This is a genomic window from Bacteroidota bacterium (genome assembly GCA_016713765.1).
GTDB lineage: Bacteria > Bacteroidota > Bacteroidia > AKYH767-A > 2013-40CM-41-45 > Pollutiaquabacter > Pollutiaquabacter aromativorans.
In genome coordinates this window covers 519,044-634,386 of sequence record JADJON010000001.1, presented here as the reverse complement: position 1 = coordinate 634,386, position 115,343 = coordinate 519,044, and the positions used below count along the sequence as shown (strand labels likewise).

The following is a 115,343-nucleotide window of genomic DNA, read 5'->3' as shown; positions in this document are numbered from 1 at the left end:
CATGAATCTGAATTATATCCTAATATTGTACCCAAGTTAAGAGTTGTGGCATTTCCTGTGCCAGTAGCTATGTTATGATTCCTCCACATTATCATAACATGATCGAATGAAGAATTACTGCTATTCAATTTCGCCATGCCAAATAATGAAGGTGTCCATAAATCAAAAAAGGCTGGATTAGTAATGCCGGATCTTGTTACAAATCCTGTAGTCATCTGATTATTGATTGCAGCTACTAATGCATTCTGATAGCCGAAGGCAATAATATCACTTTCGTTAACAGTAATAACACCGCCGTTTGATGAAGGCTGCAAGTAATCTCCTTGTACAAAAAAGTTGCCAGATGAAGCTAAATGAAAATACTGAGTAAATAATCCAGTCAATGGAACAGACATATCAAACATACTATTACCCCAGACAGGAAATGTCCCTTGCTGCCAAGTAACATTAGAATTTGGGTCAACGCCCACATCATAATTTACTTCCGCTAGAATAACTAAAATTCGAAGGGTTCCCGAGCAGGGCAAATGCCAACCATTTCTTGACTCGTATATAGCAGTTGGATAGGAAGCGGGTATTAAATCCTGCATGCATTCCTGAGCAAGAAGGTGATTACAGGCCAAAATTAAATTAAGTAAATTTAAAATATATTTTATTGAACCGTATCTCATGTCATTTTATTTATTAGAACTCGTCTCAAGATTGTCTTTATCAGAATTCTCGCACATGCAAGCTGAAAAAAACCGAGGAAATTCTCGACATGGAAATCGTATCGAGTTCCACAACGGCGGTGATTCTGAAGCCATGCAAAGAGTCTTTACACTTTCCATCGTCTGACATATATACAGAGTGTCCTTTAATATTGCGCGGCCTTTTTCTTTCTGTTTTTCTAGTGCGGTGCAATTAGCTTTATTACTCTTTTTTAACTTTATGTCCAGAGGATCGCTATCGTAAGCCTGATCACCAATGAGCTTTTCTGAACGTCCGTTCACATGCTTCGAATCAATTATCTCTTCCGCCAACTTTAATTCATGGGTGTTTGCAGTTCCGGCCCATACGGAGACAGGTAAACCAGAAGCGTCTGCGGTTGCCATGATCTTGGCGCCCTTTGCTTTCTTAGTTTTTCCAATACCAGAGCCCCTTTTTTGGCCGCTGCAAACGTGCCATCTATGAAGCATTCAGTTAAGTCAATCTTCCCTCGTTCTATAAGGTCATTGACGATCCGCCATAGTGTAGTATTTTATTCCACAATCCGGATTGAACCCAATTTTGAAAATACCTGTGGCAATTCTGATGCGGCGGATACCTGCCAGGCATATCATGCCATGGTGCTCCAGTCCGACAGATCCACAATATTCCATTGACAATCCTTCGCAATTCCTGAGGTGGCCTTCCTACTTTTCCAGATTTACTCCTAAGCAGAAGCTTCCATTGGTCTTCCGTTAAACCCATTTTCCTTGCAAGTAAATGCAGCTAGAAAAACGATTTTCATCCACACGACACCGCTTCTAAACGATTGATTGTTAAAGGTATAGATGTTTTCTTAACTTTGAGATGGCTTTTAGTATTTGATGTACTTCAACCTCTTTATCATATTCGAAGCAAGTTGAATATAAATAGTGTACAAACCACTTGGTAGTTCATTCACATTTATCTCAATACTATTTCGATACACTTTCTTATATGAAGAGGCTATGGAGTTTGAAGAATTAATAATATAAATGTTCTGAATGGGGGTTGGTGAATCAAGTATTAATATATATGATCCTGGGTTAGGGAATACTCTTATAAATGTATCTGCTTCCTCAATTGTATTTAATGCATTATTCCAAAAAAGCACACTCATGGGGAACTGACTTCGAGAACCAAAATTAAATTGTGGTGCTAGTACGCTATCTGTCATGAGCATGTTGTATGCTTGTAACGGAGGATCGTTGTTTATTGACCAAAAATAATCATTAACAATTTCGGCCACATTTATAAATCGATTTGAGGGGGTATCAATTGGCAATATAGGAGATCTAAAAAGACTGGTATCCCATCTAATTATCAATGGGTAAGTAAAATTAATTGCATCAATACTAATTAATTCATGATTTGGGAAAGCTGAAAAAGAAATGGCCTTGGTCTTTGTAGTATCGCTTGCTTGATTAAATAGCCAAACATTAAAACGTGAATGATCTAGTGGCGTATGGCCTTCGCCAAGACTTGTGTCAACTCCAGAGGTCGCAGATGAATCATATATCAACCATACAGTATCTCTTTGACCAGTTCCATCCTCAAATGCAACATGAAATCTCCATTGAGATTGGCCGTAAGTCATCCCACTAAATAAATTTATCAAAAACGTGATTAACACATAGATTTTTTTCATGCTTTTCAAAGTTCCATGAACTGATTGAATAACTTACCGGAGGCCCCCAACGCAACACAAGATAAACATATGTTGAGAAATAGGCAATCATTATCGAATTAATTGTCAGGAACGAAAAACCCGCAGGGTGATCCTGGTAATGTTACAGTTGAAGGATAATGAAAGCGTTCGAGAAGGCCTATCAGATTATTGAACAATTGCAGCATGATCCGGAACAAGGGCTGATGGAATACAATTACGAGCTAAGCCACCGCGGACAATATCGATACAGGAGATCTTCCATAAAACCCTTCCTGAATCGTGTCCCGCTTTGAAAAGAGAAAACGTTAGACAAAGTAGCCCACGCTGAAAGCTAATCCGGCTTCCGGAGGGAACTTCGATCCTCTATGACGGAATTAGCAATCACCTCGGCTCTGTCGGAAATTGTAGCACAGCGCCTCGCAGTGGCCCACAGCTATTTCTCTCCGTGACCGCCTACGTACCCTTTAGTTTGCCTTAGTATCCGCCACAAGGCCCGCCTTTGAACTACCTATACTCGAAAACCATAGCGAAATTCTTCCTCCATCACCGTAACCCGCCTGTTCGTTCTACTTCACTGTGATGTTCTAAACTCTTACTATTTATAGATCACAATTCTCTCTGTAAATATCTTATTGTTCACCATGTCGTTTATCACGACTGAGTAAAGTCCATTTGCAATGTAGGATAAGTCAATGCTCGATCCATAACTATCCAATTCGCTATAAACTATTTGGCCAGTACTATTCAGCAAAGTCACTTTATATAAGTCACCGCCTCCATTTATTTCCAAATAATCGCTTGCGGGATTTGGGCCTATATTAATGTGCATGGCTCCATTCTTTTGATTCGATTCCGATTCCTGCACAGTAATATTACTGCTGCTTATTCGATAATTACTACTACTGCAGCTATTCAACTCCTCTTCAATTAGAGCCCTATCGATTGCCCCCAAGAGAGCCGCCTCTTCTACATTAATCTGGCAGATCATTGAATTTATCACTGCAATACAATCTTGGTCGGGGGCCCATGATAACATTTCATTTAAAAGTTCGATGGATTCACTTCTTAAACAGGCCAACCATAATACTTGAGCTTTGTCAAGAGAATAAACATATTTTTCATACTTATCATCTTGACTGTTAGCCAAGGAAATTCTGTTTTGAATAATATCGATTATTCTTGATATCAATAGTGAATCTGAATTACAAATAAGATCCTCAGACCTATAAGCAAATCCTAACGCCTCCATCAATTTAATATAACTGTAATTTAAAAGATATATTTCATCATTATTGGGATTATTGTAGTTCTCATTTAATATTTGAATTAACAAATTAATTGCTTCAGTATATTTATTTTGACTCTGAGAATTAAACTTATCAATTGCTTCTTTTGTTGCCTCATTCAGCGGCTTGTTAATGAAATCGTCAGTATTTATCAAATCGCATTGAGGGCAATATTTCAGCGGATCACCCATATCACATGGAGGACTCCCTGGGTGGAAATGCTTGGCCACATGATGAAGCATTACTTAACACAATACCTGTAAGAGAATAATTATTAGATACGCCATCAGTCAAATTATACTCCGCGGATGAAAGCCCTTGGGCTCCCCACCAATTATTATCAACATTGATCGAATATGGAGGCGCCATCAGCAGTCCGAATACACTGTGGCCTATTCCGGTTTGAATTGGCTTTAGGTTATTTTGACCCTTAAAAGATACAGGTATCTGCCATAAACCGTGCGAATTGAATAGTAATTATTCTCAATTGTGACATTCGCAGGATGAGGAATAGCCACATTGTCATCCATATGCAAGCTCGCACCATAATTAAAAACCACACCATTCTGATTCCATGATATGGTCCCACATTTTATATACAGGGGACAGTTATCAACACGAGTTGCTATATTATTAAAATTAATCAATGGATCATCGAGTGTCAGTACTGGGGTTGAAGCCCCTTGCCATCTAATTCCATTCTCATTAGAACTAACCTGCGTACCCCCCACTACAGCTTGATAGAAATAAGAAGGGTGAGTCATATTGCCACCATAAATACCATATTGATTATTAAAATAACTGCAATTAAACAAATTTAGCCCCTTATCTTGGACACGGATTCCAAACACATTGTGTCTAAAAACCGAAGCTATAACAGTAAGAGAACCTCCACCCAGTGTTTGCCACGCAAATATCCCGTACTTACCATATTCAAAAATACAACTGCTAACAGTACAATTAGATTGACCGAATAGATTAAGCCCACGATGATTGTTATTCTGGCCAGCGACATTACTGGTAAATTTTGAAAATGTCACGCTAACATTTGTTGTAATACCTTCTACTTGTAGCCTGGAGTTGCTATTAAGTTCAACTTTTCCTCGATTCAAATTAAAGAAAACAATATCCGATGGGATATAAAGTGACTCTTGATCAATTTGAATAATCTTCCTGCTTTGTGAAGCACCACTAATATCAATAGAGCAATTAGCCCCACAAATAACATTTCTTGAGGGCGAAAGTGAAGCATTATTAAAACGAAAAAAGCCATGATTTGAAGTCGTGCGATTTAATCGCAAAGTTGCATTGTCTTCCAATTTCAACATGCCATTTATCTCAAATACAGCAACATTGCCGTCAAGGTTTACTGTACAGTTCGGAAAATAGTTAACATAGCCGTCATCTTCAATAATTATTTTTCCATCATTCACATTTATCACAGCTCCAGTATTAATGACTAAACGCCCTCCCCTTTTAACTCTTAGGATAGCGTTTTGACCTATGTCTATTCTACTGTTAGGCTCCAAAATTAGTTGACTATTATTATCTACAACAAACTCTGCGCCCGGCTCAAGGTTCAAAAAAGAACCAGCTTTGCAGTAAAAACTTGTCGGATCAGAAAACACTTTTCGCCCATGAAAAAGTAAAGGATCGGTCATTTTTGTTGCAGTAAGTCCTTGATCTAGGATGATTACCTTGTTAGTTTTCAGATTGAGTGAATATGCATTGCTCGGACCGATTGGATTTAGGTGGATTTCTGGTGCGCACCAACGTTGATCGCTAACAATATCGACATCATCAAATCTAATCTGAACTTGTATATTACCACTGCTTTGCGATATAATCTCTATGGACACCCCGTTCAAATAAACTATTCGTTGATCTTTAGGATTATTCGCTTGAATGTCAAAACTAGTTAGATTAATCATTGAAGAAGTTGATGGATTATATCCTAATCCAAACTTTCTAACTCCGTTTAGTGTAAATACTTGTCTAGAATTACCCGCTTGAAAAACATTATACAGATAAACACCTTGCTCATTTTGATATACTTTGGGGTAGCGATCATAATAATTCAAGACATCAAAAGGTGGCACTATATCAGTCGATAATTCATCTAAATCACATTCACCTGTAAGCGGGTTCTCCTCAATTTTAAAAAACGGCTTGATGGGGGGAGGCCAGCAACTTGTTGTTTGCGTTGCAGATTCAATATCTGTGTCAAAAAATCCATCGGCAGAAATATATCTTAAATAATCTGATGGATCCCCAAATACATTCTGATATACATTGTCAACCTCATTATCTTTTCCGATTTGCATATAAGCATAAAGTCCATAAGTCGCTGGAGTAATGCATGAATTGCCTATGGCTGATCGATATTCGTCAAATTGAATTCCATTCATGCTACTCCCATTATGGTTCTCTAACCAGATATACTCTTGATATTTATTTGAAGGGGTAAAAGGCAACTTAATTCTTATCGCATCACCTGTTGTCACAAAATCGCGCAATGTATATATTCCCGCATGGCCAGAGACTGTTGCATCCAAATCGCCGGAAATCTCATACAAATTATTCATATCTCTTGCTGAGATTGAAAATGAATTTCCGGGCGCAATCCAATTCAATCGATTTCTATCCCAAGCGCTCCAACAATTCAATGCTGCACTAGACAGACTAAGTATGGCATGGGCACTATTCTTACTGAGCCACATGTTAAACTCTGCTCCTCCCGAAACATGGAAGTTATTTCCTCCCACAATCAAATGAGCAAACTCATGCCTTGAAATATCTAAAGGCATATTGGTCTGTGCTCCAAACTGAGACCAAGTATCTGTTGAATAACCCAGAATAGTGCCGATGCCTAATTGATTAGGACTTGCATTCCCTGTTCCATTTGGAATTGTGTGATTTCTCCACATTATCATTACATGATCAATTGATATATTTGGAACGTTATTTTTTTGTATGCCGTAGCCATTAGGAGTCCACATATCAAAATGTGCCGGATTTATTATTCCTGATCTGGTAATAAACCCAGAGGTCATTTGACTATTTATTGCAGAAATTAGCGCATTCTCGACACCCTGCGAGATAATGTCACTTTCATTAACTGATATGACTCCGCCATTCAATGGTGGCGCTAAATAATCGCCTTCAACTTGAAGATTGCCTGATGACGCCAATTCGAAATAGTGTGTAAACAAGCCATTCGAAGGAGTGCTAGCATTAAATAAATTATCACCCCATGTCGGAAAAGTTCCCTGCTGCCATGTAACGTAAGGGTTCGGGTCTGAATTAACATCGTAATTAACTTCAGCAAGAACTACTAAGATTCGAATAGTGCCTAGGGCAGGTAAATACCAACCGTACTGTGACCCATATGCTGATTGCGAATAAGATGTTATTGGCAAGTTATCATCCATACAATTCTGAGCATGTAGATTGATACTTGTTCCGATACTTAAAAGTAAAATAGCAAGAACTCGAGCTTGGAGATAATAAATAGTGCGTTTCATAGCTTAATATATTTAACCAGTTGGGATTCTCCTGATTCATAAATTATACAAATTGAATACATTCCACTTGGCAATTCCGGTGTATGCAACTCCACGCTAGTGGAATGTAATTCGTTATAAGTACGAACGCAAACACTCATCGAATTATATATTTTTATATTACTTATTAAACTGAGAGCTCTAATCGTCAGGTTTTCGCTTCCTGGATTTGGGAAAAGACATGTGCTAAAACTGGTCTTGTCTATATTATTCAAAGGGTCATGCCACAATTGGATATTCATCGGAAACTGGCTTCTAGAACCAAAAATAAAATACGGCGCGAAAGCAGAATCCGTAATCAACATATTATACGCGTGTGCTGATGGGTCATTATTAATAGCCCAAAAATAATCGTTATCGATCTCTGCTGTATTAAAGAACACTTGATTAGATGAATCTATCGGTAGTAAAGGTGATTGGAAAAGGCTTGTATCCCACCTGATTATCAGAGGATAGGTAAACCCAATTGCTTCTATATATGATAATCCATGGCTAGGGAACATGAGAAATGGAAGTGCTGAGACCTTTGTAGTGTCAAATGCTGGATTGTAGATCCAAACATTAAATCTGGAATGATCTAATGGAGTATAACCCTCTCCCAGACTTGTGTCTACTCCAAAAGTAGCAGTTGAATCATAGATCATCCATACAGTATCTCTTTGACCGGTTCCATCCTCAAATGCAACATGAAATCTCCATTGAGATTGGCCGTAAGTCATCCCACTAAATAAATTCATCAAAAACGTGATTAACACATAGATTTTTTTCATGCTTTTCAAAGTTCAATGAACTGATTGAGTAACTTACCTGTAAGCTCTCAACGCAACACAAGATAAACATACGTTGAGAAATAGGCAATCATTATCGAATTAACTATCGGGAACGAAAAACCCGCAGGGTGATCCTGGTAATGTTAAAGGTGAAGGATAATGAAAGCGTTCGAGAAGGCCTATCAGACTATTGAACAATTGCAGCATGATCCGGAACAAGGGCTGATGGAATACAATTACGAGCTAAGCCACCGCGGACAATATCGATACAGGAGATCTTCCATAAAACCCTTCCTGAATCGTGTCCCGCTTTGAAAAGAGAAAACGTTAGACAAAGTAGCCCACGCTGAAAGCTAATCCGGCTTCCGGAGGGAACTTCGATTCTCTATGACGGAATTAGCAATCATCCACCCTGTCTGTCAGGTGGAATAGTAGCTGTTACATGTAAACACATGCTTCCATCTTGATTTACTGATTGCTCTTCCATTGCAGTTATGCAATTGCTCCTTTAGGCATAATCGTGTTGTTTTATCAGATGAATGACCGGCATTCAGAATACTTCAGCGCCGAAAAGCAATGGGCTACCTGGACCGATCTCTAGAAATGCTATTAATCCAGGCGGAATCAATCTGGGATTAAATTATATGATTGATATTCAATTAAATATGATTAATGTGGGTCGATAAGCTTGATTTTACTAAACACCGTTCACTAACTTCGCCCCGTTAACCAAAACAACCATGGGCATCGCCGAACGGAAAGAACGTGAGAAACAGGAGATGCGCCGCAAGATCCTCGACGCGGCGTTCGAGATGTTCGTGGAGGTGGGCTACGAGCGGACTTCCATCCGCGCCATCGCCGAAAAGATCGAGTACAGCCCCGCCACCATCTACCTCTATTATAAGGACAAGGACGAGCTGCTCTACGACGTGCAACGCGAAGCCTTCGACCTGCTCGCGAAATCGTTCGCGCCACTGGCCGAGATCCGACACCCCTTCGAACGACTGCGCGCACTCGGACTTACCTACCTCGACTTCGCATTTTCCAATCCGCAGTACTACGACCTCATGTTCATCCTCACCGCACCCATGAACGTGATCAAGGAAAACATGCTCTGGGAAAACGGCTGCAACGCTTACGAATTCCTGCTTACCACCGTGGCCGACTGCATCGAAGAAAAATGCATCCGCTACGCCGACGCCAACCTCGGCGCACTACAGGCCTGGAGCATGGTCCACGGCCTCGCATCCATCTACCTCAAAAACCGATTCATGGTCATGGAAATCTCCCACGAAGAAGCCGCCGAAGGCATGCGCCAGGCGTTCCACGAATACCTCCACCACATCCGCGCCTGATATTTTTTTAACCCTGCACTAAACAGTGTTCATAGAATCGTAAGCGTTAACAAATCCATATGAAACGCCTGGTCATCCTCCTCTTCCTCCTCGCCCCCGCCCTGAGCCGCGCCCAGGGCACGCTCGACAGCCTCCTGCGCGCCGGACTCGATTCCAACCTCGGCCTCCGGCAGCAGTCCATCGCGCTCGAACGCTCCTTCGCCGCCTTGCGCGAAGCACGCGGACTCTTCCTGCCATCCCTCAGCCTGCTCGCCGACTACACCTACGCCGACGGCGGACGGAAAATCGACATTCCCGTAGGCGACCTCATGAACCCGGTGTACAGCACGCTCAACCAGCTCACGCAAAGCAACGCCTTCCCGCAGATCGCCAACGTATCGGAACAGTTCCTTCCGAACGACTTCCACGACACCCGCCTCCGCCTCGCCCTGCCGCTCATCAACGCCGAGATCTGGTACAACGAAAAGATCCGGCGCGAAGCCTACAGCGGTCAACAGGCCGCGCTCGCCGTGTACAAACGCGAACTGGTGAAGGACATCCGTACCGCCTACTACCAATTCCTACGCGCCGATCAGGCCGTAGCCATCTACACCAACGCCGCGAAACTCCTGCAGGACAACCGCCGCCTTACCGAAACGCTCGTCGGTAACGGCCTCGCCCTCCGCGCCAACCTCCTCCGCATCGACGCCCAGCTCGCGAAGAACGAAGCCGCTCGCGCCGAAGCGGTCAACAACCGCGAAGCCGCGCTTCGCTACCTCAATTTTCTCCTCAACCGCCCGCAGGATACACCAGTCGCAGTGGATACGACGCTTTTGACACCTTCGGGCGAGACCGAGGTGCGAGACCGACGTACGTGGGACGAGGCGCGAGGCGCGATTGGTCGCCGCGAAGAACTTGCGCAACTCGAGCGCGGCATCAAACAGAGCGAATACCTCGTGCGCATGAAACGCGGTTACCTGCTGCCCACCGTAAACACTTTCTTCGACGCGGGCTACCAGGGTTTCTACTACAAGTTCGACGACGACCAACAGTACTACCTCGGCGGCGTACAGCTACGCTGGAACCTGTTTGCCGGCATGACCAACACGCGCAAAGTGCAACAGGCCGAAGCCAGCCTGCGCGAACTCGAATCGAAACGCGCCGAAACCGAGCAGCAACTCGAACTCCAGGCAACCACCGCACGCCTCGCGCTGCAGTCGGCGCAGGCGCAGGCCGCCGGTACCGAAGCGCAGGAACGCTTTTCCGCCGAATACTACCGGCAGACGCTCACGCGCTACCGTGAAGGCCAGGCGCTCCTGCTCGAACTCACCGACGCCTTCACCCAGTGGACCAACAACCGGCTCGCGCGCAACGCCGCGCGCGCCCTCACCCTCGTCCGGCAGGCTGAACTCGAACGCGCCCTCGCCGCCTACCCCTTCTGATCAAAACCTTCTCCCATGAAAACCTTCATCCACAAGTTCCTCCTGCTCGCCGTACTTCCCGCGACCCTTGCCGGCTGCGGCGGCGCCGCCAAGACCGACGAACCGAAAAAAGAATCGGTCCGCGTGAAAGTCGCCGAGGTCGAGTACACCGACTTCGCCCAACCCATCCTCGCCAGCGGCACGCTCGTCTCCGACAAGGAAGCCCGCCTCTCCTTCAAGACCGGCGGCATCATCGCCGAGCTGCTCGTCGACGAAGGCGAGGCCGTCGCCAAGGGCCAGCTCCTCGCGCGCCTCAACCTCACCGAGATCGACGCCCAGCTCGGACAAGCGCGCAACGCCTTTGAAAAAGCCGAACGCGACTTCAAGCGCGTGAGCAACCTCTACCGCGACAGCGCCGCCACGCTCGAACAGTTCCAGAACGCGCAGACCGGCTACCAGCTCGCCGAACAAGCGTTGCAGATCGCCGGCTTCAACCAGCGCTACTCGTCGATCTACGCCACCGAGTCGGGCCGCGTGCTGCGCAAGCTGATGAACGAAGGCGAACTCGTCGGCCCCGGCCAACCGGTGTACGTGATCAACTCCACCCGCCCCGGCGACTGGGTCATCCGCATCGGCGTGGCCGACCGCGACTGGGCCCGCCTCGCGCTCCGCGACCCGGCCCAGGTCTGGCTCGACGCCTACCCCGGCGACACGCTCAAAGCCGAAGTGAGCGAGATCGCCGAAGTGGCCGACCCGCTCACCGGCACCTTCTCCGTCAAACTCCGCATCGAGGCCGGCGAACGTCGCCTCGCGAGCGGACTCGTCGCACGCATCCGCCTGCTCCCCGCGCGCAAGGAGAAACTCGGACTCGTACCCATCGAAGCCGTCACCACCGCCGACCGCGACGCGGCCACGCTCTTCAGCCTGCGCGACGACAGCAAGACCGTCGAAGCCCGCACCGTGCAGGTGGCCCACATCCTTCCCGACCGCGTGGCCGTGCGCGCCGAAGACGAAACCCTCCGCACCGTAGTCACCGACGGCGCCTCCTACCTCCACGACGGCGAGACCGTGACCGTCCTCCGCTGATCCTTTTCCCCTGATCCCGTTCGCAACCTTCCCATGAGACTGACCGAATTCTCCGTCAAGAACTACCAGTTCACCATCGTAATCTTCGCGATGGTGCTCGCCCTCGGCATCACCTCCCTCTTTACGATGCCCCGCGGCGAAGACCCGCTCTTCCGCGCGCCGAACTTCTTCATCGTAGCCGTGTACCCCGGCGCGAGTCCCACCGACATGGAAAAACTCGTCGCCGATCCCATCGAGGAGAAGCTGAACGAGCTCGACAACATCAAGCGCATCCGCTCCGACATCGACGACGGCCTGCTGGTCGTGCAGGTCGAGTTCATCTACAGCGAAAGCCCCGACGAGAAATACAACGAAGTCGTGCGCGAGGTGAACAGCCTCCGACCCGCCCTGCCCGCCGACCTGCTCAGCCTCGAGATCCGCAAGGTGACGGCCTCCGACGTGAGCACCTACCAGCTCGCCTTCGTCACCGACTCGGCCAGCTACCGCGCGCTCGACGACCAGGCCGACGCGCTCAAGAAGGAGATCGAGAAGATCCGCGAGGTGAAAAAAGTGAAGCTGCACGGCTACCCCGACCAGCAACTGCGCGTCTCCGTGGACCTCGGCAAGATGGCCCAGCACCGCCTCTCGCTCAACCGCGTCCTCGGCGCGATCCAGAGCGAGGCCCAGAACATCCCCGGCGGCAGCATCGACGCGGGCGGCAAGAAGTTCAACATCAAAACCAGCGGCGACTACGGCTCGGTCGAGGAAGTGCGCAACACCGTCGTGCAGGCCGGCGACGGCCGAATCGTGTACCTCAAAGACATCGCCACGGTCGAGATGGCTTACAACGACGAGACCTACCTCACCCGCTACAACGGCAAGAAGGCGATCTTCCTCACGGTGAGCGAGAAGGACCGCACCAACATCCTCGAAGTACAAAAGAAAGTCACTCCCCTCATCGACGCCGCGGTCGCGCGTCTGCCCGAAGGCATCCGGCTGGAACAGGGCTTCGTACAGGCCGACGACGTGGGCCGGCGCCTTTCGCACTTCACCCGCGATTTCAGCATCGCCATCCTGCTCGTGCTCATCACCCTGTTGCCGCTCGGCTCCCGCGCCTCGCTGGTGGTGATGATCTCCATCCCGCTCTCCATCGCCATCGGACTCTTCCTGCTCAACCTCTTCGGCTTCACCATCAACCAGCTCAGCATCGTGGGCATGATCATCGCCCTCGGCCTGCTGGTGGACGACAGCATCGTGGTCGTGGAGAACATCGAGCGCTTCCTGCGCAACGGCTACAAGCGGCGCGACGCGGCGATCAAAGCGACGCAGCAGATCTCGCTCGCCGTGCTCGGCTGCACCGCCATCCTCATCGTCGCCTTCCTGCCGATCATCTTCATGCCCGAAGGCGCGGGCGACTTCATCCGCAGCCTGCCCATGGCGGTGGTGCTCACCATCATCGCCTCCTACTTCGTCTCGGTCACCATCGTGCCCTTCCTCAGCAGCCTCGTGCTGAGCGACAAGCACTCACAGGAAGGCAACGTCTTCCTCCGTGGATTGCAACGCGTCATCAGCGGCACCTACACCAAATTGCTCGATCGCGCGCTGAAGCGTCCGGTCGCCGCGCTGCTCGTCGCGCTTGCGCTCTTCCTTGGCAGCCTCACGCTCTTCGGCGTGGTGGGCTTCAGCCTCTTCCCGCGCAGCGAGAAGCCGATGTTCCTCGTCAACATCGAAACGCCCATCGGCACCAACCTCTACAAGACCGACAGCATCGCGCGCTACGCCGAGCAGGTGGTCATGCGGCAGCCGAAGATCACGGCCGTGTACAGCAACGTAGGCAAAGGCAACCCCCGCGTGTACTACAACGAGATCCAGCGCAACGAGACCAGCAACTTCTCTCAGCTCTTTGTGCGCATGGAACCGGTGGACCTGCCCGAACTCGAAGCGACCGTCAGCGCCCTGCGCGACTCGTTCCGCGCCTATCCGGACGCACGCATCGAAGTGAAGCAGTTCGAACAGGGCCCGCCCATCGAAGCGCCCATCGCCATCCGCGTCTTCGGCGAAGACCTCGACAGCCTGCGCACCGCCGCCGGCCGCGTCGAGAGCCTGCTCAAAGGCACCGAAGGCACCCTCTACGTGAACAACCCGCTGACCAACTACACCACCGACCTCCGCCTGGCCATTAACACCGACAAAGCCGCGCTGCTTGGCATTCCCACCAGCGAGATCGACAAGACCGTGCGCATGGGACTGGCCGGACTCGGTATCGCGACGTACAAGGACGAGCAGGGCGAAGACTACACCATCAACGCCACGCTGCAGCGCGACGGTCACCCCGACCTCTCCGCGCTCGACCGCTTGTACGTCTCGTCCATGAGCGGCGCACTCGTCCCGCTCAGCCAGCTCGCCTCCGTACACTTCGAACGCGCCGTGCCCACCATCAAGCACTACAACAAGAACCGCTACATCACCGTCACGAGCTACACGAAAGAAGGCTACAACACCGCCGAAGTCACTGCCCGCGTACTCGACGGCATGAAGGGACTCCGCCTGCCTGACAACTTCACCTACATGGCCGCCGGCGAAGTCGAGAGCAGCGCGGAAAGCTTCGGCGGACTCGGCACCATCATCGTGATCACCATCTTCGGCTTCCTCGGCATCCTGTTGCTCGAGTTCAAGACCTTTAAGAGCACGCTCATCGTGTTGTCGGTGATCCCGCTCGGCATCATTGGCGCCGTGGTTGCCCTGCTCGTCTCGGGTAACACGCTTTCCTTCGTCGCCGTCGTGGGCCTCATCGCGCTGGCCGGCATCGAAGTCAAGAACTCCATCCTGCTCGTCGACTACACCAACTTCCTCCGCCGCGAAGGTCGCAGCCTCGACGAAGCGATCCACGAAGCCGGCGAGACGCGCTTCCTGCCGATCATTCTCACCACCTTCACCGCCATCGGCGGACTCATCCCGCTCGTGCTCGAACACTCGCCGCTCTACTCGCCACTCGCCTGGGTGCTCATCGGCGGACTCATCAGCTCGCTCCTCCTTTCGCGCATCGTCACGCCCGTCCTCTACAAACTCCTGCCGCCCGCGATCGAACAAGGATCTTAATAGAAGAGATGAGATGAGAAGCGGAGCGAATCTAACTCCGCTTCACCGTCTCCACCCGCTGTCCGCTCGCAGGCGCTCGCTGCCATCGGGGCTATGCACCCACACTCCGACTCCGCAAGCAGCTAAAGCAAATGCCGGTCGTAGTTTGAAGCGCAAGCCAGCGCGTTAGGAACTACGAAGCTGGTCGTAGTTTGAAGCGCCTGCCAGCGCGGAAGGAACTACGACCACAGAAGCTGGTCGTAGTTTGAAGCGCAAGCCAGCGCGAAAGGAACTACGACCTACGCACCAGCCCCAAACAACTACACCGACAAACAAAAGCTGGTCGTAGTTTGAAGCGCCTGCCAGCGCGAGAGAAACTACGATGTTGGTCGTATTTTGAAGCGCAGGCCGGCGAGAAGGAAACTACGACCTACGAATCAATCAAGCACCGCCCCGCCCCGTAGGGGCACAATAATCCTAGCTAAAAAATCCCAAAACGATCCCGACCCCGTAGGGGTCGAATAATCCGGCGGTAACATTGCTACGAACATTGCTGGTCGTAGTTTGAAGCGCAGGCCGGCGCGAAAGAAACTACGATGTTGGTCGTAGTTTGAAACGAAGGCCAGAGCGAAAGGAACTACGATGTTGGTCGTAGTTTGAAGCGCAAGCCAGTGCGTTAGGAACTACGACCTAAGCACCAGCCCCAAACAACAACACCGACAAACAAAAGCTGGTCGTAATTTGAAGCCTAGGCCAGAGCGAGAGAAACTACGACCTACGCATCAATCAAACACCACCCTGCCCCGTAGGGGCATCATAATCCTAGCTAAAAAATCCCAAAACGATCCCGACCCCGTAGGGGTCGAATAATCCGGCGGTGACATTGCTACGAACATTGCTGGTCGTAGTTTAAAGCGCCTGCCAGCGAGGAAGGAACTACGAATGCTGGTCGTAGTTTGAAGCGCAAGCCAGTGCGTTAGGAACTACGATGTTGGTCGTAGTTTGAAGCGCAGGTCGGCGCGTTAGGAACTACGACCACTGCAGCAGCGCCGAAAATCAAAAAATACAGTAAATCAAAAGTGATACCCCAGCCCCGCCGAAGCCATACGCGGCGCGAACTTCATCGTCCCCGGACGATAGAACGACTTTTCCGAGGTCTCGATTTCAACATGCTTGCCGCCGGTCTCCCACATCAGCGAAGCATTGATGCCGAACACCCAGGAGGAATCCCACAGGCGCCAGTTCCAGCCGATGTAAACACCGAACGCGCGGGAGAGGCTCGCGTTGATCTTGCTGATGCCGAGCGAATCGACCGCACGTTGCGTCGGTGTCACTTCGTTCATCTGGATCACCGCGCCGGTGATCCCGATCACCGATTCACCTTGCGAGTGACTGGGCAGACTGAACAGGTTATACGGATCGCCGCTCGAATTGAGCGCGAAGAAAAGCGTAGCCTGGCCCATGTACATTTCGCCGAGGCCCGCGCGCCATTTTTCCCGTTCACCCCCGACGAGCATTTCGGGTTGTGCATAGAGCCCGGTGGCCTGCAGACCGATCACCGCGCCGCGCAGGCGGATGATGTCGCAACCCAGGTGCAGCGAAGGCGCTGCGGAGTACTCCACATCCAGCGTTCGTTGTTTGGTGGGATCCAGCTTCTGCTTCAGCACCGCCGCCATGTCAGGATTGTTCCCGATGACGCCGAAACGGGGGTACAGGTAAAACGGATTCCGGGTGCGCATGCCCAACTGGGCGGATGCGGAAAGGGCCGTCAGCAGCAGGACGACAAGGATTCGCAGGGAACGCATGCGCGACGAAGGTAAGGGTTTTTCAGGCTGTCCCGCAGGCCACGGAACTCAGGCTTCATCGCCGTCCTTGCGGCGAGCCCAGCGCTTCCTCGATTCTTTTTTCTTGTCAGCCACCGCCCGTTCCCGGAATCGACCGTCATAAAAACCCTGCTGCAGCGCCAGCTTCCGCTGCAACCGCCGCGCCGCCTGCTGCGCCGATTCGCGTTTTTTCTTTTTACTCATCTTGATCCGTGATCGTCCGTAACAAACAATAAATGGTCTTACCTGGCCTCATACGATAACAGAATAAAGATATCAACTGCCTGTCAATTTCGTTCTTCAATTACACCACATATCTCTGTCACCTTTTCATACCGCGACCCCTACGGGGCCGTAACCAACCAAACCGCCCTGTGGGCTAGGATACCGGCGTCCCTACGGGACGCAAAGACATCCCAGGAACTGTATATCAAAACGACTATCAGAAAACCAGATCCATACCCTTCGCACCCCGGCGGGGTGCCGGTATCCCAGCACTCAACCCCAACAATAACCAACCGAAGGTTGGCTGCACTGTCCGCGCCCCAGAGGGGCACCGGTATTCCAGCGCTCAATCCCATCAATAACCAACCGAAGGTTGGCTGCTCTGTCCGTGCCCCGGCGGGTGCCGGTATACCAGCACTCAACCCCAACAATAACCAACCGAAGGTTGGCTGCTCTGTCCGCGCCCCAGAGGGGCACCGGTATCCCAGCACTCAATCCCATCAATAACCAACCGAAGGTTGGCTGCTCTGTCCGCGCCCCAGAGGGGTACCGGTATCCCAGCACTCAATCCCATCAATAACCAACCGATGGTTGGCTGCACTGTCCGCGCCCCAGAGGGGCGCCGGTATCCTAGCCCCAACGATCCGTCAGAATACGACCCCGTAGGGGTCGCGGTATAAAAAGTTTCCAAGTAGCCAGCAAGGCCTCTTCTTGAAACACGATCAAAATATCCATTAAAACAAAAAACCGCATATATGGAGTTGTATTCAGGAGAACACAGCAGTTTCTTTGACCCATGGCCAACACCTATTCACAAGCCTATCTGCACATCGTCTTCAGCACGAAGTTCCGCAGGAACCTCATTGAAAAATCCTGGAAGGACGACCTGAATGCCTACGTCGCCGGCATTATCCGGAATCATGGACAACGCGTGGTCATCGTCAACAGTATGCCGGATCACATCCACATCTTCTATGTCCAACGCCCCCACATGGCTCCGGCAGCGTTAATGCAAAACGTAAAATCGAGAAGCTCTGTTTGGGTAAAGAAAAATCACCCTACGGTACAAAACTTCCAATGGCAGGAAGGCTTCGGCATGTTCTCCTGCTCGCCGCATGAGGTGGAGAAGATCTACAACTACATAAAGAACCAGGAAGCGCACCACCAGCGGGAAGACTCGCTGAAAGAATTCATCCGGCTCCTTCAGGAATATAAAGTCGATTACGAGGCACGCTACCTCACCGACTGAACTTACTCATCCGGACCCGTGATCGTCCGTAATATCCGTGTAGTCCGTGTGCTAAAACTTCACGCACCGAAGTCAATCCTCCGACCGCCGCAAGTCCCTCGCCAGTCGCATCAGGATCCGGTCACGGTAAACGAAATCATCGATCGCATCCTCCGCCATCACCGGGATGGCCGCCGGCTCCGCGGGTAAGGTCGCGCGAAGTCGCGCGCGGAAATCCGAAAGGACCGCCGGATCGGTAATTGTGCTTTCCCGAAGCAGCGACTCCAACTCTTCGTTCAATTGCAAGGCATCCTTCCAATTGCCCAACTCCCGGATCAGCCAACTCAACGCATAGAAATAGGTCGACTGAACCGTCAATGCCATTACCCCCTTCGGTGTCGATGGCAACTTATTGAACGGCGAACCGACGATCTCCTTCGTACAGTACTTCTTCAGCCGTTCGTCGACTACCGGGACTTTCGCCAAACGCAAGCGTCCCTGCAAGACCGCCGCGTAAATGCTGAACCAGCGCAGCTTGCGGCGCAACTCGTGCAGCCCGCCTTCGAGCTGGTGAGGATTCAGCTCCCCATCGCGGTACTGCTCCTCTGTCTTTTCCAATTCACGGGCGAGGAATTCACCCAGACGATTCCGGAACTTACCATCTTCTTCCACCACATGCACGGCCACCAGGTCGCGTACCTGGCGGAGCGCTTCCCCTGACCACCAACCGTCCTGCTCCAGGATCAGGGCCAACTGCTTCAACTCCTGCTTGTAGGTTTTTCCGTAACGCGCGGCGGCGAACTTCGCCAGCCCTTTGATCCCGCCGATCTGTTCAAGCATCGCTTCGGCATGGTCCATCGCGCCGAGGATGTCTTCGAGCTGCTTGAAACGGTCGTACAACGGATCGAACGCCTTTTTATCCAGCATGCCCCGACCGATACGACTCAGCGCCTCCAGGCGAAAAAGGATCGAGCGGGCATCGCTCTTGTAAAAAGCTTCCGCCGGATCAGGACGACGCTTGCATTTGCGCAAGACCTCGTCCAGCGCTTGTAACCAGGGTTCGAAAAATCGGAGCATGACGTTCGTTTCGCATTCCAAGATACGAAAGGAACCCCAGCCTCATCGACGCGAAGGCACGCCTTTGTACTTGACGCAGATGTAAAGAAAGATCACGCGCGAATACCGGAACACCAGCGGCGTGGTCAGGATCGCGACGGCCGTGGCGATCCCCAGGAAAGTCCAGATGTAATCGCCGATGCCACCCATCACCAGGTAGAAGATCGCAGCGGTGATGATCATCAAGCCGACCATCAGCGCATAGCTCACATACGCGGCACCGAAATAAAAACCGGGCTCCACGCGAAGGTCCTGCCCGCAGACCGGACAAGTGGCAGGCATATCGCCCACATGCTTCAGGTCGTAAGCATTCGGATGCGTAAAAACGGAATGTTCCCGACAAGCCGGACACTTCATACCGGCGATCGAGAGAAACAAATTGGGGCGGGGAGGATGAGCCATTGTGTGGACAAAGATAAGTCAGTCCGGGAATAACTGCCGGTGACTTTGGTCACTGGCGGAAGTTTAGCGAATAGCCAATAGCGAATAGCGAATAGTGGTGGTGTGCATGGGGAACCTTTCTGCATTGATCACACTTTTGCCTTAGAGCGTGTGCCATGCGCATGACAGGATTTTCATGTTTGAATACTTAACGATAACAGGCCAAATCAAGAACCCCGAGCCTGTTTTCTGATATTTGAGTGTAGGTGAGCACGCATCTCCGGTGTCAATTCAACAACCGGAAACTCGAAACTCGAAACTCGGAACCCCAAACAAGCTCTATTCGCTGTTCGCTATTGGCTATTCGCTAACAAGACCAAAATCCCCCAAATCCCCCGATTTTCCTGACTTTTATCAGTTGCTGCGCATACCCCTTTTAGCTTAAATTTAAGGTGCAGTTAGGGAATCAAGGGAAGGGAGGAAAGTAGGGATGTCAACCTGATCACCCATGAATACACGGCCCGGCTTTTTTTCGCCAGCTTTTTCAGGCCACTCACCATGACCCGGTTCTCATTTTATCCGGGCCCTGCTCCCACTTTGCTCTTCCACATCCATATGCAATATTAAAAAGCACTCGCCATGAAAGTTTATGATGACAAACACATCAAGAACGTCGTGCTTGTCGGCGCACCCAAGTCCGGCAAGACGACGTTATCTGAAGCCATGCTCTTCGAGGCCGGACTGATCAACCGTCGCGGCACCGTCGAAGAGAAGAACACCGTCTCCGATTACCACGAGATCGAACACGAACGCGGCAACTCGGTCTACGCGACCTCGATGCACACCGAGTGGAAAGACTATAAGATCAACATCATCGACACACCCGGCCTCGACGACTTCATCGGTGAGGTCATCGCCGCACTGCGGGTCGCCGATACGGCGGTGATGTTACTCAACGCCGAGAACGGCGTCGAGATCGGTTCCGAACTCATCTGGAACTACGTTGAAAAATTCCAGAAGCCGATCCTGTTCGCCGTCAACCACCTCGATCACCAGAAAGCCGACTTCGACGAAACCGTCCGCCAGGCGCAGGAGCGATTCGGCAAGGCGATCACCCTGATGCAATATCCCGTCAAGACGGGCGACGGCTTCAATGCGATCATCGACCTGCTCAAGATGACGATGTACCGCTATCCGGCCACCGGCGGCAAACCCGAAAAGCTGCCCATCCCCGCGGAGGAAATGGAAAAAGCCAACCGGCTCCACAACGAACTCGTCGAGAAGGCCGCCGAGAACGACGAGCAACTCATGGCTACCTATTTTGAAAAGGGCAACCTCGACGAAGACGAACTCCGCCAGGGGCTCAAGCTCGGCATGCTGCACCACGACGTGTACCCGGTCTTCTGCCTCTCCGCCAAGCGCGACATGGGCAGCGGCCGACTCATGGGCTTCATCGACAACGTAGCTCCTTCCGCTACCGAACTGTTACCCGAGAAACTCGAAAACGACGGCGAACTCGCCTGCGATCCGAAAGGACCCAAGGCGCTCTTCGTCTTCAAGACCCTGATCGAACCGCACCTGGGCAAGCTCACCTTCTTCAAGGTCATGTCGGGTGAGATCAACACGGGCGATGAATTGTACAATCCCATCACCGGCCATACGGAGCGCCTCAACCAGCTCTTCATCATGGACGGCAAGAACCGCAACGCCATCAACAAGCTGGTTGCCGGCGACATCGGCGCGACACTCAAGTTGAAAGACACGCTGACCAACCACACGCTCTGCGCAGCGGGCAAGGATTTCCAATTCGACCCGATCCACTTCCCGGCTCCGCGCCTGCAAACCGCCATCGTGGCGAAGAACAAGGCCGACGACGAAAAACTCGGCACCGTCCTGCAGGAGATCCACCAGGAAGATCCGACCCTGGAAGTCGACTACAACCGCGAACTCAAGCAGGTGTTGTTGGGTTCACAGGGCGAATTGCACCTGGCCGTCACGAAATGGCGGCTGGAAAAGGTCTATCACCTCGCCGTGGAATTCGAGAAGCCGCGCATCCCGTACCGCGAGACCATCGTGAAAGCCTCGATGGCCTCGTACCGGCACAAGAAGCAGAGCGGCGGCGCCGGTCAGTTCGGAGAAGTGTACCTCAAGATCGAACCCTACCACGACGGCATGCCGGAACCGCACGAGCACCACGTACGCGACAAGGAAGTACTCGACCTGCCCTGGGGCGGTAAGCTGGTCTTCTACAACTGCATCGTCGGTGGTGTGATCGACCAGCGGTTCATCCCCTCGATCCAGAAAGGCATCATGGAAAAGATGCACGAAGGTCCGGTGACGGGCTCCTACGTACGCGACATCCGCGTGATCGTGTACGACGGCAAGATGCATCCCGTCGACTCCAACGACATCTCCTTCAAGATCGCCGGCATGATGGCCTTCAAGGAAGCCTTCCACCAGGCCGAGCCGCGCGCATCCTCGAGCCGGTGTACGAGATCGAAGTCATGGTGCCCGAAGAACTGATGGGCGACGTGGTCACCGACCTCCAAGGCCGGCGCTCGATCATCCTCGGCATGGACAGCAAAGGCAAGTACCAGGTCATCAAAGCCCGCGCGCCCCTGGCGGAACTCGACAAGTACTCCACCTCCTTACGCTCCATCACACAGGGCCGCGGCAGCTACTCCGGAAAATTTCTCGAATATGCGCCCGTCCCCGGCGAAATTCAACGCAAACTCGCCGAAGGATACAAGGCGACGGAGCAACATTGAGCTATTATTCCTGTATGCAATAACAAGGGCCGGTACCATTACCGGCCTTTGTTATTCAATTTACATCGTATCTGTGGCCCATCACCACCGTTTCCGCCCGCTTGGCAGCATGGCGATAAATTGCAATTACAGCAGATTACCATGAATCTAGTCCGAAATTATTGATGCAGTATACCCTTGCGATCTTCTGCCGAAATTGTTCGCATCGTTTCGGCTTCACCCCCGCAAAGTCACCTTAACACCTTGTTCATACTGCGCCAGGAAGGCTACAATCTGAACCTCTATTAACTTTGATTTTCGCTTACGCTTTGTTAATAGATTAGTTTATAGGGATGCTATCTTGTGGGGCGTATCATCTTCAATTAACGGCTGAGCAGGTCAGCCAACAATAACACCCTGTGTTAACTCCAAAAATTGTCTATAAAAAATAAAATTTGGGAAGCCCATTCATCCAAAGGAAACTGAAATCATTTCATCAGTTTCAATCAATCTTAACCACTTTCCTTGAAAACAACTCCTCCCCACAAAATACGCTGATATAATAAACTCCGGGTAAGAATGAACTTAAATCCATCTTATACTGATACTTTCCAGCCATTAATGGAACACTTGATCCTTCCGTCCACAATAAATGACCTAGATTATCAAATATCTTAACCGCTACCATTGCCTTTTCCTTCAAGTCTAAGATCAAATAGGCATTACCCACCGCCGGATTCGGTGTAATCTCAACAGAAGTGGCGTCCTTTTGACCTAAGGGTGTTCTGGAGTCTGGTCCTTTCAATCGCTGGGGAGGTGCTGGCGCACAAATTCCCAAATTTACATTATCAATTGAAGCATAGAACTCGCTCCCTTCCTTCGCTTCAAAGCCATGCTCCAATTCAATATAATCATTTGCCTTAAATAAGGTCTGAGACCCCGACTCCAGGACATAATTTCCATGCGTCGATCCGGGATCCACATAGCGGCCTGCCAAGATAAAGGATTCGGAGTCCCATGCCAATATTCTATCGGCCACAGTATTATTCTGAAATTTCCATTGGGGTGCTCCTTTTCTTACTTTTCCTCCGTTGAAATCTATCTTGTAACGGTTAATATTCTTCTGGTTAGTAGTCCAATTCTGAAAATACAACTCCGAATTTGGCTTTACATCGAATACCATATCGTATAAGCTTACGCAAGGTTCGATGGTTACTTTGGCGTTCGATTCAATATGATAAATGGAACTATAGCGATGATCTTGGGTAGGATAACTTCCTGTGCTATTAAAATCAACAAACAAATCCGTTTGATTGGGGAGTTTCGAAATATAATTTGGCGAATAGGGATCCGTAGTATTATATGGCCCACCATTCAATGGATCGGCACTCTGCTGCAATAAATCTGGCAGAAAAGGATAAGTGCCTGAAATAGTCTTAAACGTGTAGCCACTTGGAAAGGTCAAATTGTTAGCTGAAATGGAAACCTCCGAAGGATTATAAATAACCATTTCTGATGGGTTTATTTTAGTTAAGTCAATGTTCCGATTAACGGTATATTGATGCACTATCGGGGCATTTTGCGCTTGCCAAACACCTCCAACATTTTCAAATCCACTAGGAGCTTTTCCAGAGGCGTCCCTTATACCCGTTGAAACAATTATTGATCTATCAGGTATTGACAAATGTTCAACATATCTCGATCCAGGTCCAGGATTATACTCAAATATATCATTAACTGACCGAACATCAGCATACGCATTATATAATATTTGACAGAAGTCATCGTCTGCCGGAACAAAGGGATGCATATTGCAAACATCTCCTTTGATACTTGAGTAGCTATCGCAAGTGGATGAAGGATCATATATACTATATTCACAAAAAGGCGCATCCGTATATGATGAAGCACTACTTAGAGGTTGACAAATTACTGGTCTGATGGTTACATCATACTGCGATGGTGATGGAGAAACTGATGAATTGGATACTGTAAAGGGATATCTACGCATCATACCTCGAGTTAGATCAACATATAAATTAAACTGATCGAGCACCGGATCAGTTGCAAACTGCCCGCAATGTACTGATATAGTTATTTTTAAAACGGAATGAGGAATTACCAATCTACTAATATCAAATCCTGGCCTGACAAATCCAACGGAAGAGAGGACAAGGGGGATACTTTGATCATTCATTGCAAATAGAAGTTCTCCGGCAGGCCCATATTGTCTTTCAAAAACCTTACTTTGGATCTTGTTATACAATCCACTCGCATTTGTTGGCAAACTGACCGAGTAATCCCATCTATTATACAAAGGGTTATAAAGTCCGTCTGATGGGACATCCAATATTCTCAGGCTACCTCCATCATTACATCCAGGCTCGAATGCACAATCCATTGAAAACGGAAATGAAACAAGCTCTATATCAAATGTCATTATCAAGTTATTAATGTCGATGGCGGCAAGATTACCTAAAAATCTATTCGGATCGGCCCATGGCAATTGTTCCGCTGTGATTAAAAACTCGCCTTCATAGCCATATAGTCGTCGAAAATATCCGCCGTCATAAATACCATATGGGCGTGCATAATCATCATGATTTATTCCTGTCCAATCAATATAGTTATTGACGACATCTTGCGACTTCAAATTGAAGATGGGATAAAACACCACACATAAAAAGAGTATTGTTCCTTTCATAAAACAATTATTTTTCTAACAAATTGTATATTTTTCTCATTCACTTTTACTATCATCATACCACTTTCATAAATCCTGAAGCGGATCTTATTCGGTTCGACCAGGAAGAAATCCGTAGGAATTTCGTGACCCGAGATATTGAGCAAATGCACATTCCTAATAGAGCAGAGAGCCGGGATCTCCAACACAATGTCTTGTCCCTGAACGGCAGGGTTTGGAAATGTCAAGATGTTGATACCGGCATTAGATACGGGAAACAGGTTCGTCATGACTGATGCTGTGGAAGCAATAGACATGGCCGGCACTGAATCGATGTTTCTAAATCCGCCTCCGGCATAAAGCAAGTTATTGTACTCCAGAAGACGATAGACTATCCCATCGGTTCCTCCGCCCGGCATGTACTGTTGGTTCTCTAAAACACCGATATCTTCCGGCACCTCAAAATGCCCGCAAACAATTAAATGCTGGTTAAACTTCACTACATCGTAGATTCCCGATATAATACTATCCGGACTTGGCATGGGATTCCACGCATTATTATAGTATTTACTAATTCCCCTTGAAGTATTGATTCCAACCGGAGTAAAATTTCCACAAGCGTAAAGCGTGTCGTCACAAACTCTTAGCCTTGTCACTATGTTGTTAAACCCTTGACCAAGCGCATAAAATCTCCCTAAACTATACAGGGCAGTTTTTCCCATAGTAACTCCATTGATCCAAGTGAACTGCCCACCAACAAGCAAACCAGTATCGCAAACTGCAAGAGTATAGACATAGTCATCGATGTAATTCGCTACCGCAACCCATGATCCCCCATCCCATTTTGCCAAAAACCGAATAGCAGTCGCACCCGATTGATCGAAATAACCGCTTGCAAAAAGTGTATCCTGATAAACTGCTAGATCCGTAACTACATCGTCAAAACCTGCCCCAAGTGGCTCCCATGAAGTGCCATTGAAAATGACAACATTCGAAACTGGAACTCCATCAACCGAATCTATATATCCAGCTGCTACTAATTGACCATTGAATTCTTCGATCGATGTGATACTTGAGCCTCCAGAAAAACCTAAGCCACTTGATTGCGAATGCCATCCTTGTCCATCCCAATAAGCTACTTTATCTATTCGATTAGCTCCGGAATAATCAAAGTTGCCGGCTACATACAATTTTCCATCAAACACGAGCATATCCCGTATTGTACCATCTACCCCATTTCCTGTTGGGGTCCAGGCAGCGAAAGTGATATGGCTAGCCAGCAGAAAACAAACCAGCAATAGTACATTCCCAGGTTGAAACAATTTCATGAGCATTAATTTCATTAGTGCCACTATTTTTCGAGCACCTTTATTCTGCTCTCCAACTGAATAATATATAAATGCAACTCCTCTATTTTTCTGAGTAATTTACCTTGAATGGAGGCTACGTCGATCCCTTCCTCTTCCACGTCTTTCGAAGTTGGTATTCCAGGGAGATGCCTATTATCCCGTACATATCTTTCCAAATCAGCAATGCTCAACAATTCATAATCCAGATTAAACACGTCATCTGCCCAAAAACTGGACGTCTTATCTGCAATTCTTAACTTTTCAGTTAAGATGCCTCCAGTCACGTACATTTTATAGGTACCCGGCAAGGAAAGCGGGTCGCCAATCACGAGTTTTGACAGCGGATTGAAGCTTCCATAAAAGTAGTAGTTCGCATCTGTGGGGCAGAGTTTCTTGTAAAAGGCGTAGGAGGGTCTGGAACAAATTTGTATGCCGCCCCCTCCCGGATCATCAATCCTCAAATAACCGTTTGCGTCAACGAAAACACTTCTGATACTGTCTGAGCTTACCGAATCAAGCTTGATCGTTCCATTCAATACGATCTGACCCGTTGGATCAATTCTAATCCGGTCAATATTCTTCGATCGTATTGTAAAGGCCGCGGAATCTACCGTCCCAATGAAATTAGAATCAGGATTACTATTGGCATTCCCCATCATCGTCCAATCATCCCGGTCCGGCTCCGTCAGGTCGATCTTGACGTCGGGTTTGGTGCAACCGTTGGCATCGGTAACCAGCACTGCATATGTGCCGGCCATGAGGTTGGAGAGGTTCTGGGTGCTTTGGCCGGAGTTCCAGGAATAGGTGTACGGCATCACCCCGCCGGTGACCGTGGTGGTCACACTGCCGTTGGAGCAGTTGTAACAGGTCGTGTGGTGGCCGTTGGGGTAGGTCGGGGCTGTCAATTCCACCTCGATTGAAACGGGTTGCGTGAGCGTGATACTGGCCGTTACGCCAACACCGTTCAGGTCCTTGACCAGCACCGTGTACTCGCCGGCTTTCAGGTCTGCCAGGTCCTGCGTGAAATTTCCATTGCTCCACTGATAGGTATAAGGTGCAACACCGCCGGAAACCGTCAGGTCAATGGCGCCATCATCGCTGCTCTTGCAACTGAGGTTGTACCCGTTGTGCAGCGGACTGGTGATGCTGACAATATGCAAAGGCGTGGGCTGTGTCAGACTGGTCGACAGTTGCAACTGGCATTGGTTGACATCCCGGACAATCACCGAATACGATCCGCTCGGCAGGTCGTGATTCGTCTCCGTCTCGGCTCCATTGCTCCACTGATAGGTATAGGGCGTCGCGCCGCCGCCGATGACAGCGGTGATCCAGCCGTCGGCAGCCCCTTGCGCGGAAACGTTGAGCCCGCCTCCATAGGTCGAAACGTCGAGCGATCCGGTCAGGGCCTCCGAGGCAATCAGCGTATAGCTCTTGGTGATGGTGTCCTGCGCAGCATCAATAACGGAAATAGAATATGTACCGGCTGCCAGGTTGGTAATGGTCTTCGTATATGCACCCGTTGACCACTGAAAAGAATAAGGCGGCTGTCCGCCAACGATGATCGCCTCCAGGGTGCCATCACTGGCTCCGTTGCAACTCACATGGTATCCACCATTATACACGGAAGGGTTAAATGTCACATCCAAGGATTGTCCGGAGACTCCGAAGGACAACAGCAATAACACAAGGGAAAATCCCCCCCCCCTTAAAATATTCGAAAAATGAAGTTTGATTGATTTTGTTTTCATGACTACGGATTAAAACGTTAACGACATCAAAGGATAACAATTCAATTTCTAAATGCAAGAGAAAAGAAAAATTTAACATCGTAAAATAAGATGATGTTTGTCATAAAAAATAATTATTTCATTTTTTGTAAAAAAATCTTCATTTAATTAAAAATAAATACGAAGGTAGATTGGAAAAAAGTTCCGGCCCACCCTTATTTCACCCATGTGTTCAATCACTCCCCTTTCACCACCAATCGCCCGTGGGATGCTTTGGTATCTTCTAATGAAACAGTAGAAAGATCATGGAACAGGCCCTTGGATCGCACAATCGCCTAATTGGAAAAGCAAGCATTCAACGATCAAGCGCCACCTGTCGGAGCGAAGACGATATCCTGACGGAGGCTCCCGGGTGCCCAATGGTAATGGTACCGGAATCAGGCCGGAGGGTACTCCACGGGCCTTCGAAACATCGTTCGGATAGGCGTTAAACACAACGCGCGAATGCCCGCCTTGCTAAAATCCAGGAAAAGCCCATTTTTAACACATTCCGGCACCGATTTTCAGCTAAAAAATGAACCATTCGCAAGGTTTTGGCGTAAATAGGTCTCCCGTTTGCCCTCCCTGACCCGAACTTCATACGAATGAATTTGTTCTCTTCTGACCGGTCCCGACCGGCTGGAAGCTGCGGCATTTGCATTCACCCCATGTTGAACACTCTTCACAGAAAACACCGAGAACGGACTTGCTTCCCCTGTACCTTTGTGATTCGAATTCCCTCAGACTCAATATGAAAAGATTCTTCTCCCTGCTTGTGCTGTTGAGCGCATGGACTTCCCTCGTCCAGGCGCAGATCACCTTCTCGAAAGAGTACGGCGGCTTCTACGATGAAGACGGTCGTTGGATGGAACAGACATCCGATTCCGGATTCGTGATGGTAGGAGGTACGGAAACCTATTCCAACGGACAAAGCGACATCTGGCTGGTGCGCACCGACGCGTACGGCAATGTGCTGTGGAACCGGTCCTACGGCGACACGCAATTCGATTTCGCCAACATGGTGCGCATCACCAGCGACGGTGGTTTCGTCATCGCGGGCTTCACCGGCTCCTTCGGCGCTGTGAACAACGATGGCTGGATCATCAAGACCGACGGCAGCGGCAACATCCAATGGACGCGCATGATCGGCGATAACGGCATTCAGGAAATCGAAGCGATCATTCAAACCACCGACGGGGGTTATGCCGCCCTGGGTTATAATCAAAGCACCGGAACACAATGGTACGACATGTGGCTCATCCGCCTCAATGCCAACGGCACGGTACGCTGGCAGAAGAACATCGGCGGACAAGGCTACGAGATCGGTAACTCACTGCAACAGACGCCGGACGGAGGATTCATCCTGAATGGTCAATCGTACAGCTACGGCCTCGAAGACGGCGACTATGTTCTCTACAAGACCGACAGCGCCGGTACCGTGCAGTGGTACAAGAACTATGACTTCGCCGGTCTCCAGGAATCCCATCACGTTTGCTATACTCCGGCCGATGGCGGTTTCCTGATGGTGGGCGATGCCGATGATACACCGAACGGACTCGGAGACACCGATATCTTCCTCATCAAAACCGACGCGAACGGCGATACACTCTGGACGAAAAACCTCGGCGGTACCAAGAAAGACGGTGGCAAGACCGTCGAAGTGACCAGCGATGGGGGTTATATCATTGGTGGAATTACCCGCTCCTTCGGTCTCATCAATCCGAATTATTACCTCGGTAAACTGGATGCCTCCGGCAATCTGGAATGGGAAAACGTAACCTACGGTTCCGCTTATCACGATCACGCTTACCGTGCCATCGAAACTTCCGACGGCGGGTACGCCAACTTCGGCTACTTCCGCAACGCTTCGAATTATCAGAATTACGCTCTGGTGAAACTCGGTCCGGGCGGCGGCGTGACAAAAGATGTCGCCATTGACAATTACAATTACCCGCTGACTTCCCTGTGCAGGAGCGCCGGTGTTCCCATTTCCCTGAAGTTGACCAACTACGGCGCTACGAATGAAACGAATATTCCGGTCGTCGTGGTAATTGATAACGGCTCACAACAGTGGACCTTGCACGATACGCTGACCACCGCACTTGCGCCTTCCAATTCCGCTACCCTCTTATTTGATCAGACCTTCGACTTTACGACGGTCGGCACCTGGAACCTGACTGCTTACATTCCACACCGGAACAGCGACATCTCCTATTCCAACGACACCAGTTACCTCACCGTGGAAGTCGTCCTGCCTTCCCAGGACCCGAACACCACTTCGGCGGTTTCCTGTAACGCCGGCTCTGTGAACCTGCGCGCCAGCGCACTCGCGGCAACCGACTCGCTCTTCTGGTACGATGCGTCGACCGGCGGCAACCTGGTCGGCACCGGCACGAGCTATACGACACCGAGCCTGTCGTCTACTACGGATTATTTCGTCGAAGCCGTCCGCGGTAAAGGATCAAAGGTCGGCCCGGTCGACAACACCATCGGCGGCGGCGGATCTTCTTCCAACGGAGAACTGCGATTCGACAGCCGCACCAACTTCAAACTGGTTTCGGTAAAGGTGTACGCGAGCTCTGCCGGCAACCGGATCATCGAATTACGCAACGGAGCTGGCAACCTCCTGCAATCCAAAACCATCAACCTGCCGGTGGGCGAAAGTCGGGTTTACCTGAACTTCGACGTGCCGCAGGAAAACGATCTCACGCTCGGGCTTGGTGCCGGTAGCCTCGGGCTCTTCCGGAATAACTCCGGTGTTTCGTATCCATACGATGTTTCCCGTACGCTGGAGATCTACGGCTCCAACAGCGGCCCGAACTTCTATTACTACTTCTACGATTGGTATGTCTTCGTTCCGTATCAGAACTGCGCTTCCAACCGTGTTACCGCCAGCGCGCAGATCGGCAGCGGCGCTTCGAACGCGTTCGACCGCTCCCGTTGCGGCAACGGCAGCGTAACCCTCAGCGCCAACTCTCCTGACGCACTCACCTGGTGGGATGCGGCCAGCGGCGGCACACAGGTAGGCAGCGGTTCCTCCTACTCCACACCCGGCCTCAGCAGCACCACCAGTTACTACCTGCAGGCCGGCTCCTGCCCCAGCCGCATCGAAGTACAGGCGATCATCAACGCGCAATCCTCCGCACCGACCGCTTCCGATGTGACGAACTGCGGTCCCGGCGCGGTGACCCTGACCGCATCCTCTCCTGACCCGATCTCCTGGTACAACCTCGCCAGCAACGGCTTCCTCCTGGGCAGCGGCAGCAGTTATATAACGCCTTACCTCACCGAAACCGATACGTTCTACGCGGTGGCTGGCACGGCTTGTCCCTCCTCCGCGGTCGCGGTCCGCGCGATCATCAACTCCGCCGCCGCGCCTACCGGCACCGATGCCTCCGCTTGCGGACCTGCTTCCGTAACACTCTCCGCCACTTCCACCGATCCGATCGAATGGTATGACGCGGCCATCGGCGGTAACCTCGTCGGCACCGGCCCGACACTCGTTACGCCGGTACTCGGCGCGACGACCACCTATTACGCGCAAGCGGTTGGAGGTTGTGCCTCCGTTCGCACGCCCGTGACAGCCAACATCACGGTGGTCAGTCCTCCGGTAGGTACCAGTGCATCGCGTTGCGGCAGTGGCACGCTCGTGATCTCCGCTGCTTCGATCGATCCCGTCACCTGGTGGGATGCCGCAAGCGGCGGAACGCAGATCGGCAGCGGCATCAACTTCACCACCCCGGTACTGACATCGACTACGACCTACTACGCGGAAGCCGCCAACAATGGCTGCTCCAGTACGCGCACGGCGGTCGATGCGGAGATCATCGTTACTCCTCCTCCAACGGTGACGAGCGGAAGCGTCTGTATTTCCGGATCTGTCACCCTCACGGCCAGCTCCACCGATTCCATCGCCTGGTACGACGCGCCGACGGGTGGCAACCTGCTCGGTACCGGTAGCAGCTTCACAACACCTGTGATCAACAGCACAACCAGCTACTACGTGGAGGCAGGCTTGAGTTGTCCGAGCGTACGGGTTCCCGTGGATGCAATCGTCGCTGGCCCGTCCAGTACACCGACGGTAACAGGTGCTTCGAATTGCGGCAGTGGTAGTGTTACCCTGACAGCCAGCTCCCCTGATCCGATATCCTGGTACGACGCGCCAAGCGGCGGCACATTGCTCGGCACCGGCTCTTCATTCACCACTCCTGTCATCTCGACAACAACGACCTACTATGCCATCGCCGGTATCACGGGATGTGAAAGCGCACCGGCTTCCGTTGATGCGGAGATCCTGCCACTGGCCGCTGATCCCGTTACGACCGGAGCTTCGAACTGCGGCCCGGGCTCGCTGACATTAAACGCAACAGCGGCAGATCCGATGAGCTGGTACGATGCCCCGAGCAACGGTACGCTCATTGCCACCGGCACCAGCTATACGTCGACCTTCAGCGCCACAACCACCTACTACGTGATCGCCAACAACGGCACCTGTCCGAGCAACCCGGTCCCCGTTACCGCCACGATCAACACGCTTCCGGTCGTCAGCCTCGGCCCGGATACGGTGAACATCCTATCCGGCCAAACCGTCACCCTCGATGCCGGCGCGGGATTCAGTAGTTACCTCTGGAGCACGACGGCAACCACCCAAACCATCAACACCGGCGTTAGCGGGACGTATTCGGTCACCGTTACCGATGGCAACGGCTGCACCGGTAGCGACTCCATTGTGGTGAACATCATCACAGGACTGAATGCCATCAGCGGCGACATCCAGCTCAACATCTTCCCCAATCCGTCGAACGGGCGTGTCGAAGTGACGGCGGTGGGTGTATCGGAATCCTTCGAGTTGCGCATCACCGACCAACTTGGTCGTGTGATCTTCTTCGAACCGGTCCGGCAGACGAACATCTATCGCAAGAGCATCGACCTGTCAGAAAAAGCGCAGGGTGTTTACTTCCTTCAGCTCAGCACTTCGAAGGGACGTGTTACCCGTGCTTTGATCATCGAATAAAATAATCCTCGTAAACGGAAAAATCGTTTAACCACCTCTGTATGAAACTATCCTTGAAAACACTCCTGTTTGTCGCGACCATCTTCTGTTGCGCCATTACCTCACGTGCACAGACCAGTTGGGAAAAGCTGTTCTCCCGCACCAGCACGGATGCCTTCAGAAATGTTGCGGAATGTCCGTCAGGCGGCTACATCGCTGTCGGCTATACCTCCAGTTGGTCTCCGAATGATACCGACGCGTACGTGGTTCGGCTCAATACCTCAGGCGACACAATTTGGACGCGCCGCATCAACGGCACCGGCAGCAGGAAGGACTTGCTCTATAAGGTGATCAACACCAACGACGGCAATTACGCCATGTGCGGCTACTCGACGAGCTACGGCGCCGGAACGGAAGACGTATTGATCATCAAGATGGACGACAATGGGAACATCCTCTGGACCAAGACCTGGGGCGGGACCGGTCGAGACCGCGCGCAGGAGATCGTCCAGACGAGCGATAACGGATACATCGTTTGCGGCTATACCACATCCCCTCCGGCGCAATACTTCGACGGCTTCCTCCTCAAGTTGAACGCCAGCGGCGACACAACCTGGTCGCGTCGCTATGGAACAGCACTCTTCGAGGATTTCAACTCGGTGAAACAGCTTGCCGATGGTGGTTATATCGCCGGCGGACAGGGTAACAACGGTGGTAACGGACTTGATCAGTACCTCGTGCGTACCAATTCTTCCGGTGATACGACCTGGACTAAGCGATTCGGAACGCTCGGCACTGATAACATTGAATACATCCACCCGGTTGCGGACGGATTCCTGCTGGCAGGCGGAACGGATGGTACCGGCTCCGACGGCAACAACGGCTATATCGTCAAGACCGATCTGAGCGGAGTGGTTGTCTGGACCAAAGTATACGGAGGTTCACTGGCCGACGATTTTCACGAGATCGAGCCGACACTCGACGGTAACTTCATTCTCAGCGGCACCACCAGCAGCTCCGGTCCGATCGATCCGAACATGTGGATGTTCAAGGTCGACGCGAACGGCGACTCCATCTGGGCACGCACCTACGGCGGCAATAACCACGACCACGGGTACAGCGCCATGCCGACCTCCGATGGCGGCTACATCTTCGCCGGTTATAGTTCAAGCTTCGGCTTCAACTACGAGGAAGCGTATCTCGTAAAGACCGACGCGAATGGACTGCTTTCGAATTTCCTCACCTACATCACGATCTTCAGTCTTGCTTCACCACTCGAAGGCGTTTGCGGCAACGCGACGCAGCAAGTCAAGGTCGTTCTGCGGAATTTCGGTCGCGATACGGTACCGAACATTCCGATCACCGTCAACATCACGGGCGCCATCACGCAGACCCTGAACTTCAACTATGCGGGACCGCTGTTTCCGGAAGACGCGGACACAGTCACCTTCCTCTCCACGATCAACACCTCCGGTGGTGGTGCATTCAATTTCGGGTGTGTAACCGGTACCACGAACGACGTTTACCCGGCTAACAACCGCTTCGACACCACGCGTACCATCATCGCATTCTCCACCGCCCCGACGACTACCGGCGCGGCGCGATGCGGTCCCGGCAGTGTGACCCTTTCCGCTTCAGCTACCGATCCGATCTTGTGGTACAGTGCGTCGACCGGCGGAGCGTTGCTGGGCTCCGGCAACACCTATAACACGCCTTCCATTTCGAGTACTACCACCTACTATGCTCAAGCCGGCAGCACTTGTCCGTCGAATCGAGTAGCAGCAGTCGCGACGATCAATACGGCCGTAGCCGATCCGGTGACCACCGGTGCGGATCGTTGCGGATCGGGTTCGTTGACGCTGACCGCGACCGCAAGCGATCCGGTTACCTGGTGGGACGCCGCTTCCGGCGGTACACAAGTCGGATCGGGCAATAGTTTCGTTACGCCGAATCTGACGACTACCACGACGTACTATGCCCAGGCTTCCAACGGCCCTTGCTCCAGTGCACGGATTCCTACCGTGGCGACCATCAATACCCAACCCAATACACCGACTACAACCGGCGCTTTCAACTGCGGACCCGGCACCGTTACACTTGGCGCTTCATCTTCCGCTTCACTGGTGACCTGGTGGGATGCGGCGAGCGGCGGCAACCAGGTAGCAACCGGCTTGAGTTACACGACACCGGTGCTCAGCAGCACCACCACCTATTATGTAGAAGCTTCCAACGGGACTTGTCCTTCATCGGCGCGCGCGTCGGTGGTCGCGACCATTCGGTCCATCACCCCTGACCCCGGCACAAGTGGAGGCGCACGCTGCGGAAGCGGCACTGTTACGCTCAGCGCGACCAGCGCGCAAACACTGATCTGGTACAGTAGCCCGGGCGGCGCTCAGGTGGGAGTCGGCGCTTCGTTCACCACGCCGTTCCTAACGACCAGTACTACCTACTATGTACAGGCTACCGATGGATTCTGTCCGAGCCAGTATGTGGCGGTACAAGCCGTCATCAATACGCCTCCGTCGGTGTTCCTCGGAAACGACACGACCGTGTTGGCAACCTCCTACCAGCTCAACGCGGGATCGGGCTTCACCGGCTATAACTGGAACAGCGGAGCCGGCACCGCTCAGACATTCACCGTCACCACACCCGGCACCTATTGCGTGGTCGTGACGGATGGTAACGGATGCACGGCGACGGATTGCATTTTCGTCGACCTGATCACCGGTATCAACGAACAATCCGACTGGTTCGCGATGGTTTACCCGAACCCCGCGCATGAACAACTGACGATCCGGTTCGGTGGCGTTCAACCGAAAACGCTGTCGTTCCGCATCCTGCACATGAATGGACAACTCGTGCAGGAAACCGAACACAGTGAACTGTCCGCTACCCGGGAGATTTCCATTCCGCTCAACGGACTGGCTGCCGGCGCCTACCTGCTGCAAGTGCGGAGCGACCGTGGCGAACAATCCATCCGCTTCACCGTGAAATAAAACAAGACTTCTTTTTTGTGTACGACGCCCGGATAACCGGGCGTCGTTTTTTTTTGCTGCATACGTATTCATGCAGTCAATTGGCGGACTTCTATATCCCGTTTGCCCACTTTTCCCGCTTTATCTGCCAAATATCATTGACCTGCGGAATCGTTCGGGGTACATTTAATAAGAGAGGCAAGTCCTTAGGGCTTTTGCCAAGCGTATGAACCATTGACATCACCATCATGAAACACTCACCACGCATTCTGGTATGGGCGCTTTCCCTGCTGCTCACCATCCCGGCCTTTGGGCAAACCGAGGTCGTTCCCTTGGTCGGGAAAAACGTTGTCAAGTTTAACCTCACCTCGACGGCGCTCAGTCACTACGCGATTCAATACGAATACGTCACCAACCCGCGGCAATCCGTAGGGTTCGGATTCGGCATCTCGCCGGATGTCGCGTTACCGTTCAAGGACAACCTGCTGGATCAATTCGGCGACGACGACGACGCGCGTCGCGCCATCGAGTCCACGCGATTCACCAAGTACACCTTCACCCCGGAGTATCGCTTCTATGTCGGTAAAAAATCCGCACCGGAAGGATTCTATGTGGCAACCTTTATGCGCTATACGCACATGTCGATGTCGCAGGTCTACTCCTTCACAACCAGCGCCGGAAAGCTCCATACACCGGTGGTAGATGGCACCTTCAACGGCTTTGGTGCTGGTGCCATGATCGGTACGCAATGGCTGTTCGGAAAAACGAAGAACCTCGCGCTCGATCTCTGGATTGTCGGACCCTTTGCCGGGATCATGAAAGCCAAGTTCCACGGCACCGACGACATGAGCGATATGACCCAACAAGACAAGATCGACCTGAAAGAAGATATTGAATCGATTGAAATTCCGTTATGGACGACGGAGGCGACAATCGGCAACAACGAAATCGATGTGGATATGAACGGGCCATTCTATGGCGTTCGCATGCTGGGTCTCAGCTTTGGCGTTCGCTTCTGATCGATCTTCCCATCACGAAACGCAAAACGCGGCGCCCGGATCTGGGCTGCCGCGTTTTACTTTCTGATAAGTACTCAAGCAGCAGAGGTCCGTGTTCCTGCTTTTCCGCCGAGCCAGGCCATCGGGAGATAGGCGCCGACAAGGTCCGTGATGGAAAACCAGACCGGCGAAGGTAACATCATGGTATTGGCGATTCCTCCCAGCAGGAAGAATCCGCCGACAATGAATGCCGAACGCATTTTACTCACCGATAAGCGCGCCGCGAGAAACGCGCCGGCCAGGGTGCCGATCGCGTGTGCGAGAAATGGGAAGACAAAGTGCTTGGGTTCCATCAGGTGCATCGAAGCTTTGAGTCCTTCGTACGTGGTGGCATCAACACCTTCCGGCGGAGGAATGACGGAGCCGCTGATCATCACAATACCCATATTGACCACACTACCGGCGGCAATGCCGGCTATGATGGCAAGGATGTTTCGAAGAGTTGGATTCATGGTGGGAAGGGTTTAGGCAGACAAAGTAATCAACCCGGAAGAGGGAAGCAAAAGAAGGGACGGGGGACGGGGGACGAGGGACGAGGAAAAGAAAAAGCGAGGAACGGGACCGAGACCGAGGAAAATACTGCCTACTGAAAAAAGGGACGAGGGACGGGGGACGGGGGACGAGGAAAAGAAGAAGCGAGGAACGGGACCGAGACCGAGGAAAATTCTGCATGCCGCCTACTGCCTACTGACTACTGACTCTCAGCTCAGGCGGAGACCAGTTGCAACAATCCTTCAAAAAGAACCTGTCCGTCGGTGTTGCCCAACTCCGGATCGGCGGCGCGTTCGGGATGGGGCATCATACCGAAGACGTTCTTGCCGGCATTGCACACACCGGCGATGTTGCCGAGGGATCCGTTGGGATTTGCTTCGGGTGTCACTTGTCCGGAAGCATCGCAGTAGCGGAACAGGATCTGTCCGTTTGCTTCCATGGAACGCAATGTTTCGGCGTCGGTGTAATAGCGTCCTTCTCCGTGTGCGATCGGGATCTTGAGCGCTTGTCCGGGCTTGGTCGCAGCCGTCAGTCGCGCAGCCTGATGCTCGGGACGAACATACACGTTCTCGCAGTTGAAGCGCGAATGGTCGTTGCGCAACAATGCCCCGGGTACCAGGCCTGCTTCGCAGAGGATCTGGAACCCGTTGCAGACACCGAAGACAAAGCCGCCCTTGTTGGCAAAGGCAATGACTTCCTGCATGATCGGAGAAAAGCGCGCGATGGCACCGGAGCGCAGGTAGTCGCCGTAGCTGAATCCGCCCGGCAGCACGATGAAATCACAGTTCTGCAAATCATGGTCCTTGTGCCACAACTTCACCACCGGTTGCTTCATCCGATGGCGCAGCACATAGACCATGTCTTCGTCACAGTTCGATCCCGGGAAAACGACGACTCCGAATTTCATGACCCGAAGGTACGAAAAAACCCCTGTGCAGACAGGGGTTTCAGGTCATGAGCCGGATGCGCTTCAGGCTTCGCGACGCGCGTCTGCAGGCTTGTAAACGCTGAGCTTCTTCATCAATTCCTTCCGGGCATTGTGAATGCGCACTTTCACCGTTCCGAGCGGAATCTGCAACCGCTGCGCGATCTCCTCGTACTTGTAGCCGCTGTAGCTCATCAGGAAAGGCGTCCGCAGGTTGTCGTTCAAACCGGCCATGGCGGTGCGAATCTCCCGCATGACCATGTTACCCTCACCGTCGTTCCGTTTTGCGGTCGCGAGGTTGTTGATGTAGTACTGGTTGTCCGTATCGTCGTTGAAGATGTTCGACTTCATCGCGCGACGGTACTTGTTGATGAAAATGTTTTTCATGATGGTGTACAACCATCCCTTCAGGTTCGTACCGGCGGCGAACTTCTCTTCGTTCGTCAAGGCTTTCAGGACGGTATCCTGCACCAGATCATTCGCCTCCTCGCTATCCTGAGTGAGTTTCATCGCATATGCTTTCAACGGACGGGTCTCGTCAGTTACCTGCTTGCGGAATTCCTGATTCGTTTCCATGGCGATGTATTTTGAACTATTCTAAACTGTTTAACTATCTGTGCCTAATCTTTAAACAAAAATAGAATAAAAATGGTCAACTTCGACATTCGTGTTTAATATTTAACTCTTATTAACTAAACAAAACTTGGATTTTTCCATGAAATTCTATGGCCGAAAACAATCTGAAAACGGCCTTGTTCTCTCTATTCCTCCGGCAGTACTGGGGTAAAATCACCTATGAAGAAAGAAATAATTGAAAATCAAGCTCTTCCATCCATCGACGATCTGCTGGGAGGGTCCACAGGATCGCTGACAATTCATCCGGTCCGATCCGAGGCGGGGGATCTGACCGAGGAGGAGAAGATCCAGCGGATCGCTGCGCGGTTCCGTGATATCATGTCGACACTCGGACTTGACCTTACCGATGAAAGTCTGCGTGACACGCCGATGCGCGTCGCCAAGATGTATGTACAGGAAATTTTCAGTGGCCTCAATCCAGCCAACAAGCCCAGCCCTACGCTTTTCGACAACGCCTATCGCTACAACCAGATGTTGGTGGAACGCGACATCAAGGTGCAATCAACCTGCGAACACCACTTCGTACCGATCCTGGGACATGCACACGTAGCCTACATCGCGAAAGGAAAAGTGATCGGACTTTCGAAACTCAACCGCATTGTCGATCATTTCGCGCGCCGTCCCCAGGTGCAGGAGCGCCTGACCGTTCAGATCGCGGAAGAACTGAAGCGGGTACTCGACACGGAAGATGTCGCCGTGATCATCGATGCGGAACACCTCTGTGTGAAAGCACGCGGTATCCGCGATGAACACCGCAGCACGCTGACCAGTTCGTACCATGGAAAATTCCTGAACGAAAGTACGCGACTCGAACTGTTGAAGTACATCGAACTGGGCCGCTGACTGCCGGCCCGAAATAACAATCGTTAGCGCGACCAGAAAGCGTCGAGATCGGAGGGTCGCTGAACGATGGTGACATCTTCGTTCACCGTTGCATGCTCGGAAAAATACCGACCGGTCAACAGGATCGACGCGCCCGGAAAACTGTCTTTAAGTTCTTTCACCATGCCTTCCACGACCTCGCGTGGCAGACCCGTTGTTACACTGGTGAACACCACGTCAGGCACAAAGCGCTCGCTTACACGGGCCAGGTCGGAAACCGGCAGGTTCTGTCCAAGGTACAACGAACGGTGACCGCGCGAACGGATGATGTAGTTGGCGAACAACAATCCGAGTTCGTGATGCTCTCCTTCCGGCAGGAAGAGCAGGAAATTTTTCGGATGAGCAACCGGCCGGATCTCCTGCGCGTCGATCGCCACGATCAGCTTTTGCCGGATCAGATTCGACATGAAATGTTCGAAGGCCGGATTGACCGATCCGGTCTGCCACATGGCACCGACCAGACTCATGAACGGGAATACCACTTCCATGACCGTGCGCTGTAAACCATACTGCAGTACACAGGTCGACAGGATCTTTTCGAACGCCCGTTCGTCGAGGTTGATCATCGACGCGATCAGGCCCTGAATATGCGTCGACTGGTGGGTGGAGTTGACCGATATGTCGAGCGCGATATCACGGATCTGCTGTTCGCTCAGCCGGGTTATCTCCGAGATTTTATGCCCATGCCGGTTGAGCATGGCGACATTCAGCAAGAGTTTCAGATCGTCGTGGTCGTAATAACGGATATTGCTCTCCGTACGCTTGGGTTGCGGCAGGCTGTAACGCTGCTCCCAGATACGCAACGTATGCGCCTTGATGCCGGTTAGGGCTTCAATGTCCTTGATGGAGAACTGGCTCATAGAAACTGAAGGTCTTGTTTCCGCATTTCCCGGATAAAACGGGGATTCGAAAATAACAGCTATCCGGCCCTGTTGTTCAGGTTTCTTTGTGAGAAACGGCAAATAGGTCAAAAATGGCTGCAAATAAATAAAAAACAGGCCCGGCGGATAAATTCGCCGGACCTGCCTTGTCTAAACTAACCCAAAAATATCAACGTGCGATCACGAACGGAGCGCTCTGGAGGCTGGAGCCTTCGATCACCGTGAGGTTATACACTCCACCCGGTAATTGGTCGATGTCGAGGCTGAGCAATTGATTGTCGACCAGGTAAGCCTGGCGATTCAACACGATGCGGCCGGTCACGTCCGTTACTTGTACCTGGGCATTAGCGGCGTTCTTCACCTGTAAACCTACCTGGATACGGTTGTTGGCAGGATTCGGGAAAATACCGGTGGCGAAACGGATGTTGCTTTCGTCGATGCCCGTGGTGTTGGTGAATGGAACAACGGTTCCGTTAGCGAGAGCGGCGAACAAACCGAAGGCTTCGCCATTCTGATTGGTGGTTGGATCCAGGAAGCCGGAAGCGAACACTACCGCGGAACCACCACCGAGTGTGCTCAGGTCAGCGGCGAAGCTGGCCACCACCAGTGAGCCGGCAGCCGGCGTTACATCGAGGGTGTAAAGTGCCGCGGGTACGCTGAGGTAACCGGTGAAATCACCATACGCCGCATCATCCACCAAGGTGGCGACACCGCGCGCAATCACATCAACAGTCGGAGCGTCAGTTGCACCATGGAAGGCGAAGAAGTCGACGTTACCGCCATCGGTACCAGCCTCCCGTACAGCAGGCTTGACATACAGCGCGAAGCTGGTCGGGCGGCCGTCAGGGTTGACAGCGAAGGAAGCGGGAGCGGTCACGCCGTTAGCGATCACCACGTAGCTCTGACCGGCGGTCAGGTTCACCGTCGTGCTTAGACCCGGGATCGTATCGTTCACCGAAGTGGAGGTACCTGGAGCTATACCGATCGTGATGTCAACACCGGCCGGAACATCGATAAACGGAGTGGCTGTGCGGAACGCGAAATCGGGAATCAACGGATTACTGTTGCCGTATACGTCGACCACCGCGGCAGCCGGATCGGCGGAATTGTGGATCACCTGCACGCGGGCGTTGGTGTTCAGCGGGAAGGCCACGACCGTACCGTTGGCCAACGCGGCATAGATTCCGAACGCTTCGCCGTTCTGGTTGGCGGCTGGATCAAGGAAACCGGATGCGAACACGACCGCAGAGCCGCCGCCGAGGGAGCTCAGGTCGACGTTGTAGGAAGCAACGATGGTCGAGTTGTCGCTACCCGGGGTGATGTTTAGGAAGTACTGGGAAGCCGGTACGCTGAGGTAACCGGTGATGTCACCGTAAGCGGCGTTGTCCACGAGCGGTGTAGCGCTGCTCTGCGGGATGACGTCCACCGTCGGCGCGTCGGTGGCGCCGTGGAGCACAAAGAAGTCGACATTCGATCCATCAGTTGCGCTCTCCCGAACAGTGGTTTTAAGGAACAGACCGAAATTGATCGGACGGCCGTCGGGATTGGCCGCGAACGAGCCGGGAGCTGTCACGCCATTGGCGATAACAACATAGGTTTGACCGGCGGTCAGGTTCACCGTGGTGCTGAGACCCGGGATGGTATCATTGACGGAGGTAGAGGTGCCGGGAGCTATGCCGATGGTGATGTCCACTCCGGCAGGAACGTCGATGAACGGAGTAGCCGTGCGGAATGCGAAGTCAGGAATCAGCGGATCGCTGTTGCCGTAGACATCGACCACCGCGGCTGCCGGATCAGCGGCATTGTGAATGACCTGAACGCGTGCGTTGGTGTTGAGTGAAAACTCGACAACCGTTCCGTTCGGTAATGCGGCAAAGAGTCCGAAAGCTGGGCCGTTCTGATTCGCAGCCGGGTTCAGAAAACCGGAAGCGAATACCACTGCGGCGCCTCCGCCCAGGGTGCTCAGATCGACATTGTACGAAGCGACAATCGTGGAATTGTCACCCGCCGGAGTGATGTTCAAACGATATGCCGCCGCGGGAACCGTCAGGTACGAGGTGATATCCGTGTAAGCCGCGCCTGCAACCAATGCCGTTGCGCTGCTCTGCGGGATCACATCGACTGTCGGAGCATCGGTTGCTCCGTGGAGGACGATGAAATCGACTTCGCCGGAGGACGCTGCGGCATCACGGATGTTGTCGCGCACCAGCAGGTTGAAGCCGGTAGCACGTCCGTCCGGGTTGGCCGCAAAGCTGCCGGGATTCAGCACCCCGCTGGCAATCGCGACATAGCGTTGACCCGAAGCAAGGTTGATGGTGTAATTCACCAGCGTATCGGAAACGGATGTGCTGGTCTTGGGAGCAATACCCACGTGGATATCGACGCCCGCCGGAAGAGTCAGGAAACCCGTCGCGTTACGGAAGGCGAAGTTGTCGATGGCAATTAAACCATCGACGTATACGTCTACGGAATCAGCGACCGGGTCCGCGCAGTTGTGGATCACTTGCAGTTCGGCTGTCTGCGCGTTTGCAACTGATCCCGCCGTCGCTAGCAGTAACGACAGCACTAAGGATCGGAAAACTTTTTTCATGCTGGAGGTAGGTTTTAGTTGGTTAGAGCGGATTACAGTAACAAGCAACCCAACAACCGCCTGCCCGGCATGTTTTGAAAAAAGTGTTAATGCGAAAATTTCATGCAGTTGTCAAAACAAAATCAAAATGATAGTGTTACTACCTTTTTTAATTAAATTACTATTATGTGAATCAGTCGGCCGACTCGTCCTTGTCAGAAAAGTAACGGCGGGTCAGGACCTTTTGAAATTCCCGTTGGAGGATCAGGTCGGCCAGGTGCGTACCGGAATCCGGTGCTTGCAATTGCCGCCTGAACTTTCGTTCATCAAGATCGATACGGTACAGGAGCGATTGAAAGAGGGTCGGCTCTTCCCGCTGCATCCGGTCGATGTGGGGAATGATCTGCTCCCGCAACTCCTCGTACGCGTGAAAGGGATCGCCGGAAAATCGGATCGGGATGTTGTACCAGTTGAAATCGCGAATCAGTTGCTCCGCTGTCTCTCGAACCAAAGCAAGGTCTCTACGGTAGCGTTCCGGCAATTCAGTCATCGGAAGGTGTGTCCTTCGAAAAATCGATGATCAATCGCTCGACGGGACGGTCCTGGATCAGGTGTTGCTCGACGATCTCGTCGACATGCTCCGGTTTCACACCGCCGTAAAATACTCCCTCGGGATAAACGACTACGGAGGGTCCGTGTTCGCAGGCATCGAGGCAACCGGCACGTTGCGCGCGCATGCGTCCTTTCAGTCCCCGATCTTTGATTGCTTTCTTGAAGAGCTTGACCAACTCCATACCACAAGCCTCGCCGCAGGAAGGTCTTCCGCCGGGAGCGCGTTCGTTGGTGCAAATGAATACGTGTTTCTCGAAGCGCATTGACTCAAAGGTAAACATCTCCGCAAGCGTTCCCACAACCTCCGGGTAAAAACTCCGGAGCGTCCGTCTCCGCATGCGTACCGATCCGGATTAACTTGACCGGAAAATACTGACCGCATGGAACCTCCGGTTGACATCGTTCTACGTAGCCTGGCCGTTTATCTCTTTATCGTGATCGCCATCCGGCTCTTCGGTAAAAAAGAACTGGCACAATTGTCGGTCATCGACCTGGTCTTTATCCTGCTCATCAGCAACTCCGTGCAAAATGCCATGGTCGGTCCGGATAGCTCACTGGCGGGCGGGCTGATCGCCGCGACAGTGCTGTTCGGGGCAAACTTTCTTTTGAAAAACCTGCTCTACCGGAACCCTGACATCAATCGCCTGGTCAGCGGCGACCCGGTGATGCTGGTACACCAGGGTAATGTGATTGAGGAAAACCTCCGCCGCGAAAAGATCACGCGCGACGAACTGGAAGCCGCGGCACGCGAACACGGTGTCGCCAGCATCAAGGATGTCGACTTAGCGATCCTGGAACGCGACGGGAACATCAGCATCCTTTCTTCGAACTACACGCATCGAAGCCGGCGACGACGCGTCCACAAATCCATGTTGAAGCAGGACAACTGACCGGCAGCAGCAACCATACAGGTAAATAAAAAAAGCCGCTCCTTTCGGAGCGGCTTTTCTGATGGACCGGGAACGGATCACATCTTGACGATCTTCTGCGTCATGGCCTGGCCATCGACCGTCAGGCGTACATAGTAGACACCGCTGGAAGCGTTGTCAAAGGTGTACGTATGACGACCGGCCGGCTGCTCTTCGTTGAGTACGAAGGAGCTGACTTTCTCGCCGATCATGTTGAAGACTTCAACCGAAACAACAGCGTTGCCGGAAAGGGCGTAGTCGATGTTGGTGGAGCGGTTGAACGGATTCGGGAATACCGAGAACGGAATGTTCGCGCCAGGAGCTTTCACACCGTTGTCGAACACGAGGAATACGGAGTAGTCTTCGATCTGACCGTACTGGAGGTCCAGACACGGAGTCGGCGTGGGGTTGCCGGAGTAATCGGAAGCCACACGGAAACGAAGCGGCTGACCCAATACAGCCGTACCCGGTACGGACACGAAGCCACCGTGGTTGGTCATCTGTGCCGAATCGGAGAACACGAGTTCGTTCACCGGATCCAAAACCGCGTCGTTGTTCCAGTCGATCCATGCCTTGACGCTTTCAACATACGTGAAGCCCGTGCTAACGGTCATCCAGTATTGGTTGTTGGTCAGGAGCGTGGTCGTGTCAGTGCAGGTGTAATCCTGGTAACCGTCGATAGCGTCCGCCGAAGTATTGTTGATGTTGGCGATCGAAACGTTGGTGATACCGATGCCGCAGCAATATGCCTGGGTGACCGGATAACAGGTCGTTGCAACCGGGCCGGTGATGATGGCGTTGACCGTCTGGACCAGCGTATCGGAACCGGCCGCGTTGGCGGCGATGAGGGTTACGGTGTAGGTGCCGTTGGCGGTGTAGCAATGGGTCGGGCTCTGGAGCACCGAGGTATTGCCGTCACCGAAATCCCACGACCAGGTGTCCGGCGTGTTGATCGAAGTAGCGGTGAAGTCCACGCAACCCGTACAGGTATTGCTGGCGAAGGTGTAGCTGATACACGGGTTGTTGTTCACGTTCAGGCTGCAGGCAACCTGGACGACCGGTGTGCGCGGGTCGTTCGAGGTGACGAGCAGGTTGACCGACTGTGTTCCGCCGGCCAGCGTGCCGGTGTTGAAGTCGACCGTGATCGTCTGAACGGTTCCGGCGGTAACGGTTCCCGATGCAGGCGTTACGTTAGCCCAGGAAGGGATTCCGGTGATGTTGAACGTAAGATCGCTGCCACCCAGGTTCTGGATGTCGAAGGTCGATGAGCCGGTAGCTCCGCAGGCATCGAGGGTCTGGCTGACCGAGATCGGATCCGGGTTGATATCCGGAGCAGCGAAGGTTTCAGCCGTCAGACAAACGGTCGTGTCGACGTCGTTGTTGGCAACCGTAATGGTGCCGGAGAATGTACCGACCGTGTTCGAAGTGAAGTTTACGTTCACGGTAGCGTAGCCGCCCGGAAGAATGAAGGACGGGTAAGTACCCAGGGTGAACTCGGCGGCATTCGAGGTGATGCTGTTGATGAACAGGGTATCGCAACCGTTGTTGATCACGTCGAAGCTCTGCTGCTGCGTGGTGTACTGCATGATGTTGCCGAATGCGACGCAGGTGTCGGAGAGTGCAACGATCGGGTCACCGGTGATGGACAGCGTGCAGGGTACCAGTACGACCGGAGTAGCCGGGTCGTTGCTGGCGACTGCGATGTTCGAATAGTAGGTGCCGGCCGGGAGACCGGTGGTCTGGAACGTGACGATCACGTTCGAGGTGTTACCGGCTACTACCGTGTCAGAAGTCTGGCTGAGGTGGATCCAGGAAGCCAGTGCGTTGATACCGCCCCACTCGATGGCGTTGGCCAGGATGCGGGCGTTCTCGGTGGTAACGTTGTAGTAGTCGAACGCGAGGAAGATCGCTTTACCGGTGCCGAAAACACGGGTAGCCACTACGTCGTTGGAACCGTCGGTAACAACCTGGACTTTGTCCGGGTTGGTGAGGCTCATCTCATACGTAGCGCTGGGGCCGGTGAAGGTCGTGCCGGTAAGTCCGGCCGCGAGCGGATGGCTGGGGTTGACGACGTTGAGGGTGTTGAACACACCGTCATCGGCATACGTTCCGGACCATACGCCGGTGTTGAACATGCAATCAGCCTGGGAAGAATAAGCGCCGCACCAGATGACCGAACCGCCGTTGTTGAGGAAGTTGCGGATCGTCGGTCCGAGGTTCGTCCAAACCGCCGGGCTGCCGAGTTCCTGCTCAGGAATGAGGAGAACGTTCTTTCCGCTAAGGATGCCGGACAGTGTGCCGGGGTCGGTGGTCGCCGTGGTCGTGAGCGTGTAATTGGTAAAGAACTGGTCGATGGCGTCGATGGTATTCGGGTACTCGGAGAACTGGTCCGTACCGTAGGTCATCGCTACCACGCGTACCGGAATGCCGGTGCTGACGTTGGAGTTGTCGGTTGTCCAGAAGAGTTCGCCACCCGCGATGTTGCTGATGTCGAGGTTGAACGAAACGGAATCACCGCATTGCGCATTGGCGCTGAGGCCGAGCGGAGTGACATCGATCTGGGGAGCAGCGTCAACGGTGATCTGCTGGGTGATCGTATCGGACTCGTTGCAGGTGAATGCGATGAGGGTGACCGTGTAGGTTCCCGGGTTCTGATATGCGTGTACCGGGTTCTGGCTGCGGGCGGTATCGCCATCACCGAAATCCCACAACCAGGTGGTCGGTGAACCGACACTCTGGTCGGTGAACAATACGTTGGTCAGCAGCGGAGGCGTGAAATCGTTTGCCGTGAACGCTGCAGTCGGTGCAGCACTCGGAGCGATCACCGAAGTCCAGCTACACTCGAAACCGCTGTAAACGATCGATACATCCGAACGCCAGATGATCAACATCGCGCCCGATGTACAGGTCACAGGGCCCGGAATGGTGCCCTGACCGTTCGCAGCTAAAAGCTGAGGAGCGGCGATGGTCGTACCATCGTACACGTAGAAGTAATCAAACCCCGATTCCGTTTCAAATGAAGTGAACGTAAGGGTGATAGAGGTCGCGCACGAGGGCTGTACCAGAAGTGTACAGTTTTCGTTGACCTGATAATCGCCGCTCGGACCTCCGGTGTCGTAGAGGGTTGCGGCCGTGTCGGTTACCACCGCGGGGGTGGAACAGATGTTATAGGTTACCTGGGCGTTCGCTGAAATTCCAGCGAAAAGCATGGCAGCCAGTAACATCCAAACGTTGGGTAAGCGTTTTTTCATAGCGGTCTGGACTTTTTGGAAATGTATCCAAATGTAGGATAATTTCTCCAAAAACAAATATCCCGGAAAGGCCGGAAAGCCCCGTCCCATAAGGGTTTCCCGGGGTTTCAAGTGTTAAAACCGGGGCTCAAAGGCCCACATTGGTCCTGAAAAGCTTGACCGCAATAGCCAGTAATATGATTCCGAACACTTTACGCAGTACGCTGATCCCGGCAGCACCCAACAATTTCTCCAAACGGTACAAGTTCCGAAGCACGACATAGACCACGATCAGGTTAAGAAAGATACCGATGACGATGGTCGGCATGTCATAAACGGCCCGTAAGGAAAGCAGGGTCGTCATGGTTCCCGTACCGGCGATTAAGGGGAAAGCGACCGGAACGATCGAGGCGGTTTCCGGAATTTCGTCACGATACAAGCGGATGCCGAGGATCATTTCGAGTGCCAGGAAAAAAATAACCAGCGAACCCGCGATGGCGAACGACCGGACATCGACACCCAGAAAGGCGAGGATGGATTCGCCCAGGAACAGAAAGACCACCATGATGATCAGCGAAACGAAGGTCGCCTGTTCCGCCTTGATGTAGCCTACTCGTGTCTTGACCTGCAACAAGGCCGGTATGGATCCGATGATGTCGATCACCGCGAAAAGAATGGTCGAAACGGTCAGCGTATCGCGCAGGTTGAATTCCATGGGGAGGGTGGTTGCGTTTCCGCCAAGATAGGGACAGCGGCCTGATCGCCGGACGCGCATTGAAGGAAGTAATCAACGGGAAAGGCCGGAAGGAATATTCCCTCCGGCCTTTTCTGTTGAGTAGGCGAATCCGGATCAGTAACGATCTGTGAACAGTTTACGGTATTCGGTACGTCCGCCCTGCTCGATGCGTACCAGCAACACTTCGGCTGCAAAACGATCGAGCGCTACACGCCATTCGTGCTGACGCGTTTCCGACCGGAGCAATTCACGTCCGGTGATATCGAGCACGGTAATGCGCGCCTGAACCTGCTCGCTGAGCGGGAACCGAACGATCAGGGTACGGTCTTGCTGCAGGATCTGCCAGTTCGCCGTTCCGGGATCAGCAATGCCGACCGAAGTAACGGTGATGGATTGCTGCGTCGTATTGGTGCAACCGTTCGCATCCGTCACGGTCAGGACCGCAGAGTACGTACCATTCGCTGCGTAGGTGTGCGAAGGGTTCTGCTGGATCGACGTGTTACCATCGCCGAAATCCCAGCTCCACGATACGGGGCTGCCGCCGGAATTGTCGGTGAACTGAACGGTAAGTCCGGTAGCGCTATAGGTATAATTGCTGGACGGACCTGCGCTCACGTTGATCGTATAGGTCGCAGGCGTGCTTTCGCACGGAAGTTCCTGCACCTCCCAATCATAGAGATAATAATAGTAAGTAGCCGGATTGGTGGTCGAGTTCGACGAGGTGATGCTGACCAATCCGCCAATGGTGTACGGATAGCTGGCGCCTGAATTGTTCCGGTAGAGGTTCGATCCCGCTACTACACCGATCTCATAATTGCCGGGCGTCGGGATATCGAAATTGACCTGCACGCGGCTTTGTCCGTTCGGAATGTTGACGGTCAGCGTCTGCAGAATCGTACCGCTCTGGTTGTACAAGTTGATGGTACGGTCGGCGGTTCCCGAAGCATCCACCCATACCGAACGCAGACGCATCGGTGCGAAGGTGGTGAAGATCTCCCGACCTTCGAAGGTGGTGGCATGATACCCGCCACCGCCGAAGCTCGCATCCGGCGGGCCGACATTGACCACCGACGATTGGGTGGAAGCGATGGCGCGATAAGTTGTGGTAGCTGTCAGGGCGGGAGTCGTGAACGTGGTGCCGGTGCCGACAACAGTACCGCCGGAAGTTTCCCAGGTGACGTCGTAGCTCGGAGAAACCGAAGCGGTGAGCGTCGTGGTTTCGCCCGAACAGATCGCGTTGTCGCCGGAGATGCTCGGGGAAGTCGGATAAGCCACCGTAATGAGGTTGGTGCGCACCAGGGTATCGGCGCCAAGCGTGTTGGTCACGATCAGGGTAACCGTGTAACTGCCACTGCTGAGATAGGTATGCGAAGGATTCTGCGCGGTTGAGGTGGAACCATCGCCGAAATCCCAAAACCAGCTTTGCGGAATGTCCGTCGACTGGTCAGTGAAGAACACGATGCCGTAGCAGGTGTTGGTGACATTGCTGATGAAGTTGGCGACAGGAGGCGCCACCGGCGTAAGGCAAATGGTCGGCAGGTCGAAGTTCTCTACTTCGTCACCGGTATTGTTCGCACTGCCCTGTTGCGCACTGGCACCCATGCCACGGCGGGCGAAAGCGTTCCAGATCAGGCAACGGTGTGCGCCGCTGTAGAGGTTGTCGTCCGCTAAGAGGATGGCATCACGACCGTCCAGGAATCCGGGACCACAAGGTTGAAGCTTCATGCCTTCCAGCACCAGACGCAGCGCGATGTTGTTGCCGCCGGTACCGTTGATCCAATCGGGATCGAATCCTTCCACATCGATCAGGTTCCAGGTCATATCCCACAATGTTCCGCACCAGATCTCACCGATATCGTGCACCGCGCCGCTGCCGGCCAGATCGCCGTAGGTCTGCGGGTTGATGCCCATGTCGGTGGAGTAAGGATACCGGCGAATACCTCCACCTGTGGTCGGTTCGTCGAACGCATACGTTCCGATGCCACGCGAATCGGATCCCTGGTCGCCCGGTTCGATCGTGAACAACAAGGCGAAATAATCACTCCATCCTTCGCCGCCCTGCTCTCCGTTAAAGAGGCAATTGGTGTTGGATGGGCCACCGGTAAGACGGTTGGAGACACCGTGACCGAGTTCATGCATGATGACGCCGTTATCCAGCGAGCCGTCGATATCGGGCGATCCGCTCCAGAGATACATCTGCATGCGACCGCTCTGGCCGTCGTCGGGTGTCGCGAAGTTGGCATTGTTGGTACCGCCTCCGTCCTGACACTCGGCCATCACCGGATCTCCGTCGGCTCCTGCCGTGCCGTAGTTATTCTCCTGGAATGCGCCGGAAGGACCGTCGAAGCCGTGGTGCCAGAGCACATCGTGCATCCAGTTGTTGGTATAGAAGAGGTTCGTGACAGAAGCTTCGAGATACGTTCCCGGTTGCTGGGTAAAGTTGATCGGGAAGTCGAAGTTCAGGGATGCGCCGCCGTCCGGCGAGGTGCCGGGTACGTCCTGATCGTTGATGTCGTCATAGGCGTAAACATTGTTGCCACGCGTGATGGTGTATTCCGCGCCGACCGCGCCGTCAACGTCATGCCATCCGTACGGGGAGGCGGCCGGATCAGCCGGATCGGTCACCAGCGTACGCGCACCGAAGGAAGGTGCTTCAACCGGCAATGCCAGGACATTATACACCGGCAGCGAGCTGCTGCGCTGGGTGCTGACAGACGTCGCAACATGCTCTTGCACGCCGGCATGTTGATGCTGCTGGTGCTGAACCTGCGCAGCGTCCGGTGCACCGAAGTCGCAATGTACGGTCCAGTCGTTCTTCTCAAGAAAATCGCCCGACAAGGCGTCGATGCGTACGTTCCACCAGTGTACCTCTCCTTCGAGGTCGATGTTCACATCCCAGGCAAGTCGCAGGGCATTCTGCACCGGAACGAAGACCAGATCGACCCGAATGGGACGACGGGCAATCCCTAACGCCCCGAAGTAATGGCGGTGCATAGCGGGATCGGAAGCAAGCTCACGCGGATCGCCTACGATCGCCTTACCCAGGTGCGCGGCGGCACGTTGTACAGCTGCAGCAGCAGATAGTGTCGGCTGCAGACTATTGACGCGCGCGGCGGCGTTGGTGTAAAGTTTCTTTCCGAAGCCGGTGATACGGCCTTCCCGGATGCTGGCGGCACTGACCGCGTTGAAGATGCGGATACCACCTACCGTCTGGTGCAGGTAGGCATAGGTCTGTCCGGTCTTCGCATCAGTGTAACAGTCACTGACGACGAAGTCGTTCAGATCGGAATCACTGAGCTGCCAATCCTGTTGGTGTTGGACGAGATAATCAGCGAGCAGCGGGCGAACCGTTGCCGCGGAAGGAGCTGGAGCCTGCGCCTGCAATTGCAGGGACAGACAAAGTGCCGACACGAAGACGGCGAGTACACGTTTGATCATGATGATGGTTCAGAATAGTCGTGAGGGAAGAAGCGCGCAGGCGATATCCGAGTGGGTCGAAGGACGGGACAGGGGAAACGCTGTTCAGTGCAGCTTTGCGCTTGTTCCTCAAATGTAACGAACAGATGTATTCGTGACAATGTTGTCTGTGCAAGGGCGACTGAAAGACCCGAAATCTGAATGTTTCCTGACAATAGCGGGAAATTAGGCCCTGATTCGGGAAAAATCCATCCTCCGCTTTGAAAAATGAAAGCGGCTGCCCCGTTGGGAGCAACCGCTTCTAAGTCGCATTGGATGGATCAACCCTTGAGGGCTTCCGCGCCGGCGACGATCTCGAGGATCTCTCCGGTAATGGCCGCCTGACGGGCTTTGTTGTATGAAAGGCGAAGTTCACGGAGCATCTCCCCCGCGTTATCGGTCGCCTTGTTCATAGCAGTCATCCGCGCACCGTGTTCGGAAGCGTGGGAGTCGAGGACGGCTTTGAACAACTGCACCTTCACCGACTTCGGGATCAACTCGAGTACGAGCTCCTCCTTGCGTGGTTCGAAGATGTAATCGCTGGCAGCCGTCTTTGCCGCATCGCCCTTAGTAGCGGGAGGCGCGATCGGGAGCATCTGCTCGGTGATCACGTACTGGACCGCCGCGTTCTTGAACTGGTTGTACACCACTTCCACGCGATCATACTGCCCGGCCGCGAATTCCTGCATGATCTTCTCCGCAATGGCGGATACGTTTTCAAAGTTCAGGTTCGCGTAAACTTCGTTGTGATTGCCGACCAATACGTTCTTCTGCTTGGAGAAGAAGTCGGAGGCCTTTTTGCCGATGGCCAGCACCTTCACATTGCCTTCTTTAGCCTGCTTCGCGTAGGTCTCGCGAATGAGTCGGTTGACCGCACGGTTGATGTTGGCATTGAAAGCGCCGCACAAGCCACGATTGGAATTGACGGCTACGATGAGCACCTTCTCCACCGGTCGCACGCGCGCGAAATCGCCGCCCGCACCGCCTTCGAGCGTACCCGAGATATTCTCCATGATCTCGCGCAGCTTGGCCGCGTACGGACGCATGGTCAGGATGGCGTCCTGCGCGCGGCGGAGCTTGGCCGCGCTCACCATTTTCATCGCCTTGGTGATCTGCTGCGTCGAATTGACGGAGGCGATGCGGTTACGGACTTCTTTCAGATTGGCCATGGATGGTGGGGGTTAGTGAATCGTAATTAGTAATTAGTAACTAGAAACTGGTAATTGGTTATTCGTGATTGGTTATTGGATAAAAAACGACGAAAGGACCGTCCGCTTCTACACTACTGTTCACTGTTTACTGTTCACTGTTCACTAATCAGGCTTTGTACTTCGGAGTAAGTGACGCAGCAGCCTTCTCCAGCACCGAGGTCACGCTGTCGTCGATGACGCCTTTGCGGAGCGAATCGAGCGTTGCTTTGTGCTGGGCGTCGAGCAGTGCGAGGTATTCGGTTTCGAATTCCTTCACGCGGTTCGTCGGAACGTCGCGGAGCAGGTTGCGGGTACCGAGGTAGATGATCGCGATCTGCTTCTCTACCGACATCGGGTTGTACTGGCCCTGCTTCAGGATCTCCACGTTGCGGGAACCCTTGTCGAGCGTCGCCTTGGTAGCGGCGTCGAGGTCGGAGCCGAATTTGGAGAACGCTTCGAGTTCGCGGTACTGGGCCTGGTCGAGCTTCAGCGTACCGGCGACTTTCTTCATCGACTTGATCTGCGCGTTACCGCCTACGCGGGATACGGAGATACCTACGTTGATGGCCGGACGTACACCGGAGTTGAAGAGGTTCGCTTCGAGGAAGATCTGACCGTCGGTGATCGAGATCACGTTCGTCGGGATATACGCGGATACGTCACCGGCCTGGGTCTCGATGATCGGAAGCGCGGTGAGCGAGCCTCCGCCTTTCACCTTGTTCTTCAGCGTCTCGGGCAGGTCGTTCATCTGGCGAGCGATCTCGTCGGAGTTGATGACCTTGGCCGCACGCTCGAGCAGACGGGAGTGCAGGTAGAATACGTCACCCGGATACGCTTCGCGGCCCGGAGGACGACGGAGCAGCAGGGACACTTCACGGTAGGCAACGGCCTGCTTGGACAAGTCATCGTATACGATGAGCGCCGGGCGGCCGGTATCGCGGAAATATTCGCCGATAGCCGCGCCGGCCATCGGAGCGAAGAACTGCATCGGCGCCGGATCGGAAGCGGTAGCCGACACGATGATGGTGTACGGCATGGCGCCGTTGTCGGTCAGCGTCTTTACGATCTGCGCGACGGTGGAGCCTTTCTGACCTACGGCAACGTAGATACAGTAAACCGGTTCTCCGCGCTCGTAGAATTCTTTCTGGTTGATGATGGTATCGATGGCCACGGCGGTCTTACCCGTCTGACGGTCACCGATGATCAGTTCGCGCTGACCGCGACCGATCGGGATCATGGCGTCAACGGCCTTGATGCCGGTCTGCAACGGTTCGTTCACCGGCTGACGGTAGATTACACCCGGCGCTTTGCGCTCGAGCGGCATCTCGAACAGCTCACCGCTGATCGGGCCTTTGCCGTCGATCGGGGTGCCCAGCGTGTCGACGACACGGCCGACCATTCCGTCACCCACCTTGATGGAGGCGATCTGACCGGTACGCTTCACGACGTCGCCTTCGCGGATGTCGGTGGATTTACCGAGCAATACCGCACCGACGTTGTCTTCTTCGAGGTTCAGTACTACGCCGCGCAGGCCGTTCTCGAATTCGATGAGTTCACCGGACTGCACTTTGGTGAGGCCGTAGATGCGGGCGATACCGTCGCCCACCTGGAGCACGGTGCCTACTTCTTCCAGTTCTTTCTCGGTCTTGAAGCCGGCCAACTGCTGTCGCAGTATCGCGGAGACTTCGTCGGGTCTTACTTCTGCCATGATGGTATGATGTTGTCTTGTTGCTTATGGATAGGTGTCCGGAGATCAGTTCTTGCGGACGTATGGGTTCGAGCTGAATTCTTTTGCCAGGCGGCGGAGCTGGCTCACGACGCTGGCATCGTACTGTGTATCGCCGATGCGCAACACGAAACCGCCGATCAGGTCCTTGTCGACCTGCTCGAGGAGTTCCACTTCGCGCTGTACTTTTTCCTTCACGATGCGGTTCACCTCCGAGCGCAGGTGGTCGTTGAGGCCGGTGGCGGTGATCACGACGGCGGTCGTGATGCCCTTGAGTTGCTTGTATTGGGCGATGTATTCTTTCGCGATCTCGTACAGGTCGCCTTCGCGGCCCTTCCGGATCAGGATCTGAAAGAACGAACGTGTCATCGGCTGGATTTTGTCGCCGAATATCGCGTTCAATACCGCTTCCTTCTTGTCCGAATTGATGATCGGATTGCCGAGGAGGCTGGTGAGTTCCTTGCTGGACTGGCAAACCGAAACGAGGAGTTTCATGTCCGCACTCACCGCGTCCAGGACTCCGGTCTCCTTGGCCAGGTCGATCAGCGACTTGGCGTAACGTTTCGCGACTTTGATGTTATGCATGGGATCAGGAGACCGATCAGTTCAGGTTGATGTCTTTGAGGAGGCTCTGCACGAGCGCCTTCTGCTTTTCGTCGTTGCCCAGCTCGGTGCGCAGGATCTTTTCCGCGATCTCGATCGACATGGTGGCCACCTGGTTCTTGAGTTCGGTGATGGCGGCGAGCTTCTCGGTCTGGATGGTCTCGCGGGCCTGTTGCAACACCTTGTTGGCTTCGGTCTGCGCCTTCGACTTCGCTTCAGCCACGATCGCGTCCTTGGTATCGCGTGCTTCTTTCAGCATGCGATCGCGTTCGGCGCGGGCTTCGTTGAGCAGGCGCTCGTTGTCGGCCTTCAGGTTGGCCATCTCGTCTTTCGCTTTGCGGGCGGAGTTCAGTGCTTCGGCGATGCTCGTTTCGCGGTCGCTCAGCATCTTCAGGATGGGCTTCCAGGCGAACTTGCGCAGGATGAAGAGCAACAGCAGGAAAGAAACGCTCATCCAGAAGATGAGACCGATGGCGGGTTGAATGAGTTCCATGTTACAGGAAGTGGTTTTTCGTTTTTTCGATTCTCGAATTAAACAAATCCGGTGCGGCCAACCGCCGCACCGGATTCGTTCGGGCAGGATCAGCTCTTGAACACGACGAGCAGACCAACAACCATCGCGAAGAAGGCGGCGCCTTCCACGAGAGCTGCGGTCAGGATCATGTTGGCGCGGATGTCGCCGGATGCTTCAGGCTGGCGGGCGATGGATTCGAGTGCCGAACCACCGATACGACCGATACCGACGCCAGCGCCGAGAGCGGCGAGGCCGGCACCCAAAGCAGCAACACCGTAGCCGAGGCCAAGGTTACCTGCTTCCAGGAGAATTGAAGATAACATAGGGTTGTTTATTAAGGGTTAATGGATAATCAGACAATAGCCGCTTCTTCCACGTGGGCATGGCCGTGTTCGTCTTCGTGATGGTGGTCGTGCTCCTCTACGGCGGAACCGAAATAGATCGCCGAGAGCAGGGTGAACACGAACGCCTGCAGGAACGCTACGAGGAGTTCGAGCAGGCTCATGAAGACGACGAACGCGACGGAGAAGACCGAGACGCCCAGGCCGAGGCCGGTGCTCATTTCTCCGAAGATGAAGATGAGACTGAAGAACGAGAGCGCGATGATGTGACCCGCCGTGATGTTGGCGAAAAGTCGGATCATCAACACGAAGGGGCGGAGGAAGACACCGAGCAATTCGATCGGCGTGAGCAGGACGAGTACGCCAACGGGTACACCAGGCATGGCGAAGACGTGACGCCAGTAGTGCTTGTTCGCGCTGACCGTGGTGATGATGAAAGTAATGAGCGCGAGGGTCATCGTCACCGCGATGTTACCGGTCAGGTTGGCACCACCCGGAATGATCGGGATCAGACCCAGGAGGTTGTTGATCCAGATGAAGAAGAACACCGTCAGCAGGTACGGCATGTACTTCATGTGCTTGGCGCCGATGCTCGGCTTCGCGATTTCGTCGCGTACGAAGATGATGAGCGGCTCGATGAGCGACTGCAGCCCTTTGGGCGCCTGGCCTTCGCGGCGGCGGTAGGCTTTGGCGACGGACAGGAAGATCCAGAGGAGCAATATCACGCTGAACAGCAGCGCGGCGACGTTCTTGGTAATGGAAAAATCGAGCGGCGCGACATTGGATGCTTCGCCTTTCTCATTCACCGAAACAAAACGCCCCTCGGCATCGGCGGAGGTGCCGGCGATGTAAATGCGGTTGTGGTAGCGGACAAAACGTTCGCCGTTGTGATCCACTACGTGCTTGCCATCGTTATCGTGATGAAAAGCAGAGGACATGAAAAAGTGCAGCCCCTGTTCGGATTTTAAAATTACCGGCAGGGGAACGGAAACAGCGGAATGCCCGTGACCCCAGAGGTGCCAGTCGTGCGCGTCGGTGATGTGATCGACAATCATCTTGCCGGCATCGAACTTCTCTTCGCCTTGCGCATGCTCCTCTGAAGCGGCGGAATGATCCGCAGCCGTAGCTTCCGTAATCATTTCGGCTGCGGCAGAGTCGGTATGCATACCAACTTCCTGCTCAGCCTGATTGGCACGAACAACCGGAAGACCGAAAACGAAATACAACAGGCAGAGCGCAGCCGCCAACCTGGAGCTAATGGACTTATAATGAACGCGTTGTGACATATCCAGCAACCGTGTTTTTCAAAAGAGAGCGCAAAAGTACTATAAAGAGTGGAAAGGGCAAACGGGAAAAGTTCATGTGGGGACTGTAAAACATTGTAAATCAACAATCCATCATTAATCGAAAGGTCTTATTTTTAAGAAAAATCCACACACTATGAAACGAACTTTACTTCTGCACTTTCTCCTTTGGGTGAACGCAAGCTTGCCGACAATTGCACAAACGTGTTATTCCGGCGGTACTGGAGCTGATGGCCCTTATCAAGCCACTTCGAACGGCACACTGGCAGGCGGAGAGTACAACTTCACCACCTTCACCATCGATGCCGGCGTTACCATTACCGTCACCGGTGACGACCCTCTGATCATCCACTGTACCGGTGCCGTGACCATCAACGGCGCGCTGGAAGCGATCGGCGGCAACGGCGGCGACGGGATCACCAACAGCACGGCCGGGGCTGGCGGTGAAGGAGTTGCAGGCGGCGCAGACGGCGGTGGCGGGGCTTTTTCCGCTTCACTTGGACCCTTGCCGGGTACTTCCGGCTCCGGACCGGGTGGCTCGAACAATTTCGGAAATGATTGGTCTGGAGGAGGCGGTGCCGGATACAGTACTGTCGGCATTCCGTCGTCCAGTCCGACCGGTGGATTTGGAGGCCCGGAATACGGCACACCGAATGTTGTCGATTTGTTTGCTGGGTCCGGCGGTGGTGGTGGATCCGGCGGCTTCCAATGTGGCGGCGGCGGCGGTGGTGGCGGCGGTGGTGTCATTTCCATCCAATCCGCTGTTTCAATCACGATCGGAGCGACCGGTACCATCAACTGCGACGGCGGAGTGGGCGGCTCCGATGGCACCGGCAACTGTGGCGGCGGCGGCGGCGGATCCGGCGGTACGATCTGGCTGGCAGCGCCGACGGTGACCAACGACGGTAGCCTTTCGGCTCTCGGCGGCAGTGGCGGCACTTCCAACGTGCCGGGCAGCCCCTACTTCGGTGACGGTGGTGGCGGTGCCGATGGACGTATTCGGGTCGACAGCAACACTCCCCCGGGTGGGACAGGCTCGAGCTATCCCGCAGTCGGCTTCACCGTCGCAGTCCCGACACAACCGCTGACAGCTACGGCCGCCGGTACCGACGTGACCTGTTTCGGCGACGCCGATGGTTCCGTCACCGCAACACCTTTGGACGGTGTCGCTCCATATCATTACCTCTGGAGTCCGACCGGAGACACGACAGCGGCCATCGCTGGCTTGCCTCCCGATACCTACATCTGCGTGATCACCGACGAAGCTGGCTGCTCGACAAGTGTTACCCAATCCCTTATCGAGCCGGACCAACTCGTCGTTTCCATTACACTGATCAATGATCCGACCACTTGCGGCGGTACAGATGGTAATATCAGCAGCACGGTGAGTGGCGGTACCAGTTCCTATGACTATCAATGGAACAGCGGTGAAACTTCCGCCGATCTCAACAATGTCGGCGCCGGATCTTACTCCGTCACGGTCACGGATGCCAATGGTTGCTCGGAAACTACCGGGGTGCTGACACTGAATGATCCGCCGTTACCGGTGGTTACCTTGAGCCTCTCAACCGATTCACTCTGCACAACGGATCCGCCTCTCCTTCTCGACGGCAACACACCCACCGGTGGCAGCTTCTCAGGCATGGGTGTTTCGGGCAACAGTTTCGACCCATCCATCGGCGCTGGTGATTACCCTGTCCTGTACAGCTATACGGATGCCAACAACTGTACCGCGAACGCAAGCGACACGATGCATGTGGAGCTTTGTGCCGGTATCGGTACCATTACCGAGTCGGAAGTACTCTTTCGCATCTTGCCTAATCCGAACCGTGGCATGTTCCGCATTGCAATGACTAATGGAGGCGCCGAAGCGATCGTGCGTGTGACCAATGCATTGGGCCAGACAGTAGCCAGCTATCGCGTGCAGGGCGATTCATATTACGTCGACGAATCCCGCTTAGCACCTGGTATTTTCGTTATCACGACCGAACAGGCTGGGCGCCGGCAGCATCTTCGGATGGTGATCGAATAAGAACGTTGGCAACAAAATATTGGAGAGGCTGTCCGGAGAACCCGAACAGCCTCTTTGCTTATTTTCAGTTCGGCCGAAGCGGTAAAGTAGGTTAGCGAGATGACGAATGGGTAGCTCGCGCGGCTATCTATCCAGCCAGGTGTCCAAGCCCAAGTTCGGGATGCCTGCCTTCGATACCGGAGAAGAAGGCGTAGATGCGTTTGAAATCTTCCGCTTCGTTCTGCGGGTGGAATGGTTCGGAAAAAACGACGGCTTTGTGCTTATAGTCGAGGCCGGCCAGCACGATCGGGATTCCCGCGGCCTTGGCCATGTGCCAGAAGCCGGTCTTGAGCGAGTCGACACGCTTTCGGGTTCCTTCCGGGGCGATGGCGAGGATGAACCGCTCGCTCTTTCGGCAGGCTTCGGCTACCTGTTCGACGGTATTGGATTTCTTCGAACGGTCGACGGGCACTCCGCCGATCCAGCGCATGAAGGGTCCGAGGATGCCGCGGAAGAGCTCCTGCTTACCGAGAAACTTCGCGCCGCGTATGGGCATCACCGATCGGGTTGCCATGCCGACAACGACGTCCCAGTTGCTCGTATGCGGCGCCACGGCGATCACGCACTTCTTCAACTCCTGCGGAAACGTCCCCACGAACTTCCACCCAAACACCCTGAGCCATATTTTCCAGAATAGCCTGAACATCCTTGGCAAGTTAATACTCTAACTGCTGGTGTCAAAGCCTCTGGTCAAGAATGGATCGCACGCGGATCCCGCGGATGATGCGGAATTACGCGGATCTTTTTCGGGAATTTGAAAATACCTTTCGAGTAAATTGTGGTTTAGGTCCAAAGTTTAGAAGAAGTCCTACCTCAATATCTGTCGCCTTCAAATAATTAATCAATTGCAGTTCATGCTCTGGAATAAGGTATTCAACAGCTTTAATTTCAACGATCACTCTTCGGTCAACTAATAAGTCTGCAAAGTATTTCCCAACCCTATGCCCATCAAAGTGCATGGGCCGTTCCTTTCTCTCAAAAGTCAAATGGCTCATACCTTCTAAGGAATCCATAGCCCAGAATCTTATAAACATTATAAAACGATCTGATAATCTCGTCGGTGATCTCCGGATACAACATAAGGTGAAGTAACCTCAAATTGGCTTTGGTGGCATCCAATAAAAGCGGGAATAATCTGCGTGAATCCGCATCATCCGCGGGATCCGCGTGCTATCAATTCGAAGTACAAAGAATCATCCGGCTCGCCGGAACCTGTTCCACGAAAGAAACACCTCGAGTCCGGTGAACAATACATATCCGAAAAGAAACGTCACGATGAAACGCACTACGTGTTCGCCGTAGAAGAACGCGTAAAGGACCAGCACGCCGAGGTGAATGAGCAACTTGAAGCTCGTCGCGCCCATGTAATACCGAATGAACGCCTGCGGATTGCCTTTCGAAGCGGCAACCAGGCCCCAATGAAACGCCGCCGTCAGTAGAAAAAAATATCCCAGCATCCACCACGACGACTCCCCTACCCATTCCGGCCGCGAAGATTGTACACCATACAAAACACCGGCAAGAACCAGGGTAAAGATGACGAGCGTGACCAGGTAGCGGAACATAGCGGTCGGGAAGTTGGAGTGGGTGGGAGTGAAATTGGTAATTGGTAATTGGTAATTGGTAATTGGTAATTAGTAATTAGTAATTAGTAATTAGTAACTGAAAAAACTGAAATAAATATCAGTGAATTCAAATTCTATGGTATTGCTTATCATCCCTAAAAAACTATTCGCTATTCACTGTTCACTGTTCACTACTCACTGTTCACTTCTTCAACAAATCCTTCAAACTCAAATAGAACGCCGCCGCGATGCCGAAGAGGCTGAGCACAACCGTGAAGATGGGGAATTGCAGCCCGAAGTGTTTGTCGAGCCAGTAACCGCCGAACGTCATGGCGCCCATGATCACGAGCATCTGGGTGCCCATGGTCGCGTAGCGCATCAGCGCGCGATTATCAGATAGCGGATTTTTCTTTGGAGAGGGTTGGTTGGTCGCCATCCTTGATGTCTTTGATCACCGGACCCATGTTGCAGGAGCCCGTAAAGGTAGCGCCGACCTCCACCACCAACTTGCCGGTGACGATATCGCCGATCACCTTGGCGGTCGACTTGAGGAACAACAATTCTGAAACCGTCGTCTTGCCCTTGATCGTCCCGGAAACGTCGGCATTCTGACACATGACATCGCCTTCCACCAGGCCGGTAGAACCCACGACCACCTTGGCCTTGGAGATCACCTGTCCGTTGACGGTACCGTCGATCCGGATGTCACCATTGGAACGAATGTCCCCATCGATGACCGTTCCCGCCCCGATCAGGTTGATGGACGCGGTATTCGGATCGTTCGATTTGCCGGGGCTGCCGGCCGCTTTGTTCTGTTTGAACATGGGGACTCCTTTCTCTTATAAGTTGCTCATTTTCCGCGATTTTCACGAAAACCGCAGCAAATATAGGACGACCGGCAATGCGGCGCAAGGGTGAATAAGTTCGCGGTTTCGAGTTTCGGGTTTCGCGTTTCGCGTTGAATGGGTATCTGAAACGTGATTCTATCAGCTTTCAACTTTCAATCATCAACCATTAAACCAACCGGAAACCCGAAACCGGAAACTCGAAACTTTCTACTCTTCACCGGTAAAACGACCGGAAGAAGTCCTCGTACTCATCCAGCTTTTTCTGCCGGATGATCTCGGGGAAGTTGTTGATGGATACCGCGTATTGCTGGTAACCGCTGACATCGACTACACCGTACACCTCGTCGTTGTCGTACAGTGCGCTGAAGTAGGCCATCGCTTCGGCTTTGTTCGCGAAATTCTTGATCACGACAAGTTTCATGCGATGGTCGAGCATGAGGTCCTGCGTCTGCAACCCCTTTGAGCCGAAATTCGCGGTGTTGAAGTTCGACAGCTTGGTCTTGAACCGGTTCGCATCGAGTGCTCCGCCGATCGCCTGGAAGACCACGATCACGTAGTGCGTCGTATCAGGGAAATAACTGTAGTTGCGTGCCGTGGCAGCCGGTTGCTCCACGGGGGTTGAACGCGCGGTATCTACGGCTGGTGCCGCGCCCCCACCCTGCTGTTGAAGGTAGTCGAGCATATCCTGCGCCGCTTCCCGCACCGGATCATCCGCCCAGGTACGCACAACATCCTGCAAAGACGCTTCGAAGTTATTGCGCGTCTGCGTCTTGCCGATGCTCATCGCCTTGAGCAGGTCGAACTTCGGCATGAACGCGTTTTGCGGAAACATGGTCTCGGCCTGTGAACGACGTTGTATCACGGCCGTGTATTCGCCGTTCAGGTATTTGCGGTACGTCTCCTCGTAGAACAATTCCAACTGGCTCTTACGGGTGGCCATATCCTGTCCGTAGTTCGGATTCCGGATGATCTCCGCGTACTCGGTATCTCCATACTGGTTGAGGATGATGTTCTTGTAATACTCCGACTTCGTCGGGTTGCCCAGTTGCGCGTACAGCCGGTACAACTGGTACATCGACTGCAGCTTGAACTTGTTCTCCGGGAAGCGGCGCAACAACTCCTCGAACATCTCCGCCGCAGACGAATTGTCCTTCAGTTGTTCACGGTAGATCATGGCCGCGTTGTAATAGGCGTCGATGATCTTGTTGGTCGACTTCTCGATCGCCTCCGGCGTGGCGGGGATCGCGTCGAGCATCGCCTTCTTCTTGGCTTCGGCAGCGGCTTTCGGATCCGCGATCTCCTTGGCTTCCGTAACCAGGGTGTCTTCTTTTTCTTCCGTAGCCTGGAACACCTGCTCGCGGGAACTACGCCTCCAGTTGTCTTCGAGCTTACGGTTTCCCCAGCGGCGGGTGAACTCGTTAAAGCCGAACGCGGTCGCTTGCTGATTGTAGAAATACCAGTTCGAGCCGCCTTCCTTGTTGAATTGATTGGTTTGTTGCTGGTTGTTGCCCGGCTGGAAGATCTGGTTGGACTGCTCCTCTTCCTTCTGCCGCGCTTTCTCCTCTTCTTCCTTTCGGATCTGGTCATCGACCAGCTTGGCGCGCTGTTCCGGTGTCATCTGGGCGAGCGACTGCAAACTGTCTTCGTTCTGGATGATGTTCAGGTAACGTACCAAACGGGTAAGACTGTTCCGGCGTTGGAGGACTTCGGTATAATCCGGGTGGTCGTTGGACAAGTTGGCGATAGTACTGTCGTAGTATCCTTTGGCCAGTCGATAGTCCGGTTTGATGAAAGCGATTTTCGCTAGTTCGAGGTAGGAAAGCGCTTTTTGATTCTTGTTGGTCGTGCTGGCCTGAACCGATTTGTTCAGGTATTCGATCTCACCCGGCTCGTTGCCCGACTTCTTCTCCAGGCCGGCCAGCGCGTAATAGATCTGGTCGAGGAAATCCTTGTTCTTCGGATCCTTCTGCAACTTCGCGAGTTCGTTGCGCACCTCGTCGCTGCCTTTACCGCCGGCCTCGTAACAACGGGCACGGTTGATACGGGCGTTGAAACCCATCTCGTACGGCGGGTTCATCTTGATAACCCGCGAATAGGTATCGAATGCCAGAGAGAATTTCTCCTCCGCCTGTTGCATCTGCCCAAGGATGAACAGGAAGCGAATGCGGTCGTCGCGCCGCGGCGCGAGTTCCGCTGCACGGGTCAAGTGCTCGATGGCTTTGGGGTTGTTGCGCACCTGCACGTAGTAGTCGGCAAAGGTGGCTTCCAGTTCCCAACGATTCTTTTTCGGAAAATCACTCTGGTTGCGGACATAGTCGAGTTTGTTTTCCGCTTCGTTGAGCTGCGTAAGTTCCAGGTACGTCTTCGCGATCCACAGCGAAGCCAGGTGACGGGTCGTTTCCTTCTTGTAAGTAACCTCGACGTAGTTGAACGCCTCCATCGCGGCGAAGTATTCGTGCTTGAAGAATAAGGCCTTGCCGTAAAGCAGCCAGTTGTCGTCGATCCAGTGTTCGGAGTTCGGTTTCTCGTTGCCGTTTTTGTCGTAGATGGTGTGGCGCGAAATGACCGTACCGGTACGCTTGATCACATCGTCCATTTGGGGATAGATCGACTTCGCCTTTTCCGCATTGGCATAGCGATAAACCCGCAGGGTGCGATCGTAATGATCTTCGTGCTGCTCCGCCAATCGGTCGGTTCCCTCCAGCAGCTTCACCCCGGCATTATAGTAGCCGTTGTAGTGACCCGACAGATTATGAAAGGTGCGGTTGATGAACGTGTCCTTGGTCTGGGAGCAGGACGCCATCATAAAGACCCCGAAAAGGCCTAAAAAGGCCCATTGGCCGGAAAACGCACGAAAAACGCGGGACATGGAAGAGGTGATAACTGCAAATTTGCGAAAATATTTTGAAGGGACGGAAGGGGAAACGAGGGACGGGGGGGCGAGGGACGGGGGGCGAGGGACGGGGGGCGAGGGACGAGGGGCGTGGTGCGTGGTGCGTGGTGCGTGGTGCGTGGTGCGTGGTGCGTGGTGCGTTGTCAATGCCTAACTAGGGTTGACCGTTTTTAGTAACTCGTTTGATTGTTATTTGCCATTAATACAGCTGGATTCTGAGGTCTGGTTGCTCAGATTTACACGGGGCTCGATGCCCCGGTAAATCTGGTATTGCCCTATGACGCTGTCATTTCGGTACTGGTTGCTGCTGCAATTTTACCCATTCTAACTCAAAGGTTGTGGGTGATTTCTCTTTAACGCTTTATGAGGCTTTTCCTGATTGTAGAGTGCCACCGCCCGTCACCTCCCTCCAGATTTCAAAATGTGATGTTCGGTGCCGTAAGTAGTTGTTCTTTATCCGCCATTGATTCGTCAGCTTTTCCATTCTCCAGGCATACGCACATACTATCTGCATCTTCAGTTGGCTCGTATAGTCTAAAAAATCCTTGGCGTAATACTGGCCCCCGCCATCCGAATGCATGATAAGCCCTGATCGTATAGAGTCTCCTCGCGTCTTTACAGCCATGCGTAATGCTGGCAAGGTGGTATCAACGGTGTGCAGGTTCGCTGACGCCTGGTGACCGACAATCCTGCGGGAGAAGGCGTCTACAATGAAGGTGAGGTAGTAAAACCGCCATTCACTTCCAAGTAAGTGATATCACTTTGCCACACCTGATCGATTCCGGTAACCGTCATTCCCTCAAGTAAGTTGGCGAATCGGATCACCCCCTGCTATCGGTCGTACGATGGAGTGCGCTACACTCCACACCCCCTGCACTTTACACAAGTGCTCGAACTTGTCTCTGCCCATATGAGAAGGAAGGATCTTGTAGTACATATCCCGCATCCCCATGGTCGGTGATCCTTCCTGACCTGGTATACAACCGGAGCAATTGCTCTTGCTGGTCCTGATTCCTCATGTAAACGTCTATGAGCTTGTGTACGGCCTCTTGCTGATGCCGATACTTTGATAGAAGTAGTTCAAACTACAGCTTAGCCGTTCTCGCCGGAACCAAAGTATCGGATAGTTGCGAGCCTAGCTTTTTTTATGTCAACCCGGTACATTTCTTCTGCTATCTCGATCATCTTGTCCTTGAACTCCAATTGATCTGCTTTTGACCTAATTTTCGTTCCAACTCAGCGATCTTTCTGAAGTTCCAGGAGCTTGCGCGTGTCGCTTTCACCCTCTACGATCAGCCTCTTTCTTCTTTGCCATACTCCCAAATTTAGCGATCCAGCGATAAATCGAGGTCCCGGACACCTGATACTGTTACTTAGGTCACATCCCGGTAAGGCCGGTTTCTAGCTCCTGAACCTTCTTTCGCTTAAAATTCTCACTAAACGTCCGCTGAGAGCGCTGCTCCAGGCTTAATTCGTAATCCTTTCTGGTTGCCATGATTTGGTCGATTTTATGGTCAACCTATTTCAGGCACTGACACGTGGAAATTATCGAAAGTATGACCAGGTCGAAAGTGGGTTCTGGAGAAAGCATTATAAAATTATCCATTAACTAACTTGCAGCCCGTTTTCCTCGGTCTCGGTCTCGGTCTCGGTCTCGGTCTCGGTCTCGGTCTCGGTCTCGGTCTCGCTCTTCGTCCCTCGTCCCTCGTCCCTCGCCCCTCCTTCATGGCCCGCAAACTCCTCACCCGCCTCAAGTCCCGCTTCCGGCTGGTCATCATGAACGAGGATACGCTGGAGGAGAAGGCCTCGTTCCGGCTCCGGCCGTTGAATGTATTTGTAACGACGGGGCTGAGCATCATCTTGCTCATCACGATCACCACCTTCATCATCGCGTTCACCGGATTACGCGAATACATCCCCGGCTACGCCGACGTGAAGACGCAACGACGGGTCATTAGCCTCTTGCAGAAAGCCGATTCCATGCAACTGGCGCTGACCGCCCGCGACATTTATCTGGAGAACCTCCGCCGGATCATCAACGGGGAAATTCCTGCCGACTCGGTGATCCTGAAGCCGGAGCAATTGCAGCGCTACGACACGATCCGGCAGTTACGAAAATCGCCGGAGGACTCGGTCTTGCGCAAGGAGTTCGAAGCACAGGATCTATTCTCGCTTGCCATCGACGACGCCGGTTCGATGTCCAACAGCATCCGAGGCTTCCTGTTTTTCCCTCCGCTGAAAGGAACCCTCACCAATCGTTTCGACGCGGTGCGCCGGCACTACGGCATCGACATTGTCTCCAACCCGAACGAACCCATCAAAGCGACACTCGACGGTACGGTCGTGATCGCGAACTTCACCTCCGAGACCGGTTGGGTGATCGGCATCCAGCACAGCAACAACCTTTTCAGTTTTTACAAGCACAACAGCGCCTTGTTGAAAAAAGTCGGCGACTACGTCAAAGCCGGCGATGCCATCGCCATCATCGGCAACTCCGGCGAACTCAGCTCCGGTCCGCACCTCCACTTCGAGCTCTGGTTCAACGGCACCGCGCTGGATCCGGTGAAGTATGTGGCGCTCTAAGCGATTCAACTAAATCAACTTCTCGCTCGGAAACTATTCCGCGGGCTTGTCAGGAATCTCGAATCGAAGCTTGGCGTGTCCTGCCGTTTCGTAAAACGTTTCGGGGCTTAAAGAAGTGGCGGGTTAGATGCAACAAACTGTCAGCCCACGACAAATGTATGTAAATGCACTGATGTTTGATTAACGACTGCACCCGCCATTTCTTTAAGCCCTTGTTACCGGATGCCCTGCTGTTTGTCCAATGGTTTGTCGTGTCGGTTTAGCACTAAATTGTCTGCGAAGGACACTGGAAAGAAAAGGGAAATTATCGGGTTAGGGGGCGGGTGGAGTATTTTTTTTAGAAGAGAGGGAGAAAATAATTGAAGTCTTTTATTGGGCGGCAGAAGAAAATACTCTCTTGCAAGTTTTGGTCTGCGGTTTGGCTTGCGCGACTTGCAAGAGTGTATTTTTTTTGCGTTGCCTGTATTTTGTTGTTTATCAGAGGAGATATACGGATTAACATGGATGAATTGAAAAGTGTGTTACAAAAAGTGAAAGTCAGGAAACGAAAAGTTTAAATTGTCATGCCAACATTGTCAAGCGTGATGGCAACTTTGGTTAGTTCGGTTATTGTCTTAATGTTCATGTCTTTGACCTGCTCCGCTTTTGAGGATAAATTCACTGCTGATTAAGTATGCGCCTTCGGTAACAACCACATCGCCCTGTTTTAAACCTGATGTAATTTCAATCCAGTATTTATTTTCTGCGCCTGTTACCACCATGCGCTGCTCAAATGTGTTTTCATGCGCCAATACCCAAACTGTTTTCATTTTTTCCAACAGCACGGAAGATTTCGGAACTGCCAAAACACTGGCAGAAGATTTTTCAGGAACAACAGAAACCAATGTTCCGGGGATTAGATTTCCTTTCGGATTGTTTACCCTTATTTTGAGCAGATAAATTCTTTTACCTTCTTCAATTACCGGATTGCTGTAAGCCAATTTGCCCGTATAAATTTGTTCGGGGTTGCTTTCGCTGAAAACCTTAAAGGATTTATTTTCCGCAATTCCCGAAACTTCATTGGAATAGAGTTGCGCTTCTACCCAAACCTGATTGAGTGAAGTGATTTTTAATAGTGAGCTGCCCTCTTGCACATACATACCTTCGGTAATGTTCACTTCAGTTACATATCCCGCTTCGGGTGAATAGAAAGTAATCAAAGGACTTGCATTGCCCGACTTTTCCAAATCAAAAATCTGTTTTTCGGATAAGCCCCACAAAAGCAATTTGTTTTTTGCTGCTCCTGCTAATTCTTTGGTGAGTTGCGTTGTGGCATTAACTGTTTTAGATTTTTCAAACAGGGAGAGATATTCTTTTTCATCGGCTTGCAGTTGTTCGCTGTAAATGCTGTAAAGCGGCTCACCGCTTTTGATAAATGCGCCTGTGTTTTTTATGAACAGTTTATCAATCCTGCCTTTTGCGCGGCTGCTGATGGTTTTTACCTGTTCGTCATCAATGGCTACTGTTCCTATAATGGTTGATGCAGAAGTGATGTTTCTTAATTTAACTGTGTCTGTTTTAATTCCCGCCAATTCCTGTTTGCGTTTGTCAATGGTGATGAAATTGCCTTGATGCCCCGCATGTTCGTTTTCATTTTTCTCTACCTTGATTAAAGACATATTGCATACGGGGCATGAGCCCGGTGTGCTGCTTACTACGCTTGGGTGCATGGGGCAAGTGTAATAACTGCCGGATATTGCCTGATGATTTTCGTGTCCGTTTTTGCAACCCGAAACAATAAGAATTGAAAACAGGATGGTTGAAATTAATATCTGCTTCATGTTAGTTTCCATTTAAAAATGTTTCGCTGTCAATCATTAAGCCAGCTTCTTTTGCAATTTCTTCATCGGATGAAAGACCGCTTGTAATACTGAGCATTCCGTTGTTGCTTGCACCTACAATAACTTTTCGCATCTGAAATATTCCCGTGCCATTTTTTGTGGTGTCGGTTTTTACCCACACATAAGCATTTAATCCTGTTTTGCAAACTGCCGATGCAGGGACTTGTAAATTCTTATTTCCAGTTAAAGCGAACTGTGCAGTAACAAGGGAATTTATTTTTAAGATGTTATTTGCATTCGGCAATACTATTCTCGCTCTTGCAAAACGCTGATTAGCTTCTTCAAAGGTTTGTTCAATCAATGCAACTTTTCCCTTCAGTGTTTTTGAAGGGTTGTTTTCTGTAATAATTTCAACGCTTTGGTTTTCGTGAATTTGACTTACATACTGATTTGAAATAGAAACCAACGCCCAGACTTCCTGCAAGTCGTTTACGCTGAAAAGTGTTTGCCCTTCGTTTACATACATGCCCTCACGAATTTGTGAAGCGGATGCAGCATAAGAACTTTCATTATTTGTGCTTTGCGACATACTCATGGCGTTCATTGGTGATGTGTTTTTTGCTGTTGTATTTTCCTGTGCTGACTGTGTATTGAAAAACGCATAGCCGTTTGCAGGGCTGAAAACTGAAACAGTCAAAGTCACTGTTCCGTTTTTTTCCAACTGAGTAATTTGATTTTCGGAAATGCCTAACAAGCGAAGTTTTTCTCTTGATTTTTCCAGCAAAGAATTTTCGGTGGTTGAATTGAATAGAAAAAGATGTTCTTCCTGAATGGTGCGAAGCGAAGGACTGTATAAGTCCATGATTTTGTCGCCCTGCTTTACATATTGATTGCTGAATTTGACATGGAGTTTTTCAATTCTTCCACCAAAACGAGCGGCAACAGATTGATTGCGGTTTTGTGCGGGAACAATAAAGCCCTCTGCTTTCAGCGTATTACCATTGTTACCTGCTTGCAGTTTTACGGTTGCCTGTGATGATAAAACCTGTTGGTTTGGCGAAATGATTTGCGGCAAACTTTCATTTGCCACAGGTTCTAATTTCATTTTGCAGATAGGGCAGTTGCCGGGTTTGTCGCTTACAATTTCGGGGTGCATGGGGCAAGTGTAAACTGTGCCGCTGTGATTTTCATGCCCGTTTGATTGTTGATGCTCTTCGTGCTTGTTGTTACAAGAGGACAGCACCAAAAAGAATAGCAACAGACCAAAGATGCCGATGCTATTTAATTTCCTTCTCATACTCATATTCTGCTTCTAATTTTAAGATGTTAAACAGTTTGTCATACGCTTCCAATTTTTTCATCAGCAACATTTCCCATGCATCCAACAGCACAAAATAATCGCCAGTGTTTTGCTTGTAAGCAAGGATGTTGGCTTGCAGGTTTTTTTCATAGGCGGGAATAATGTTTTTAGTGTAGCTCTGATATTGCGCGTTTTCGTAACTGAGCATAGTGAGTTTATCTGACAACATTCTTTTTGCCATCAGTTCCATTGTTTGTTTTTCCAGTTCCATTGACTGAATTTGAAAACCAATGGATTTTGTTTCGGAACGATACATTTTTGAAGACCAAGGCACGATAGGGATTGTCATCATTCCCATAACCGACCATTGATTGGGCATACCAAACATTTGCATGTGTTCTGCCCGAACTCCAAAATCAGGACGGTTTCCAATTTTCATTACTTTCTGTTCCAACTTCATGGATTGAATGTATTTGTTGAGGGCTGTAATGTCACTGCGGTTGGAAACGCTGCTCGTGTCGGCAAGATTGATTGAATAATTTTTCGGAACAACAAGCGTGTCAATTCGGAATGATGTATTTACATCACGCACCATGAGGATGTTTAAACCGATGTTGCTTTCTGCGATAAAGCCGTTGAGCATCAACAACATGTTGTTGAGTTCGGCTAAACGGGCTTTGGCTTTGTAAATGGTTTGCAGTTGCGATTGGTTGTTGCTGAATTTTTCTTCGGATGTAGTGATGAGCAGTTGTAGTATTTCTTCGCTTTCTTTTAAAACGAGTTGTTTCTTTTCTGTTACAAAACGATTGTAGTATAGAATTTTTGCTTCGCGCCTCAACTCGTTTTTTGTCCATTCGCTTTTGCTTTTCTCAATTTCAGCCAACGAACTGATGTAACTTTTTTTTGCGTTAAGCTTACTTTGGTTAGGTATCATCTGCTCTAAGGAGAAAGCAATACCCGCCTGGTTCATGGGGTCGTTCTTATCCTTTATCATGGTGACATTGTAAGGAAAACGCATGATGCCTGTTGAAAATGTAGGGGGCATCCATGATTTTGCTCCGTCTGCCTTTGCCTGTATGGATTGAATGTTGTATTGATACTGAATGATAGAGGGATAATTGGTTTCAACTTGTTGCAGTAATTTATCCAACGAAATGTAGGTGGTGTCTTGTGCCTGAATGCTGAACAGACAGAACAAAAGGGCTATCGTAAGAAGTGTATTTTTCATGGCTCTGTTCTTTTTTGTTCTTTTTTGTTTTTGACTTCATACCATGTCCATATTCCACCTAAACCATCAATTATTCCAAATGATAAGAAATGCCAATCTGCTTTACCTGTTGCTATAAGAAAAGCAACTACAAGCGGGGCAGTTAAACGGGTATGAATAGTGTATTTTGCAAATTGAATATCTCCGGAAAATGCTGAACGCAAGTAATAGTAGGAAGAACACATCAGCACAAAGCCCAGTAGGTTTAACCACGGCTCTCCCGACAAGGGAAGGTTGAATAAAGGTAAAATCAGGTGCGGGATAAAAAGCAGCACCACTCCAATAAGAAGGGAATACAACCCGAAAATGAATATGGTTTTGTTAACACGGTTCATAGTATTAAATGTTTTTTAGTATAAAATCAACCCGTTCATTTGGCGGTAAAACCGGCACATGCACAATCGGGCAAGGATATGTTTCGTAAACGCTGATAATAAGATTATGAATTCGTATTTGCTCTGCTTCATCTTCCCTTCGGGCGTAATCGTTTACCAAGGGAAGTCGGTCTAAAATGAATACTTTTTTATAACAGTATTTATTGCATTGTTCAATTAACCGAGTGTCATATTCCAATTCCAGAAATTGATAATAAGCCATTGCATCGGGCAAAGCACGGTCTAAAAACACCAATTCATTTACATCTAATGTTCCTTCTTCCTCAATCTGCATATTGAGAACACCTAACTGAAACTCCTTTTTATTTTCCCTTATTTCTTCAACTGTTCTACCCTGATTTTTTTGAGTGTCAATGTAATGCCGGGCATGTTCAATAGTAGTTTTGTAACCCCTTTGGGCAAGCAGTTCAACTACGGTTGTTTTGCCTGTGCAAGGTCCTCCGGTAATGACACACCAGTTAGTTATGATTTCTTTGTGTTTAAGCATCCTCTGAAATGTTTTTAGTTGAGTTCAATTTCAAGCGTGTCGTTCAGCCGAGGAATATCAACTTGCCACTGATAGATGTCGTTAATTTTTAAGCGTAACGCTTCTGCACCTTCTTTTTCGGCATGGACAATGAAAATATTTTCAGGAGATTGTTTGATGTTGCTCAACCAACTGATTAGTTCGTTTTGGTCGGCATGACCAGACAGCCCTTCAATGTTTTCAACGTGGGCGTTTACTTTAAAATATTTGCCATAGAGTTTTATTTCTTTTGCGCCTTCCAGCAATGCCCTGCCCCGTGTTCCTTCCGCCTGAAAGCCGACTAAAAGAATGGTTGCATTTCTATCGCCTAAATATTTGGTAAAATAGGTCAGCACCCTTCCTCCAGCCGCCATGCCGCTACCCGCAATGATAATTTTGGGTTCTGTATTCTCTGCAAGGGCGAAGGTTTCATCTACTGACTTCACGCGCTTTATTTCATCACACATTTCGGCACATTCATCCAATGACAGCTTATGCCATTCAGTATTCTTATGAAATACTTCCAACACATTCCTTCCCATCGGGCTATCCATGTAAATTGGAATACGGGGAATTCTTCCTGTTTTTTTTAATTGCCAGAAAAGATACATGAGCAACTGGGTTCTCTCTACCGAAAAACTGGGAATAATGATGGTGCCCTTTCGGGAAATACAGTTGTTAATCACTTCTCCCAAAGTATCTTGAGCAGTGCGTGAAGGGTGAATACGATTGCCATAAGTAGCTTCAATGAAAAGAATATCCGCTTTTTCGGGTTTTTCAGGCGGGAAAAGCAAGGGGTCGTTAATCCTTCCTATATCACCGGAAAAAACCAATGTCTTTTTGCCAACTTGAAGTTCAATAAATGTAGCTCCCAGAATATGCCCGTTGTATCGGAAACGATAACGTATATTCTCATCAATATTTGTCCACTCGTTTAATGATGCTCCTTGAAAAAAGGGGAGCGTTTTCTCCACATCATCAAGGTTATACAAAGGCAATGCGGGGCTGTGTATAGAGTAGTGATGCTTATTGGCTCGTATGGCATCTTCTTCCTGAATTTTTGCGCTGTCTTTTAAAATGATTTCGGCTATTTGCAAGGTTGGAGATGTGCCAATAATTGCACCGGAAAATCCTTCTTTTACTAATCGCGGCAAATAACCTGTGTGGTCTAAATGTCCATGAGTGAGCAATACCACATCTATTTTTTTTGCCGGAAATGCAAGCGGTTTCCAGTTCAGCAGCCGCAACTCTTTTAAGCCCTGAAATAACCCGCAGTCAATTAAAATATTTTTGCCAAAAGCGGATATAAGATGCTTGGAGCCGGTTACTGTTCCGGCTGCTCCGAGGAAATGGATTTGAATTTTATTATTCATGTCATTTATTTTTATGAAAGGGTAAATTCATTACATAATGCCTCACACTCCTCCATCACTTTTTCCAGGCGTGGCGATTTTATACCGATGCTTTGCAGGGCGGAATGATTATGATGTATGGTTTTGCACAAGACTATTTTCTTATCCAATAGCATTTGTTTCTCTTTTTGCGTAAGGGTGGTAAGGCAGGTAACTGGATGTAGCCCTGAACCGTCAATCCAGTCTTTCAACCCGTTGTTTTGGGGGTAATCCCAACTTACCAAGTTCAAATTCATGCACTTGCCGTATTGAGCAGCATCGTCAGAAAATCGCGTATTGGTAACTACCCATCCCTGATGAAATTTTTCAGCATGACCGTCTAATTTTCTCCATGAAGTTTCTACATCTAAAAAACGTGATTGTATGTAGAGTGGAATTTTTACATCGCACACATAGCCCTGACGGTTGTGGAATTTACATTCTATCATAAAATGGTGGTGGTCTTTTTCTGCGATTACATCCACCTCATGGTTTACACAATGCCCTTTTATGATTACCCCAACTTGTGTTTTGTAACCTTTGTAGTTTAAAAGTTCGCCAACAAATTGTTCAAAAGGAAAACCGGAAGGACCTAATTCCATGATAGCGTGTTTCAGTTTATACCTTGCAGCCATTGGGCGGGAAACATTTCTCAGTAAGCGAAATGCTGTTTTGTAAATTTTGCGGGTGGACATCCCTTCAACGAGCATTTCCATTACTTCCGATACCACTTCATCGGCTTGCGCTGAATTTGCACCGGAACGCAACAGAGTTTTTTTTACTTTCCTTTATTAAAAGGAACTTTAAGCCCTGATGCTTTGGTGATGTTTATATTTTCAACGTTAGTCTTCATCGTGAATAATGTTTGTGCGTTTTAATAATTGAATAACCAATAAGGAAAAAAGAGATGAAGCCAAAACCACCAGCCAATCTGCTGCTGTGAGCGGTTGAATATTTAAAGCAGTGCGCACCGATGGAATAAAAAAGGCGAAACCAATAATTAATAGGCAGGCAATAAGTGCATACCAAACAAATTTGTTTCTGAATACTTCTGATTTAAAGAAGGAAACATTAACAGAAGCCATGTTGAACACATGAAACAACTGGCAGAAAATGAGTGTGAAAAACAAAATGTTGTTGCATTGTTGCGGGTCAAACCCAGTTCCGGTATGAATAAATAAATGACTGATGAATACTGCTCCCAAAGTGCAAACGGAAATTACTGCTGCGTAGAACCATACGGCATACCATTGTTTTGTTTTCAACAAGGGTTCGGCAGGATTTCGGGGCTTGTGTTTCATTACATAAGGATTTCCTTCGCTAACGCCCAATGCAAGAGCAGGTAATACATCGGTTACCAAATTGATGAACAGAATTTGCAGAGGCAACAGTTGAAAATGCAGATTAGATAAAGCGGCAAGGGAAACTACCAACAACTCGCTCATGTTGCAGGAAAGCAAGTAAATAACAAACTCTTGTATGTTTTTGAAAATAATCCGTCCTTGTTTAATGGCATGCACAATGGATGAAAAGGCATCGTCTTTCAATACCATGTCGGCAACTTCCTGTGCCACTTGTGTTCCCCGTTGCCCCATAGCAATGCCTATGTCCGCTTTTTTCAGCGCGGGAGCATCGTTTACACCATCGCCCGTCATGCCAACGATATTGCCTTTTTCCTGCAATACTGCTACTAAATCTAATTTTTGAGCAGGTGTAACCCGTGCGAAAACAGAAGTGTTTGCCCATAGGTTTTTATCGGAGTTAGATAATTGTTCATAGGGTTGCATTTCTTTTCCCGTGAGCGGAGTTTCGGCAACGGAAGCAATTTTTAATTCATTAGCAATGTAGTTAGCTGTGGCAGGGTGGTCGCCTGTAATCATCACTACTTTAATTCCTGCTTCTTTGGCTTCCTGAATTGCCTGAAATACATCTTCTGCGGGAGGGTCAATCATGCAATACAAACCCGCAAATGTGAGGTTGTCAAGTAATGGAGCACTTTCATCTTCTGTTTCTTTGTATGTTCCTGCAATAATGCGTAAACCGGATGCTGAGAGCTGATATGCTCTTTCTTTCCATTCTTTTTTGACTTGTTCGGTCAATTCAACATTTCCGCTATTGCTGAAAATATGAGAGGAGGAATTGAGTAATTCTTCGGTAGCGCCTTTGGCAAATACAATAAACCCATTTTGTGTTTTATGCAACGTTGCCATCATTTTTGTTTCGGATGAAAACGGTGCTTCATTCAGTTTCTGGAATTGTTGTTCTAAATTGCGCTTGATGATATTTTGTTTGTAGGCATATTTCAATAAGCCAGTTTCTAATGGGTCGCCAATTTCTTTGAACCCGTTATTGTTGGCTTCAATGCTTGCTGTGTTGCAAAGAACTCCTATGTGTAACAAAAGTTTTTTGTTTTCTTCTGAATGGGTATCCGTTGGAACTACATCTGATACTTCAATTTTGTTTTGTGTAAGCGTTCCAGTTTTATCAGTGCAGATAACAGTAGTTCCGCCAAGCGTTTCAACGGCAGCCAGTTTTTTTACAATTACTTTGTGCTTTGCCATTTTCATCATGCCCTGTGCCAATGCTAATGTTGCTACAATGGGCAAACCTTCGGGAATAGCAGCTACCGCAAGTGCGATGGCGGTTTCAAGCATTTCCACATAATCACCATGCGTAAAAAGCCCCACTACAAAAATCAATACTACCAAAGCCACTGTGATGTAAATAAGTTTGTGGCTGAATACCTTTAATTTTTGTTCAAGCGGTGTGGCTGATTGCCCGGCTGATTTTACCAAATGGGCTATTTTCCCAAGTTCCGTTTGCATGCCCGTTGCTGTTACCAATGCTTTGGCATTTCCATTAGTAACATAAGTTCCTTTATGCAACATATTGGAGCGTTCTGCAAGTGGAGTTTCTTCTTGCAATTCATTGTCTTGTTTTTCAACGGGCATGGCTTCTCCGGTAAGCGATGCCTCGTTTACTGAAAGCTGTGTTGCCTGAATAATTCGTGCATCGGCAGTAATCATATCTCCTGCTTCCAAAAACAAAACATCGCCCGGAACTACTTCTTCTGATGATATTTCAATGAGTTTCCCATCTCTGAAAACTTTAGCAGGAACGCTTGCTAATTTACGAAGCGCATTCATGGAGCGTTGCGCTTGTAGCTCCATCCAAAAGCCAATAACCGCATTGATAAGGATTACCAACAGAATTGCAATGGCATCTAAGTATTCCTGAAACCAAAAAGACATTGCAGCAGCGAAAAGCAACAGGTAAACCATCAGGTTTTTGAACTGTGCCAATACTATTTTCAAAGGATGTTTTCCTTTTTCGGATTGAATGATATTGCCGCCAAATTCAACAAGTCGTTTTTCGGCTTCCGTATTTGAAAGTCCTTTTTCCTTATCGCTTTTCAGTTCAGCGAAAAGTTTATTTATTGGGTGTGCATGATGTTGCTTTCTTTCCATTAATCTTTAATTTCCAAGTATTCCACTTTACCATGTTTCTTTAACTCATATTCCTTTACTAATTGATACACAACAGGCAGCACTATCAATACAAAAAGGGTGGATGTAATCAGCCCGAATACAAAAGGAATAGTAATCGGTTTCATCACATCGCTACCTACACCTGTTGCCAACAGAATTGGTAATAGCCCAATCATGTCTGCCATTACGGTCATTAGCTTTGGGCGAACGCGCATGACTGCACCTGAAAAAACCGCATTCTTTATTGCTTCATTAGTGATTGCCGCGCTTTTGTTTCTGTCCACTGCCTGATGTATGGCTTCGTTCATATACACCAACATCAACACGCCTGTTTCTACCGCAATGCCAAAGAGTGCAATGAAACCCACTGCTACCGCAACCGAAAAATTCACTTCAAAAAAATAAATGGAATACACGCCACCAATTAAAGCAATGGGAATACTGGAAAGCACAATGAGCATTTCCCGTGCAGAATGAAAAGTGAAATAGAGAACGAAAGCAATGATTAGAAGTGTGATAGGGATAATGATTTTCAAACGGTTTTCTGCGCGGACTTTACTTTCGTATTGCCCGCTCCAGTTGATGTAATAACCCTTAGGCAGTTGCTTAAAATCTTCTTCAATTTTCTTTTTAGCATCGCTCACCACACTGCCCATATCCCTGCCCCGCACATTAAATAATACCGTTCCGCGCAACATGGCGTTTTCGGAATTTATCATTGGCGGACCTTCGTTAATCTCAATATCGGCAACAGATGAAAGTGGAACAACACCGTAACCTGCTGTTTGAATGGGAGTGCGTTTTATTTCGGAAATGTCTTTCCTGAAATCCTGCGCCAAACGCATGGACACACTAAAACGCTGGCGACCTTCCACCGTTTGTGTTAAAGGCATTCCGCCCAAAGCCATTTCAATGAGCATGTTCACCTCCTCAACAGAAAGATTGTAACGGGCAATTTCTTCGCGCTTAATTTTTATATCAAGATATTTTCCTCCGGTAAGCTGCTCTACATATAAATCGGCTAAACCTTCAATGCCTTGTAGTGATTTCTCTACCTGACGGGCAATGTTGTAAATGGTATCTAACTCCTGTCCGTAAATTTTTATGCCAATGTCCGTCCGCACTCCGGTTGAAAGCATGTTGATGCGGTTTATGATGGGCTGTGTCCATCCGCTTGTAACACCGGGTATCTGCACTTTATCGTTTAGTTCAGTAATTAATTTTTCGGTGGTCATACCTTCCCGCCATTGTGCTTTTGGTTTTAAGAGAATGATACTTTCAATCATGCTCATGGGCGCGTTATCGGTAGCGGTGTATGCCCTTCCTGCTTTACCCAATACATTTTCCACTTCGGGAACAGACATTATGAGTTTGTCCTGCACCTGTAAAATACGTTTGGCTTCATTGTTTGACACATCCGGTAGGGTAACAGGCATGAACAACAATGAACCTTCATCTAAGGGTGGCATAAACTCAGAACCCAAACGGAGAACAAAAGGAATACTGCCCAACACGATTAGAACGGAAACGGCAATGACTGTTTTTTTCCAACGCTGGCAAAGGCGCAAAACGGGGCTGTATATTTTTATAAAGAAATTGGCAACCGGATTTCTGCTTTCGGGAATGAGCTTTCCTTTCATCAATGAGCGCAGCAACATGGGCACAATGAAAAGGGCAACAATGGCAGAGCCAATCATGGTGAATGTTTTTGTCCAAACTAAGGGAGCGAATAATTTCTTTTCCTGCCCTTCCAAAAACAAAATGGGCGCGAATGAAATGAGCGTAACGAGGATGGAAAAATATACTGCCCGTCCAACGGTGCGTGATGAACGTTCAATAATTGTAATACGTTCTTCTTCGCTGAGTTCTTTTGTATTACCTACTCTTTGCTTTTCCATTATTCGTCTGTTTTTAAAACTGCGTTCACCAAACTTTTGTAAGCATTCTCTGTCATGACAATTCCCGCATCGACCAAATCGCCAATGGCAAGGGCAATACCACCAAGCGACATGATGTTGAGTGAGATGCCAAACAATTTGATTACGATAAAGCCGATTAGCACTGAAAGTGGAATGGTGATGATGGCGACCACCGCACTTCGGATATGAAAAAGAAAAAGCAATACCACTAAGGACACTACAATTATTTCTTCAATCAATGCTTCTTTCAGGGTGGCAACGGCTGCTTCAATCAAATCGCTGCGGTCGTAAGCGATTTTTATTTTTACTCCGGGGGGTAATCCTTTTTCCACTTCACCCAATTTTGCTTTTACATTGTCAATTACCTCTTTGGCATTTTCACCGTAACGGGCAACTACCACACCTCCGACAACTTCACCTTCTCCGTTTTCATCCACAATACCCAAACGGATGTCGCTGCTCATTTGCACATCGGCAACATCTTTCAGTTTTATGGGGATATTTTTATTGGAGCCAACAGCAATTTCTTCTATATCCTGAATGTCTTTGATATAGCCCAAGCCCCTGAGCATGTAACCCATGCGGTTCATTTCGTAAATGCTTCCACCCACATCGCGGTTGTTGGCTTTAAGGGCATTGGCTACATCCATAGCCGAAATGTTGTAGTAAATCAATTTATTGGGATTGATGCTGACCTGATACTGCTTTTGGAAACCTCCGAAGGATGCCACTTCACTCACGCCCTCTACATTCTGCAAAGCGAATTTTACATACCAGTCCTGCACGGCTCGCAACTCGCCTAAATCATAACCATCGCCTTGCAGCGAATACCAGAATACATGACCAACACCTGTTCCATCGGGACCTAAAGTTGGCGTTACACCCTGCGGCAATGCTTTTTGTGCGAAGTTCAAACGCTCCAACACGCGGGTTCGCGCCCAATAAATTTCAGCATCATCATTAAAAATGACGAAGATGAAACTCATGCCGAACATGGAAGCGGCACGAATAACTTTTACATTGGGAATGCCCTGCAGGTTGGAAACTAAAGGATAGGTGATTTGGTCTTCCATGATTTGCGGATTGCGCCCCATCCATTCGGTGTAAACAATCACCTGATTTTCGGATAAATCGGGAATGGCATCCACAGGAGTATTCATTACAGACCAAACGCCTCCAACGACAATCAGTAAAATGCCGAGCCATACAAAGAAGCGGTTATGCGTTGACCAAGAGATTATTCTTTCTATCATCTGAATTTTGCTTTTAAAAGTTGTGCATTTATGGCAACTACTATAGTGCTTAAACTCATCAGCACAGCCCCTACTGCCGGACTTAACATTATGTTCCATTGATACAAAACACCTGCTGCTAAAGGAATGGCGATAATGTTATAACCCGCAGCCCACCAAAGGTTTTGTATCATTTTATTGTAGGTGGCTTTACCAAACAAAATCAGGTTGGCAATGTCTTTCGGGTCTGAGTTTACCAATATGATGTCGGCTGTTTCCGCTGCCACATCCGTTCCCGAACCAACAGCAATGCCCACATCCGCCTGAGCCAATGCAGGCGCATCATTTACACCATCGCCTGTCATGGCAACATACTCACCTTTTCCCTGAAGCTCTTTTACTTTTTCTAACTTGTCGTGCGGCAATACGTTGGCTAAAAAGCCATCCATATTCAATTCATCCCTTACTCTCTTTGCTACTTTTTCATTGTCGCCTGTAAGCAGCAAGTTTTTAATTCCTGCATCTTTCAGTATTTGAATAGCTTCAAAGGAGCTTTCTCTTATCTGGTCAGAGAAGGTAAAATATCCTGCAACGTTTTTATCAATCAGAACATAAACAACTGTTCCTGTAAAATCATCGTTAGTTTCAGTTATGCTGATATTGTTTTCTTTCAAGTAATTCGGACCAACTACTTTGATGTTACTTCCTTCAACAATCCCTTCTAATCCTTTGCCGGGGAGATAATTGAAGTTTTCAGATTTGGGAATTGCGATGTTCAATTCTTTAACCTTCCTCAACAAACCTGCTGCGATATAATGCTCGGAATGCTGTTCAATGCCTGATGCAAGCCGAAGTAATTCCTTATCATCAAAATTTGTATTCAACACTTTTATTTCCTGTAACTCATGTGAACCTTTAGTAAGTGTTCCGGTTTTGTCAAAGATGATGGTTGTAATCAGCCGTGCATTTTCAAAAACGGTTCTGTTGCGAATGAGCAAACCTTTCTGTGCGGAAATAGATGTTGAAATAGCTACTACTAAAGGAACGGCTAATCCTAACGCATGAGGACAAGAAATAACCATTACTGTTACCATTCTCTCCAAGGCAAACACAAATGGAAAACCTAATAGTAACCAAACAGCAAGCGTAATGACACCACCGCCTAAAGCAATAAATGTCAACACCTTTGCTGCACGGTCGGCAAAATTTTGAGTTTTTGATTTCACCTTTTGTGCATCTTCAACCAGCTTCACAACTTTGTTCAGATAGCTGTCTTTGCCTGTGCTTACTACTTTTATAGTGAGTGAACCATTGTCGTTAACTGCACCGCCAATTACTTTACTGTTCTTTTCTTTTTTTACAGGCTTGCTTTCGCCTGTGAGCATACTCTCGTCCACATAGCTTTCTCCTTCTATTACAATTCCATCAACCGGAATTTTTTCGCCCGGCTTTACCAATACTACATCTTCAATTTTCAATTCGCTAACAGGCATATCATGAATTGCACCGTTCACTACATGGTGAGCCGTTGATGGCATCATTCTGACTAACAATTCCAAAGAGCGAGAAGCGCCCATTACTGATTTCATTTCAAAGTAATGTCCAATGAGCATGATGTCTATCAGCGTTGCCATTTCCCAATAAAAATCCATGCCCTTCAACCCGAAAGTGATGGCAACACTATAAGCCCAGGCAACAGAAATGGCTACGCCAATCAGCGTCATCATTCCAATTGCTTTGTCTTTTACTTCGTCATACAAACCTTTCAGAAAAGGAAATACACCATAAACAAAAATGAAAGTGGAGAGTGCTGCCAATACATATTTATCTCCTATAAAAGCTAATTCAAACCCAAACCACAGTTGTATCATGTGCGAAAGGGCAAGCATAGGGATAGATATTATAGAGCATACAATAAACCTTTTCCAAAAATCAGAAACATTATGCCCGGCATGTTTGTCGTGTCCGCTTGATGGATGATTTGAAACATGAAGTTCTTCGGCATGATGGTGGTCATGCTTATGCTGGCCCTGCGGATGATGGTGATGCTGTTGCATAGGTTGATTATTTTATGTTGGTCATGTCAGATTATTTGAATTAACATGATGCCCGACATAGCAATCATCAGCGCATCTTCAATAATAGTAACAGTGCTCATGGGTAAATTGAAAACTGCTCCCAAACAAGCGCATTGAATTTTCTTTTTGTTCAACACGCTTTGCAAAACACCAATGATGCTTACCGACATTACAATAAATGTTGTGGCATTTGTAATCAGCGGATTGAAGTTGACAGCATAAGCAATTCCTAAAGCGAGTTCAATAAAGGCATAGAGGTAAGCCCAAATGGGAATTCGTTTGGCAATTACATCATACATGACATAACTTTCGGCAAAGCCCGATAGATTGAGCATTTTGAAAAATGAAAAAGTGAGAAAGAACCCCGCCATAAAAATCTGCATGAAGTGCATGGCGTGAATTGCTCCATTGTGAAATGAAGCGATGAAAGAAACAACGGTGATGTAAGCGAAGATTAAAAGAATTGGTTTGTAAATGGCGAACCATGACTTGGTTTGTTCAGCCGCTTCGCTGTGATGTTCTGCTGAAATAGTGTAGTTGCCTTTTGCTCCAATTGCTTTTTGCAGTTCTGATAAAGCAATGTGTTTGTCCATTGAAATGGTTGCTGAGGTTCTTGTAACTTCTACATTGGTTACATCGGGCAATGTGAGTAAAGCACTTTTTACTTTGGCTTCGCAACTGCCGCAGGTCATTCCTGTAATTTGATAAGTATGTGTCATGTTGTTTTATTTTTTTGTTTAACAATGGCACAAAGTTGCATCGGTATTACGCCAAAGGCGTTATACAATTTTTGAAATGATTTATATGTTTTACAGTTCTTCAAGCGGGTTGCGTTTTTTTTCTTTCAGTTGTTTGAAATGCGAAGGGGTAAAGCCCGTTACTTTTTTAAACTGTGTGCTTAAATGCGCCACGCTGCTGTAATTGAGTTGGTAGGCGTTTTCGCTCAAGCTCAATTCATCGTAAACCAATAATTCTTTTACCCGTTCAATTTTTTGCGCGATGAAATACTGTTCAATAGTTGTTCCTTCTACCTGTGTAAACAGATTGCTGATGTAAGTGTAATCTTGGCGTAGTTCTTTGCTTAAATAGTCGGACAGGTTTGTTTGCAGTTGGTTGTTTTTGTTTTGCACCAAATCAACAATCAGGTTTTTGATACGTTCTATAATGACACTTTTTTTATCGTCTAATAAAGCGAAGCCGAATTTTTGCAGCGCGGAATGAATGTCCTGTCGTTGGTAGCCCTGTAAGTCGTCTGCTATTTCTACTTCGCCCAACTCAACCGCAAGGGGGCGAAGCCCAAGTTTCTCCAACTCAGACTTCACCACCATTTTACAACGGTTACAGACCATGTTTTTGATGAAGAGTTTCATCTGTTATTCTTTTTTTACCAAGTCCATGTTGCAAACGGGGCATTGTCCGGGCTTGTCGTAAGTTTTACCTTTTTCGCAGTCCATCGGGCATTGATACAAAGCTGTAGTTTGCGTGTTATCTGTTTTGGTTTCTGTTTTTTGCGAATTGTTGCATGATGCAAATGCTAATGTTGCTATCATGGAAAATAGGATTACGGTGTTTTTCATTTTGTTTGTTTTTATTGATTGATAGATTTTGAATTACTGTTTAATGACAATGCCGTTGGGTTTAGTGCCTACATTGATGGTTGCTGTAACCGCATGAGTAGCTACATCAATAACCGAAACCGTGTTTGCGCCCTGATTGGTAACATACGCTTTGCTGCCATCGGCAATAAAAGCTATGGCATGAGCATCTGCTCCGGTTGTAATGTTGCCCTGCAAATTCCAGTTAGTTCCGTCAAAAGTGTAATATGCAACCTTGCCGTTGGTAGCATCGGAAACCCACAACTCACTATTTGAAGAGTTGTAAGCAGCATACCCGGGTTTGAAACCAAGATTGATGGTAGCGGTAACGCTCATGGATGAAACCGTAATTTCAGAAATGGTTTGGCTCGTTTCATTGTCCACATACATTTTGCCGTTGCTTGCCGTCCATGCGCCAACAGGGTCTTGTCCAACGGTAAGCGTAGTGTGTATCATTTTGCTGTTGGCATCAATGAGGGAAACGGTTCCGTCATCTGTATTACATGCAAAAGCCATTGTGCCGTCTGATGAAAAAGTAACTTCTGAAAGCCCTGCGCCTACATTAATAGTGTTTTTCAAAGACCAGTCCGAAGTATTGTAAACCAAGACCTGACTTTGAATGCTGTCGGATTGACCCAACCAAAGTTCTGTTCCCGAAGGATTGAAAATTGCATTGTGTGGCATTTTGTTGAGCGCAATTTCTTTGTCAATCATTCCGGTAACGGCATCAATGATTTGAACTTTCAAACCTGCGAGTGTGCCACCATGGCCGCCATGCCCACCGCTTAAATCGGTGCTGGTGATAGCCACTGCCAATTTTGTTTTAGCAGGGTTCAGGGAAATATGATGCGGATAGGTTGCGCCATTCAGTGAAATAGTTTCGGTTACGGTGTTGTCGGCAAGTTTGACAACCGAAATGTTGTTGGAACTGCCATTGACAATGTAAGCGGCAGGATAGTCAATGTTGAGCATATCCATGTCGTGGTCGTTGCCGTGGTCTTTCTTGCAAGAAGAAATACTAACGATAAGAGCAAGAGCAGCGATAGCTGCTGTTGGAAAAATTGATTTTGTGATTTTCATTTTTACTGTTTTTGATTTTGAATAATGATTGAAACTGTCGGGCTGATAAAAGCACAACAAGCCGATACACTTTAAAAGTGTCGGCTTTAAAGCAAAAACAGTAAAATCAAATTCGGAAAACGAGATAGCGGATGTAAAGCGGATGCTTTAAGTCATCAGGCGGATGTGCGCTATGGTCAAACTCGGTTGAAAGAAGCGGAGTTTGATAGTCAAAAGTCAGGTTGGTAATAAGTGCAGGTTGAAAGTCAGAAACCTTTATGATGTTACAGAAAACCTGTTGCGTTTTTTGCTGCTCGTCATCCAACTTAATTGTAGCGGTTTCGTCTTTGCAGCAGTCCTTTGGCATTTTCTTACTGCCGCAGGGACATTTGTGTTTGGTGTCAAACGGATTGAATGAAACTGAAGTAACCTTACCACCGCAGTAATGAGCCGAAACCGTTACCCCGATGGCGGGTATCAGGTAAAGGAACATTAAGAGTATGACGGCAATTCTTTTCATTCAGTCGCTTAAACGCTACGGCAAAGGTAATATTGTTTTATGATTGAAAGTTTATTGTTTCCGCAAAAGGTTTATTCATATCACTGCACTAAACAAAGCGTTGGCGGTTTGGCTCTTTTGACTTTGCCTTCGGGTTGGCTTGTGCGCTGGCAGGCAAAGGCAAATGTGCCAAACTTGCGAGGCATTAAAAACTTCAATTTATTTTTGCGCGTGGGGAAAAAATAAAAATACGAAGCAGGGTCTGTCGATGAAAAGGGTGTGTCCCGAAGTCGGAAAAGTTGTCTTGTCCTATTATTAAAAGTCCGTCAGTTTGATAACAGCACGGTCGCAAAATAGGGTTTCCGGTAACAGTATACTTTACGAATCGAATCTAGATCCATCCCACTCCACCCCCGGTGGAAACAACTCCGCCTGTCGCTTTCTCATCTCTGCCGCGATGAGGGCGCTTTCACCTCCGCGCTCCTCCAACCGGTCGATGATGTTCCGATAACTCTGCTCGTCGCGGTTCTGGCTCAACTTGAAAACGTTTTCGAACTGTTCCGCCTTTAACTCAAATCCGACAATCGCCGGCATCATCTTATGGAGAAAGGAATCCGGCAGGTTATCGTAGATGGTCTTGGAGCTGGTGTTTCCTCCTTCAAACTTCAGGGTGAATTTCCGCATGAACTCGACCAATTCAGCATCCGACATGAATTCGATCGTCCCACCGATGTGAATGCTCATGTAGTTCCAGGTCGAACCGATCTGCGGATTGCTGTACCAGGAAGCGCTCACGTAAGCGCTCGGGCCGGTGAAGACGAGCAGGGCCTGGGGATTTTCTTTAAACGCCTTGTGGTGATCGGTGTTCCGCATCAAATGGCCCTGCAGGTATAATTCACCGTCACGTTCTTCGAACAAGACAGGCAGCTGGGTCGCCACCTGTTTGCCCGTTAAGGTGCTTCCGGTCAGGAACGCGAAGGGATGCTCCTCCATGAAATGCAGGAGTCGCTGCCGGTCCTGCTCTTTGAAATAAGAAAAGTTGTACATAACGCCGGATAAACGAACGTATCGATACGCCCGAAGCACAAGATACTAAGCTTCCTGCGATTCTTAGGAACCGGTTGTGCACAGGGGTCACCGAAAATCGTAGCGCAGGAACAGTCCGGTGTTCTGCGTACCGGTATATTCGTCGCGACCGGCTTCGGTCAGGTCGATGCCGGCTCCGAACTGAAAGGCGGAGCGCATGAGCCCGAGCCGAAAGCGTTGTGTAAAAGAGCGGTTCTCGTTCGCTTGCGACGGAAAAGCGCTGATCGATTCGGCCTGAAGAAAGAGTTGGTAACGCTCCGTGATCTTCGGAGTATAGCGAACGAGCAGGAAATGATCCACCACGGGCTCGTTGTCCGGTTCGCTCACCAACCAGGTGAAGAGGGTGACTTCCTTTCGCAACAACACGTATTGTACACCGGCTTTGGGATACAGGCCGCGGTTCAACAACTGCACCACCGCCACGGGAGCTACGCCTTTCAGCTTCGGGGCGTTGTAGCTGAACGCTTCGGTCAGTCCGAACGAAGGCAGATTGGTCGTCGAAGTGATCTTGTAGTCGACCGAAGCGCGCGTCCGGCTGAAGAAGAGAAAACGCGAGGGCTGGTCGTTGGCATTTCGAAAAAAATGGAAGAACAAGGCATCGAAGGTCGCCTTCTTGTCGCCGCCGAACGCTTCGACCGGCAACTGTGCCCCGGCCTTGCCCGCAGTTGCGAGCAAGACCAGGAGCAGACAGGCGCGGGAGAGGATCCGTGCGATCATTGGATTCCGCGGATGATGTTGACGAACTCTTCGGGTCGGACGACAAACGGCAGGTGGGACGTTTCCAGTTCGTATACCTTGCGGACGGTTCCGTTCTCGCGGATCATCTGCTGTTGCAGCGCGTAGGGTACGGCCTTGTCGTTTTTCGTGCTGAGATAGTACTTCGGTACTTTGGCAAAATTGGCACCGAGCATCACCGTATCGTTGAACGCCTTCACCGGGTCCGGACGGTGGTATTTCACGAGCACATCTTTCATGTAGGCCGGACAATCCTCGCAAACGACGGTCGGCAACACGTCCTTCTTCACACCGATCAGGGTATAATCGCTGTTGAACTCGAAAATGTCGAGGGGTTGTCCGTTGAGGAACCGGTTCACGATCCCGTTGAGGCTCTCACCGTTCTTTGGCAGGAAGGCGGATACGTAGATCAGCTTATCGACCTTCTCGGGCATTGTTTCCGCTACGCGGGAGATAATCATGCCCGCCATCGAATGGCCGACGAGCGTGACTTTTCCGGGATGGCGATTGATAGCATCTACAACGGCGCGTTCGTAGTCTTTCATGCCGATGCTCTTGCCATCGCTCAGGTCAACACCGTGCGCGGGCAGGTTAACGACTTCCACATTGGCGTGTACGGCGAGTTGATTGCGCACGAATCCCCAGGCGCTTTCGTCGGCCCAGGCGCCGTGAACCAACACATAGGTCGGATAGCGCTTGCGGTCTTCTTCCAGTGCCTGCAACACCAGTTCGGCTGCTTTGGCTCCGCTGTTCTGTTGCTGTCCGGTGATCAGGTTGCCGTCGCGCACGGCAAAGGCGGAGAACGGCGCCGCGTCTTCGTATCGGCTGTTCGGCATGCGGCGTGCCAGGTCTTCGATGCGGAACGGCTGGATCTGCTTACCGACGTAGTTGTCGGCATACTGCTCCTCTTCGGAAGCGAAACCGGTCCAGCGCTTACCTTCCACCAGGTACTTGCCGTTGGGAAGTTTCGCTTCCAGCAGCAGGCAGGTGCCGTGACAGATGGCGGCGGTGGGCTTTCCCGTTTGGTAGAAATCGGTGAAGAACTTTTCCACCTGCGGATTCTTGTAAAAAGTGTACATCGGTCCCTGACCGCCGCAGACGAAGATGGCCTTGTAGTCGGCCGGGTTCACGTCCGACAGCTTTTTCGTATTCCGGGTCATGGCCATCCTCGCCGAGTCTTTCTTGAAGCCGAGCGAGATGTAATCGAAGGCAGAATAACCGCTGGCGTCTTCGGGGTCGCTGAAACTGTCGAAGAAAAGAGCACCGCCTTCGGGCGTGGCGATGTCGACGGTGTAACCCGCTTCGGAGAATGCCCAGTACGGGTGCGTGAGTTCCGCGTACCAGACCCCGATGGGCCAGCCGGTCTGTTTGCTGACACTCTGGTTGGAAGCGATCATAAGGATCTTGCCGTTGTGGCCGGCATTGTGTTGCGCGTAGGCCGCCGTCAGGGCAAGCAGGAAGGCGCAGGAGAGGAGGAGGCGTTTGATCATGGTGTTCGTCGTTGTTCGGGGACAAAATTCGGCACAGCAGGATCCACTTCGCCTATTACTACCTGAAAGTATAATACTATCTTTATGGAAAGTATTGGATCCTACCCCGTCCGACAGCTCTACTTTTATCCGCCATGCCCGATTTCGTTTACGACCACAAAGTCTATTACAACCCGGTGGAATTCGCCTTGCTCTTCATCGGTGGCACCTGGAAGATGCCGATCCTCTGGCGCCTGAACCAGGCGACGATGCGTTACGGCGAACTGAAAAAAGCGCTGCCCCACATCACCCACAAGATGTTGTCGTCGCAACTGCGCGAACTCGAACAGCATGGACTGGTCGCTCGAAAAGTCTATGCCCAGGTACCCCCGAAAGTCGAGTACAGCATCACCGCCAAGGGCAAGCGTACGATCCCCCTGATCACGGCGATCCGTAAGTATGGGCTGGAGATGATGAAGGAGAAGGGTATTGATACTTCGAAGGATGGCGCTTCCGGCAAAAAGAAAAATCGGAAGGGTTGAGGAATCCGGTTGATAACAACCTGACACACGACCTCGTTTAGCCGCAGCAATGGTGCGGCCGGGAAACACTTTAGCACCGGGTCATCTTGTCCCTTCTAATGAATCATTCCCGGTTCGGAGGGGATAGCGGAAGTCAGGGGCCACCAGGCTCCCTTGATCTACTCCTCTACAAAGTACATATTGATCTGCCCTTTATGCTTCGCTTCAATCATTCCGCGATGGATACACTTGAATCTGTGCCTCACCAATGCATACGTGTTCTCGCTGATATTCACCTTACCGACCTCACCGGACGATTCCATTCGGGCCGCGATGTTCACGGTATCGCCCCAAATATCATACGCGAATTTTTTCACGCCAACGATTCCCGCCACGACAGGACCGGTATGGATGCCGATTCGTATTTCGAACACTTCTCTTCCGGCAGCTTTCCGTTCAGAAGACAACTCGGCCATGAACTTTTGAATTTCAAGAGCGGCATTCACAACATCCATGGCATTGGTCTTATTGGCAATCGGTAAACCTCCGGCACACATATAGGCATCCCCGATCGTCTTGATCTTCTCAATATTATGCTTGGAGATGATCTGATCGAATGCCTTAAAACAGGTGTGGATCTCGTTTACCAGCTCTGTCGGACTCAAACGTTCGGAAATGAGTGTGAAATTTTTAAAATCCGTGAACATCACCGTTACATCATCGAACAAACGCGCATCGGCACTTCCTTTGGTTTTCAACTCCTCCGCTACTTCTTCAGGCAAAATATTCAAGAGTAATTCGTCACTTCTCTGCTTTTCCTGACTGATCTGGATCTTCTGTCGACGCGTGACGAGGAAGCGATTATAGATGAAGCCTCCGAATACAAGGGTCATTATTAATCCACCCCAAAGTGCCAGTCGCTGTGCCCGCTCCTTACGGAGCCGTTCGGTGACGAGTTGTCGTTCGGCCACATTCCGAATGCTGTCTGCCAGCGCTTTCCGGTCGTAATCGTATTGCAACTGACGTCTGATCAGATTCTTCCGCAGCTCCCGATTATTGATGCTGTCATTCATCCGTGTATATAAATACAGCATGTCAAACGCCTGTGGATACATGCCAGCTCCTTTGTAGGCCGACACAAGGCTTTGCGCCGAATTGCGAATGTTCTGCGGATACCCCAATTCCTGACTCAATCTCAGGGCGTCCCGCCCGAAGGAAATCGCCTTAGGAAAATCTTTCTGCATAACATAGATGGCACACAGATTATAATAGTCTTGAGATAAGCCGTCCTTTTCATTCAACAATTGGTGAATGGACATAGCTTGCCGTGAGTAACGCTCAGCCTCATCCAGTTTCCCGGTCAGGCGACAAATAAAGGCCAGGTTGACAAGCGCTGCCGCCATTCCCGACTGATCATTGATCGCCCTGAACTGCTCCAGGCTCAACTTGCTGTACCCGACTCCTTTGACCGTATCTTCTCTTTGGAGATACATGTACCCCAGTGTCAGAAGGGTATGTCCAATGCCGGTCTTGTTATCGACCTGCCTGCACAATGCAAGGCTTTTCAATTCGAATTCCAGCGCCTTGTCCAGATCACCCTGATCCTGGTACAATAGTCCGAGATTGGCGAACACCTGTGCCTGTCCTTCGATATCTTTTACCTGCTCGTACTCCTTTAATGCGCTGTAATAATACTCGGATGCAAGTTGAATTTTTCCCTGATCCTTAAAGACATTACCCAGGTTGATCCTTGATTGGGCAGCGGATGATTGATCGGCCGCGTCCTCCAAAAAGGAAATACTCTGTTGATAGAAGTGGATCGCGCTATCGAGCTGACCTATTGTTCTATATGCGTAGGCAAGGTTGTTACACGTGATGCCGGCTGCACTTTTATCGTTCGTTGAAGTACATAGCGCTAATGCTTTCCGGTATAATTCGATGGCTTCATATGTCTGCCCATGGGAATCCAGAAAATAGGCCGAATTGTTGAAGGCATTCGAGAGATAGCCATTGTATTTTCTTCGAAGGCTACTATCCAGACCCGTCGAATTGAGATTACGAAGGGAGATGGCTTCCAGTCGTTCGTTGTACTCCATCCAGATTCGATCATCGGGTTCATCTTCGATCATCCTTAATAGTAGGGCGCAACGTGACGTGTCGTGCCTGGTCCGGGCCAAAAGCGTTTCCAGCGAATCGGGGGGAATCACCTCCTGTGCGGATGAACCTACATGAACCAGCACGAGGAGCAACAATAGCAATCGGAGCTTTTTCATAAAACGATAAAAATTATAACTGCCTAATCAATCAAACTCGCGGCAATCCGTTGCCAGGCGGTTATCTATCCTGCATCCCCTTCCCCGCCATAATCTTCTCCCGATACTTCTCCACGCGCGCCACCCGTGTAGCGGCTTGCCTGGCGGCTTGAAAGAAGATGAGATAGCCGCGTTGCCTTCCCGGCGTAAGGGCCTTGAAGGCCGCGCCTAGCGCTTTGTCTTTGCGGAAGAGCTCCGCTACTTCTTTCGGAATCTCCGTCGTGCGGGTGGATTCGAAATCGAACTTCGTACCCGACTTTTCCAATGCGACAGCTTCAAGAATGTACTTCTTCAAGACAGGCGCCAGTTTCGACACCTGCTTCGCGTCGGTGATGCGCACGATGCGAGCGGAGCGTGTGTTCTCCCCCGCTTTCTCTAAAATGCCTTCCGGATCCTTCAAGAGGGCTCCCTTGAAAAACGACATGGTGCAGAAATCCTTGAAGCCGCCCAGGATCAATACGTTGTTACCCTCGTACGTGTAACACGGCTGGTACCACTTGAACTCTTCGGTGAGCGGACTGTCCAGGGCGATCTTGCGGAGCAGGCTCAGCTCCTTTTCCCAGGGACCTTTCCGGGCAAACTGCTCGTCGACTTTCGGATGGGTGTTTTGCTTTGCCATTTGCAGATGATGGTTATTGGGAAGTCAGTCGAATAAATTCACTTTGACAAGGCCAGGATATCGCGTGTCTCCAGGATGTTTTTCGGATATCCGTTCGCTGCGGCGCGGATCATCGCACAACCCAGTTCCCGCAGCGTGAGGAAAAAACCGGGCGACAACGGACGCAGGAACGGATACAGGAAACCGTAATACTTATACGCCGGGAGCACGTTACGCGCGCCTTTCGACGGCTTGAGCATGGCTGGCCTGAAATTGTACACCGCCTTGAACGGCAACTTCATCAGGTCGTTTTCCGTCTTGCCCTTCACCCGTGCCCACATGAGCCGTCCTTTTTCCGAACTGTCGGTTCCCGAGCCCGAGATGTAACAGAAGGTCATGTTCGGGTTGAACGCGGCGAGTGTTTTCGCAAACGAAAGGGTGAGCGTGTAGGTGACCTTGTAGTAGTCGTCCTCCTTCATGCCAAGCGAAGAAACTCCCATACAGAACAGACAGGCATCGTAGCCTTTCAGCTGATCGACCAGGGGCGTGATGTCGTAAAAATCCGGATGCAGGATCTCGCGCACCTTCGGGTGCGAAACGCCCGCCGTTTTACGGTTGATCAACAGGACCTGCTCCACGAGCGGGTTGTGCAGGCATTCTTCCAGAACGCCTTCGCCCACCATGCCGGTGGATCCGGTGAGGATTACTTTCATATAGGTAACGACAAGCGAAAACCTGACAACACACTTCCTATCCGTATATAAAAGTAAGTTGTTTCATCCAGTATTCCCGACCAACGTGCTGAATACCGGTGTACTGAATACCAGAAACTAAAACGTGGAACGGCAAGCGCCTTCGATGAAAATGGTGAAAGAACTGCCGTCCGCCAGTTCATTCCACCAGAAGGCCAAATAGTCGGGGACGGACATACCGCTAATCAGGTACACTCAACGACCACTTCCGGTTTTCACCAGTCGGACGGTCTTGCTCCCATCCTGCCATTGAATCCTTAACAGGTAAACAGCCGGCGGAAAATCCGATAAGTCGAGTTGACGAAGGCCTGTGTTCTTTTCGAGCAGGAGTGTCCGGCCTGCCAGGTCCGTTACTTCGAAGTAAACGTCATGGCAGAAAGCCGGGAGGCGAAGTTGTATGAGGCCCGTGGATGGGTTGGGGAAAAGGACCGGCTCTTCCGGTAGATCTTCCTCCACCGTTGCACCACCTGCGGCTACACGGTAAAGGTCTTCTCCGGTACCATCGTAGTTGGCATCGAAATAGAGAAACCCTCCGCACAGCACGAATTCGTTGAACGCAGCCAATGGACCCGATCCGCTGCCCCCGGAAAAAGGCAGCAAGAGCGTACCACTTCCGGAGCCGTCGGTCGTCCACAATTCATAGCCGTTGCTACCTGCATCGGCGACAAAGAATAATTTCCCATCATATTCAACAGGATTCAAGGAAAAGGTGAAATAACCGGGCATGGATGAACCTGCCGGGTTGATGTCTTTCAACAGGAAAGTACCTCCTGCCGTGCCGTCCGACAACCAGGGTTCGCGACCATGCACACCATCCGTTGCACTGAAAAACAAGTTACCCCCGTACAGTGTAAAACCGATAGGATCTGCGTTCCCCGTTGGATGGATATCGCTCAACAGGCTTGTCCCGGTAGCGGTACCATCCGTCATCCAAACTTCTGTACCCGTGGTGCCATCTGCCGCTTCAAAGTAGAGTCGGTTGTTATAAGGAAAGAAGTGCCGCGGTGCGGATCCCAGTGTGCCGGGTCGCAGGTCCACCAACTGACTGGTACCGGAAGCGGTTCCGTCCGTCACCCAGACTTCGCTTCCGGTGAGTCCGTCATCGGCTGAAAAGTACAAGAAGCTGTTATACTCCCTGAATTCAGCGGGACTGGAATTCATCGAAGCGGTCATATTGATATTGGTCAGCAGACGCGTACCGGCTGGTGTTCCGTTTGTCACCCAAGGCTCAACGCCGATGCCCGGCTGCAGGTAGGCATAATACAACTCATCGTTGAAAATGTACGGATTGGCCGGGCTGCCACCGACACTGCTGCTGTCGACGAATAGCTGTGTATTGCCTGCCGTTCCGTCGGTCGTCCACCACTCGGATCCATGTACCCCGTCATTGGCAACGAAAAACAACCGGTTATCGAAGACTATCGGATACGAGAACGATCCGTTTCCTGCAGGATCAATGTCCTTTAGCATGACGGTCCCGGCGGCACTCCCGTCGGTAACCCAGATCTCTCGTCCGTGCGTTCCATCATCGGCGCTGAAATACACCTTACCGTCGTACACGATGAGGTTGTTGATGTTGGCATTCCCTGTTCCGGGGTTGATGTCTTTCAGCAGGCTCGTACCGCCCGGAGTTCCATCGGATTTCCAAATCTCCGCACCGTGCGTCGGTTCATAGGCGGAGAAAATCAATGTTCCACCCAAATCGATTTTCTGCGTCACCGAGGAGTTTCCACCCGGGTTGATGTCGCCAACCAATTCGACTGTCTGTGCCTGACTAACAACAGGTGACATCAAAAAGAACATAATAATTCTTAAGACCGAAGAGCGCGTAGTCGCCGCGTTAAAAATTCGAGACAGGCAGAAGATCGGCATGACGTCAGGCGTTTGAGTCAGTTCATAAGGATTCGCAAATGGCTCTTCAATTCAAGCGTCCAACGCATAATCCTACCAATTAAAATTACTCCATGTTATTCCGTTCCAGAATGATGTTTATCAGTTGTATAAGCAGAAAAAGTCACGTTTCGGGGCGCTCAGCTCGTAAACTAACCTACGCAACTTGATATACTTATACTCCAGCGAAAAACCAGGCCAAAGGCGTGACCGAGTGGAATGCGCGTTACCATAAAAACTCCTCTACTCTGTGTAGGATTCAGCGTAAAGTCATGCTTAGAGAGTAGACCATTCCATTCGTTGCTCATGGAAAAGCTATCAATAATTAATTTTCAACCGCCTGCTTGCGTTGCTGTTCAAGGATGGAGTCAATCCAAATCAAACTCACTCCGCAGGATCTTCAGCAGGGCCGTGTTGACTTCAATGTATTTCTGAATGTGCGTCTTGCGTGTCGAGCTGACGACGTTTTCCTTGAAAAAGTACAGTACACTGACAATGCTTTTCCGGTCCACCTGATCCAGGTTGTTCAGGTTGAAGTTGATAAACCGATCACTCCGTTCATATTCTTCGAGTCCTTCGAAAATGCTTTTGCCGTCCCTCTTCAGTTCGGCGTCAAACACGTAGTCGTAGTGCCGGATGACGATCGGATTGATGTATAGCTGGCGGTTGTCGTTCTCCAGTTCCTGCCGGTGATAGATGTTCTTGATTGCCACGGTCAATTCTCCGGTGAGACGCTGGAACTCCTCGTTCTTGAAATAGCGCAGCGAACCGGAATTCCTGAGCTGATCGAGCATGATGGTCCTTGGTTCGAACTGCGATGGCGACAGAAAGCTGATCCCGTATTCAAAGTTAATGGCAAACTGTTTCGGAACCGAGGTGAGGTTGCTATCCTGAAAATACCGGATCATATACATTAACGCGGCTTCCTGTTTCAACCTGTTCTGCACCTTGATCCCCGCGGTCACAGAGTCGTTTTTCAGTTCGGTATAAAAACTCCTGGCCAGCTCCTTTGCCCGGTCGCGCTCGATCTTGTGCTCCAGTTGGTACTCGGCCAAAAAGCCACAGAAGACCGCCAGAAACAGCATGAGAAATTCCCAGATATAGGATTTCCAGTTCTTCTTGCCGTGGGAATGCGTGTGATGGTGTACTTCCATAGAATTCTCTAACGGTACCTGAGGAATGGCTTCCGGATTGTTTACAGGGGGAATCGTCACCGGCGGCTCCTCCGGAGCAGTGTCGGATGGTGTTGCGGAATCCTCGTTCGGCTGCTTTTCAGCGTCCGGATCCTGGGCCGAATTCTTATCAGGTTCTTCCATGAGTTACCAACCGGTGCGGAAAATACGCAGATCGTACGGCATTGAGATGCTCCGAATACGATTCGTACGATACCAATCAGGATCGCCAATATAGCAGAAGATCAAGACTTCAAGAAGTCCCGGACGTTCTGCGTTATTGTATCGATCCTGACCCGCGCGTATCCAGCCCAGGGGATTTCAACTGCGCTTGTTGTCGTACCGAACAGACGGCGATGAAGCCGACCAGTCATTGCACGATCAGTTTTTCCCTGAACCGACGTCCGTTTTGCAATTCGCCGTGTACGATATAAAACCCCGGCATCAGGCCGTCAACGCGCGATTCCGGATGGCCGGGGCGCAAGGAACGCAGGATGCGTCCGCCCGAATCGGTGATGCGCAAGCTGCTGATCGGCTCCGGCGCGCTTATCGTGCATGCGCCGGGAGACGGGTTCGGAAATATCCGGATATACGCGGATGAAGTTGTCGCGATACCGCTGTGGCGAAAGACCACACAGGCGGAGGTATCCGTGCAACCGTCGAGCGTCGCGATCAGCGCGTAGTCGCCGTCGTTCGAGGGATGCAATACGGCCGATGTATCGCCGGGTAGGATCATGTAACCAAGGCCGCAGTCTACCCATTGGTAGGTGTCGGCAACCGAGTCCGCGATGACCGTGTTCCCCGATTGGGACGCGCTGACCGGTACGCGTTTCACGACGACCGGAAAGAATACGCTTGCTCCGTCGCCGTAGGCGTTGGTGCCGTGCACCGAGATCGTACCGGAAACCGCCGAGGTGTCGATGTACACCTGGATCGTGTTGGTCGTGCTGTTGCCGATGAAACCGGCAGGAAGCGTCCAGACATAGTCGGTCGCGTTCGGAATCGGTGGGACCGTGTAAATCTGCGCGGCATCTTTACTGCATACGGTGGCGGGACCGCTGATCGCGCCGGTACAGCCCGGCACCTGGTTGACCAGCACCCGATAGAGGATGTACGTCACGGCTTCCATGCCCGATGGAAACGAATTGGAAAGTCCGCAGACAACGGCCTGCGCGCAGGTGTCGTAGATCATCTTACTGCGGTAACCCCAGGTGGAGCCGCCGTGTCCCCAATAAGTGAGACCCAGGGTGGTTTCGCGGTCGAGGCCGAGGCCGTAATCCATAACCGAAGAGGTTGTGGGAACGAAGCGCGTCAACTCAGTCATCGACGCCGGTTGCAGCACGTCTCCGCCGAACAGGGCACGATACCACTGGCACATCTCCCCGGCGGTGGAGAAGATCGCGCCCGCGCAACCACCCGCGCTGTTGAGTGCGGTGCGGGCGGTATCTTGATAGTCGACGCTGTTCCACCAGCGGTGCGCGAGCGTGCCGAGTTCGGGTTCGGCGACATCGTAGAAGGTGCTGTCGAGGCCAAGTGGGATCAGCAGGCTGTCGCGGATCAGTTGCGCGATGGAAAAACCACTCGCGGCTTCCGCGATCATGCCGGCGAGGATGTAGTTGACATTCGAATAGCTCCAGCTTGCGCCGGGCGCGAACACCGGCGGTCCCAGCCAGCTCAGCACTTCCTGCGATGTGAACACCCGGGTCGGGTTGGCGTTGATCGTATCCATCCAGGGTGAGGCGAAGATCGGGTCGGACACCCCGCTGGTGTGATTGAGCAACTGCCGGATGGTAATCGCGGAGTCGATGTACGGATGCGCGGGCAGCCAGGCCGATACCGAATCGTCGAGCGAGAGCAGTCCGTCTTCGGCCAACTTCAACATCGTGGCGGAGACGAACAGTTTCGTATTGCTCGCGATGCCGAATTCCATATCGGCCGTGATCGGCTGTCCCGCGTACGAATCACCGCTTTGTCCCTGCCAATAACCCTGCCCGGGCAGGTAAACACCAGCCGACATCCCTTTGATGTTCGGGATCGCGTTCACGTAGTAATCGAGTGAATCCTGCAACATGGCGGCCAGGTTCGCATTGAACGTCTGTGCCCGCAGACCGAAGCCGGTCAGCATCGAAAACAACAGCAGCAATCGAAGAAAATGTTTCATGGCAGCCTCGTTTCCCCGAAGATAATCATTTTGAAACCTACACGCAGTCTACTCCCGGAAGCACCGTAAAAAACCTACATTAGTGCAATCAAGCCTACCGTCAATTCCCACATACCCTGAATGGAGACCGCAGTTCCGCTGACCATCGTCATCCCCGCTTACAACGAAGCCGAGAATCTGAAGATCGTGCTACCTGATCTGCTCGAACTCTGTGAGCAGCACAATTGGAAGATCATGATCACCAATGACGGGTCGAAAGACGATACGCGAAATGTTCTCCAGTCGTTTGCCGCGAATCCCCGCTTGTCGGTGGTGCACCACAAGCTGAACAAAGGGTACGGTGCGGCGATCAAGAGCTCGATCGCGCGCTGTGATACGGAATATGTCATCACCGTCGATGCCGACGGACAACACCGGAAAGAGGACATTGTCAAACTCTTCGACACCATTGTCGCGCAGGACGCCGACATGGTCGTCGGCTCGCGGAAAGGAACCAAAGCGGCTTCCCGGATGCGGGCAGTCGGGAAATCCATCATCCGCTTCACCGCCAAACTCCTGCTGACCGTGCCGGTACACGACATCAACTCGGGTATGAAGATCTACCGCACCGAGTTGGCGCAAAAATACCTTCACCTGACGCCGAACCAGATGCCCTTCAGCGACATCATCACGCTCATCTTCATCAGCAACCGACACCTGGTGCTGGAGGTTCCCATCAAAGTGAACGACCGGCTGAAGGGAGAAAGTACGATCGGCATCCAGACCGCGTTCGAGACGGTGATCGAGATCCTGAACATCATCGTGCTGTTCAATCCGATGAAGATCTTCCTGCCGGTCTCGATCATCACCTTCCTCGCTTCCTGCGCCTGGGGGATCCCGATCATGCTGAAAGGCCAGGGCGTCAGCGTCGGCGCCCTGCTGGGGTTCATGTCGGCCCTGATCTTTTTCTTCCTCGGCCTCATTGCCGAACAACTGACGCTGATCCGCAAGAACCAAAAGCCGAACGATTGATTCGGCCCGGAGGCCCGGCTGCGAGAATTTGTCACCGGCCCCGTGCTGACAAATGTTTCTGGCAGGCTAACGGGCCCGGAATACATCGCCTCGGATTTGCATTATCTTTATCCGATTCTCCACAGCGCCACACGAACAAGTACCCCGTATGAACAAAGGAATGCAAAAGAAAAAAGCGGCCCATAAACCGAATCCGTCGAAGACCCATGCAGCACCGGCGGAAGCCGGCGGTTCGTCGATCTTCTCCGCCCTGCAACTGCTCCTCATCGCCTTTCTCGGGATACTGATCTATTCCAACTCCTTCGATTGTTCCTTTCACCTCGACGACCGGAACAGCATCATCGAGAATAGCGCGATCCGCGACCTCTCCGACGTCGGAGCGATTTGGAAATACTTCCCGACCCGCTTCATTCCTTATCTGACCCTTGCCTTCAACTACCAGCTCAACGGACTGGATGTCCAGGGCTACCACGCGGTCAACCTCGCGATCCACATCATCAACGCGTTCCTCGTGTGGTGGCTCACCGCGCTCCTGTTCAGGACACCGAACGGAAAACAATCTCCCCTTGCGAGCCGTCAACGGACGATCGCCTTTATCGTCGCGCTGCTGTTTGTCTCACACCCGCTGGCCACGCAATCGGTGACCTACATTGTTCAGCGACTGGCTTCGCTGGCCACCCTGTTCTATCTCCTGAGTCTGTGTTTGTACGTGAAAGCGCGCTTGAGTGAAACGAACGCGCGTCAGAAATACGGGCTCTTTGCCGGCGCGTTCCTGGCTGCGCTGCTTGGACTCCTCTCTAAAGAAAACGCGTACACGCTGCCGTTCGCGATCGTCCTGGCGGAGCTGTTTTTCCTGCGGACGGGAAAGCCGGCCGCCTATCTGAAAGACGTTCGCCTCCTTCTCCTGGTAGCCGGCATCGCGCTGGCAGTCTTCGCGCTATACCGTGGGTTCCTGTCCACCTCCGGTTCGGGCATCGGGTCGGGTGGTAATGCCGACAATACCAGCAGCGTCTTTTCGCCTATCCCGCCATCCGGTGGCACACCCTATACAGTCACCCCGACCAATTACCTGATGACGCAGTTCCGGGTCATCGTCAACTACCTGCAACTGCTGGCTTTCCCGACCGGACTCAACCTCGACCACGACATCCGGCCCTCAGAGCAGTTGTTTGAAGTCGGCACCCTGCTCTCGTTGCTGTTCCTGCTGGCGCTGCTGGCCCTGGCGATCTACGTCTTTCCGAAAAACCGGTTCATCTCCTTTGGCATCTTCTGGTTCTTCCTCACCCTGGCGGTGGAGTCGAGCATCATCCCGATCTCGGACTTGATGTTCGAACACCGGACCTACCTGCCGTCGTTCGGTTTTTTTCTGCTGATCACTGCGGGTATTTTCCAGGCGCTCTACTCGAAGTCCGGCGCGTTGACCTATGCCCTCTTCACCTTCATCATCGGCCTGAACTCCATGCTTACCTACCAGCGGAACAAGGTCTGGAAAGACGAGCTAAGCCTGTGGAACGACGTAGTCGCCAAGTCGCCCGAGAAGGCCAGGCCTTACCTGAACCGCGGAGTCGCGTACTGGACAGCGGGACAGACCGCGAAAGCGGTATCGGATTATCGAAAGGCGATCTCGTTGAATCCCGATTATTATGCCTCCGCCTATTTCAACCTCGGCGTAGCGGAAGCGGCGATGGGACAAGCGGATCAGGCGATCGAGCATTATACAAAGGCACTTGAGATCAGTCCGGACTACGCGATCGCTTTTGACGGGCGTGGAGTCGTGTACGGCAACCGGAAGGAATGGGACAAGGCCTTGCGTGATTTCTCCGAGGCGATTCGTGTCTCTCCCGGCTTCGCCAAAGCCTATTACAACCGGGGCAGTTTGTATTCGACCCGTTCGCAGTGGAAAGAAGCGATCAGCGATTACACCAAGGCGGTCGAGCTAGACCCGAAGTACACCGATGCCTATTGCAACCGTGGAGTGGCTTACGCCAATATCGGCGAGTGGGACCTATCGATCTCCGATTGTACGGCGAGCATCCGCATCGACCCGCGATATGTGAAAGCCTACTTCAACCGGGGCACCACCTTTCTGAACCACGGCAATCCCGGCGCGGCGGTCGCCGATTTCAGCAATGTCTTGCAGTACACACCCGGGAACGTGCTGGCCACCTACAACCGCGGACTGGCCTATCTGCAGCTCAAGCAATGGGATAACGCGATCAAGGATTTCACCCGCACCCTGCAACTCGATCCGGGCAACCAGAATGCCAACATCAACCGCGAATTCGCGAAAAGCCAATTGGCCGCAGGAGGATAAGCATTATACATAGTGGCGGACTGCGCGCTGGAACGGATACAACTATACTCGGCGTTTGGGGTAGCGCTTAACATTCCGCCGAACGGGTAGTACGCACGCTCTCCGATCCTGCGCAGTACTTGAGGAATAGGACAACACGCATCCCGCGCACTCACTGCCGCACCAATCGGTGATACTCCACGCGATCACCGCTCCGCACTTCGACGAGATAGATCCCCGGCGGAAGCTGGCTGCAGTCGAGGGTCAATTCCCGTTCGCCTTTCCGAATCACCGGGACCGCTACACGCTCACCAGTTAACCGTACAACCCGGCAGGACGGTGATTCGGTCTCACCGAACCGGATAGTCACGCGGTTGTTGGCGGGGTTGGGAAACAGCAAGCTAGAAGTAGCCGGTGTCGTGGCGGCGGAGAAGCCGGTTGTCGTGCAGAGGGAAAAAGGCGTCGCCCCGTCCAGTTGCCAGGACGGTTGTACCGGAATGCAAAGGTGATCCAGCACGATCGGCACGATGTCGACCATGCGGGGCATGTCGGAATCGTCGGTGCAGACGAGGGCCAGGCTGATGGTCTGCCAGAGCGGCGCGCCAATCAGTTGCAGCGCGTTGGCGTTCGTACTCGCGTCCTGCGCGGTGGTGCCGGTATTCTCGTCGAACTGCCAGTGCCCGATGAGGTTGGCAGCATTCGGATGGGTGGCATCCAGCGAGCGACAGGTCCAATCGCTCAGCGTGGTGGGATCTACCGCGGTGTTCCACAGCCGCACTTCATCAACGGCGCCCTGGAAATAGTTCGGATAGTTAAGTGTACCATCCTGTCCGACCGCGAGCGGAAAGCCCGTGCCGACAGCGCCCAGCAGGCTCGCATCGACCGAATCGACGAGCGCGCCGTCCTGAAAGAGCCGGGCGTAACCGTTTCGTTCGACAGTCAGAGCTAGCTGGTGCGGCCGACCGTCGCTGATCGTTCCGCCGTTGAGGTCGATGCGGTTCGCGCCGTCGCCGATATTGGCTTTCCATCCGTACCCGTCGCTGCGTGCAGCGATCACAAAGCCGGGGTTGAGACCGCTGTTCCAATCCTTATCCGAAACGATTGCCGGATCGCCGCTCCAGCCGTTGGTCTGGATCCTGCATTCGACCGTGAAGTCGGTGCTCGTGCCGAAATCGTACGCCGGCAGCGCGCTTGCCGAACCATACTGAGTGGATCCGTCGAGTTGGATGGAAGGCGTTAGCGGGGCGTTGGTCGTGAGCGGTGTGAGTTCCTGAACGGGCAACCCGCCTCCGCTCAGGATGAGGAAGATGGTTTTCTCTTCTTCGGTATTGCCGCCATGACTGGTGCCGATGCCTCCGTGGTCGGTGCTCACCAGGACCAGCCAATTCTCGAGCGCGAAAGTCGGTCGGGCACGCAAGGCCTTGAGAACCGTCCGGACATGCCCGTCCACCCCTTCGATGGCCGACAGGTACAGCGGGTTGGTCGGGCTGAAACCGCTGGCGTGTCCTTCGTGGTCGACATCGTCGAAGTGCAGAAACACGACGTCGGGATCCTGCGCCGATAAAAGATTGGCCGCCGTCGTGGCTACGCCGATGCCCAATCCGGGATTGGAGATCAGGTCGGCCAGGTTGACGATATAGTCGTTCACGGGAGCCCACTGGCAGATCGAAGCCGTGTAGAGCGAAGAATCGAACGCTTCGACCCGATTGAAGAAATGCGGGTAACTGGTAAAGTTGGCTCCGCTGAAGGTATTGTCGGTAACGCCATGCTTGGTGTACCACACACCGGTAAGCATGCTGCTCCAGCCGGGGCCGCTCCAGGTCGGATAGATCGTGCGCGCGTGCAGGGAGAACGTGCCCGAGCTCATCAACGAATCCAGCGTTGGCGTATTGGCCGCCATCAAAGCGTCCGGCCGACAACCGTCGATGCCGATCATCAGCACCCTATGAGGCGATTGGGCATAAACACGGCTGATGAACAGGAAGCTCAGCAAGAGCAGACAGGTACGCAGGAACGGGCGGGACACGGGGTGTTCGGTAAGGAGTGGTACGCAGGGGATTACAAGATAGAAATTCCCGGGATGAATGTTGGCGTCCTCGCACAGTAGTAAATGCAGTGCAGCGACTACTCGCATTCCACCAAAATGCATGAACGCACCACTACAGTGACGGAGCGGAATGTTAGCGCCTTCTCTGTGTAGTAAAAAGTAGTGCTGCAGCAGAGCGCGTTCCACCCAGAGACTGATTTACAGCGTAGGTGCATCGGGGGGAATGCGCGCTGAAGCCCTCAGCCTGCCAGCTCAAGCAGCGGCTCAAAAGTCGGGCGGGAGATGACGAGGTCGGCGTGGTGGTTGAGCAGTTCGTCTTTTGAGCAAAAGGCGATACCAATGCCCGCTTCCTTGATCATGCACAAGTCGTTGGGTCCATCGCCGATGGCGATGGTGTTCTCTTTCTTGATGCCGTATTTGTCAAGCAGGCTAAGGAAGGCGTTGGTCTTACAAAGGGTATGCCGGCATCGGCTGTTCGGTTGCCCGAAGAAAAAGGAGGGCAATTTCACCTCGCCGGTGCAGACACTCTTGGAGAATTCCAGTTCATTCGAAAGCGAGAAATCCATGCCGAGCTTGTTGCGGACGTGGGTGGTCACACAGTCGTAACTGTCGGAGATGATCCCGACGATGTAACCGCGTTCTTTCAGTCGGCCGACAACCGCTGCCGCTCCATCGACTATGGGGATCGCGTCAGCCACTTCCATGAGTTCGTTGAGGCTGATCCCCTTGAGCAAGGGCGCGATCTTCTTGGTGAGCGTGACCGGGTCGCCGGCGGCGGAGCGAATATTCATCAGTTCATCGCGGAAGCCGAACGTCTCAGCGCAACGGTCGATGAAACGTCCGCGCAGGAGGGTGTTATCCATATCGAATACGATAAGCTTCTCGAGCTGGCTGAGCCGGTCTTCGAGCGCGAACTCCATCTGCGAACGGATCTCCTGCAGTACCCCGAGCTCTTCCACGTTGAAATTCGGGTTGCGGGTATCCGCGGCCTTCAAGATGATCGTGCGGGCAACCTCGCGACTCATCTTGCCGAGCGCCTGCCAGGGCTTGCTCTTGTTCTCGAGGTAACCGATCTCCACCTCTTTGAGGCGGACATTGCGCAGGTACATGTCGATCAGGATACCGATGTCGACGCCATAATCGTCACTGAACTCGAGTTCCGCCAGCAGGTTTCGCCGCCCGGCGATCATGCCGCTCAGGGGTTGTGAAAAACGCAGCAGGTCGGGGAAGAAGATGCTCAACAAAGGTTTCGCCACCAGCTCTGTGACACGGCCCGCGTTACGGCTGAAAGCGGCTTTGACAAAATCGGCTTCGCCGTTGAGCAGCGGCTTGGCTAGCAGGTCGATGGTGTAATGCGGATAGGGATCGATGTCTCCATCGAGAAAGAGTACGATTTCGTTCGAAGCGGCCAGCGTGCCCTCTTTCAAGGAGGCGCCTTTGCCCAGGCGCGAGCTCGTGATCACGCGGGCACCAGCTTCCCGGGCCTGCTTCACCGTAGCGTCAAGCGACTTATCATCCACGACGATGACTTCGTTCACCTGTTTCCGGCTTCTAGCGTAGGCAACGACATTTCCGATCGTATCCTCTTCGTTCAAAGTAGGGATCACAACTGTAATCATGCAGTAATTTGTTTATGGACATCGCGGTTGCCGGCACCAGCACGGCCCAAAAAGCGAAATCCCGGTTAGTAAAAGATCCGGCGAAACGGATACTTGGTAATGTACGAAAATATTTTCACAAAAGCAAAGCGACCATCATCACGCCAGGAAAAAACTTCGTGCTCGACTATCACGCAATCCGAACACTCGAACCACTAGAATGGTAGGGCGGAATGTTTGCGTCCTCCTTAAGTTGTGAATCGCCTTGCAGCAGCCGCTCGCATTCCTCCTTATGCACCGGCCTTTCAAAAACAAACACAGCCCTACCTGAAGCCTTCAAACTCTTCACCTAAAAATAGCATTTCACACATATAAACAAACTTTAATCATAGATCCCACAACGTGCCAAACATCAGACGTATACTACTTATAGCGCTTACTGATTGGCCCCACTCTCCCCATCCCCCAAATTCCCTAACTTCGCAACCCACACACAGCCGAGAACCCCATGTCCCTCCTCTCCGCCCTCAGCCGCCCGCTCGCTGCCCTGGTGGCGGCGCAGACGCGGAATTGGAGCCGGCATCCGAGGCGGGCGCAGCAGCGGATCTTTGATGAGCTCGTCCGGAACGGACGCATGACGGCTTTCGGGCAGGACCATGCCTTCGATACGATCCGGACCTACGCGCATTTTTCCAAGCAGGTGCCGGTGCGCGACTACGAGGCGCTGCGGCCCTGGCTCGACCGGGTGAAGGCCGCCGAGGACCATGTGCTCTGGCCCGGCAAACCGCTCTACCTGGCCAAGACCTCCGGCACCACCTCCGGGGCGAAGTACATCCCCATCACCCGGGCTTCCATCCCCAACCACATCGAGAGCACCCGCAACGCGCTGCTCAACTACATCCACCGCACGGGTAAGGCCCGCTTCCTCGACGGCAAGCTGATCTTCATCTCGGGCAGCCCGGCCCTCGATACCACCAACGGCATCCTCACCGGCCGGCTCTCGGGCATCGTGAACCACCACGTGCCCGCCTACCTCCGCCGAAACCAGCTCCCCTCCTACGCCACCAACACGATCGAGGACTGGGAGGTGAAAGTCGACGCGATCGTCGAGGAGACGCTGCGCGCCGACATGCGCTTCATCTCCGGTATCCCGCCCTGGGTGCAGATGTACTTCGACCGCCTCACGACCCGCACGGGCAAACCGATCAAGGACATCTTCCCGAACTTCGAACTGTTCGTGTACGGGGGCGTCAACTACGAACCCTACCGCGCCAAGATCGAGCAGAGCATCGGCCGGCCCGTCGATTCGATCGAGCTGTATCCCGCCAGCGAGGGCTTCATCGCCTACCAGGACATCCCCGGCGACCCGGGCATGCTGCTCATGCTGAACAGCGGCATCTTCTACGAGTTCATCCCGCTGGCCGAGTACTTCTCGCCCAACCCCACCCGCCTGCCGATCTGGGAGGTGCAACCCGGCGTGAACTACGCCATCGTGCTCAACACGAACGCCGGCCTCTGGGGCTACAGCCTCGGCGATACGGTGCGCTTCGTGAGCACCGATCCCTACCGCCTGGTGGTGACGGGCCGCGTAAAGCATTTCATCAGCGCCTTCGGCGAACACGTGATCGCCGAAGAGGTGGAAAAGGCGCTGGCCGCCGCCTCCCGCCTCGTACACGCCGAGGTGATCGAGTTCACGGTGGCCCCGCAGGTGAGTCCGCCCGAAGGCGGTCTGCCCTACCACGAGTGGTTCATCGAGTTCGGAAAACAGCCGGAGAACCTGGAAAAATTCCGCCTCGCCATCGACGAGAGCCTGCAACGACAGAACATCTACTACCGCGACCTGATCGCGGGACACATCCTCCAACCGCTACGCATCCGGCCGCTGGCGAAGGATACGTTCATCACCTACATGCGCAACGAAGGCAAGCTCGGCGGACAGAACAAGGTGCCGCGGCTTTCGAACGACCGGGCACTTGTTGACGGACTCGCGCAGCTTTGAGGCTTTCACGCTTCCTGATTCCTTCGGGAATTTCGTCCCGCACGCTTTTCACATCAGCCTTTACGCGCGGTGACCAGCAGCGCCTGCAAGGGCACCTGCAGGTACTTGTCGCCGAAGCGTTCGCTGATCTTCGCTTCGAGGTGCGACAACAACTCCGGTAACACGGCTGCGTCGCGGTCCTGGATCGCGGTCACGGTGGGCGTGCCTTCGATCAGTCCCTGCGCGGCATGTTTCGGCGACGCGCTCGTGCCGGTGAGCCGCAGCGTCTCGATGCGGATGTCGGTAAAGCCGGCCTGCTCGAGGTCGCGCCGGATCACGGACTGGTCGAAGTACGAGAAGGGCACGCTGTAGAACGCGGGCGTGTCGATCGGGAAAAAGTGCCGCAGCGTCTGGTTGGCGAGCTCGGCCATGGGGTTGTACTCGATCGCGTCCCAGGCGCTGAAGAGGAACGTACCGTCTTTTCGCAACACACGATGCGCTTCGCGGAACGCCTGCGGACGGTCACTGTAGAACATCACGCCGAACTGCGCGGCTACGCAGTCGAACGAGGCGTCGTCGAGCGGCAGGTTCACCGCGTCGATCACGTGCCAGTCGACCGTTGCGTCCTGCACGCGCTCGCGGCCGAAGTCGACCATGGCGGGATTGAGATCGGAAGCGAGAATGCGCGCTTGCTTGCCGGCGACCGCGGGCAGCAGGCGCGTCAGCCGACCGGTGCCGGCGGCCAATTCGAGAACGGACTTCGGCGCAAGGCTGCCGATGCGATCGGCGATGGCCAGGGCGAAGGGTTCGAAGAACATCGGACCGAGGTAGCGGTCGTAATTTCCCGGGATCTGACCCGAGAATGCAATGGGGGTTGTTTGGGTAGTCATGATGAAAATATTTACGGCAAAACTAAAGCGCCTTCCGCGCGCGGACGTTGCCAGAAAGTCCAAAGAATTGCCTGTGCGGCTCAGGCCGTCAATTCGCGCTGTTCCGAAGGCGCGTGTCCGTAGAACTGTCGGTAGGCGCGGCTGAAATGCGAAGCGCTCTCGAAGCCGCTCTCCCAGGCGATCTCGCTCACTGGCTTGCGCGTGCCGACGAGTAGCGTACGCGCGTGCTGCAAGCGGCGCTCCAGCAGCCAGCGCCCGGGTGGAACGCCGAAGCGTTCTTCGAAGCAGCGCTTGAACGACGACAGGCTCTTGACGCTGAGGCGGGCGTAGTCTTCGAGCCGGAGGTTGTAGCGAAAGTTCTCTTCGAGTATCCGCCGGAAGCGGACGGTGTCATCGTCGGCTTCGAGCGAACGGAAAAAGTCGGTGATGTCCTTGTTCGCCGGATTGCCGACCACCTGCAGGATGAGTTCGCGGAACTTGAGTTCGAGCAGGGAGTTGTTCACCTGCTGCGCCTGGTGGAAATACGGCACGACCGACTGGAAGAAAGCATGGATGGCATCATCGGCAGCGACCGGCAGGATCGGGGGCAGCTCGCGTCCGAGCGCGCAGGGCGTCATGCCCGCGACGCTCCGGATCGTTTCCCGGATGAATCCTTCGCTGAGAAAGAAGAGCACCACACAAAAGCGCGTCTCAAAAAACTGCTCGACGATGTGCGCGCCTTCGCGTACGAAGATGCAACTGCCTTTCGAGAGTTCGAGCGCGGTTCCGTTCGCGTGCCAGGTCTTTTTGCCGTCGACCACATACACGAAATAGTGCTGGTTGCTCCAGAGATCGACCTTCTGCTCCTCGAGCGGACAGTCGTACAGCGTGATCAACTGTTCGTCGACGGAGAGCTGACGGTAGTAGTCGGGATTCTCCCGGATCTTATCTAAAAAGTTGAACATGGGGAGGAAAATGCTGTAAAAGTACGAGTCGAACGGATATGCACTGCCGCTTTAATCCTGCCTCATCCTTTCGTCGTACTGTTTTGTCTGTTAAAAATGGTTCTCACACATCGATTTCATGTTTTTTCTTAGTTTGTACTCGATTTTTAACCTCTTCCCGCACCGGCCCCGCATGTCCTTGTTACGCGTCCTCCGCCTTTTCCTGCCTGCTCTATTGCTCGTGTGTGGGTTAACGGCCTCTGCTCAGGACCTGATCATCCGTACCAACAACGACACCCTGCGCGCGAAAGTGCTCGACATGGGTCCGACGAAGATCAAGTACCGGATCGGCAATGCGAAGAGCGCGCCGGTGCTGGAGATCTACAAGAACGAAGTGAAAGAGATCATCTTCGAGAGCGGTTCCCGCCTGGTGGTGGTGTACAATCGCTACGAAGTGCCGCAGGAACTTTTCGTGGAAGAGCGCAAGGCGGCCTTCAAGGTCGATTTTCTTTCATCACTGTTCAACCACTACGTGATCGGGTACGAACGCAAATGGAAGAACGAGACCAACCTGGAGTTCAAGGCGGGCTATATCGGTCCGGGCATCTCGACGGCGATCCGCGAAGGGCGCGGTTATATCGTGAAGGCCGGCATCAAGTTCGTCTGGCCCGAGGAGCAGATCATGAAAGGGCTGCGCTTCACCAACGCGTTCAACGGAAAGTACCTGCGTCCGGAGATCATCTTCAACCAGTACTCGCAGTCCGACGAAAGTTATCCGAACCGTTTGTATTTCACCAACGCGGTGATCAACCTCTGCTTCGGCCGGCAGCACGTCTTTCGCAACAAGATCCTGCTCGACTACTACGCCGGTTTCGGCTACGGCTGGCAGTCGAACAACTACCGCTCCACTTCCACCTACGACCGCGATGTGGTGGACCTGAACTACGTCTACTCCCACATTTTCCTCGGCCGCAACTTGCCGCTGGTGGTGAGCGGGGGGATGATGATAGGTTTTTGTTTTTAGGGGGAACGGTTGTTAGGGACGAGGGACGAGGGACGAGGGGCGAGGGACGAGGGGCGAGGAAAAGAAGAAACGAGGAACGGGACCGAGACCGAGGGAAATTAGGTACGAGGTTCGTGATGCGAGGTGCGAGGGGAAAATAGGGACGAGGGACGGGGGACGAGGAAGGGAGGTACGAGGTTCGTGATGCGAGGTGCGAGGGGAAAATAGGGACGAGGGGCGTGGGACGAGGGACGAGGAAAGGAAGGAGCGGGACCGAGACCGAGGAAAATACCACCTACCGCCTACTGCCAACCGCTTTCTGCCTACCGTATTCTGCCTACCGCATTCCGCCGACCCAAAAGCCAGCCCCGGAGGGGCCCAACATTATAGACCGTGCGGTTCCCTTCGCTAATCGACAGCTCCGGAGGAGCGTAATAACAGTTGATGAAAGGCTGGGCGTATAAAGTTTGCAAGAATAAACGCGTTGTTCCATCGCTCGTAGTTCTGAATCCATCCCACCCCATCCCTACCCAGAAGGCGTTCCATGGAACGCCTTCTGGGTAGGGATGGGGTGGGATGAATTGGGATGTTATCGAGACTACGATAAAATACTGCCAGTAAAAAATCACTCCCCCATGTTAAAGCAACTGACCGCTACTTTACTCACGCTGACTCTTCTCTCTTCATGCAGCAAGAATTCTCCTACCCACGCCGGCGGCGGATTGGATTCGTTGCTGGCAACGGACCGCGCGGCTTCGCGCATGGCGGCGGACTCGGGCTTTAGCGCTACGTTATTGTCGTATGCCGACAATGGTTTTGTCAAGTTGAATCATGGAGAATATCCGGTCGTCGGCAAACAGGCGTTTCGGGAAAAGCTGAACGGTCGTGCCGGCACCCGCGACATCAGTTGGGAACCTCGCGACGGAGCAGTCGCCCAATCAGGCGATCTCGGATTCACCTGGGGCGACTGGACTTATCACGGCAAAGACACGACCGTGTACGGGAATTACATCACCGTCTGGTCGAAGCAAGCCGACGGAACCTGGAAGATGCGGCTCGACGGCGGCAACGAAACGCCGGGGCCGCCGGAGGGGGAAGAATGAGGGACGAGGGGCGTGGGACGAGGGACGTGAAGGAGGGACGAGGGGCGTGGGACGAGGAAATGAGGTGCGAGATGCGAGGTGCGAGGTGCGAAGGAAGAATACTTCCTGCTAACTGCCTGCCGCCAACTGTTCACTGTTTACTGTTCACTGTTCACCAATCACTATTCGCTATTCACTGTTCACTACCTCCTGAACGATACACGGAGCACAACACCAATTCCCTCCTCACCGTTAGTCCCGTGTTCACTCGTCATGTTGGCAACTTTGCACCCTTATACGATACTGCTTGCCGAGTTCACCCGGGGCTAGCTTATTCGGTTGTTAGCACAGATCATCGACATCCTCCGCTGCTGCTTTGCTGCTGTCAGCTTTGAATCCGCTGTTGTTACGCCCCTCCGGGGCTGGATAACATCGATTATTTGTTTTACAAATATGTTTGGCCCCTCCGGGGCGGATAGCGGGAGTTCGAATACACAATGCCGGAAGAAAAGAAGGGACGAGGGACGTGGGACGAGGGACGTGTTACATACTGCCAACTGCATACCGCCTACTATTCGCTGTTCGCTGTTCGCTATTCGCTATTCACTATCCCCTGACAACATCCTGAATCTTACTTTGCTGCTGTCAGCTTTGAATCCACTGTTGTTACGCCCCTCCGGGGCTGAATAACGTCGATGGTTTGTTTTGCAAATATGTTTGGCCCCCTCCGGGGCAGATAGCGGGAATCCGAACACACAATGCCGGAAGGAAAGAAGGGACGAGGGACGTGGGACGAGGAAAGAAGGAGCGAGATGCGAGGTAGAGTGCTAAAATTCTCTGCATACTGCATATTGCATACTGGATCGAGGATCGAGGTAAGTTGGAAACTTGTAAAAGCCGTTGCCTACTGCTAACATCCAGCCCCGGAGGGGCCAAATATTTTAGACCGCGCGGTTCCTTTTAGCAATCATCAGCCCCGGAGGGGCGTAACAACTGCCGACGATTGGCAATGCCACATCAATTATTTTCGAGGAAAAGGACGAAGATGGGGAAAGGGAGGAACGAGGAACGAGACCGCGTGTAGGAGGGACGAGGGGCATGGGACGAGGAACGTGATACATACTACCAACTGCATACCGCCTACTGTTCGCTGTTCGCTATTCGCTATTCACTTTTCACTATTCAACCACCAACCGCACCGTCTCTGCTTCGCTGCCGGAAACTGCGCGAACGTTGTAGATGCCACGACTCCATTGTTGCGCCGGCAGGAGGATTTCCTGAGTGCGAGTTGAGGTGCGGTATACCAATGCGCCGCGGGCGTCGGATACTTCCACGCTGCGTTGAGCGACGGTCGGAAAGCGAAGCACTGCCGGCCGGGAGGTGACCGGATTTGGATAAATGATCGTCGCGGGCGTTGCATCCAGTTCATCCACCGAGGTAGGCGTTTCGCAGACGGGATTAGGCACCGCAACCAGTTTGAGGAACGGCAGCGGGTCGGTGTAGATCGGTCCGAAGGTATCCGGCAGCTCGAAGAGCATCGCCTGGTGGGGCGACAGACCGTTGAGCATGAAGAGCGATGGGCCGGGTGCGAGGCAATAGGTATTCGAACGCCATTGAGAAAACGTATTGGCAAGGGTGCCGACCGTATCAATGGTGCCGTCCTGCTGGTTGAGCGTCGCAAGTTTCCAGTTGCCCCCACCGGCGAATGGATCGCCGATCAGTCCGTAGATCGTACTGGTGTAGCAATCGAAGATGCTCGCGAAGAAGCGATCGGGCCCCGGAAGAGTATCGAGCGCCACGATCGATTGCGTGGACGGCTCGGCGCGGTACAGCACATCTCCGCCGGCCATGAAATCATTCGACCAGAAGAACAATTCGTCGCGCCGGTTGATCACAGCGTTATCGGCATACACGGTCCCGGTGTTGGACATCGTCGCCAGCACCGTCGTCAAGCCCGATTGCGGATTGAGCCGAAAGAACTCGTAACCCGGCGCAGTACTGGACAGCCGCAAGCCGTAATAGAAATTGGAGTTGAACGAAGGGAGGATGTATTTGGTCAGGGTACCGGGTCCGCTGTCGATGTACGTATTTCGTACAACGATGCCGTTCGTATCGATCTCGACGAGGTAGTTATCCTGCAGACTGTCCTGCAATTGCACGACATATCGACCGGGACGGCTGAAGAAATGCACATCGCTGAAATAACCCGCATAGGGCAATGGAACACTGAGTACCCGGTTGCCCGTGAGCAGGTCCACCTTCTCAAAGGTGGGGATATACGCGGGCGACTCGTACGAAATCGCATACCAGGAGCTGAAAGGTGCTTGCGCGGCAGCACTGAGTACGGCAATACAAAGGGTAATGGAGCAGAAGAGGTATTTCATTTCGCCAATATAAAAGCCTGCCCGAATTCCCACTACCGGAGTTTTGTGAATGGCCTGAACAAAGCGGCGTAAAAAGCGTTAATTTCGTCGTCCACGTTAAAGTACAAGGGTTTCCCGTGTCTTTCAAGCCTCGCCACATTGCCATCCTCGGCTCCACCGGTTCCATCGGGACCCAGGCGCTGGACGTCGTACGCGAACAACAGGGCCGCTTCGTGGTGGAAGTGCTGAGCTCGAACAACAAGGTCGACCTGCTTATCGAACAGGCGCGGGAGTTTCAACCCAACGCGGTGGTGATCGGTGATACCCGGCACGATCGTGCGCTGCGCGACGCGCTGGCGGATCTGCCGATCAAGGTCTTCTCGGGTGCCGATGCGCTCGAGCAGGTCGTGCAAATGGACGGGATCGACATGGTGCTGACCGCGCTCGTCGGTTACGCCGGACTGAAGCCGACGCTGAGCGCGATCCGTGCCGGCAAGCACATCGCCCTGGCGAACAAGGAAACGCTGGTGGTAGCAGGCGAGCTCGTCACGGCTTTGGCGAAAGAGAAGGCGGTGAACATCTATCCCGTCGACTCCGAACATTCGGCGATCTTTCAATGCCTGGCCGGAGAGTGGCACAACCCGATCGAGAAGATCATCCTCACCGCTTCCGGGGGACCGTTCCGTGGAC

Annotated in this window: 82 protein-coding genes and 4 pseudogenes (2 of these 86 running past the window's edge); 21 read left to right on the top strand and 65 right to left on the bottom strand. The window is 51.8% G+C overall.

Going from position 1 to position 115,343, the window contains the following annotated elements; translation table 11 throughout:
• The 6 genes and pseudogenes from IPJ96_02500 to IPJ96_02475 form a co-directional block, all read right to left on the bottom strand.
• A protein-coding gene (locus IPJ96_02500; GenBank protein ID MBK7909216.1) for a hypothetical protein crosses the window boundary here: on the bottom strand, nucleotides 1–671 show its beginning. The gene continues 2,122 nt to the left of window position 1, outside the view; the window shows 671 of its 2,793 coding nt (coding positions 1–671); its start codon is at nucleotides 669–671; its stop codon lies beyond the left edge, outside the window.
• Nucleotides 668–1,452: pseudogene (locus tag IPJ96_02495) on the bottom strand (IS5 family transposase). The gene IPJ96_02500 and the pseudogene IPJ96_02495 overlap by 4 nt, the downstream one beginning before the upstream one ends.
• A gap of 109 nt (nucleotides 1,453–1,561) precedes the next feature.
• The gene (locus IPJ96_02490) at nucleotides 1,562–2,374 is read right to left on the bottom strand and encodes a hypothetical protein (GenBank protein ID MBK7909215.1); all 813 of its coding nucleotides are present in this window, start codon (nucleotides 2,372–2,374) and stop codon (nucleotides 1,562–1,564) included.
• A 616-nt stretch (nucleotides 2,375–2,990) separates the two neighbouring features.
• Nucleotides 2,991–3,911, bottom strand: coding sequence for a T9SS type A sorting domain-containing protein (locus IPJ96_02485; GenBank protein MBK7909214.1), 921 nt, complete (start codon nucleotides 3,909–3,911; stop codon nucleotides 2,991–2,993).
• Between the two features lie 183 nt (nucleotides 3,912–4,094).
• Entirely contained in the window at nucleotides 4,095–7,205 is a 3,111-nt protein-coding gene (locus IPJ96_02480) for a hypothetical protein (protein MBK7909213.1), read from the bottom strand.
• Complete coding sequence (locus IPJ96_02475) at nucleotides 7,202–8,014, bottom strand: T9SS type A sorting domain-containing protein (protein ID MBK7909212.1); 813 nt, start codon at nucleotides 8,012–8,014, stop codon at nucleotides 7,202–7,204. Before IPJ96_02475 ends, IPJ96_02480 begins: the two co-directional genes overlap by 4 nt.
• Nucleotides 8,015–8,754: 740 nt before the next feature.
• Between IPJ96_02475 and IPJ96_02470 the strand changes: the two genes are divergently transcribed.
• The 4 genes from IPJ96_02470 to IPJ96_02455 are packed head-to-tail and all read left to right on the top strand — an operon-like array spanning nucleotide 8,755 to nucleotide 14,933.
• Nucleotides 8,755–9,369, top strand: a complete 615-nt coding sequence (locus IPJ96_02470; GenBank protein ID MBK7909211.1) for a TetR/AcrR family transcriptional regulator — start codon at nucleotides 8,755–8,757, stop codon at nucleotides 9,367–9,369.
• Between the two features lie 59 nt (nucleotides 9,370–9,428).
• On the top strand, nucleotides 9,429–10,790 hold the full coding sequence (locus IPJ96_02465) for a TolC family protein (GenBank protein ID MBK7909210.1): 1,362 nt from the start codon (nucleotides 9,429–9,431) through the stop codon (nucleotides 10,788–10,790).
• 15 nt (nucleotides 10,791–10,805) lie between these two features.
• On the top strand, nucleotides 10,806–11,855 hold the full coding sequence (locus tag IPJ96_02460) for an efflux RND transporter periplasmic adaptor subunit (GenBank protein MBK7909209.1): 1,050 nt from the start codon (nucleotides 10,806–10,808) through the stop codon (nucleotides 11,853–11,855).
• 33 nt (nucleotides 11,856–11,888) lie between these two features.
• Nucleotides 11,889–14,933: an efflux RND transporter permease subunit gene (locus tag IPJ96_02455; protein MBK7909208.1), complete on the top strand. Its 3,045-nt coding sequence runs from the start codon at nucleotides 11,889–11,891 to the stop codon at nucleotides 14,931–14,933.
• Between the two features lie 1,052 nt (nucleotides 14,934–15,985).
• Here the strand turns inward: IPJ96_02455 and IPJ96_02450 are convergent.
• Together IPJ96_02450 and IPJ96_02445 are read right to left on the bottom strand one after the other, a co-directional pair.
• Nucleotides 15,986–16,717, bottom strand: a complete 732-nt coding sequence (locus IPJ96_02450; protein ID MBK7909207.1) for a hypothetical protein — start codon at nucleotides 16,715–16,717, stop codon at nucleotides 15,986–15,988.
• Between the two features lie 48 nt (nucleotides 16,718–16,765).
• A complete protein-coding gene (locus IPJ96_02445) occupies nucleotides 16,766–16,939 on the bottom strand; it encodes a hypothetical protein (GenBank protein ID MBK7909206.1) in 174 nt (57 codons plus the stop codon).
• An 817-nt stretch (nucleotides 16,940–17,756) separates the two neighbouring features.
• Between IPJ96_02445 and tnpA the strand changes: the two genes are divergently transcribed.
• Nucleotides 17,757–18,209: an IS200/IS605 family transposase gene (gene tnpA / locus IPJ96_02440; GenBank protein ID MBK7909205.1), complete on the top strand. Its 453-nt coding sequence runs from the start codon at nucleotides 17,757–17,759 to the stop codon at nucleotides 18,207–18,209.
• 72 nt (nucleotides 18,210–18,281) lie between these two features.
• Here tnpA and IPJ96_02435 read toward each other — a convergent pair whose 3' ends face one another.
• Nucleotides 18,282–19,265, bottom strand: a complete 984-nt coding sequence (locus IPJ96_02435; protein ID MBK7909204.1) for a hypothetical protein — start codon at nucleotides 19,263–19,265, stop codon at nucleotides 18,282–18,284.
• A 42-nt stretch (nucleotides 19,266–19,307) separates the two neighbouring features.
• Entirely contained in the window at nucleotides 19,308–19,706 is a 399-nt protein-coding gene (locus IPJ96_02430; protein MBK7909203.1) for a DUF983 domain-containing protein, read from the bottom strand.
• Nucleotides 19,707–20,324: 618 nt separating this feature from the next.
• Between IPJ96_02430 and IPJ96_02425 the strand changes: the two are divergent.
• Nucleotides 20,325–22,453, top strand: a pseudogene (locus tag IPJ96_02425) (elongation factor G).
• A 481-nt stretch (nucleotides 22,454–22,934) separates the two neighbouring features.
• On the opposite strand, the gene IPJ96_02420 reads toward IPJ96_02425, so the two are convergent.
• From IPJ96_02420 to IPJ96_02410, 3 genes are read right to left on the bottom strand one after another with little or no spacing between them, the layout of a single operon-like run.
• Nucleotides 22,935–25,136: a T9SS type A sorting domain-containing protein gene (locus IPJ96_02420; protein MBK7909202.1), complete on the bottom strand. Its 2,202-nt coding sequence runs from the start codon at nucleotides 25,134–25,136 to the stop codon at nucleotides 22,935–22,937.
• Nucleotides 25,133–26,443: a T9SS type A sorting domain-containing protein gene (locus IPJ96_02415; protein ID MBK7909201.1), complete on the bottom strand. Its 1,311-nt coding sequence runs from the start codon at nucleotides 26,441–26,443 to the stop codon at nucleotides 25,133–25,135. The genes IPJ96_02420 and IPJ96_02415 overlap by 4 nt, the downstream gene beginning before the upstream one ends.
• 23 nt (nucleotides 26,444–26,466) lie before the next feature.
• Nucleotides 26,467–28,149, bottom strand: coding sequence for a SprB repeat-containing protein (locus IPJ96_02410; GenBank protein ID MBK7909200.1), 1,683 nt, complete (start codon nucleotides 28,147–28,149; stop codon nucleotides 26,467–26,469).
• Between the two features lie 832 nt (nucleotides 28,150–28,981).
• On the opposite strand from IPJ96_02410, the gene IPJ96_02405 reads away from it, so the two are divergent.
• From IPJ96_02405 to IPJ96_02395, 3 genes are all read left to right on the top strand, one after another.
• Nucleotides 28,982–33,244 carry a T9SS type A sorting domain-containing protein gene (locus IPJ96_02405; protein MBK7909199.1) on the top strand — a complete coding sequence of 1,421 codons (4,263 nt, stop codon included), beginning with the start codon at nucleotides 28,982–28,984 and terminating at the stop codon, nucleotides 33,242–33,244.
• Nucleotides 33,245–33,285: 41 nt separating this feature from the next.
• A complete protein-coding gene (locus IPJ96_02400; protein ID MBK7909198.1) occupies nucleotides 33,286–36,219 on the top strand; it encodes a T9SS type A sorting domain-containing protein in 2,934 nt (977 codons plus the stop codon).
• Nucleotides 36,220–36,446: 227 nt separating this feature from the next.
• A complete protein-coding gene (locus IPJ96_02395; GenBank protein MBK7909197.1) occupies nucleotides 36,447–37,217 on the top strand; it encodes a DUF3575 domain-containing protein in 771 nt (256 codons plus the stop codon).
• Nucleotides 37,218–37,291: 74 nt separating this feature from the next.
• Here IPJ96_02395 and IPJ96_02390 read toward each other — a convergent pair whose 3' ends face one another.
• The 3 genes from IPJ96_02390 to IPJ96_02380 form a co-directional block, all read right to left on the bottom strand.
• The gene (locus IPJ96_02390) at nucleotides 37,292–37,708 is read right to left on the bottom strand and encodes a hypothetical protein (protein MBK7909196.1); all 417 of its coding nucleotides are present in this window, start codon (nucleotides 37,706–37,708) and stop codon (nucleotides 37,292–37,294) included.
• Nucleotides 37,709–37,962: 254 nt separating this feature from the next.
• Nucleotides 37,963–38,655: a phosphoribosylformylglycinamidine synthase subunit PurQ gene (gene purQ, locus IPJ96_02385; protein ID MBK7909195.1), complete on the bottom strand. Its 693-nt coding sequence runs from the start codon at nucleotides 38,653–38,655 to the stop codon at nucleotides 37,963–37,965.
• Between the two features lie 63 nt (nucleotides 38,656–38,718).
• The gene (locus IPJ96_02380; protein MBK7909194.1) at nucleotides 38,719–39,249 is read right to left on the bottom strand and encodes an RNA polymerase sigma factor; all 531 of its coding nucleotides are present in this window, start codon (nucleotides 39,247–39,249) and stop codon (nucleotides 38,719–38,721) included.
• Between the two features lie 219 nt (nucleotides 39,250–39,468).
• Between IPJ96_02380 and folE the strand changes: the two genes are divergently transcribed.
• Nucleotides 39,469–40,152 (top strand): GTP cyclohydrolase I FolE, encoded by a 684-nt coding sequence (gene folE, locus IPJ96_02375; GenBank protein ID MBK7909193.1) that lies wholly within the window; start codon nucleotides 39,469–39,471, stop codon nucleotides 40,150–40,152.
• 23 nt (nucleotides 40,153–40,175) lie between these two features.
• Here the strand turns inward: folE and IPJ96_02370 are convergent, their stop codons facing one another.
• From IPJ96_02370 to IPJ96_02355, 4 genes are all read right to left on the bottom strand, one after another.
• Nucleotides 40,176–41,051, bottom strand: coding sequence for a MerR family transcriptional regulator (locus IPJ96_02370; protein MBK7909192.1), 876 nt, complete (start codon nucleotides 41,049–41,051; stop codon nucleotides 40,176–40,178).
• 190 nt (nucleotides 41,052–41,241) lie between these two features.
• Nucleotides 41,242–43,662, bottom strand: coding sequence for a DUF4397 domain-containing protein (locus IPJ96_02365; GenBank protein ID MBK7909191.1), 2,421 nt, complete (start codon nucleotides 43,660–43,662; stop codon nucleotides 41,242–41,244).
• 172 nt (nucleotides 43,663–43,834) lie between these two features.
• The gene (locus tag IPJ96_02360; protein MBK7909190.1) at nucleotides 43,835–44,191 is read right to left on the bottom strand and encodes a hypothetical protein; all 357 of its coding nucleotides are present in this window, start codon (nucleotides 44,189–44,191) and stop codon (nucleotides 43,835–43,837) included.
• Entirely contained in the window at nucleotides 44,184–44,516 is a 333-nt protein-coding gene (locus tag IPJ96_02355; GenBank protein ID MBK7909189.1) for a (2Fe-2S) ferredoxin domain-containing protein, read from the bottom strand. The genes IPJ96_02360 and IPJ96_02355 overlap by 8 nt, the downstream gene beginning before the upstream one ends.
• A gap of 117 nt (nucleotides 44,517–44,633) precedes the next feature.
• Between IPJ96_02355 and IPJ96_02350 the strand changes: the two genes are divergently transcribed.
• Nucleotides 44,634–45,143, top strand: coding sequence for a DUF421 domain-containing protein (locus tag IPJ96_02350; protein ID MBK7909188.1), 510 nt, complete (start codon nucleotides 44,634–44,636; stop codon nucleotides 45,141–45,143).
• Nucleotides 45,144–45,220: 77 nt separating this feature from the next.
• On the opposite strand, the gene IPJ96_02345 is transcribed toward IPJ96_02350, so the two are convergent.
• The 9 genes from IPJ96_02345 to atpB all read right to left on the bottom strand — a co-directional run bounded on the left by IPJ96_02345 (nucleotide 45,221) and on the right by atpB (nucleotide 58,243).
• Complete coding sequence (locus IPJ96_02345) at nucleotides 45,221–48,412, bottom strand: PKD domain-containing protein (protein ID MBK7909187.1); 3,192 nt, start codon at nucleotides 48,410–48,412, stop codon at nucleotides 45,221–45,223.
• Nucleotides 48,413–48,539: 127 nt separating this feature from the next.
• The gene (locus IPJ96_02340) at nucleotides 48,540–49,106 is read right to left on the bottom strand and encodes a MarC family protein (GenBank protein MBK7909186.1); all 567 of its coding nucleotides are present in this window, start codon (nucleotides 49,104–49,106) and stop codon (nucleotides 48,540–48,542) included.
• Nucleotides 49,107–49,241: 135 nt separating this feature from the next.
• On the bottom strand, nucleotides 49,242–52,565 hold the full coding sequence (locus IPJ96_02335; protein MBK7909185.1) for a M36 family metallopeptidase: 3,324 nt from the start codon (nucleotides 52,563–52,565) through the stop codon (nucleotides 49,242–49,244).
• A 299-nt stretch (nucleotides 52,566–52,864) separates the two neighbouring features.
• On the bottom strand, nucleotides 52,865–53,752 hold the full coding sequence (atpG, locus tag IPJ96_02330; protein MBK7909184.1) for an ATP synthase F1 subunit gamma: 888 nt from the start codon (nucleotides 53,750–53,752) through the stop codon (nucleotides 52,865–52,867).
• Nucleotides 53,753–53,900: 148 nt separating this feature from the next.
• The gene (locus tag IPJ96_02325; GenBank protein MBK7909183.1) at nucleotides 53,901–55,481 is read right to left on the bottom strand and encodes a F0F1 ATP synthase subunit alpha; all 1,581 of its coding nucleotides are present in this window, start codon (nucleotides 55,479–55,481) and stop codon (nucleotides 53,901–53,903) included.
• A 45-nt stretch (nucleotides 55,482–55,526) separates the two neighbouring features.
• On the bottom strand, nucleotides 55,527–56,084 hold the full coding sequence (gene atpH, locus IPJ96_02320; GenBank protein ID MBK7909182.1) for an ATP synthase F1 subunit delta: 558 nt from the start codon (nucleotides 56,082–56,084) through the stop codon (nucleotides 55,527–55,529).
• A gap of 16 nt (nucleotides 56,085–56,100) precedes the next feature.
• Nucleotides 56,101–56,595 (bottom strand): F0F1 ATP synthase subunit B, encoded by a 495-nt coding sequence (locus tag IPJ96_02315; protein MBK7909181.1) that lies wholly within the window; start codon nucleotides 56,593–56,595, stop codon nucleotides 56,101–56,103.
• An 89-nt stretch (nucleotides 56,596–56,684) separates the two neighbouring features.
• Nucleotides 56,685–56,939 carry an ATP synthase F0 subunit C gene (gene atpE / locus IPJ96_02310; protein MBK7909180.1) on the bottom strand — a complete coding sequence of 85 codons (255 nt, stop codon included), beginning with the start codon at nucleotides 56,937–56,939 and terminating at the stop codon, nucleotides 56,685–56,687.
• Nucleotides 56,940–56,968: 29 nt separating this feature from the next.
• Nucleotides 56,969–58,243, bottom strand: coding sequence for a F0F1 ATP synthase subunit A (gene atpB / locus IPJ96_02305; GenBank protein MBK7909179.1), 1,275 nt, complete (start codon nucleotides 58,241–58,243; stop codon nucleotides 56,969–56,971).
• A 154-nt stretch (nucleotides 58,244–58,397) separates the two neighbouring features.
• On the opposite strand from atpB, the gene IPJ96_02300 reads away from it, so the two are divergent.
• Nucleotides 58,398–60,293, top strand: coding sequence for a T9SS type A sorting domain-containing protein (locus IPJ96_02300; protein MBK7909178.1), 1,896 nt, complete (start codon nucleotides 58,398–58,400; stop codon nucleotides 60,291–60,293).
• 127 nt (nucleotides 60,294–60,420) lie between these two features.
• Here the strand turns inward: IPJ96_02300 and IPJ96_02295 are convergent, their stop codons facing one another.
• The 7 genes and pseudogenes from IPJ96_02295 to IPJ96_02265 all read right to left on the bottom strand — a co-directional run bounded on the left by IPJ96_02295 (nucleotide 60,421) and on the right by IPJ96_02265 (nucleotide 66,350).
• A complete protein-coding gene (locus tag IPJ96_02295) occupies nucleotides 60,421–60,978 on the bottom strand; it encodes a 1-acyl-sn-glycerol-3-phosphate acyltransferase (GenBank protein MBK7909177.1) in 558 nt (185 codons plus the stop codon).
• A gap of 85 nt (nucleotides 60,979–61,063) precedes the next feature.
• A pseudogene (locus tag IPJ96_02290) lies at nucleotides 61,064–61,412 on the bottom strand (GxxExxY protein).
• 113 nt (nucleotides 61,413–61,525) lie between these two features.
• A complete protein-coding gene (locus IPJ96_02285; protein ID MBK7909176.1) occupies nucleotides 61,526–61,897 on the bottom strand; it encodes a hypothetical protein in 372 nt (123 codons plus the stop codon).
• A gap of 202 nt (nucleotides 61,898–62,099) precedes the next feature.
• Nucleotides 62,100–62,276 carry an AtpZ/AtpI family protein gene (locus IPJ96_02280; GenBank protein MBK7909175.1) on the bottom strand — a complete coding sequence of 59 codons (177 nt, stop codon included), beginning with the start codon at nucleotides 62,274–62,276 and terminating at the stop codon, nucleotides 62,100–62,102.
• A 13-nt stretch (nucleotides 62,277–62,289) separates the two neighbouring features.
• Nucleotides 62,290–62,721 carry a polymer-forming cytoskeletal protein gene (locus IPJ96_02275; protein MBK7909174.1) on the bottom strand — a complete coding sequence of 144 codons (432 nt, stop codon included), beginning with the start codon at nucleotides 62,719–62,721 and terminating at the stop codon, nucleotides 62,290–62,292.
• A 238-nt stretch (nucleotides 62,722–62,959) separates the two neighbouring features.
• Nucleotides 62,960–65,614, bottom strand: coding sequence for a hypothetical protein (locus IPJ96_02270; GenBank protein ID MBK7909173.1), 2,655 nt, complete (start codon nucleotides 65,612–65,614; stop codon nucleotides 62,960–62,962).
• A gap of 385 nt (nucleotides 65,615–65,999) precedes the next feature.
• Nucleotides 66,000–66,350: a hypothetical protein gene (locus tag IPJ96_02265; protein MBK7909172.1), complete on the bottom strand. Its 351-nt coding sequence runs from the start codon at nucleotides 66,348–66,350 to the stop codon at nucleotides 66,000–66,002.
• A 902-nt stretch (nucleotides 66,351–67,252) separates the two neighbouring features.
• Between IPJ96_02265 and IPJ96_02260 the strand changes: the two genes are divergently transcribed.
• Nucleotides 67,253–68,221: a M23 family metallopeptidase gene (locus IPJ96_02260; GenBank protein ID MBK7909171.1), complete on the top strand. Its 969-nt coding sequence runs from the start codon at nucleotides 67,253–67,255 to the stop codon at nucleotides 68,219–68,221.
• Nucleotides 68,222–68,835: 614 nt separating this feature from the next.
• Here IPJ96_02260 and IPJ96_02255 read toward each other — a convergent pair.
• The 15 genes and pseudogenes from IPJ96_02255 to IPJ96_02185 all read right to left on the bottom strand — a co-directional run bounded on the left by IPJ96_02255 (nucleotide 68,836) and on the right by IPJ96_02185 (nucleotide 86,790).
• A complete protein-coding gene (locus IPJ96_02255; GenBank protein ID MBK7909170.1) occupies nucleotides 68,836–70,041 on the bottom strand; it encodes an efflux RND transporter periplasmic adaptor subunit in 1,206 nt (401 codons plus the stop codon).
• A gap of 1 nt (nucleotide 70,042) precedes the next feature.
• Complete coding sequence (locus IPJ96_02250) at nucleotides 70,043–71,338, bottom strand: efflux RND transporter periplasmic adaptor subunit (protein ID MBK7909169.1); 1,296 nt, start codon at nucleotides 71,336–71,338, stop codon at nucleotides 70,043–70,045.
• On the bottom strand, nucleotides 71,319–72,569 hold the full coding sequence (locus IPJ96_02245) for a TolC family protein (protein ID MBK7909168.1): 1,251 nt from the start codon (nucleotides 72,567–72,569) through the stop codon (nucleotides 71,319–71,321). The genes IPJ96_02250 and IPJ96_02245 overlap by 20 nt, the downstream gene beginning before the upstream one ends.
• A complete protein-coding gene (locus IPJ96_02240) occupies nucleotides 72,566–72,943 on the bottom strand; it encodes a hypothetical protein (GenBank protein ID MBK7909167.1) in 378 nt (125 codons plus the stop codon). The genes IPJ96_02245 and IPJ96_02240 overlap by 4 nt, the downstream gene beginning before the upstream one ends.
• Before the next feature lie 4 nt (nucleotides 72,944–72,947).
• The gene (locus IPJ96_02235) at nucleotides 72,948–73,490 is read right to left on the bottom strand and encodes an ATP-binding protein (protein MBK7909166.1); all 543 of its coding nucleotides are present in this window, start codon (nucleotides 73,488–73,490) and stop codon (nucleotides 72,948–72,950) included.
• A 14-nt stretch (nucleotides 73,491–73,504) separates the two neighbouring features.
• Entirely contained in the window at nucleotides 73,505–74,881 is a 1,377-nt protein-coding gene (locus tag IPJ96_02230; protein MBK7909165.1) for an MBL fold metallo-hydrolase, read from the bottom strand.
• An 11-nt stretch (nucleotides 74,882–74,892) separates the two neighbouring features.
• Nucleotides 74,893–75,752, bottom strand: a pseudogene (locus IPJ96_02225) (restriction endonuclease).
• A complete protein-coding gene (locus IPJ96_02220) occupies nucleotides 75,742–78,366 on the bottom strand; it encodes a cation-translocating P-type ATPase (protein MBK7909164.1) in 2,625 nt (874 codons plus the stop codon). The pseudogene IPJ96_02225 and the gene IPJ96_02220 overlap by 11 nt, the downstream one beginning before the upstream one ends.
• Nucleotides 78,366–80,285, bottom strand: coding sequence for an efflux RND transporter permease subunit (locus IPJ96_02215; GenBank protein ID MBK7909163.1), 1,920 nt, complete (start codon nucleotides 80,283–80,285; stop codon nucleotides 78,366–78,368). The genes IPJ96_02220 and IPJ96_02215 overlap by 1 nt, the downstream gene beginning before the upstream one ends.
• Nucleotides 80,285–81,559, bottom strand: coding sequence for an efflux RND transporter permease subunit (locus IPJ96_02210; protein ID MBK7909162.1), 1,275 nt, complete (start codon nucleotides 81,557–81,559; stop codon nucleotides 80,285–80,287). Before IPJ96_02210 ends, IPJ96_02215 begins: the two co-directional genes overlap by 1 nt.
• Complete coding sequence (gene cadA, locus IPJ96_02205; GenBank protein ID MBK7909161.1) at nucleotides 81,556–83,595, bottom strand: cadmium-translocating P-type ATPase; 2,040 nt, start codon at nucleotides 83,593–83,595, stop codon at nucleotides 81,556–81,558. Before cadA ends, IPJ96_02210 begins: the two co-directional genes overlap by 4 nt.
• Before the next feature lie 26 nt (nucleotides 83,596–83,621).
• Entirely contained in the window at nucleotides 83,622–84,335 is a 714-nt protein-coding gene (locus tag IPJ96_02200) for a cation transporter (protein MBK7909160.1), read from the bottom strand.
• Between the two features lie 90 nt (nucleotides 84,336–84,425).
• Nucleotides 84,426–84,986: a helix-turn-helix transcriptional regulator gene (locus IPJ96_02195; protein ID MBK7909159.1), complete on the bottom strand. Its 561-nt coding sequence runs from the start codon at nucleotides 84,984–84,986 to the stop codon at nucleotides 84,426–84,428.
• Between the two features lie 240 nt (nucleotides 84,987–85,226).
• Nucleotides 85,227–86,189 (bottom strand): YncE family protein, encoded by a 963-nt coding sequence (locus IPJ96_02190; protein ID MBK7909158.1) that lies wholly within the window; start codon nucleotides 86,187–86,189, stop codon nucleotides 85,227–85,229.
• A 208-nt stretch (nucleotides 86,190–86,397) separates the two neighbouring features.
• On the bottom strand, nucleotides 86,398–86,790 hold the full coding sequence (locus tag IPJ96_02185) for a hypothetical protein (protein ID MBK7909157.1): 393 nt from the start codon (nucleotides 86,788–86,790) through the stop codon (nucleotides 86,398–86,400).
• A 39-nt stretch (nucleotides 86,791–86,829) separates the two neighbouring features.
• On the opposite strand from IPJ96_02185, the gene IPJ96_02180 reads away from it, so the two are divergent.
• Nucleotides 86,830–87,015 carry a hypothetical protein gene (locus tag IPJ96_02180; GenBank protein ID MBK7909156.1) on the top strand — a complete coding sequence of 62 codons (186 nt, stop codon included), beginning with the start codon at nucleotides 86,830–86,832 and terminating at the stop codon, nucleotides 87,013–87,015.
• A 132-nt stretch (nucleotides 87,016–87,147) separates the two neighbouring features.
• Here the strand turns inward: IPJ96_02180 and IPJ96_02175 are convergent, their stop codons facing one another.
• The 3 genes from IPJ96_02175 to IPJ96_02165 form a co-directional block, all read right to left on the bottom strand.
• Nucleotides 87,148–87,816, bottom strand: coding sequence for an FMN-binding negative transcriptional regulator (locus IPJ96_02175; GenBank protein ID MBK7909155.1), 669 nt, complete (start codon nucleotides 87,814–87,816; stop codon nucleotides 87,148–87,150).
• Nucleotides 87,817–87,903: 87 nt separating this feature from the next.
• Nucleotides 87,904–88,572 (bottom strand): hypothetical protein, encoded by a 669-nt coding sequence (locus IPJ96_02170; GenBank protein ID MBK7909154.1) that lies wholly within the window; start codon nucleotides 88,570–88,572, stop codon nucleotides 87,904–87,906.
• Nucleotides 88,569–90,080, bottom strand: a complete 1,512-nt coding sequence (locus IPJ96_02165; protein MBK7909153.1) for an alpha/beta fold hydrolase — start codon at nucleotides 90,078–90,080, stop codon at nucleotides 88,569–88,571. Before IPJ96_02165 ends, IPJ96_02170 begins: the two co-directional genes overlap by 4 nt.
• A 134-nt stretch (nucleotides 90,081–90,214) precedes the next feature.
• On the opposite strand from IPJ96_02165, the gene IPJ96_02160 reads away from it, so the two are divergent.
• Nucleotides 90,215–90,601 carry a helix-turn-helix transcriptional regulator gene (locus IPJ96_02160; protein ID MBK7909152.1) on the top strand — a complete coding sequence of 129 codons (387 nt, stop codon included), beginning with the start codon at nucleotides 90,215–90,217 and terminating at the stop codon, nucleotides 90,599–90,601.
• 158 nt (nucleotides 90,602–90,759) lie between these two features.
• Here IPJ96_02160 and IPJ96_02155 read toward each other — a convergent pair whose 3' ends face one another.
• The 6 genes from IPJ96_02155 to IPJ96_02130 form a co-directional block, all read right to left on the bottom strand.
• Nucleotides 90,760–92,853, bottom strand: a complete 2,094-nt coding sequence (locus tag IPJ96_02155; GenBank protein ID MBK7909151.1) for a tetratricopeptide repeat protein — start codon at nucleotides 92,851–92,853, stop codon at nucleotides 90,760–90,762.
• Nucleotides 92,854–92,914: 61 nt separating this feature from the next.
• The gene (locus IPJ96_02150; protein ID MBK7909150.1) at nucleotides 92,915–93,511 is read right to left on the bottom strand and encodes a YdeI/OmpD-associated family protein; all 597 of its coding nucleotides are present in this window, start codon (nucleotides 93,509–93,511) and stop codon (nucleotides 92,915–92,917) included.
• Between the two features lie 38 nt (nucleotides 93,512–93,549).
• Nucleotides 93,550–94,203 carry an epimerase gene (locus IPJ96_02145; GenBank protein MBK7909149.1) on the bottom strand — a complete coding sequence of 218 codons (654 nt, stop codon included), beginning with the start codon at nucleotides 94,201–94,203 and terminating at the stop codon, nucleotides 93,550–93,552.
• A gap of 234 nt (nucleotides 94,204–94,437) precedes the next feature.
• Entirely contained in the window at nucleotides 94,438–96,033 is a 1,596-nt protein-coding gene (locus IPJ96_02140; protein MBK7909148.1) for a T9SS type A sorting domain-containing protein, read from the bottom strand.
• Between the two features lie 467 nt (nucleotides 96,034–96,500).
• Nucleotides 96,501–97,448, bottom strand: coding sequence for a hypothetical protein (locus IPJ96_02135; GenBank protein ID MBK7909147.1), 948 nt, complete (start codon nucleotides 97,446–97,448; stop codon nucleotides 96,501–96,503).
• A 226-nt stretch (nucleotides 97,449–97,674) separates the two neighbouring features.
• The gene (locus tag IPJ96_02130) at nucleotides 97,675–99,465 is read right to left on the bottom strand and encodes a beta-lactamase family protein (protein MBK7909146.1); all 1,791 of its coding nucleotides are present in this window, start codon (nucleotides 99,463–99,465) and stop codon (nucleotides 97,675–97,677) included.
• A 120-nt stretch (nucleotides 99,466–99,585) separates the two neighbouring features.
• Here IPJ96_02130 and IPJ96_02125 point away from each other — a divergent pair, with 120 nt between their 5' ends.
• Both IPJ96_02125 and IPJ96_02120 read left to right on the top strand, forming a co-directional pair.
• Nucleotides 99,586–100,476 carry a glycosyltransferase family 2 protein gene (locus tag IPJ96_02125; protein MBK7909145.1) on the top strand — a complete coding sequence of 297 codons (891 nt, stop codon included), beginning with the start codon at nucleotides 99,586–99,588 and terminating at the stop codon, nucleotides 100,474–100,476.
• A 148-nt stretch (nucleotides 100,477–100,624) separates the two neighbouring features.
• The gene (locus tag IPJ96_02120) at nucleotides 100,625–102,790 is read left to right on the top strand and encodes a tetratricopeptide repeat protein (protein ID MBK7909144.1); all 2,166 of its coding nucleotides are present in this window, start codon (nucleotides 100,625–100,627) and stop codon (nucleotides 102,788–102,790) included.
• Between the two features lie 151 nt (nucleotides 102,791–102,941).
• On the opposite strand, the gene IPJ96_02115 is transcribed toward IPJ96_02120, so the two are convergent.
• Together IPJ96_02115 and IPJ96_02110 are read right to left on the bottom strand one after the other, a co-directional pair.
• The gene (locus IPJ96_02115; protein ID MBK7909143.1) at nucleotides 102,942–104,795 is read right to left on the bottom strand and encodes an alkaline phosphatase family protein; all 1,854 of its coding nucleotides are present in this window, start codon (nucleotides 104,793–104,795) and stop codon (nucleotides 102,942–102,944) included.
• 260 nt (nucleotides 104,796–105,055) lie between these two features.
• The gene (locus IPJ96_02110) at nucleotides 105,056–106,435 is read right to left on the bottom strand and encodes an HAD-IB family phosphatase (protein MBK7909142.1); all 1,380 of its coding nucleotides are present in this window, start codon (nucleotides 106,433–106,435) and stop codon (nucleotides 105,056–105,058) included.
• 487 nt (nucleotides 106,436–106,922) lie between these two features.
• Here IPJ96_02110 and IPJ96_02105 point away from each other — a divergent pair, with 487 nt between their 5' ends.
• The gene (locus IPJ96_02105) at nucleotides 106,923–108,413 is read left to right on the top strand and encodes a GH3 auxin-responsive promoter family protein (GenBank protein MBK7909141.1); all 1,491 of its coding nucleotides are present in this window, start codon (nucleotides 106,923–106,925) and stop codon (nucleotides 108,411–108,413) included.
• 53 nt (nucleotides 108,414–108,466) lie between these two features.
• On the opposite strand, the gene IPJ96_02100 is transcribed toward IPJ96_02105, so the two are convergent.
• Both IPJ96_02100 and IPJ96_02095 read right to left on the bottom strand, forming a co-directional pair.
• A complete protein-coding gene (locus IPJ96_02100; protein MBK7909140.1) occupies nucleotides 108,467–109,282 on the bottom strand; it encodes a methyltransferase domain-containing protein in 816 nt (271 codons plus the stop codon).
• 80 nt (nucleotides 109,283–109,362) lie between these two features.
• On the bottom strand, nucleotides 109,363–110,226 hold the full coding sequence (locus tag IPJ96_02095) for a helix-turn-helix transcriptional regulator (GenBank protein MBK7909139.1): 864 nt from the start codon (nucleotides 110,224–110,226) through the stop codon (nucleotides 109,363–109,365).
• Nucleotides 110,227–110,398: 172 nt separating this feature from the next.
• On the opposite strand from IPJ96_02095, the gene IPJ96_02090 reads away from it, so the two are divergent.
• Both IPJ96_02090 and IPJ96_02085 read left to right on the top strand, forming a co-directional pair.
• Nucleotides 110,399–111,229 (top strand): hypothetical protein, encoded by an 831-nt coding sequence (locus IPJ96_02090; protein MBK7909138.1) that lies wholly within the window; start codon nucleotides 110,399–110,401, stop codon nucleotides 111,227–111,229.
• A gap of 614 nt (nucleotides 111,230–111,843) precedes the next feature.
• The gene (locus IPJ96_02085; protein MBK7909137.1) at nucleotides 111,844–112,311 is read left to right on the top strand and encodes a DUF4440 domain-containing protein; all 468 of its coding nucleotides are present in this window, start codon (nucleotides 111,844–111,846) and stop codon (nucleotides 112,309–112,311) included.
• 1,157 nt (nucleotides 112,312–113,468) lie between these two features.
• On the opposite strand, the gene IPJ96_02080 is transcribed toward IPJ96_02085, so the two are convergent.
• Nucleotides 113,469–114,674 carry a T9SS type A sorting domain-containing protein gene (locus tag IPJ96_02080; protein MBK7909136.1) on the bottom strand — a complete coding sequence of 402 codons (1,206 nt, stop codon included), beginning with the start codon at nucleotides 114,672–114,674 and terminating at the stop codon, nucleotides 113,469–113,471.
• Between the two features lie 116 nt (nucleotides 114,675–114,790).
• On the opposite strand from IPJ96_02080, the gene IPJ96_02075 reads away from it, so the two are divergent.
• Nucleotides 114,791–115,343, top strand: partial view of a 1-deoxy-D-xylulose-5-phosphate reductoisomerase gene (locus IPJ96_02075; protein ID MBK7909135.1) — the beginning only. It continues 614 nt past the right edge of the window; only the first 553 of its 1,167 coding nucleotides appear in the window; its start codon is at nucleotides 114,791–114,793; its stop codon lies off the right edge, out of view.

Coding starts and splice junctions, on each gene's coding strand:
- IPJ96_02490 (MBK7909215.1), bottom strand. CDS start 2,374: ATGAAAAAAATCTATGTGTTAATCACGTTTTTGATAAATTTATTTAGT.
- IPJ96_02480 (MBK7909213.1), bottom strand. CDS start 7,205: ATGAAACGCACTATTTATTATCTCCAAGCTCGAGTTCTTGCTATTTTA.
- IPJ96_02475 (MBK7909212.1), bottom strand. CDS start 8,014: ATGAAAAAAATCTATGTGTTAATCACGTTTTTGATGAATTTATTTAGT.
- IPJ96_02470 (MBK7909211.1), top strand. CDS start 8,755: ATGGGCATCGCCGAACGGAAAGAACGTGAGAAACAGGAGATGCGCCGC.
- IPJ96_02465 (MBK7909210.1), top strand. CDS start 9,429: ATGAAACGCCTGGTCATCCTCCTCTTCCTCCTCGCCCCCGCCCTGAGC.
- IPJ96_02460 (MBK7909209.1), top strand. CDS start 10,806: ATGAAAACCTTCATCCACAAGTTCCTCCTGCTCGCCGTACTTCCCGCG.
- IPJ96_02455 (MBK7909208.1), top strand. CDS start 11,889: ATGAGACTGACCGAATTCTCCGTCAAGAACTACCAGTTCACCATCGTA.
- IPJ96_02450 (MBK7909207.1), bottom strand. CDS start 16,717: ATGCGTTCCCTGCGAATCCTTGTCGTCCTGCTGCTGACGGCCCTTTCC.
- IPJ96_02445 (MBK7909206.1), bottom strand. CDS start 16,939: ATGAGTAAAAAGAAAAAACGCGAATCGGCGCAGCAGGCGGCGCGGCGG.
- tnpA (MBK7909205.1), top strand. CDS start 17,757: ATGGCCAACACCTATTCACAAGCCTATCTGCACATCGTCTTCAGCACG.
- IPJ96_02435 (MBK7909204.1), bottom strand. CDS start 19,265: ATGCTCCGATTTTTCGAACCCTGGTTACAAGCGCTGGACGAGGTCTTG.
- IPJ96_02430 (MBK7909203.1), bottom strand. CDS start 19,706: ATGGCTCATCCTCCCCGCCCCAATTTGTTTCTCTCGATCGCCGGTATG.
- IPJ96_02420 (MBK7909202.1), bottom strand. CDS start 25,136: ATGAAAGGAACAATACTCTTTTTATGTGTGGTGTTTTATCCCATCTTC.
- IPJ96_02415 (MBK7909201.1), bottom strand. CDS start 26,443: ATGAAATTGTTTCAACCTGGGAATGTACTATTGCTGGTTTGTTTTCTG.
- IPJ96_02405 (MBK7909199.1), top strand. CDS start 28,982: ATGAAAAGATTCTTCTCCCTGCTTGTGCTGTTGAGCGCATGGACTTCC.
- IPJ96_02400 (MBK7909198.1), top strand. CDS start 33,286: ATGAAACTATCCTTGAAAACACTCCTGTTTGTCGCGACCATCTTCTGT.
- IPJ96_02395 (MBK7909197.1), top strand. CDS start 36,447: ATGAAACACTCACCACGCATTCTGGTATGGGCGCTTTCCCTGCTGCTC.
- IPJ96_02390 (MBK7909196.1), bottom strand. CDS start 37,708: ATGAATCCAACTCTTCGAAACATCCTTGCCATCATAGCCGGCATTGCC.
- purQ (MBK7909195.1), bottom strand. CDS start 38,655: ATGAAATTCGGAGTCGTCGTTTTCCCGGGATCGAACTGTGACGAAGAC.
- IPJ96_02380 (MBK7909194.1), bottom strand. CDS start 39,249: ATGGAAACGAATCAGGAATTCCGCAAGCAGGTAACTGACGAGACCCGT.
- folE (MBK7909193.1), top strand. CDS start 39,469: ATGAAGAAAGAAATAATTGAAAATCAAGCTCTTCCATCCATCGACGAT.
- IPJ96_02370 (MBK7909192.1), bottom strand. CDS start 41,051: ATGAGCCAGTTCTCCATCAAGGACATTGAAGCCCTAACCGGCATCAAG.
- IPJ96_02365 (MBK7909191.1), bottom strand. CDS start 43,662: ATGAAAAAAGTTTTCCGATCCTTAGTGCTGTCGTTACTGCTAGCGACG.
- IPJ96_02360 (MBK7909190.1), bottom strand. CDS start 44,191: ATGACTGAATTGCCGGAACGCTACCGTAGAGACCTTGCTTTGGTTCGA.
- IPJ96_02355 (MBK7909189.1), bottom strand. CDS start 44,516: ATGCGCTTCGAGAAACACGTATTCATTTGCACCAACGAACGCGCTCCC.
- IPJ96_02350 (MBK7909188.1), top strand. CDS start 44,634: ATGGAACCTCCGGTTGACATCGTTCTACGTAGCCTGGCCGTTTATCTC.
- IPJ96_02345 (MBK7909187.1), bottom strand. CDS start 48,412: ATGAAAAAACGCTTACCCAACGTTTGGATGTTACTGGCTGCCATGCTT.
- IPJ96_02340 (MBK7909186.1), bottom strand. CDS start 49,106: ATGGAATTCAACCTGCGCGATACGCTGACCGTTTCGACCATTCTTTTC.
- IPJ96_02335 (MBK7909185.1), bottom strand. CDS start 52,565: ATGATCAAACGTGTACTCGCCGTCTTCGTGTCGGCACTTTGTCTGTCC.
- atpG (MBK7909184.1), bottom strand. CDS start 53,752: ATGGCCAATCTGAAAGAAGTCCGTAACCGCATCGCCTCCGTCAATTCG.
- IPJ96_02325 (MBK7909183.1), bottom strand. CDS start 55,481: ATGGCAGAAGTAAGACCCGACGAAGTCTCCGCGATACTGCGACAGCAG.
- atpH (MBK7909182.1), bottom strand. CDS start 56,084: ATGCATAACATCAAAGTCGCGAAACGTTACGCCAAGTCGCTGATCGAC.
- IPJ96_02315 (MBK7909181.1), bottom strand. CDS start 56,595: ATGGAACTCATTCAACCCGCCATCGGTCTCATCTTCTGGATGAGCGTT.
- atpE (MBK7909180.1), bottom strand. CDS start 56,939: ATGTTATCTTCAATTCTCCTGGAAGCAGGTAACCTTGGCCTCGGCTAC.
- atpB (MBK7909179.1), bottom strand. CDS start 58,243: ATGTCACAACGCGTTCATTATAAGTCCATTAGCTCCAGGTTGGCGGCT.
- IPJ96_02300 (MBK7909178.1), top strand. CDS start 58,398: ATGAAACGAACTTTACTTCTGCACTTTCTCCTTTGGGTGAACGCAAGC.
- IPJ96_02295 (MBK7909177.1), bottom strand. CDS start 60,978: ATGTTCAGGCTATTCTGGAAAATATGGCTCAGGGTGTTTGGGTGGAAG.
- IPJ96_02285 (MBK7909176.1), bottom strand. CDS start 61,897: ATGTTCCGCTACCTGGTCACGCTCGTCATCTTTACCCTGGTTCTTGCC.
- IPJ96_02280 (MBK7909175.1), bottom strand. CDS start 62,276: ATGCGCTACGCGACCATGGGCACCCAGATGCTCGTGATCATGGGCGCC.
- IPJ96_02275 (MBK7909174.1), bottom strand. CDS start 62,721: ATGTTCAAACAGAACAAAGCGGCCGGCAGCCCCGGCAAATCGAACGAT.
- IPJ96_02270 (MBK7909173.1), bottom strand. CDS start 65,614: ATGTCCCGCGTTTTTCGTGCGTTTTCCGGCCAATGGGCCTTTTTAGGC.
- IPJ96_02255 (MBK7909170.1), bottom strand. CDS start 70,041: ATGAAGCAGATATTAATTTCAACCATCCTGTTTTCAATTCTTATTGTT.
- IPJ96_02250 (MBK7909169.1), bottom strand. CDS start 71,338: ATGAGAAGGAAATTAAATAGCATCGGCATCTTTGGTCTGTTGCTATTC.
- IPJ96_02245 (MBK7909168.1), bottom strand. CDS start 72,569: ATGAAAAATACACTTCTTACGATAGCCCTTTTGTTCTGTCTGTTCAGC.
- IPJ96_02240 (MBK7909167.1), bottom strand. CDS start 72,943: ATGAACCGTGTTAACAAAACCATATTCATTTTCGGGTTGTATTCCCTT.
- IPJ96_02235 (MBK7909166.1), bottom strand. CDS start 73,490: ATGCTTAAACACAAAGAAATCATAACTAACTGGTGTGTCATTACCGGA.
- IPJ96_02230 (MBK7909165.1), bottom strand. CDS start 74,881: ATGAATAATAAAATTCAAATCCATTTCCTCGGAGCAGCCGGAACAGTA.
- IPJ96_02220 (MBK7909164.1), bottom strand. CDS start 78,366: ATGGAAAGAAAGCAACATCATGCACACCCAATAAATAAACTTTTCGCT.
- IPJ96_02215 (MBK7909163.1), bottom strand. CDS start 80,285: ATGGAAAAGCAAAGAGTAGGTAATACAAAAGAACTCAGCGAAGAAGAA.
- IPJ96_02210 (MBK7909162.1), bottom strand. CDS start 81,559: ATGATAGAAAGAATAATCTCTTGGTCAACGCATAACCGCTTCTTTGTA.
- cadA (MBK7909161.1), bottom strand. CDS start 83,595: ATGCAACAGCATCACCATCATCCGCAGGGCCAGCATAAGCATGACCAC.
- IPJ96_02200 (MBK7909160.1), bottom strand. CDS start 84,335: ATGACACATACTTATCAAATTACAGGAATGACCTGCGGCAGTTGCGAA.
- IPJ96_02195 (MBK7909159.1), bottom strand. CDS start 84,986: ATGAAACTCTTCATCAAAAACATGGTCTGTAACCGTTGTAAAATGGTG.
- IPJ96_02190 (MBK7909158.1), bottom strand. CDS start 86,189: ATGGATATGCTCAACATTGACTATCCTGCCGCTTACATTGTCAATGGC.
- IPJ96_02185 (MBK7909157.1), bottom strand. CDS start 86,790: ATGAAAAGAATTGCCGTCATACTCTTAATGTTCCTTTACCTGATACCC.
- IPJ96_02180 (MBK7909156.1), top strand. CDS start 86,830: ATGATTGAAAGTTTATTGTTTCCGCAAAAGGTTTATTCATATCACTGC.
- IPJ96_02175 (MBK7909155.1), bottom strand. CDS start 87,816: ATGTACAACTTTTCTTATTTCAAAGAGCAGGACCGGCAGCGACTCCTG.
- IPJ96_02170 (MBK7909154.1), bottom strand. CDS start 88,572: ATGATCGCACGGATCCTCTCCCGCGCCTGTCTGCTCCTGGTCTTGCTC.
- IPJ96_02165 (MBK7909153.1), bottom strand. CDS start 90,080: ATGATCAAACGCCTCCTCCTCTCCTGCGCCTTCCTGCTTGCCCTGACG.
- IPJ96_02160 (MBK7909152.1), top strand. CDS start 90,215: ATGCCCGATTTCGTTTACGACCACAAAGTCTATTACAACCCGGTGGAA.
- IPJ96_02155 (MBK7909151.1), bottom strand. CDS start 92,853: ATGAAAAAGCTCCGATTGCTATTGTTGCTCCTCGTGCTGGTTCATGTA.
- IPJ96_02150 (MBK7909150.1), bottom strand. CDS start 93,511: ATGGCAAAGCAAAACACCCATCCGAAAGTCGACGAGCAGTTTGCCCGG.
- IPJ96_02145 (MBK7909149.1), bottom strand. CDS start 94,203: ATGAAAGTAATCCTCACCGGATCCACCGGCATGGTGGGCGAAGGCGTT.
- IPJ96_02140 (MBK7909148.1), bottom strand. CDS start 96,033: ATGTCACCTGTTGTTAGTCAGGCACAGACAGTCGAATTGGTTGGCGAC.
- IPJ96_02135 (MBK7909147.1), bottom strand. CDS start 97,448: ATGGAAGAACCTGATAAGAATTCGGCCCAGGATCCGGACGCTGAAAAG.
- IPJ96_02130 (MBK7909146.1), bottom strand. CDS start 99,465: ATGAAACATTTTCTTCGATTGCTGCTGTTGTTTTCGATGCTGACCGGC.
- IPJ96_02125 (MBK7909145.1), top strand. CDS start 99,586: ATGGAGACCGCAGTTCCGCTGACCATCGTCATCCCCGCTTACAACGAA.
- IPJ96_02120 (MBK7909144.1), top strand. CDS start 100,625: ATGAACAAAGGAATGCAAAAGAAAAAAGCGGCCCATAAACCGAATCCG.
- IPJ96_02110 (MBK7909142.1), bottom strand. CDS start 106,435: ATGATTACAGTTGTGATCCCTACTTTGAACGAAGAGGATACGATCGGA.
- IPJ96_02105 (MBK7909141.1), top strand. CDS start 106,923: ATGTCCCTCCTCTCCGCCCTCAGCCGCCCGCTCGCTGCCCTGGTGGCG.
- IPJ96_02100 (MBK7909140.1), bottom strand. CDS start 109,282: ATGACTACCCAAACAACCCCCATTGCATTCTCGGGTCAGATCCCGGGA.
- IPJ96_02095 (MBK7909139.1), bottom strand. CDS start 110,226: ATGTTCAACTTTTTAGATAAGATCCGGGAGAATCCCGACTACTACCGT.
- IPJ96_02090 (MBK7909138.1), top strand. CDS start 110,399: ATGTCCTTGTTACGCGTCCTCCGCCTTTTCCTGCCTGCTCTATTGCTC.
- IPJ96_02085 (MBK7909137.1), top strand. CDS start 111,844: ATGTTAAAGCAACTGACCGCTACTTTACTCACGCTGACTCTTCTCTCT.
- IPJ96_02080 (MBK7909136.1), bottom strand. CDS start 114,674: ATGAAATACCTCTTCTGCTCCATTACCCTTTGTATTGCCGTACTCAGT.